Origin of the sequence: Flavobacterium wongokense, from assembly GCF_021608265.1 — a bacterium.
Lineage (GTDB): Bacteria > Bacteroidota > Bacteroidia > Flavobacteriales > Flavobacteriaceae > Flavobacterium > Flavobacterium wongokense.
Genome location: NZ_JAKIHP010000001.1, coordinates 461,371 through 576,713 on the forward strand (window position 1 = coordinate 461,371; position 115,343 = coordinate 576,713).

General features: G+C 39.3%; 89 protein-coding genes and 3 tRNA genes (2 of these 92 only partly in view). 61 read left to right on the forward strand and 31 right to left on the reverse strand.

Features of this window, described 5'->3' with window-relative positions; translation table 11 throughout:
* The 3 genes from L1S31_RS01870 to L1S31_RS01880 all read right to left on the reverse strand — a co-directional run.
* Window positions 1–19 carry the beginning of a hypothetical protein gene (locus L1S31_RS01870; protein WP_236461317.1) on the reverse strand. Its footprint begins 755 nt before the window's first position, so the window shows 19 of its 774 coding nt (coding positions 1–19); the start codon lies at window positions 17–19; its stop codon lies off the left edge, out of view.
* Complete coding sequence (locus tag L1S31_RS01875; protein ID WP_236461319.1) at window positions 6–566, reverse strand: RNA polymerase sigma factor; 561 nt, start codon at window positions 564–566, stop codon at window positions 6–8. Before L1S31_RS01875 ends, L1S31_RS01870 begins: the two co-directional genes overlap by 14 nt.
* 127 nt (window positions 567–693) lie before the next feature.
* On the reverse strand, window positions 694–1,674 hold the full coding sequence (locus L1S31_RS01880) for a polyprenyl synthetase family protein (protein ID WP_236461321.1): 981 nt from the start codon (window positions 1,672–1,674) through the stop codon (window positions 694–696).
* A gap of 105 nt (window positions 1,675–1,779) precedes the next feature.
* On the opposite strand from L1S31_RS01880, the gene L1S31_RS01885 reads away from it, so the two are divergent.
* Entirely contained in the window at window positions 1,780–2,652 is an 873-nt protein-coding gene (locus L1S31_RS01885; RefSeq protein ID WP_236461322.1) for a hypothetical protein, read from the forward strand.
* A gap of 58 nt (window positions 2,653–2,710) precedes the next feature.
* Here the strand turns inward: L1S31_RS01885 and rlmN are convergent, their stop codons facing one another.
* Entirely contained in the window at window positions 2,711–3,751 is a 1,041-nt protein-coding gene (gene rlmN / locus L1S31_RS01890; protein WP_236461325.1) for a dual-specificity RNA methyltransferase RlmN, read from the reverse strand.
* Between the two features lie 61 nt (window positions 3,752–3,812).
* Here rlmN and L1S31_RS01895 point away from each other — a divergent pair, with 61 nt between their 5' ends.
* The gene (locus tag L1S31_RS01895) at window positions 3,813–4,454 is read left to right on the forward strand and encodes an O-methyltransferase (protein ID WP_236461326.1); all 642 of its coding nucleotides are present in this window, start codon (window positions 3,813–3,815) and stop codon (window positions 4,452–4,454) included.
* Here L1S31_RS01895 and L1S31_RS01900 read toward each other — a convergent pair.
* Genes L1S31_RS01900 through L1S31_RS01910 form a run of 3 tightly spaced genes read right to left on the reverse strand, consistent with a single transcriptional unit; the run spans window position 4,451 to window position 6,127 of the window.
* Window positions 4,451–5,005, reverse strand: coding sequence for a phosphatase PAP2 family protein (locus L1S31_RS01900; protein WP_236461328.1), 555 nt, complete (start codon window positions 5,003–5,005; stop codon window positions 4,451–4,453). The two genes, L1S31_RS01895 and L1S31_RS01900, sit on opposite strands and share 4 nt — an antisense overlap.
* Window positions 5,005–5,328, reverse strand: a complete 324-nt coding sequence (locus L1S31_RS01905; protein WP_236461330.1) for a Sec-independent protein translocase subunit TatA/TatB — start codon at window positions 5,326–5,328, stop codon at window positions 5,005–5,007. Before L1S31_RS01905 ends, L1S31_RS01900 begins: the two co-directional genes overlap by 1 nt.
* Window positions 5,329–5,374: 46 nt before the next feature.
* Window positions 5,375–6,127 (reverse strand): hypothetical protein, encoded by a 753-nt coding sequence (locus L1S31_RS01910; RefSeq protein ID WP_236461333.1) that lies wholly within the window; start codon window positions 6,125–6,127, stop codon window positions 5,375–5,377.
* 92 nt (window positions 6,128–6,219) lie between these two features.
* Here L1S31_RS01910 and pepE point away from each other — a divergent pair, with 92 nt between their 5' ends.
* The gene (pepE, locus tag L1S31_RS01915; protein WP_236463487.1) at window positions 6,220–6,918 is read left to right on the forward strand and encodes a dipeptidase PepE; all 699 of its coding nucleotides are present in this window, start codon (window positions 6,220–6,222) and stop codon (window positions 6,916–6,918) included.
* Window positions 6,919–7,027: 109 nt separating this feature from the next.
* Here the strand turns inward: pepE and L1S31_RS01920 are convergent.
* Together L1S31_RS01920 and L1S31_RS01925 are read right to left on the reverse strand one after the other, a co-directional pair.
* Window positions 7,028–7,100 (reverse strand) — tRNA-Gly (locus L1S31_RS01920).
* A 187-nt stretch (window positions 7,101–7,287) separates the two neighbouring features.
* A complete protein-coding gene (locus L1S31_RS01925) occupies window positions 7,288–7,995 on the reverse strand; it encodes a murein L,D-transpeptidase catalytic domain family protein (protein WP_236461335.1) in 708 nt (235 codons plus the stop codon).
* A gap of 212 nt (window positions 7,996–8,207) precedes the next feature.
* Here L1S31_RS01925 and L1S31_RS01930 point away from each other — a divergent pair, with 212 nt between their 5' ends.
* From L1S31_RS01930 to apaG, 7 genes are all read left to right on the forward strand, one after another.
* The gene (locus L1S31_RS01930) at window positions 8,208–10,676 is read left to right on the forward strand and encodes a DUF5916 domain-containing protein (RefSeq protein WP_236461339.1); all 2,469 of its coding nucleotides are present in this window, start codon (window positions 8,208–8,210) and stop codon (window positions 10,674–10,676) included.
* A gap of 29 nt (window positions 10,677–10,705) precedes the next feature.
* Window positions 10,706–12,223 carry a 2,3-bisphosphoglycerate-independent phosphoglycerate mutase gene (gene gpmI, locus L1S31_RS01935; RefSeq protein ID WP_236461341.1) on the forward strand — a complete coding sequence of 506 codons (1,518 nt, stop codon included), beginning with the start codon at window positions 10,706–10,708 and terminating at the stop codon, window positions 12,221–12,223.
* Window positions 12,220–13,641, forward strand: a complete 1,422-nt coding sequence (locus L1S31_RS01940; protein WP_236461343.1) for a T9SS type A sorting domain-containing protein — start codon at window positions 12,220–12,222, stop codon at window positions 13,639–13,641. Before gpmI ends, L1S31_RS01940 begins: the two co-directional genes overlap by 4 nt.
* 41 nt (window positions 13,642–13,682) lie before the next feature.
* Window positions 13,683–14,501: a type I methionyl aminopeptidase gene (map, locus tag L1S31_RS01945; protein ID WP_236461344.1), complete on the forward strand. Its 819-nt coding sequence runs from the start codon at window positions 13,683–13,685 to the stop codon at window positions 14,499–14,501.
* The gene (locus L1S31_RS01950; protein WP_236461346.1) at window positions 14,501–15,271 is read left to right on the forward strand and encodes a class I SAM-dependent methyltransferase; all 771 of its coding nucleotides are present in this window, start codon (window positions 14,501–14,503) and stop codon (window positions 15,269–15,271) included. Before map ends, L1S31_RS01950 begins: the two co-directional genes overlap by 1 nt.
* A gap of 67 nt (window positions 15,272–15,338) precedes the next feature.
* The gene (locus tag L1S31_RS01955; RefSeq protein WP_236461348.1) at window positions 15,339–16,589 is read left to right on the forward strand and encodes a type IX secretion system plug protein; all 1,251 of its coding nucleotides are present in this window, start codon (window positions 15,339–15,341) and stop codon (window positions 16,587–16,589) included.
* A 70-nt stretch (window positions 16,590–16,659) separates the two neighbouring features.
* On the forward strand, window positions 16,660–17,046 hold the full coding sequence (apaG, locus tag L1S31_RS01960; protein WP_236461351.1) for a Co2+/Mg2+ efflux facilitator ApaG/CorD: 387 nt from the start codon (window positions 16,660–16,662) through the stop codon (window positions 17,044–17,046).
* On the opposite strand, the gene pdeM is transcribed toward apaG, so the two are convergent.
* From pdeM to L1S31_RS01980, 4 genes are read right to left on the reverse strand one after another with little or no spacing between them, the layout of a single operon-like run.
* Window positions 17,043–17,672 carry a ligase-associated DNA damage response endonuclease PdeM gene (gene pdeM / locus L1S31_RS01965; protein WP_236461353.1) on the reverse strand — a complete coding sequence of 210 codons (630 nt, stop codon included), beginning with the start codon at window positions 17,670–17,672 and terminating at the stop codon, window positions 17,043–17,045. The genes apaG and pdeM overlap by 4 nt on opposite strands.
* 1 nt (window position 17,673) lies before the next feature.
* Window positions 17,674–20,133, reverse strand: a complete 2,460-nt coding sequence (locus L1S31_RS01970) for a ligase-associated DNA damage response DEXH box helicase (RefSeq protein ID WP_236461355.1) — start codon at window positions 20,131–20,133, stop codon at window positions 17,674–17,676.
* Window positions 20,133–21,734 (reverse strand): ATP-dependent DNA ligase, encoded by a 1,602-nt coding sequence (locus tag L1S31_RS01975; protein ID WP_236461356.1) that lies wholly within the window; start codon window positions 21,732–21,734, stop codon window positions 20,133–20,135. The genes L1S31_RS01970 and L1S31_RS01975 overlap by 1 nt, the downstream gene beginning before the upstream one ends.
* The gene (locus L1S31_RS01980) at window positions 21,731–22,774 is read right to left on the reverse strand and encodes a ligase-associated DNA damage response exonuclease (protein ID WP_236461358.1); all 1,044 of its coding nucleotides are present in this window, start codon (window positions 22,772–22,774) and stop codon (window positions 21,731–21,733) included. The genes L1S31_RS01975 and L1S31_RS01980 overlap by 4 nt, the downstream gene beginning before the upstream one ends.
* A 191-nt stretch (window positions 22,775–22,965) precedes the next feature.
* Here L1S31_RS01980 and pruA point away from each other — a divergent pair, with 191 nt between their 5' ends.
* The 3 genes from pruA to L1S31_RS01995 all read left to right on the forward strand — a co-directional run bounded on the left by pruA (window position 22,966) and on the right by L1S31_RS01995 (window position 26,155).
* On the forward strand, window positions 22,966–24,594 hold the full coding sequence (pruA, locus tag L1S31_RS01985; RefSeq protein WP_236461360.1) for an L-glutamate gamma-semialdehyde dehydrogenase: 1,629 nt from the start codon (window positions 22,966–22,968) through the stop codon (window positions 24,592–24,594).
* 106 nt (window positions 24,595–24,700) lie between these two features.
* A complete protein-coding gene (locus L1S31_RS01990) occupies window positions 24,701–25,735 on the forward strand; it encodes a T9SS type A sorting domain-containing protein (protein WP_236461362.1) in 1,035 nt (344 codons plus the stop codon).
* Window positions 25,736–26,155 (forward strand): hypothetical protein, encoded by a 420-nt coding sequence (locus L1S31_RS01995; RefSeq protein WP_236461364.1) that lies wholly within the window; start codon window positions 25,736–25,738, stop codon window positions 26,153–26,155. It abuts the gene before it with no gap.
* Here L1S31_RS01995 and rsmG read toward each other — a convergent pair.
* Entirely contained in the window at window positions 26,152–26,781 is a 630-nt protein-coding gene (gene rsmG / locus L1S31_RS02000) for a 16S rRNA (guanine(527)-N(7))-methyltransferase RsmG (protein WP_236461366.1), read from the reverse strand. The two genes, L1S31_RS01995 and rsmG, sit on opposite strands and share 4 nt — an antisense overlap.
* 108 nt (window positions 26,782–26,889) lie before the next feature.
* Between rsmG and L1S31_RS02005 the strand changes: the two genes are divergently transcribed.
* The 13 genes from L1S31_RS02005 (at window position 26,890) to L1S31_RS02065 (ending at window position 35,714) form a co-directional block, all read left to right on the forward strand.
* The gene (locus L1S31_RS02005; protein WP_236461369.1) at window positions 26,890–27,984 is read left to right on the forward strand and encodes a fatty acid desaturase family protein; all 1,095 of its coding nucleotides are present in this window, start codon (window positions 26,890–26,892) and stop codon (window positions 27,982–27,984) included.
* A gap of 58 nt (window positions 27,985–28,042) precedes the next feature.
* Window positions 28,043–29,227 (forward strand): pyridoxal phosphate-dependent aminotransferase, encoded by a 1,185-nt coding sequence (locus L1S31_RS02010; protein ID WP_236461371.1) that lies wholly within the window; start codon window positions 28,043–28,045, stop codon window positions 29,225–29,227.
* A gap of 143 nt (window positions 29,228–29,370) precedes the next feature.
* A complete protein-coding gene (gene purT, locus L1S31_RS02015) occupies window positions 29,371–30,537 on the forward strand; it encodes a formate-dependent phosphoribosylglycinamide formyltransferase (protein WP_236461374.1) in 1,167 nt (388 codons plus the stop codon).
* Window positions 30,538–30,540: 3 nt separating this feature from the next.
* Window positions 30,541–30,900: a DUF6370 family protein gene (locus tag L1S31_RS02020; RefSeq protein WP_236461376.1), complete on the forward strand. Its 360-nt coding sequence runs from the start codon at window positions 30,541–30,543 to the stop codon at window positions 30,898–30,900.
* Between the two features lie 60 nt (window positions 30,901–30,960).
* Window positions 30,961–31,536 carry a Crp/Fnr family transcriptional regulator gene (locus tag L1S31_RS02025; RefSeq protein WP_236461378.1) on the forward strand — a complete coding sequence of 192 codons (576 nt, stop codon included), beginning with the start codon at window positions 30,961–30,963 and terminating at the stop codon, window positions 31,534–31,536.
* 307 nt (window positions 31,537–31,843) lie between these two features.
* Window positions 31,844–32,560 carry a pirin family protein gene (locus L1S31_RS02030; protein ID WP_236461380.1) on the forward strand — a complete coding sequence of 239 codons (717 nt, stop codon included), beginning with the start codon at window positions 31,844–31,846 and terminating at the stop codon, window positions 32,558–32,560.
* 2 nt (window positions 32,561–32,562) lie between these two features.
* Window positions 32,563–32,844: a GNAT family N-acetyltransferase gene (locus tag L1S31_RS02035; RefSeq protein WP_236461382.1), complete on the forward strand. Its 282-nt coding sequence runs from the start codon at window positions 32,563–32,565 to the stop codon at window positions 32,842–32,844.
* Window positions 32,845–32,855: 11 nt separating this feature from the next.
* Window positions 32,856–33,251, forward strand: a complete 396-nt coding sequence (locus tag L1S31_RS02040; protein WP_236461384.1) for an OsmC family protein — start codon at window positions 32,856–32,858, stop codon at window positions 33,249–33,251.
* A gap of 2 nt (window positions 33,252–33,253) precedes the next feature.
* Window positions 33,254–33,481 carry a (4Fe-4S)-binding protein gene (locus L1S31_RS02045; RefSeq protein WP_236461386.1) on the forward strand — a complete coding sequence of 76 codons (228 nt, stop codon included), beginning with the start codon at window positions 33,254–33,256 and terminating at the stop codon, window positions 33,479–33,481.
* A 1-nt stretch (window position 33,482) separates the two neighbouring features.
* The gene (locus L1S31_RS02050) at window positions 33,483–34,016 is read left to right on the forward strand and encodes an NADPH-dependent FMN reductase (protein WP_236461388.1); all 534 of its coding nucleotides are present in this window, start codon (window positions 33,483–33,485) and stop codon (window positions 34,014–34,016) included.
* Between the two features lie 93 nt (window positions 34,017–34,109).
* On the forward strand, window positions 34,110–34,505 hold the full coding sequence (locus L1S31_RS02055) for a hypothetical protein (protein WP_236461389.1): 396 nt from the start codon (window positions 34,110–34,112) through the stop codon (window positions 34,503–34,505).
* A gap of 50 nt (window positions 34,506–34,555) precedes the next feature.
* Window positions 34,556–35,425, forward strand: a complete 870-nt coding sequence (gene fabD, locus L1S31_RS02060) for an ACP S-malonyltransferase (protein ID WP_236461390.1) — start codon at window positions 34,556–34,558, stop codon at window positions 35,423–35,425.
* A 19-nt stretch (window positions 35,426–35,444) separates the two neighbouring features.
* The gene (locus L1S31_RS02065) at window positions 35,445–35,714 is read left to right on the forward strand and encodes a hypothetical protein (protein WP_236461391.1); all 270 of its coding nucleotides are present in this window, start codon (window positions 35,445–35,447) and stop codon (window positions 35,712–35,714) included.
* Window positions 35,715–35,749: 35 nt separating this feature from the next.
* Here the strand turns inward: L1S31_RS02065 and galE are convergent, their stop codons facing one another.
* Window positions 35,750–36,763, reverse strand: coding sequence for a UDP-glucose 4-epimerase GalE (gene galE / locus L1S31_RS02070; protein ID WP_236461392.1), 1,014 nt, complete (start codon window positions 36,761–36,763; stop codon window positions 35,750–35,752).
* 3 nt (window positions 36,764–36,766) lie between these two features.
* A complete protein-coding gene (locus L1S31_RS02075) occupies window positions 36,767–37,897 on the reverse strand; it encodes a DegT/DnrJ/EryC1/StrS family aminotransferase (RefSeq protein WP_236461393.1) in 1,131 nt (376 codons plus the stop codon).
* Window positions 37,898–37,991: 94 nt separating this feature from the next.
* Between L1S31_RS02075 and L1S31_RS02080 the strand changes: the two genes are divergently transcribed.
* The 3 genes from L1S31_RS02080 (at window position 37,992) to L1S31_RS02090 (ending at window position 41,792) form a co-directional block, all read left to right on the forward strand.
* Window positions 37,992–39,227 (forward strand): 3-deoxy-D-manno-octulosonic acid transferase, encoded by a 1,236-nt coding sequence (locus L1S31_RS02080; RefSeq protein ID WP_236461394.1) that lies wholly within the window; start codon window positions 37,992–37,994, stop codon window positions 39,225–39,227.
* Between the two features lie 37 nt (window positions 39,228–39,264).
* Complete coding sequence (locus L1S31_RS02085) at window positions 39,265–41,406, forward strand: S46 family peptidase (RefSeq protein WP_236461395.1); 2,142 nt, start codon at window positions 39,265–39,267, stop codon at window positions 41,404–41,406.
* A gap of 158 nt (window positions 41,407–41,564) precedes the next feature.
* Window positions 41,565–41,792, forward strand: a complete 228-nt coding sequence (locus L1S31_RS02090; protein WP_236461396.1) for a PG1828 family lipoprotein — start codon at window positions 41,565–41,567, stop codon at window positions 41,790–41,792.
* A gap of 62 nt (window positions 41,793–41,854) precedes the next feature.
* Here L1S31_RS02090 and L1S31_RS02095 read toward each other — a convergent pair whose 3' ends face one another.
* The 4 genes from L1S31_RS02095 to mutS form a co-directional block, all read right to left on the reverse strand.
* Window positions 41,855–42,220: a DUF1508 domain-containing protein gene (locus L1S31_RS02095; RefSeq protein ID WP_236461397.1), complete on the reverse strand. Its 366-nt coding sequence runs from the start codon at window positions 42,218–42,220 to the stop codon at window positions 41,855–41,857.
* 59 nt (window positions 42,221–42,279) lie between these two features.
* A tRNA-Leu gene (locus L1S31_RS02100) sits at window positions 42,280–42,365 on the reverse strand.
* 14 nt (window positions 42,366–42,379) lie between these two features.
* Window positions 42,380–42,452, reverse strand: a tRNA-Gly gene (locus L1S31_RS02105).
* 144 nt (window positions 42,453–42,596) lie between these two features.
* Window positions 42,597–45,203 carry a DNA mismatch repair protein MutS gene (gene mutS, locus L1S31_RS02110; protein ID WP_236461421.1) on the reverse strand — a complete coding sequence of 869 codons (2,607 nt, stop codon included), beginning with the start codon at window positions 45,201–45,203 and terminating at the stop codon, window positions 42,597–42,599.
* A 153-nt stretch (window positions 45,204–45,356) separates the two neighbouring features.
* Here mutS and L1S31_RS02115 point away from each other — a divergent pair, with 153 nt between their 5' ends.
* On the forward strand, window positions 45,357–45,830 hold the full coding sequence (locus L1S31_RS02115) for a DUF1573 domain-containing protein (protein WP_236461423.1): 474 nt from the start codon (window positions 45,357–45,359) through the stop codon (window positions 45,828–45,830).
* A gap of 79 nt (window positions 45,831–45,909) precedes the next feature.
* Complete coding sequence (locus tag L1S31_RS02120; RefSeq protein ID WP_236461427.1) at window positions 45,910–46,440, forward strand: RNA methyltransferase; 531 nt, start codon at window positions 45,910–45,912, stop codon at window positions 46,438–46,440.
* Here L1S31_RS02120 and folK read toward each other — a convergent pair.
* Window positions 46,437–47,573 carry a 2-amino-4-hydroxy-6-hydroxymethyldihydropteridine diphosphokinase gene (folK, locus tag L1S31_RS02125; RefSeq protein WP_236461429.1) on the reverse strand — a complete coding sequence of 379 codons (1,137 nt, stop codon included), beginning with the start codon at window positions 47,571–47,573 and terminating at the stop codon, window positions 46,437–46,439. The two genes, L1S31_RS02120 and folK, sit on opposite strands and share 4 nt — an antisense overlap.
* 168 nt (window positions 47,574–47,741) lie before the next feature.
* Between folK and L1S31_RS02130 the strand changes: the two genes are divergently transcribed.
* From L1S31_RS02130 to remB, 7 genes are all read left to right on the forward strand, one after another.
* Window positions 47,742–50,360 carry an AsmA-like C-terminal region-containing protein gene (locus tag L1S31_RS02130; protein WP_236461434.1) on the forward strand — a complete coding sequence of 873 codons (2,619 nt, stop codon included), beginning with the start codon at window positions 47,742–47,744 and terminating at the stop codon, window positions 50,358–50,360.
* 118 nt (window positions 50,361–50,478) lie between these two features.
* A complete protein-coding gene (locus L1S31_RS02135) occupies window positions 50,479–52,773 on the forward strand; it encodes an NADP-dependent malic enzyme (RefSeq protein ID WP_236461436.1) in 2,295 nt (764 codons plus the stop codon).
* An 84-nt stretch (window positions 52,774–52,857) separates the two neighbouring features.
* Window positions 52,858–53,439 (forward strand): Holliday junction branch migration protein RuvA, encoded by a 582-nt coding sequence (gene ruvA / locus L1S31_RS02140; protein WP_236461439.1) that lies wholly within the window; start codon window positions 52,858–52,860, stop codon window positions 53,437–53,439.
* A gap of 3 nt (window positions 53,440–53,442) precedes the next feature.
* Window positions 53,443–60,795 (forward strand): T9SS outer membrane translocon Sov/SprA, encoded by a 7,353-nt coding sequence (gene sov, locus L1S31_RS02145; RefSeq protein ID WP_236461442.1) that lies wholly within the window; start codon window positions 53,443–53,445, stop codon window positions 60,793–60,795.
* A 64-nt stretch (window positions 60,796–60,859) separates the two neighbouring features.
* Window positions 60,860–61,240, forward strand: a complete 381-nt coding sequence (gcvH, locus tag L1S31_RS02150; protein ID WP_236461445.1) for a glycine cleavage system protein GcvH — start codon at window positions 60,860–60,862, stop codon at window positions 61,238–61,240.
* Entirely contained in the window at window positions 61,212–61,619 is a 408-nt protein-coding gene (locus L1S31_RS02155; protein ID WP_236461448.1) for a VanZ family protein, read from the forward strand. The genes gcvH and L1S31_RS02155 overlap by 29 nt, the downstream gene beginning before the upstream one ends.
* A gap of 72 nt (window positions 61,620–61,691) precedes the next feature.
* Window positions 61,692–63,809: a gliding motility outer membrane protein RemB gene (gene remB, locus L1S31_RS02160; protein WP_441294550.1), complete on the forward strand. Its 2,118-nt coding sequence runs from the start codon at window positions 61,692–61,694 to the stop codon at window positions 63,807–63,809.
* Window positions 63,810–63,966: 157 nt separating this feature from the next.
* Here remB and L1S31_RS02165 read toward each other — a convergent pair whose 3' ends face one another.
* From L1S31_RS02165 to L1S31_RS02200, 8 genes are all read right to left on the reverse strand, one after another.
* Window positions 63,967–64,878 (reverse strand): GYDIA family GHMP kinase, encoded by a 912-nt coding sequence (locus L1S31_RS02165; protein ID WP_236461452.1) that lies wholly within the window; start codon window positions 64,876–64,878, stop codon window positions 63,967–63,969.
* On the reverse strand, window positions 64,875–66,194 hold the full coding sequence (locus L1S31_RS02170; RefSeq protein WP_236461455.1) for a hydroxymethylglutaryl-CoA reductase, degradative: 1,320 nt from the start codon (window positions 66,192–66,194) through the stop codon (window positions 64,875–64,877). The genes L1S31_RS02165 and L1S31_RS02170 overlap by 4 nt, the downstream gene beginning before the upstream one ends.
* Before the next feature lie 56 nt (window positions 66,195–66,250).
* Window positions 66,251–69,034: an AsmA family protein gene (locus L1S31_RS02175; RefSeq protein ID WP_236461457.1), complete on the reverse strand. Its 2,784-nt coding sequence runs from the start codon at window positions 69,032–69,034 to the stop codon at window positions 66,251–66,253.
* A 127-nt stretch (window positions 69,035–69,161) separates the two neighbouring features.
* Window positions 69,162–72,014, reverse strand: a complete 2,853-nt coding sequence (locus tag L1S31_RS02180) for an alpha-amylase family glycosyl hydrolase (RefSeq protein WP_236461460.1) — start codon at window positions 72,012–72,014, stop codon at window positions 69,162–69,164.
* Window positions 72,015–72,080: 66 nt separating this feature from the next.
* Window positions 72,081–72,851 (reverse strand): SusE domain-containing protein, encoded by a 771-nt coding sequence (locus tag L1S31_RS02185; RefSeq protein ID WP_236461462.1) that lies wholly within the window; start codon window positions 72,849–72,851, stop codon window positions 72,081–72,083.
* Between the two features lie 16 nt (window positions 72,852–72,867).
* Window positions 72,868–73,863, reverse strand: coding sequence for a SusE domain-containing protein (locus L1S31_RS02190; protein WP_236461465.1), 996 nt, complete (start codon window positions 73,861–73,863; stop codon window positions 72,868–72,870).
* A gap of 12 nt (window positions 73,864–73,875) precedes the next feature.
* Window positions 73,876–75,465 (reverse strand): RagB/SusD family nutrient uptake outer membrane protein, encoded by a 1,590-nt coding sequence (locus tag L1S31_RS02195; RefSeq protein ID WP_236461468.1) that lies wholly within the window; start codon window positions 75,463–75,465, stop codon window positions 73,876–73,878.
* A gap of 11 nt (window positions 75,466–75,476) precedes the next feature.
* Window positions 75,477–78,425, reverse strand: a complete 2,949-nt coding sequence (locus L1S31_RS02200) for a SusC/RagA family TonB-linked outer membrane protein (protein WP_236461471.1) — start codon at window positions 78,423–78,425, stop codon at window positions 75,477–75,479.
* A gap of 227 nt (window positions 78,426–78,652) precedes the next feature.
* Between L1S31_RS02200 and L1S31_RS02205 the strand changes: the two genes are divergently transcribed.
* The 12 genes from L1S31_RS02205 to L1S31_RS02260 all read left to right on the forward strand — a co-directional run bounded on the left by L1S31_RS02205 (window position 78,653) and on the right by L1S31_RS02260 (window position 101,381).
* Entirely contained in the window at window positions 78,653–79,672 is a 1,020-nt protein-coding gene (locus tag L1S31_RS02205) for a LacI family DNA-binding transcriptional regulator (protein ID WP_236461475.1), read from the forward strand.
* Window positions 79,673–80,075: 403 nt separating this feature from the next.
* Entirely contained in the window at window positions 80,076–81,605 is a 1,530-nt protein-coding gene (locus L1S31_RS02210; RefSeq protein WP_236461478.1) for an MFS transporter, read from the forward strand.
* On the forward strand, window positions 81,598–82,251 hold the full coding sequence (pgmB, locus tag L1S31_RS02215; RefSeq protein ID WP_236461481.1) for a beta-phosphoglucomutase: 654 nt from the start codon (window positions 81,598–81,600) through the stop codon (window positions 82,249–82,251). Before L1S31_RS02210 ends, pgmB begins: the two co-directional genes overlap by 8 nt.
* A 30-nt stretch (window positions 82,252–82,281) precedes the next feature.
* Window positions 82,282–84,585: a maltose phosphorylase MdxK gene (gene mdxK, locus L1S31_RS02220; protein ID WP_236463489.1), complete on the forward strand. Its 2,304-nt coding sequence runs from the start codon at window positions 82,282–82,284 to the stop codon at window positions 84,583–84,585.
* 232 nt (window positions 84,586–84,817) lie between these two features.
* A complete protein-coding gene (locus L1S31_RS02225) occupies window positions 84,818–86,650 on the forward strand; it encodes a glycoside hydrolase family 13 protein (RefSeq protein WP_236461484.1) in 1,833 nt (610 codons plus the stop codon).
* A gap of 4 nt (window positions 86,651–86,654) precedes the next feature.
* On the forward strand, window positions 86,655–89,030 hold the full coding sequence (locus L1S31_RS02230) for a glycoside hydrolase family 31 protein (RefSeq protein WP_236461487.1): 2,376 nt from the start codon (window positions 86,655–86,657) through the stop codon (window positions 89,028–89,030).
* A gap of 4 nt (window positions 89,031–89,034) precedes the next feature.
* A complete protein-coding gene (locus L1S31_RS02235; protein ID WP_370637817.1) occupies window positions 89,035–90,684 on the forward strand; it encodes an alpha-amylase family glycosyl hydrolase in 1,650 nt (549 codons plus the stop codon).
* 1 nt (window position 90,685) lies between these two features.
* Window positions 90,686–91,345: a glycerophosphodiester phosphodiesterase gene (locus tag L1S31_RS02240; RefSeq protein WP_236461490.1), complete on the forward strand. Its 660-nt coding sequence runs from the start codon at window positions 90,686–90,688 to the stop codon at window positions 91,343–91,345.
* Entirely contained in the window at window positions 91,342–92,565 is a 1,224-nt protein-coding gene (locus L1S31_RS02245) for a BaiN/RdsA family NAD(P)/FAD-dependent oxidoreductase (protein ID WP_236461492.1), read from the forward strand. Before L1S31_RS02240 ends, L1S31_RS02245 begins: the two co-directional genes overlap by 4 nt.
* Window positions 92,566–92,627: 62 nt before the next feature.
* The gene (locus L1S31_RS02250; RefSeq protein ID WP_236461496.1) at window positions 92,628–95,780 is read left to right on the forward strand and encodes a DUF7619 domain-containing protein; all 3,153 of its coding nucleotides are present in this window, start codon (window positions 92,628–92,630) and stop codon (window positions 95,778–95,780) included.
* Window positions 95,781–95,799: 19 nt separating this feature from the next.
* A complete protein-coding gene (locus tag L1S31_RS02255) occupies window positions 95,800–98,295 on the forward strand; it encodes a DUF7619 domain-containing protein (RefSeq protein WP_236461499.1) in 2,496 nt (831 codons plus the stop codon).
* A 146-nt stretch (window positions 98,296–98,441) separates the two neighbouring features.
* Window positions 98,442–101,381, forward strand: a complete 2,940-nt coding sequence (locus L1S31_RS02260; RefSeq protein WP_236461502.1) for a DUF7619 domain-containing protein — start codon at window positions 98,442–98,444, stop codon at window positions 101,379–101,381.
* A 31-nt stretch (window positions 101,382–101,412) separates the two neighbouring features.
* Here L1S31_RS02260 and L1S31_RS02265 read toward each other — a convergent pair whose 3' ends face one another.
* A complete protein-coding gene (locus L1S31_RS02265) occupies window positions 101,413–101,883 on the reverse strand; it encodes a TspO/MBR family protein (protein WP_236461505.1) in 471 nt (156 codons plus the stop codon).
* Window positions 101,884–101,988: 105 nt separating this feature from the next.
* Here L1S31_RS02265 and L1S31_RS02270 point away from each other — a divergent pair, with 105 nt between their 5' ends.
* The 7 genes from L1S31_RS02270 to L1S31_RS02300 all read left to right on the forward strand — a co-directional run bounded on the left by L1S31_RS02270 (window position 101,989) and on the right by L1S31_RS02300 (window position 109,798).
* Entirely contained in the window at window positions 101,989–103,065 is a 1,077-nt protein-coding gene (locus L1S31_RS02270) for a diphosphomevalonate decarboxylase (RefSeq protein ID WP_236461508.1), read from the forward strand.
* Window positions 103,062–104,000 carry a mevalonate kinase family protein gene (locus L1S31_RS02275; protein WP_236461512.1) on the forward strand — a complete coding sequence of 313 codons (939 nt, stop codon included), beginning with the start codon at window positions 103,062–103,064 and terminating at the stop codon, window positions 103,998–104,000. The genes L1S31_RS02270 and L1S31_RS02275 overlap by 4 nt, the downstream gene beginning before the upstream one ends.
* A gap of 90 nt (window positions 104,001–104,090) precedes the next feature.
* Window positions 104,091–105,515 (forward strand): sensor histidine kinase, encoded by a 1,425-nt coding sequence (locus L1S31_RS02280; RefSeq protein ID WP_236461515.1) that lies wholly within the window; start codon window positions 104,091–104,093, stop codon window positions 105,513–105,515.
* 42 nt (window positions 105,516–105,557) lie between these two features.
* Window positions 105,558–106,475 (forward strand): geranylgeranylglycerol-phosphate geranylgeranyltransferase, encoded by a 918-nt coding sequence (locus L1S31_RS02285; RefSeq protein WP_236461518.1) that lies wholly within the window; start codon window positions 105,558–105,560, stop codon window positions 106,473–106,475.
* 143 nt (window positions 106,476–106,618) lie between these two features.
* Window positions 106,619–107,530, forward strand: coding sequence for a pseudouridine synthase (locus tag L1S31_RS02290; protein WP_236461521.1), 912 nt, complete (start codon window positions 106,619–106,621; stop codon window positions 107,528–107,530).
* Between the two features lie 70 nt (window positions 107,531–107,600).
* Window positions 107,601–107,963 (forward strand): nuclear transport factor 2 family protein, encoded by a 363-nt coding sequence (locus L1S31_RS02295; RefSeq protein WP_236461524.1) that lies wholly within the window; start codon window positions 107,601–107,603, stop codon window positions 107,961–107,963.
* Between the two features lie 68 nt (window positions 107,964–108,031).
* A complete protein-coding gene (locus tag L1S31_RS02300) occupies window positions 108,032–109,798 on the forward strand; it encodes a DUF885 domain-containing protein (RefSeq protein WP_236461526.1) in 1,767 nt (588 codons plus the stop codon).
* Between the two features lie 30 nt (window positions 109,799–109,828).
* Here the strand turns inward: L1S31_RS02300 and L1S31_RS02305 are convergent, their stop codons facing one another.
* A complete protein-coding gene (locus tag L1S31_RS02305; RefSeq protein WP_236461529.1) occupies window positions 109,829–110,602 on the reverse strand; it encodes a hypothetical protein in 774 nt (257 codons plus the stop codon).
* 327 nt (window positions 110,603–110,929) lie between these two features.
* Here L1S31_RS02305 and L1S31_RS02310 point away from each other — a divergent pair, with 327 nt between their 5' ends.
* The 4 genes from L1S31_RS02310 to L1S31_RS02325 form a co-directional block, all read left to right on the forward strand.
* Window positions 110,930–112,372: a tyrosine-type recombinase/integrase gene (locus L1S31_RS02310; protein ID WP_236461532.1), complete on the forward strand. Its 1,443-nt coding sequence runs from the start codon at window positions 110,930–110,932 to the stop codon at window positions 112,370–112,372.
* A gap of 38 nt (window positions 112,373–112,410) precedes the next feature.
* Entirely contained in the window at window positions 112,411–114,282 is a 1,872-nt protein-coding gene (locus L1S31_RS02315) for a hypothetical protein (protein WP_236461534.1), read from the forward strand.
* A 90-nt stretch (window positions 114,283–114,372) separates the two neighbouring features.
* Complete coding sequence (locus L1S31_RS02320) at window positions 114,373–114,651, forward strand: helix-turn-helix domain-containing protein (protein WP_236461536.1); 279 nt, start codon at window positions 114,373–114,375, stop codon at window positions 114,649–114,651.
* A 206-nt stretch (window positions 114,652–114,857) separates the two neighbouring features.
* Window positions 114,858–115,343: the start of a hypothetical protein gene (locus tag L1S31_RS02325; protein ID WP_236461539.1), read on the forward strand. The gene runs 531 nt beyond the window's last position; only the first 486 of its 1,017 coding nucleotides appear in the window; the start codon lies at window positions 114,858–114,860; the stop codon falls past the right edge of the window.

Sequence of the window (115,343 nt, forward strand, 5' to 3'; positions counted from 1 at the left end):
CTAATTTATTCGGTGCCATTGTCGTAATTCTTTAGTTTATTAATGTTGTCCTGAAGCATTTTGCGTGCATGCGACAACTGCGATTTGGATGTTCCTTCACTGATTCCGAGCATTGCTGCTATTTCCTGATGCTTGAATCCTTCTACACAATACAGGTTGAAAACCATTTTGTAACCATCGGGTAAACTGTCAATCAAAAACTGAATGTCCTCAACTGAAAATTTGCTTTCGATATTGTTATGGGTTTCTTCGAAATAATTTTCGTCTTCAATGAACTTTACTTTTTTCTGAACCCTGATATAGGAAATGCATTCGTTTATCATGATTCTTCTGATCCAGCCTTCAAAATTTCCTTTGTGTTCAAAATTTTTCAGATTGGTAAACACTTTCATGAAAGCCGTTATCATAATGTCTTCTGCCTGATGCAGGTCTTTTATGTATTGACGGCAGACACTCAACATTTTTCCGGAATACTTTGAATAAATCTTTTGTTGCGCATGTCGGTTATTTTCGACAGCCAGTTCGATTAATTCTCTTTCTTCCTGATGTAAATTAATTACTTTCAAAATGTTTGGTTAGGTGTTCTATTAGCATAGACGAGGTTGGCTGGAAAATAGTTGTATGAGGGTTGAATCTTTTTTACAAAAAATTTAAAATATCAATAAAATCAATGCTTTACAGCTGAAAATATTTTTATTTTTTTCGCTCAATTACATAGTTCACCATGAGTGAAAGGGCATCTTTATATTCAGATTGGGGGAAATTTTCAAGAATTTGGAGTGCTTCCTGTTGGAATGCTGCCATTTTTTGTTCGGCATAGACCAATCCATTTTTGTCTTTTACAAATTGGATTACTTCCTTGACACGTTTTTTGTCCTTATTATGGTTCTTAATCGAATTGATGCACCAGCTTTTTTCTTTTGGTGAACAATTATTCAGCGCATGAATCAAAGGCAATGTCATTTTTTGTTCCTTGATATCAATTCCGGTAGGTTTTCCGATAGCGTCGTCTGTATAATCGAATAAGTCATCCTTGATTTGGAAAGCCATTCCGATGAGTTCGCCAAATAAGCGCATCTGCTCAACCAAAACTTCATCTTCAGAAACAGACTTCGCGCCAAGTGCACAGCACGAAGCAATTAAGGTTGCCGTTTTCTTACGAATGATTTCATAATAAATATCTTCAACAATATCCAGTCGGCGTGCCTTTTCTATCTGCAACAATTCGCCTTCGCTCATTTCGCGTACAGCTACTGAAATAATTCTTAGCAAATCAAAATCCCCGTGGTCAATGGAAAGCAATAATCCTTTGGACAATAAATAATCACCAACCAGAACGGCAATCTTATTTTTCCACAAGGCATTAATAGAAAAAAATCCGCGACGGCGGTTACTGTCATCAACAACATCATCATGGACTAAGGTTGCGGTGTGGATTAATTCGATGACACTGGCTCCGCGATAAGTCCTTTCATTGACCCCATTATTTTCAGAAATCATTTTGGCAACAAGAAACACAAACATTGGCCGCATTTGCTTGCCTTTCCTATTTACAATATAATAGGTAATCCGATTGAGCAGTGCCACTTTTGAAGTCATCGATTCATAGAACTTTTTCTCAAAAAGTTCCATTTCATTCTGAATTGGTTTTTTTATTTGTGAAGTGGTGTTCATCGCTTTCAAATATACAATATTGCTATCGTTTGAAAAATTTTTTTGACTCCGATTAAACCTTTTTAAAAAATGGGACTCAAACTTCAGAACCAAAAAATAAAAACTATGAATATTAAAAATCTAATCTTAGGATTTGCTCTTTCATTGACAATACTTAGTTGCAACAAAGAGGAAAACGGTGGCACAGTTACGGCTGAAGATGCTAAAGCGAGTGCCCAAATTGACGCAATGAACGATGATGTATCCAACATCGTTGAAGAACAGGAAGCCATGACCTATGACAATTCTACCTCGGGAAAAACTCCAGATTCAGCCAATTCAGAACTTACCGCATGCGCAACCATCACGAGGGTTCCTGCCTTTGGAACACCACTTACACCAGGCCAAACCGTAACCAAAACCATTGATTTTGGCACAGGCTGTACTTTAGACAACGGAAACGTATTGAGCGGGCAGATTGTAATCACATTCGTATTCCAACCTAATACAGAATCTCGCACTATCAATTATTCTTTTGTGAATTTCTTCCACAACGGCATTGAATTCGATGGAAATAAAACATTTACACGTCTCCTTGTTGCCACAAACCCTCAGGATACACCACACCCAAGTGTAACCATGAATATGGATTTGACTGCAACGTTTCCAAACGGAGCTGTTTACCACAGAGTTGGTCAAAGAGTAAGGGAAATTATAGAAGGATTTGGGACGCTGCCTTGGGCAGACAATGTTTACGAAATCACCGGCAGTTGGACCACTACCGGACCAAACGGCGGAACACAAACAAGTACTATTACCACTCCATTGCATGTAAAAATGAGCTGCATTGCGGTTCATAAACCCTTGACAGTTTCAGGGATAATTACGATTGTAAGGAATAATACCACCGCAACACTTGATTTTGGTAATGGCGAATGCGACAACTTAGCAGTGTTAACCGTAAACGGAAATACTTTTAATATTGTTATCGGAAATTAAAAAATTGCTTAATTATAAAAGGAAAAAGTCCCGATGCTGAATTAGTATCGGGACTTTTTTATGATTTATTGGCTAACTGCCCACAGGCTGCATCAATGTCTTTTCCTCTGCTTCGGCGTACTTTTGCAACAATGTCATTCTTTCCTAATGCCTTGATGTAATTATCAATTGCTTCGTCAGAAGCTTGTTGGAATTCGCCGTCATCGATAGGATTGTATTCGATCAAATTGACTTTACAGGGAACATATTTGCAGAATTTCACCAAAGCATCAATCGAAGCCTTATCGTCGTTGATTCCTTTCCAAACAACATATTCATAAGTGACCTTGCTTTTGGTTTTTCGGTACCAATATTCCAAGGCTTCCCGCAATTCGGGTAATTGGAAGTTTTTAGTAAAAGGCATAATGTGATTTCGTGTTTCTTCAATAGCGGAATGTAATGAAACAGCCAGCTTGAACTTAACTTCATCATCTGCCATTTTTTTAATCATCTTCGAAACGCCCGAAGTGGAAACCGTAATCCGTTTTGGTGACATTCCTAAACCTTCATCAGACGTAATCATGTCAATGGCTTTCATCACATTGTTGTAATTCATCAGAGGTTCACCCATTCCCATAAAAACGATATTGGAAAGTGGACGATTGTAATACAAACGACTCTCACGGTCGATTGCAACAACCTGATCGTAGATTTCTCCAGGTTCGAGATTACGCATTCTTTTCAGTCGGGCTGTGGCGCAGAAATTACAATCAAGGCTACAGCCAACCTGGCTTGAAACGCATGCAGTTGTTCGGGTTTCTGTTGGAATCAGGACGCTTTCCACGATTAAATTATCATGAAGCCGGACAGCATTTTTTACAGTTCCATCCTCACTGCGTTGCATCGTATCAACCTTGATATGGTTAATCACAAAATTATTTTCGAGCATGGTCCTGGTTTCCTTGGAAACATTCGTCATGTCCTCAAAACTATGCGAAGCCTTGCTCCAAAGCCATTCATAGACCTGATTGCCACGAAAAGCCTTGTCGCCATTCGCCACAAAAAAATCGCGCAATTGCTGCTTGGTCAAACTTCGGATGTCTTTTTTCTCGATTTCCATGGCGCAAATTTAGGCTATTTTGGTTAGTTGTTAATTTGTATTTTTGTAAAAAAATAAAGCAATGCATTTCCTTTCAGACGAATTAGATAATTATGTGACACTACATTCAGAAAACGAACCTGAGCTGTTGGTGCAATTGAATCGAGAAACCCATCAAAAGATCTTGGCTCCGCGAATGCTCAGCGGGCATTTTCAGGGAAGGGTTTTGAGCATGCTTTCCAAAATTATTAATCCGAGAAACATCCTTGAGATTGGGACTTATACCGGCTATGCTACACTTTGCCTGGCTGAAGGTTTGGCTGAAAACGGAAGCATTGACACCATTGACAATGAAGAGGAGTTGTTTGATTTCCAAAGAAAATATTTTGACAAAACCAGTTGGGCAAACCAAATTATGCAACATCTTGGTGATGGTTTGGATATTATCCCGAAGCTCAATAAAAAATACGACTTGGTTTTTATTGATGCCGATAAGGAAAACTACATTAATTATTTCCACCTGATTGTTCCGATGATGAACAAAGGAGGCATCATCCTTTCGGATAACGTTTTGTGGAGCGGAAAGGTTTTGGAAGAATTAAACCCAAAAGACCTGACCACCAAAATCCTTTTGGAATACAACCAATTATTGAAAAATGACCCTCGTGTGGAAACTGTACTACTTCCAATCCGTGATGGATTGACGGTTTCAAGAGTACTTTAATCTTTAAGGATATATTTTTGGTATAATTTGTAGCAGATAAATCCAAAAGCAGTCCCAAACGCATAACCTGTAAGGATGTCTGTTGGGTAATGCAATCCGAGGTAAATACGGCTGTAGGCAAAAATCAAAGGAAATAAGAATACCAAATAAGCGTGTTTGTAATATTTCCTTAAAATCAGGAATCCAAATAGCGTTGTTGCCATTGAGTTGGCCGCATGACCTGAAAAGAAACTAAACGACGGGCTTGTTTTTACAACCCTGATGAGCGTTTTCATTTCGGCATCATTACATGGCCTTAAACGCTCAAAACCATGTTTAAAAAGATTGCAGGTCTGGTCGCAAACCAATATTAAAAGTGCCGTAAAAAGAATGTAATATCCAAAGTTTTTCCAGCCTAATTTCTTTTGAAGGAAATAAAAGATAAGTAAAAAAACTGGTGCCCAATTGAGCTGTTTTGTAATAATCAACCAAAGGCCGTCAAAGGTTGGCGAGCCTAATCCATTTAGGAAAATTAGAAGTTCCTTATCAAGGTGGATGATTTTTTCCAACATTAGCGTTGTCTTTTGATTGGCCCGGTCAACTCATCAAGGTCTTCTTTGGCTTTGGTTACTTCCGGCAAAATGTTGGTATCTAGGTTTGATTTTACTTTTTCGACCTCATCGGTAAAAGTGGAAGTCAGTTCCTTCATGGATGTATCCAATCCTTGTGATTCAACCCCTTTTTGGATTTCACTTTTAATTTCGTTAGTCGCGTTTTTAAACTGTGCCATAGCTTTTCCCATTGTTCGGGCTACATCCGGAATTTTTTCAGACCCGAATAGCATCAATGCAATGAAAATAATGAATATTAATTCGCCACCACCAATTCCAAACATAGTTTTTACTTTTTCTAAATGAGTCGCAAAGTTACTTAAATTGCTATTATTTTTTTAATATTTCCAAATATTTAACGGCCAGATCCGAGAAGATAAAACGTGCCATTATTTTGTTTTTTGCATTAAGGGCTTCGATTAATTTGGGGTCTTCAACAGCATAATACCAAAAACCCCTCAGGTATTCTTTTGGGATTTTTAGGTTGTCCAGGAAATACTCTTCCTTAAAAAGGGATTCGATTTTTTCCAACAACAGTTCTTTCCTCTCTATTTTCAGTTCCTTTTGCAACATTGTTCTCCTACCATTAATCGAATTTAGCAAGCCGTCAAAACTCATTCCACCAATAGGAATAAGTAACGGACTGTACCAATGGAATTCTTCAGCAGCGCGTAATTTTCGTTCCGCAGGCGTATAGTGCTTTGCAGGTTTTTCTAAAATCCCCAGGGAAACTGCATTAATATTGGGATAGGTCTTGACTTCAACCTCATCAAGCGGGATTACCTTTCCTTCCAAATTGATTACATAGAGTTGTTTGGCAACATCATTTTGGTCAATCCTTGCTTTTTTGGTAACAACCTGCAAACCCGAAAACTGCAGTGTATCGCCCACTTTTACAAACATTGAAAAATTACCACTTCTGTCGGTTGTCGTATTGGAATCGGAACGAAGGTTCGTGATATAAACCTCGTTCAGCTCTTTTACCTGGGATGTGATTTTGCCTTTTAACAAAGTTAGTTCCTGCGCCTGCACCAAAGTTTGGCCAAAAAATAAAATCAGGAAAATCCCTTTAAATAACTTCATTATTCTAAATTTACGATGTAAAAATATCTTTTAGATGGTTACAAATTATATAATCTTTTGTTAAACTTAAAATTAGCCCTGTGAGTAAAAAAATGATTATCGCTTCCACCTCTACAATCCATGGAGGGACTTATCTTGAATATTTATTGTCAAGCTTAGAAATCCTTTTTAAGGATTGCGGTGAAATACTCTTTATTCCGTATGCGCGTCCTGGTGGAATTTCGCACGATGGATACACCGCTACGGTGCGTTCGGCTTTCGCCAAAATAAATAAAGGGGTAAAAGGCCTGCACGAATTTGATAACCCGGCAGAAGCTATTAAAAATGCACAGGGAATTTTTACTGGTGGCGGCAATACTTTTTTATTGGTTACCCAATTATATCAAAACAATGTGATGGAAGTTTTGGCAAAAACGGTTCAGGATGGAACTCCGTATCTGGGTTCCAGTGCCGGAAGCAACATTACCGGAATCTCGATGCAGACTACGAACGACATGCCCATCATTTATCCTCCAAGTTTTAAGACATTGGGATTGATTCCTTTTAACCTGAACCCTCATTATCTCGATGCCGATCTGCAGAGCAAACATATGGGTGAAACCCGGGAAACAAGGATTAAGGAATTCCATGCGTTTAATGAAACCCCTGTTTTAGGATTGCGCGAAGGAAACTGGCTTGAAGTTGATGGCAACAAAATAATTTTGAAAGGAGCATTAACAGCCCGTTTGTTCAGGCAGGGTCAAACTCCGGAAGAACTGCAAACGGGAAGTGATTTAGCTTTTCTGCGTTAGCGGTAGAGGCAGGCACCGTGTGCAGCCGATAACGCGACCCAAGCATAGCGAGGGGAACGCCCATAAAAAGAAAAAACCTCTAACGTTAATTAGAGGTTTTCTTTTTCTGAGCGGAAGACGAGGCTCGAACTCGCGACAACCAGCTTGGAAGGCTGGAGCTCTACCAACTGAGCTACTTCCGCATTTCACAACGTTTCCGTTTGTGAGGTGCAAATATAAAGCATAAGATTCTTTCGATGCAAATTTTTTTTAAAAAAAATGTTTGTTTTTCTTAATCAGGATGAATTACGAATCTAATTGATTTAAAATGAAAAAGTTGGAGATTACCATCTCCAACTTTTTATATCTGAACTACTTTAAAATTGCCTGTTAAACGTTTAATCTTGAAAAAATCTCCTTTGTTTTTGAAGGATGATAGATAAACAAACACGATTTGTCCTTAATCACATTGATGATTTTGGCATTCATTTCAACCGGAACTGCAGGACAACCCTGGCTTCTTCCCAATCTTTTATTTTGACGGATAAACGATTCTGAAACATAATCGGCACCATGCATAACCACAGCCCTGTTTCTGGCATTATCATTAAGTCCTTTTTCAAGTCCGTCTAATTTTAATGACATTCCGTGTTTGCCATTGTATATTTCGCCAGTTGCATAAAAACCAATGCTGCTTTTAAAGGATTCTGCCTGATTTGAAAATTCATTGGCAAATTCTTCTCCGGTATTTCTTCCGTGAGCAACCAAGGTATTAAACAATACCACGTTTCTTTCTAAATCAATTACCCAAAGGCGTTTCATGTTTGAGGACAAACTGAAATCTACCAAAGTCAAAATGTTTTTGGTAACAAGGCCTTTTTGTTTGAGTAAATGAAAGCCTTCCAAGGCTTTATCAAAACATTCAAAGTTAGGCATTGCAAAAGAGTTTGCATCTAACTGATTGTAGATAGATACATTTTTTGAAGCAGAATTGGATTCAACTGCTGTGGTAATTTTTATCGAATTTGTTTTGTTAGGCAGGCTCGTAAATGAGGTTAACAAAACAACAAAAAACAAAGGAAAAAACTTATAATTCATTGACTAAATAGGTTTTATGTGTGAGATTTGGTTTTACAAACATAGAGTAATTTTTAAAAAATAAAAATTTTTTTGCCTTTCTTAAGACAATTTTAATCGTTTAAGTGCATCATTTAATCGTTTAACTCCTTGTTTTTGAACTGTATTTTATTGGTAACGGAGTTGGAAATACCGATTAATTCTTTAATTTTGCTCGACTAACTAAACCTCAAATGCCTAAATATTATTACTATTCCTTTTTTGTAATATTGCTTTTTACAGGCAGGACATTTGGACAGAATCCTAAAAAGACGCTTGTTACCCAGGCAACTAAGGAAAAAATCACAATTGATGGCGAATTCAACGAAAGTGTATGGACTACAGCCAATGTAGCTTCCGATTTCCTTATGGTCAGCCCCGACAATGGAAAAGTGATTGCTCCTGAAAAGAAAACAGAAGTAAGGCTTGTTTATGATAACGAAGCGGTTTATGTGGCAGCCAAACTTTATGATGAAAATCCTGATAAAATAATGAAACAATTAACCCAAAGGGATGTTTTTGGTTCTGCCGACCACTTTGGAGTTACACTTAATGGTTATAATGACGGCCAGCAGGAGTTTCGTTTTTTTGTTAGTGCAGCCGATGTTCAGATTGATGTTTTTTACACACAATCTAACGGAGAGGATTATTCCTGGAATGCTATTTGGGACAGTAAGACAAAGATCACCGATTATGGTTGGTGTGTCGAAATGAAGATTCCTTATGCTGCTTTGCGCTTTTCAACAGAAAGCAAGCAAACCTGGGGATTGAATTTTTATCGTGAAATCAAAAGGGACAATGGAAAATACACCTGGAACCTATTGGACAATAAAATAGATTCTGAGAGTAACCAGGCCGGAATCCTCGAGGGAATTGAAAACATCAATACACCAACACGCTTGTTTCTGATTCCATACTCCTCTTTTTACCTGAATGCCAATGATGCCAAAAAAACGGTTGGAGAAATTAAGGGCGGAATGGATATTAAATATGGAATTAGCGATGCCTTTACATTGGACGCTATCCTTATTCCCGATTTTGGGCAGACCAAATTTGACAATGTACAGTTAAACCTCGGTGCTTTCGAACAGCAGTTTGATGAAAACCGCTCTTTTTTTACCGAAGGTACCGACTTATTTAACAAAGGAGATTTACTTTATACGCGCAGAATTGGACAAACGCCCGGTTTTTCCATTGCCAATAATGAAAGCGTGGTTGACTTCCCAAGCTCAATTAAATTGATCAATGCATTAAAGATATCCGGACGAACCAGAGGTGGTTTGGGTATCGGCGTATTGAATGCCGTATCCGAAAATACCAGCGTTAGTGTCAAAAATAATGACACCGGTGAAATAAGGCTTCAGAATATTTCTCCGCTGACAAATTATAATGTTTTTGTATTAGACCAACGATTCAATACCAACTCTTCTGTTTCCATAATAAATACCAACGTTACCCGCAACGGAAGTTTTAGGGATGCGAATGTTTCTGCTTTGGTTTGGGACTTAAGGACGAAAGCAAATTCATTGCAGGCTCAGGGTGAATATGAATACAGTACCATCAACTCAGCGACAGATAAAAGTGGTTACCGTTCGTATGCCGAATTTAATAAAACCAAAGGAAAGGTTCGTTTTGGCGCCGGTGCCTTCATCATAAGCCAGGATTTTGATAACAATGACCTTGGAATCAATTTTGAAACCGGTTATTACAACATCTATAACAATATCAGTTATCGAATACTCAACCCAACAAAGCTGGTAAATGCTTTTCGTGTTGGGCTGAATTCCTATGCGACCCATCAAACGGAAACGGGCCGACTGCAGAATATGGCTATCAGCCCTAGCTTTAATATCACTAGCAAAAAGAATCATGATTTGGGTGGCGGATTTAACATCACCCCTTTCGACACTTACGAATTTGACCCAAGGCTTGGGCTCAACCGCTCTAGTTTTAACCCAGACCGTTATAATGCCTGGTTTTATTTTTCTTCCAATTACAATTACAGGTTTGCGTTTGACATTGAGCCGGAATATACCAAATACAATGAAAAAGGAAGAGAGCTGTTGGATTTCACTTTCAGCCCAAGATACCGTTTCAGTGATAAATTCCTGGTAGTTTACAGCTTTAACCTTTTCAAATATACCAATGATAATGGTTATGCAACCGAAATTGACACCGATGCCGATCCGGCTACTGCAGATGATATTATTTTTGGATACCGCAATGTCATTTCCTATTCCAACACCTTGTCGGCCCGTTATTCACTTAACAGCGACATGAGTTTCAGCATACTGGCACGCCATTATTGGTCGTATTCCGAAAACAAAAAATACCTTTTATTATTGGATGACGGAAAATTGGTAGACTACAACAACCCAGTACCTAATCAGGATCAGGATTTCAGCACCTGGAATCTTGACCTCACGTATTCGTGGTGGTTTGCGCCCGGAAGCCAGATTTCTGTGCTCTATCGAAACAGCTCAAACCGATTTAACGATGTCATCCGGAAGGACTTCGAGCGCAATGTTAAGGATTTGTTGAATGACCAGGTCTTGAACCATGTGTTCTCGGTTAGCATCAAATATTACATCGACTACAATTCGCTTAAAAATTCAAAAGTTTCCAAAACTTTCACAAAACCTAAAGAAAGAATCCGTTTCTAAAGTTTTATCTTTGTGTAAAATTGTACGCAATGAACAAGAAAGTAATCCTAATGATATTGGACGGTTGGGGAAAATCTCCGGACCCAAAAGTTTCTGCTCCTGACAATGCCAATGTCCCATTCATAAACAGCCTTTACACTAAATATCCGAATGCCCAACTCAGAACTGACGGCCTAAATGTTGGCCTGCCCGAAGGACAAATGGGAAACTCTGAAGTAGGCCACATGAATCTTGGCGCCGGAAGGATTGTTTACCAGGATTTGGCCAAAATCAATCTTGCCGTTGAAAACAAAACATTCAATAAGGAAAAAGCCATTTCCGAAGCATTTCATTATGCAAAGGAATATGAAAAACCGGTTCATTTCCTCGGGCTTGTTTCCGATGGAGGCGTTCATTCACACATCAATCACTTAAAAGGATTGGTTGACGCTGCTTACGATGCCGGACTTGACAAAGTGTACATTCATGCTTTTACTGATGGCCGTGATGTTGACCCAAAATCCGGTGTTGGTTTTATAACCGATATTACAAACCATATCAAAGGAACATCAGTTAAACTTGCGACGATCATTGGACGTTATTATGCAATGGACCGCGACAAACGTTGGGAACGTGTGAAACAGGCTTACGATTTATTGGTAAACGGAACCGGAACACATTCTAAAGATGCCGTGAAAAGCATCGAAGAGAATTATTCGAAAAACATCACAGATGAATTCCTTCCGCCGATAGTGATGACCAATGATAAAGATGAACCAATAGCAACCATCAAGGAAGGCGATGTTGTAATTTTCTTCAACTTCAGAACCGATCGTGGACGCCAGCTGACGGAAGTCCTTTCACAGAAAGACCATCTTGATTTCAATATGCACAAGATGAACCTGTATTATGTCACGATGACCAATTATGACGATACCTTCAACAACATTTACCGTATTTTCGACAAGGACAACCTGACCGAAACTTTGGGTGAAGTTTTGGAAAAAAACCATAAAAAACAAATACGTATTGCGGAAACCGAAAAATATCCTCACGTTACTTTTTTCTTTTCGGGCGGACGCGAAGAACCTTTCGAGGGCGAAACCCGTATCTTGAGAAATTCGCCAAAAGTTGCCACTTACGATTTACAACCCGAAATGAGCGCTTATGAATTAAAGGATGCTTTGATTCCCGAACTTAAAAAAGGTGAAGTGGATTTTGTCTGCCTTAATTTTGCAAATGGAGATATGGTAGGACATACGGGTGTTTTTGAAGCCGCGATAAAAGCCTGTGAAGCTGTTGATGCCTGCGTTAAGGAAGTTATTGAAACAGCACTCGAAAATAATTACACAACCATTGTCATTGCCGACCACGGGAATTGTGAAACAATGATCAATCCGGATGGAAGTCCGAATACGGCACATACTACGAATCCTGTTCCAATCATTTTGGTGGATAAGGAACTCAAAACAATCCATGACGGAATTTTGGGCGACATTGCCCCTACCATTTTGGATTTGATGGGAATTGAAAAACCAGCCGTAATGACACAGCATTCGTTGTTATGAAGCATTTGTTAATGTCTTTCACTTTTATCCTAATTGGATATATCGCCAATGCACAAATTATAACCATTCCCGATGCAAATTTTAAAGCGAAGCTGTTGGCTGCAAATCCTTCCAATGCAATTGCCTATAATGGCATGACTGCTATAAAGATTGATACCAATGACAATAATGAGATAGAAGTTAGTGAAGCTTTACAGGTTAACCGTTTGAATGTTTCCATTGCAGACATATATGATTTAACCGGAATCGGGTTTTTTACTTCGCTCCGTTCCTTAAACTGTTCGCAAAACCATATTCCTAATTTGGATTTAAGCAATTTAACTAATCTTAAATCACTGTACTGCAATCTTAATTTATTGACTTCCTTAAATTTAAACGGCTTAAACCAACTCTTAAATCTCGAATGTGCCGAGAACACTCTTACCCAGATAGATTTTGCAAACCTTGCAAGCCTTGAGACATTAAATTGCAGGTTTAATTTCCTTACTTCCTTAAACCTGAATGGCCAAATAAATCTTCAGTCGTTAAATTGCGATTACAATCAACTGACTGCATTAGATGTCAGCAACTTAACACAACTAACTGATTTGAGTTGTCAGTCTAATCAGTTCATTGCTTTAGATTTAAATGATTTGGCGAGTTTGACTTCGTTAAATTGTTCTTACAACCAACTTGAAACATTGAACTTAAACAATTTGAATGGTTTAACCGCTTTGAACTGTTCCCACAACCAAATAACGACATTGGATATAACCAATTTGTCGCATCTTTCTACACTGAATTGTGAGTCCAATCAAATTGGCAATGCCTTTATTTTTAGCGACATGCCCGATTTAGAGGCTGCCTATTGCCATAATAATCAAATTCCTTCTTTTAGTTTTAGCGATGTATCCAACCTTCAGATTTTGGATTGCAGTGCAAATCAAATTTCCAATTTAGATGTTAGTCCGTTACCTCAATTATTAGTTTTGAACTGTCATAACAATCCCCAATTATTAAATCTGAATATTAAAAACGGCAGCAATGAACCATTTTTAGATTTTTCAAACAACCCAAATCTAGTTTATATTTGTGCTGATGAAGACCAACTAACCAACGTTCAGAATCTTATTGCTCAATATGGCTATACCAACTGTGAAGTCAATTCCTTATGCGATTTGGCGACCACCAATTTTGATTTAAGCAGCAATCTGAGGTTGTTTCCAAATCCTTCAAAAAATTATATAAATCTAGAAGTAGATGGCGGTTTAACAATCGAATCAATCTCGATTTATGATATTCCCGGACAAACCATAATTGCAATTCCCAATGCAGGAAGTGTTTCGGTTTTAAATGTTTCTGAATTAAACGCAGGAATCTATTTTATTAAATTTGAAACCAATAAAGGAACCGCTACTACAAAATTCATAAAAGGATAATCAGAATAAAATTGTATTTTTGCGCTCTCGAAATTTGATTTATGATTATTCCAAAAACAGCCGAAGAGATTGAATTGATGCGCGAAAGCGCTTTGATGGTTTCTAAAACCCTAGGGGAAATTGCCAAAGTGATTAAGCCCGGAGTAACAACCTTACAGTTAGATAAATTAGCCGAAGAATTCATTCGTGACAATGGTGGCGTTCCTGCTTTCCTGGGTTTGTATGATTTCCCAAATTCGCTTTGCATGAGTCCGAATGCGCAGGTTGTGCACGGAATCCCAAACAATGTTCCGCTACAGGAAGGTGATGTAATTTCGGTTGACTGTGGCGTTTTGAAAAACGGATTTTATGGCGACCATGCCTACTCTTTTGAAATTGGCGAAGTGGCTCCTGACGTCAAGAGACTACTTCAGGTTACTAAGGAATCGCTTTATGTTGGAATCAGGGAATTCAAAGCCGGAAACCGAGTGGAAGATGTGGGTAATGCTATCCAAAAATATTGTGAAAGCCACGGTTATGGCGTAGTTCGTGAGCTTGTAGGCCACGGATTGGGAACCAAAATGCACGAAGATCCCGAAATGCCTAATTATGGTAAACGCGGTCGCGGAAAATTGTTTGTTGAAGGAATGGTAGTCGCCATCGAACCCATGATTAACATGGGAACCAAAAACATCAAGCAGCTAAAAGACGGCTGGACAATCCTAACTGCCGACGGCAAGCCAAGCGCTCATTTCGAACATGATGTTGCTTTGGTAAATGGGAAACCGGAATTGCTTTCAACCTTTCAATATGTTTACCAGGCTTTAGGAATTGTGAGCAATGAAGAAGATGAGTTCCGTCAAAAACCATTAGTACTGTAATGAAGAAGATTTTCAAATTCATACTCAATACCATCCCGAGGCCAATACTTATCCGTTTAAGCATTGTGGTCCGCCCAATATTGGAATTGGCTCTAAAAGGAAACCGCTTTACCGATCCTATTGATGGGAAAAGTTTCAGGGCTTTTTTGCCTTATGGATATGGAAATCAAAGAAATAATGTGCTTTCACCTAGTACGCTTTCGCTGGAAAGGCATCGTTTATTGTGGTTGTACCTAAAAAACGAAACCGATTTCTTTACTTCAGAAGAGAAAAAAAAAGTACTTCATTTTGCCCCGGAACAGGAATTTTACAAACGTTTTAAAAAGCAGGCCAACATCGAATATACTACAACCGATTTGCTTTCGCCTTTAGCAGATGTTAAAGCCGATATCTGCAATCTGCCGTTTGAGGATAACACTTATGACTATATTTTGTGCAACCATGTTTTAGAGCATATTCCGGATGACACCAAAGCCATGCAGGAATTGTATCGTGTGTTAAAACCCGGCGGAATGGGAATTTTCCAGATTCCACAGGATTTGTCAAGAGCCAATACATTTTCGGATGATTCTATTGTTGACCAAAAAGAACGCGCTAAAATATTTGGACAGTACGACCATGTGCGTGTGTACGGAAGGGATTATTTCGACAAACTGAGAAGCATCGGTTTTAAAGTGGTTGAAGAAGATTATGCCAATAAAATTGCTCCCGAATTAGTCGAAAAATATTGCCTGGCAAAAGGCGAAATCATTCCGGTGTGTTTTAAGTAAACCCTAAGTTTTGGCATAATTTTCGTGGGGAAATTTTAGTATCTTTACGAATCTGATTTACATACTTATGTCCAAAAAGTTATTTTCCACTTATTTATTGTTGATTGCCACTATTTGTTTTTCACAAGTTGAAAAAGAAATCGCACCTCCATACAACATCAAAACGGTAAGTTTTGTTCAAAATGGCCAAAACAGCATTCCGGTTTTTAGATTGGGAGATAGCTTTCAGTTACAGTTTGATGATTTATTCGGCAACGAAGCCAATTATTATTACACCATAACCCATTGCGATTATGACTGGAAACCATCACAACTATCAAAGGCGGAATATCTTAACGGCTTTGATGATCAAAGAATACAGGATTATACCAATTCATTCAATACACTTCAGATTTATTCGCATTACCGCCTTTCGTTTCCAACAAGATTGACCCAGTTTAGGGTAAGCGGCAATTATGTAATCAAGATTTTAAATGACGACAAACAAGTAGTTTTTTCAAGGAAATTCATTCTTTATGAAGAATTGGTTTCCGTTCCAATGCAGGTAAAACGGGCCAGGAACGTTGGCGTTATTGAACAAAAACAGAATATCGAATTTGCCATAAAATCTGAAACCATCCTTTTCCAAAGTCCACTACAAAACGTAAAAGTAATGCTGATGCAAAACGGAAAATTCGACAATGCAATTACCAACATCAAGCCACAATATACCATTGGCAACGATTTGATTTATAAATACGATGCCGAAACCCAGTTTTGGGGAGGAAATGAATTCATGTTTTTTGAAAACAAGGACATCCGTGCAGCTAATAACAGCATTGCAACGGTAGATTCCAAAAGTGGGCTTTATAATGCCCATTTATACCAAGGGCAGGCAAGGGGAAATAATCCTTATACCTATTATCCCGACATTAATGGAAATTTTATTATCAAGAATATTGGCGCTGAAAACAACGAAATCGAAGCAGATTATGCCTGGGTTTTCTTCTCGTTTTCTGCACCGTCACTTTTTGGCGATAAATCAATTTATATAAATGGGATGTTCAACAATTACGCAATTAGCGATGAAAACAAAATGGACTACGATCCCAAAAAAGGACTTTATGAAAAAGCCCTTATGATAAAACAGGGTTTTACAAATTTCCAATATGTGCTTGCCGACAAAAACGGCAAAATTGATGAACAAAATGCATTGGATGGAAACTATTTCCAAACCGAAAACAACTATTTTGCGTTAGTATATTACAAAGAAAACAATCAGCGTTACGACAGGATTATCGGAAAGGGAATTGCAAGTTCTGTTGATATAACTAACTAAAAATTAACACTAAAATATACTGTAGAACAGTATTTTTTGTAATTTTGGACTCCAGTTAACAATATTCTACATGGTTACACAAATAACAAGAGGTATTAAAATTTCGGTTTTGACTAGTTTTGAAGGCACGTACTTCAAAAACTACAAAATCCATTTTGCCTTTAGTTATGAAATCACCATTGAAAACCACAGCAAGGATTCTGTTCAGTTAAATACCCGTCATTGGGAAATCCTGGATTCATTGAATGATGTTGAAATTGTTGATGGCGAAGGCGTAATTGGTAAAAAACCAGTACTCAAACCTGGCGAAAAACATACTTACAATTCGGGATGCTTACTTTCTTCTCCTTTCGGAGCCATGAGCGGTTACTTCAACATGATTAATTTCACGACTACAAAAACCTTCAAGGTAATTGTGCCAACATTCAAATTGAGTGCTCCATTTGCTTTGAATTAAAAAACCCTTATCACTTCATTATTTGCAATAGCATATACCTTGTCGTTTTCGTATGGGCGCATAAAATACTTTCCTGTAAATTCTCCAAAAGCCGGAAGGATCATTTGCTTTTCTTTATGAAAAAAACAGGCAAGCTTCAATGACTGCCTCCCAACATCCTTTAGTTTTATCCCCGGATGTACATGTCCGCAAAAATTGAAAAACCATTCATTTTCTACAGGATGATGCGTTAACAGGAAATCGTCAAGGATAAGTTCTTTATGGATTTCTATGTTCAAATCCGAATAATTTTGTTGTTCAATAATGTCGTGATTCCCTTCAACCAAGACGATTTCGGTTTGTATTTTATTCACCCAATAAGCAAACAAATTCCATTCGTTATTGATTTTACTATGGAATAAATCGCCCAGAAAAATAATTTTTTCCGGTTTCTGTAATGCCACAACTTCATCCAGCCTGTTAAAATTTTCGGCAATGGCATTCCCGGGAATTGCCAGTCCATGTTTCCTGAAATGTGCAATCTTTCCCAGATGGACATCTGAAATCAGCAGGATTTTTTGCTCTTTCCAAAAAACCGCACCGCTTGAATGCAGTATAAAATTGTTGTTTCTTATTTCGATTTTCATATCATTTCATGTAGGAAGCCGTCATTTTTGCAATGCGCTCTGCCAATGTTTCACTCGATAATTTTTCACGAAGCCTATCCGTTATAATCGGAAAACTGAATGGTGTTGGCTTTTCGCACTGCTTCCAAACCATTTCCTGTTGGCTGATTCGTTCCATGGCTTGTATCAAACGGCCTTCTTCCAACTGATGCTCAAAAGTTTCAATATATGCCTGTTGCAACAATAAATTATCAGGTTCATAATCCCTAAACACTTCAAACAGCAGCTGAGAGCCGCTTTGCAAATGTTTTGTTTTTATAGGTTTTCCAGGCATCCCTGTAAACACCAATCCCGAAATTACAGCAATATCCCTAAATTTCCTGCGTGCCATTTCGGTCGCATTCAAACTTTTTTGTAAATCATGGTGCAAATATTCTGTTGAAAATAAATTGTTATCAAAAACTGCCTCCAAATCTACTTGTTGATCGGAAAGCAGTTCAAAACCATAATCGTTATACGCCAGTGAAAACGTAATCGAAAACAATAAACTAATGCGGTAAGACAATAAACTCGCCATAGCTTCGTGGACAAAGCGTCCTTCAAACGGATAAAAAACAGCGTGATACCCTTCACGGGTTTTAAAGGTTTCTATCAGGAATTGACTGTCATTGGGAATGACGCTTTCCTTTTTCTGCCTGTCAAACATCGGTTTTAGTGCTTTTAGTTCCGGTGTCGAATCTTCCGTATTTGCCCTATACAATTCCTGTCTCAGCAATTCACTCATTTGTGCCGAAAAGGACATCCTTCCTCCCATCCAACTAATGGTTTTGGAAACTTTTTTGGGGTTGGCTTTACGGACCAAAACCTGCATATCCTTTATCCTGTAAAACTCGAGTTTCTTTCCTGCAAAAGTGAATGTATCGCCTGGTGTTAATTTGGAAGCAAACCATTCTTCAACTGTCCCAATATAACCACCTTTCAGGTATTTTACATTGAGTACAGCGTCGCCTACAATGGTTCCAATCTGCATCCTGTGATGCATGGCAATGCGTCGGCTGTTGATTTTGTAACTTCCATCCTCCTCAATTTCCACTTTTTTGAATTCGTCATACACCTGAAGGCTTTGACTTCCGTTGACAATAAAATTTAGAATCCATTGCCAATTCTCCTTGGTAAAATTTTGGTAACAAAAAGTGGATTTTATTTCCTCAAAGATTTCATCAGGAAAAAAACCATCCGAAACGGCCAGCGTATTCAAATATTGTATCAAAACATCATAACTGTGCAGATAAGGCATCCTGTCTTCAACAATAGTTTCGCGTACCGCTTTTCGAAGCGCTGAAGCCTCGATAAGTTCCATGGCATGCGTCGCCAGAAAATAAATATTGCTTTGCTTTCCGGGCTGATGACCGCTTCTTCCGGCCCTTTGCAGGAAACGAGCCACTCCTTTTGGCCCACCAATTTGGATGATGGTTTCTACGGGCGCAAAATCGACTCCCAAATCCAAACTGGAGGTACAAACAACTACTTTTAATTCTTCATTCCGAATGGCATTTTCAACCCACAATCGGGTTTCCTTGCTGATGCTTCCGTGGTGCATTGCCATTTCTCCGGCAAATTCCGGATACTTTTCGAGCAAGGCCTGGAACCATAATTCACAGGCCGAACGTACATTGGTAAAAACCAATGTGGTTTTGCTTTTACGGATGATTTTGGCAACCTCATCAATCAGGTGTAAACCCATATGGCCACGCCATGGATAGGTATCCATTTTTTCTGGGATTATCGAGAGAACATTAATTTTTTTATTAATGTGTGCTTTTATCAATATGGAATTTTTATAGGCTTCTGAATTGGTTCCCAACAAGACTTCCTGAGCTAATTCGAGATTTCCTATTGTTGCAGAAATCCCCCAAATCCTTATTCCTGACGCAATGGTTTTAAGGCGCGACAATCCCAGTTCCATCTGAACGCCTCTTTTTGTACCTAATAATTCGTGCCATTCGTCTATGACAATTGCATCACAGTCCCTAAACATTTTTGCATAGTCTTTTGTAGCCAATAACAACTGCAGACTTTCAGGTGTTGTTATCAATAAATCGGGCATTTTTGTTTTTTGCCTTGCTCTTTCCGTTGCTGAAGTATCACCAGAGCGGATTGCTACAGTAAGTTTGGTTTCCAAATCATCTGCTACTTTTTCGGCAGCTTGTTTGATTTCTACAGAAAGTGCCCGCAAAGGTGTAATCCAGATTGCTTTTAATCCGGGTTTGTGTTTTGTTTTGTAGTCAGGATTTTTTTTAATGTAATTTAATACGATGGGCATCCAGAGCGCATACGTTTTCCCGCTTCCGGTAGGCGCATTCAGCAAACCATTTTTTCCTTGAAGAAATGCAGTCCACGTTTGTGTCTGAAAGGCAAAAGGTTTCCATTTTTGCTTTTCAAACCAATTTTCAGCAATAGTAAATAGTGCTTCCCTGTTCATTACGGAATCATTTCTTTTAAATCATCAATGGTATTGGCTTCTTCAATTGTTTTGTCGTGACGCCAACGTAAAATCCTTGGAAATCTCGTAGCAACACCACTTTTATGCCTTTTGGAAAGTGCGATGCCTTCGAAACCTATTTCAAAAACCAATTTTGGAACAACGCTTCGCACTGGTCCAAATTTCTCAATCGTATTCATTTTGATGAAATTATCAACTTTACGAAATTCCTCATCCGTCAAACCAGAATAGGCTTTGGCAAATGTCACCAGCTCTTTTTCACCATTTTCATTATCGCCCCAAAGCGCAAAGGTGTAATCAGTAAACAGATTGCTTCTTCTTCCGCTGCCACGCATCGCATAAGTCAAAACCGCGTCGATAACCAAAGGCTCCAGTTTCCATTTCCACCAATCCCCTTTTTTCCGTCCGACTTGGTAAGGTGAGCTTTTTCTTTTCAGCATCAATCCTTCGCTTCGCATTTCGCGCGCCAGCAGTCGTTCTTCAGCTACTTCATCCCACGAATTCAGTTCTTTTCTTTCTGATAAATGCAACGGAAGATTTTTATCTTTTACCGAATCAATTAAATTTTCCAGGAGATTTCTTCTTTCTGCATACGAAAGATTTCGGATGTCTTTGCCTTCCCATTCCAATAAATCATAAGCTTTAAGGATTACCGGATTGGATTTTAGCAAAGTTGCAGAAATTGTTTTTCTTCCAATCCTTTTCTGCAAATCATTAAAAGTTCCTATTTCGTCATTGTTGAATGCCAATATTTCGGCATCGATGACAGTTCCGTTTGGAATGTTTCCGACTAGTGAATGAAACTCCGGATATTTATCGGTGACCAATTCCTCGCCACGAGACCATACATAAATCTCATTTTCACGGATTATTGTTTGCGAACGAATGCCGTCCCATTTGTGTTCAACAGACCATTCTTCAGGATTTCCTAGTCCGGAAACATCCCCTTCAATAGGATAAGCCAGGTAAAATGGATACGGTTTTGATAAATAATCGCTGCTCTGTTCATCCAAAATCAATTCCTGAAAAGTTACTGTATTGGGATTCCAATTTCCCATCAGTTTGTAAGCCAAAGTATCTTCATCAACATTTTCAGCTTTCGATAAGGCTTTGGTCATCAATTTTTGGCTTACGCCGATGCGGAAACTTCCTGTAATCAATTTGGTAAAAACGAAGCGCTCATAATAATTCAGTGCCAGCCAATTTTGCTGCAGGTAGGCTTTCTTATCTTCTTCAGATTTACTTTTTAAGACTATCATTTCCCGAAGGTATTCGCTCAGACTTTTATCAGAATGTTCGTTGGCAACAGGAATTATCAGCGCAATGGTTTCTGCCAGATCACCTACAATATGGTAACTTTCCTCAAAAAGCCATAAGGGAATATTGGCTAATTCATTTGCCCAAATCCTTAGTAAAGTTGTATTCACAGGTCGCGGTGGGCGACGATGCGAAAGGATGGCGATAGTCCACACTTTGTCTTCATCGGATGCATTTTTGAAGTAATGGGTCAACGCATCAACTTTGACATTCGTTTTGTTGGAACTGTCCAGTGTTTTTATAAGTTCGGCGAAGTTTTTCATGGCTCAGCTACAATTTCATCCGCATGTTTTTCCTCTTCCTTTGCATCCGATTCACCTTCATCACCTTCGTATTGGGTTTTTTCGGTTCGGGCATCATAGCCTATTTCTCTGAGGTATCTTGAAAAAATATCGCTGTAACCGTGAGTGCAGATTATTTTTTCAGCTCCGGTTGCCTTTATACTATCCAGCAAGGAATACCAGTCACAATGGTCGCTCAGCACAAAACCTTTGTCGATGGCCCGTCTTCTTCTTGCTCCGCGAAACGCCATCCAGCCACTTGCCGAACCGGTTACAAAAGGCGCAGCTTTCCGAATCCATGTAGTTCCGTGGGCGCTCGGCGGTGCGAGTACAATGTTTCCTAAAAGTTCTTCTTTTTTAGTTTCTCTCGTAATTAATGTCGTTGGTGGAAAATCTATCATTGGGCGCAATACGTTGGTCATGTTTTCGATGGCGCCGTGAGTGAAGATTTTGCCAATATCGGTATCAAGATATTTCAACAAACGCTGGGCTTTCCCCAAAGTATATCCAAATAAGACAGAAGTTTTGCCTTCTGCCCTGTTCTCTGCCCACCAATTATTGACTTCAGCCATGACTTCAGTTTGCGGGGTCCATTTGAAAGCTGGCAGTCCGAAAGTATTTTCGGTGATGAAGGTATGGCATTTGACCACTTCATACGGAACTGCGATTCCATCATCTTCGGTTTTGTAATCACCTGTAAAAACCCAGACTTCACCTAAATGTTCGACACGTATTTGTGCACTTCCGAAAATGTGCCCCGCAGGATGCAGTGAGAACTTGACATTGTTGATTACGAATGTTTCGTTCCAGTCTTTTCCGGTAACGTTAATGTCGCCCAAACGATGCTTGATTATCGGGACATTGGTATGGTGTGTAATGTAATTTTGATGTCCCCAACGCGAGTGATCGGAGTGCCCATGCGTTATGATGGCATTTTTCACAGGACGCCATGGGTCGAGATATACATCGGCCTGTTGGCAATAAATTCCCTTATCGTTAAAAGCCAGTAGCGGTGTCTTCATAAAATATAGGATGAGCAACATCAAATTTAAATCTAAAACCAAAGTTTAGCTTACATGATATTTTAAATAGTTTACTGAATTACTACTTTTTTATGATAGTCTTTAGAGATTTTCAAATGAACCTTTGTAATTTTGCATTTCAATTTTGAATTATTCAATCTAGGAAGTCTAACAATCTAATAATCTGAAATATGCCAAAAGGTTTTTTTCATGTCCCTAAAGCGGTCAATGAACCCGTAAAATCATACGCACCAAATTCGCCTGAAAAAGCAGCAGTTTTAGCAGCTTACAAAAAAATGTGGAACGAAACCATTGATGTTCCCAACTACATCGGAAGCGAAGAAATCCGTACCGGAAATACTAAAAATATGTCAGCGCCACACGATCACAAACATGTCGTGGGAACCTATCACCTGGCAGAAAAAAAGCATATCGAAAAAGCCATTGACGCTGCTTTGGAAGCCAGGAAAAAATGGGCGAATATGGCTTGGGAACAACGTGCCGCTATCTTTTTGAAAGCTGCCGAATTAATCGCCGGACCTTACAGAGCCCGAATCAATGCTGCAACTATGATTGCGCAGTCGAAAACTATTTACCAGGCTGAGATTGATGCTTCCTGCGAATTGATTGACTTTTTGCGTTATAATGTAGAATTCATGACGCAGATTTACAACGATCAGCCAAAATCGGTTTCTGATATTTGGAACCGTGTTGAATACCGTCCGTTGGAAGGTTTTGTTTATGCAATAACCCCTTTTAACTTTACTGCTATTGCTGCCAATCTTCCTGCAAGTGCGGCGTTGATGGGAAACACTGTAGTTTGGAAACCAAGTGACAGCCAGGTGTTTTCTGCAAAAATCATTATCGATGTTTTCAAGGAAGCCGGTGTTCCTGATGGCGTTATCAATGTTGTTTTTGGAGATCCTGTGATGATTACCGATACGATTTTGAAACATCCTGATTTTGCCGGAATCCATTATACAGGTTCTACATTTGTATTCAAGGAAATCTGGAAAAAAATCGGAGAAAATATCCATACTTATAAAACCTATCCAAGAATCGTTGGTGAAACTGGTGGAAAAGACTTCGTTTTAGCGCATCCAAGTGCGAATGTAAAACAAGTCGTTACCGGAATTACCCGTGGGGCTTTTGAATTCCAGGGGCAAAAATGTTCGGCGGCTTCAAGAGGTTATATTCCACAAAGTTTGTGGCCTGCGGTTAAAGAACAATTGATTACTGATGTAAAATCAATGAAAATGGGTTCTCCAGAATATTTTGAAAACTTCATCACAGCGGTAATCCATGAAGGTTCGTTTGACAAATTGGCGAAAGCTATTGATCAGGCTAAAGCCGATAAGGATGCGGAAATCATTGTTGGTGGAAACTACGATAAATCAAAGGGCTATTTCATTGAGCCAACAGTAATCGTTACTACCAATCCAAAATATGCCACGATGGAAACGGAACTTTTTGGACCAGTGATGACCATTTATGTTTATGAGGACAAAAAATGGGCTGAAACTTTGAAATTGGTTGACGAAACTTCAGAATATGCATTGACCGGAGCTATTTTCAGCCAGGATCGTTATGCAATACAGGAAGCAACTACAGCTTTGCAGAACAGTGCCGGAAACTTTTATATCAACGACAAACCTACAGGTGCGGTTGTTGGAATGCAGCCATTTGGTGGTGCAAGAGCTTCAGGAACCAATGATAAGGCAGGTTCTATGCAGAATTTACTGCGTTGGGTTTCACCAAGGACTATCAAGGAAACTTTTGTTACTCCGGAAGATTACCGTTATCCGTTTTTGGGCGAGTAAATCGCTCCATTCAACAATTTTATACAAAGTTCGGGCTTTCGCTTGGACTTTTTTTTTACATTTGGTATAGCTAAACTGACTTTCAATTTCTTCAAAAAATATAACTATGAAAATAAAATTACTCTTATTACTGCTTATTACAACTGCAATAAGTTTTGCACAAAACCAGATTAATTCGTTTTATGGAACAAGCGGTTTTATTTCAAGTGCAGTAACTTCAGCCAATCCCATAAACCATGGTGCCGGTGGTACTGCACAAAACTGGACATTTAGTGGCTTGACTCCTTACGGAAATACTACTTATACTTACGTCGCACCAACAGCAAATGAGTCTTCAACTTATCCGGGCACTACGAGTGTAATTGTTTCCTCTTCAACCCAAGGTTCCACCACGACCGAAGGAAGAATGTTTACAAAAGCAGCAGGAGCAACAATTTCCATTACAGGATTAAGTGCTTCGGGTTTGACCATTAATTTAAATGGAGGAACAAACGGAAGCGGAAATGCCACTCTTGGAGCTTTTCCTATGGTTTACCCTTTTACCAACACCGACAGCTCGCTTAGCGGAACCTATAATTACACCACATATTCAGGAACTTTTTCCGGCAATATGACCACTACTGTTGACGGTTACGGTGTTTTAAATTTGCCGCAATATGGCTATACCGGAAATGTAACGAGGTTAAAAACGGTTTTGACCATTTCATTGAATTATCTTTTTCTAACAGATATTGGAACAATAACCCAAACTTCTTATAGTTATTATGCTCCAAGCGATACGAGCAATAATTTTAAATTCAGGAGCGTAAATACAACTGCAGTTGTGGATTTGGCCGGAATCAACCAAAATGACACCACACTTGAAGTAGGATTTGCCGCAATTTTAGGAACAAGTACTAATGCGTTGCAATCGGTTTGGATTAAAAATCCGGTTGAAAACACTATCGAAATCAATACTCCAACTGCTATTGAAAATGCCAAAATCAACATTACCGATATGCTGGGCAAAACCATTTACCAGTCGCAAAACAATTCTATTGATGGCACATTCGAACTCCCGATTTCGTTAACCAAAGGAATCTACCTGATTACAATCGGAAATGATAACGGAAGCATTACGAAGAAAATCGTTAAGAGTTAAATGATGAAAAAACTCTTTGCTCTTTTACTGTTATCCGCTTTTGTAACATCCTGTTCAGAAGACGGCAACGCTAAATCTGAATCTGCTGACATCCTTGGACAATGGAAAGTAATCGAAATACTGGTTGATCCCGGTGATGGTAGTGGTACTTTTGAACCGTATACTGAAGACTGGAAAATGACTTTCTCGGACGATGGCCACATCTATAGTTATTATTCGCTTTGTGATCCTACAATCCATGCTTCAGGAGACACCTTTTTTGGCTTCCCTTATATTGCCAGTGCAAACCGCGTGGTTACCGAAGATTGTTTTAATGAAGGCAACTGGCAGTTAACCTATGAACTCGTTGGCGAAAACCTTATTTTGCATTATCCCTTCACTGAAGAGGTTTCGTATAAATTTGTACGTGTGGCCAACTAAACCTTAAATTTCAAAGGGAGGTGTACCACTTTTTTGGTTTCAAAGAATTCATCTTTGAAAAACTCAGCGATGTTGTATTCGGTTGCGTTGGGAAAATCCTTTAATTCTTCGGTTAAATCGCCACCTTTGAGATAAAGGATTCCGTTTTTGAGTTCGTGTTTGTTCTGCTTTTTGATCTTGTCTTTTATCCAGGAAACAAAATCAGGCATGTTGGTCACCGCACGGCTTACTATAAAATCATAATCGCCTTTGGCGTTTTCGGCACGCAATTGTTCGGCCTTCACATTCTTCAATCCCAAACCATCAACAACAGCCTGAACCACTTTTATTTTTTTGGCAATAACATCGATTAAATAAAAACGCGTTTCAGGAAATAATATCGCCAACGGAATTCCGGGAAAACCGCCACCAGTCCCAACATCCAGGATATAGGTTCCGGGCTCAAACGGTTGGATTTTGGCAATAGCCAAAGAATGCAGCACGTGTTTGGTGTATAATTCGTCTATGTCTTTACGGGAAATTACATTAATTTTAGCATTCCAATCCTGATACAAGGCTTCCAATTTTTGAAACTGTAGTATTTGATTTTCAGTAAGATTGGGGAATTGTTTGATAATTTCTTCCATAAATTGAATTTTCAACAAAAATAGTGCTTTTGGTTAATAATTATGATTTGTTTATAATCTTTAAAAAATTATAATAATTATCTTTGAGCCAAATTTGAAATTCTATAAATGAATACCGCCACACCTACATTTTCTACAAAAGATACCTTGAAATTTTTCAGGACTTTAAACTCAAGAGTCAACAATTATTTCAAGGAAAACAATATCAAAAAAACCGGAAACTGGAAACTGCACTTTAAAACGATTGTAATGTTTGCCATTTTCCTAACGCCATACTTTTTCCTTTTGGCAATGGATATGCCGTTTTGGGTGTATTTGTTATTAAACATTGTAATCGGTGTTGGAATGGCCGGCGTTGGAATGAACGTAATGCACGATGGAAACCACGGTTCGTATTCGAGCAAATCCTGGCTCAACAAATTTATGGGCGGAAGCATTTATATTTTGGCCGGAAACGTTTACAACTGGCAGGTTCAGCACAATGTTTTGCATCACACTTATACCAATATCCACGGGCATGACGAAGACTTGGAAGCCGGAAGGATTATGCGTTTTACCAAACAGGCAGAATGGAGAAGATTCCATAAATTCCAACATTACTATTCTATTTTCCTTTACGGATTACTTACGTTCAACTGGGCAATTACAACCGATTTCCTTCAGATGAAACGCTACCTGAAAAGAAATTTATCGTATGGTGAATTCAAAAAACCGGTTATTCGCTGGACTACATTGGTTATAACCAAAATCATTTATTTTTCCATTTGGATTGTAGCTCCATTAATCGTTGGAGTTGAATGGTGGAAAGTGGTTTTAGGATTTTTGGTAATGCATTACACTGCCGGAGTTATCCTAAGCGTGGTGTTCCAATTGGCACATGTTGTAGAAGACATTGCTTATCCGGAACCAAATGACGAAGGTGAAATTGAAAACACCTGGGCAATCCACCAACTGTTTACTACTGCGAATTTTGCTCCCAAAAACTGGCTGGTAAATTACTACACCGGAGGTTTGAATCATCAGGTAGAGCACCATTTATTTCCAAACATCAGTCATATCCATTATGACAAAATCTCAAAAATCGTTAAGGAAACTGCACACGAATTTGAACTGCCTTACATGGAATTCAAAACCATGAGAGAAGCTGTTGTTTCGCATTTCAGGCATTTAAAAGAGCTGGGGCAAAATCCTCAAGTAGCATAAAACATTTGTAAAGACGCCATTAGTGGCGTTTTTCATTTAATCATAAACCAACGACACAATGAATATTTTATCGGACAGAATCAATAATCTATCTACCTCACAAACCCTTGCCATGGCTGCCTTGGCAAGAGAATTAAAAGCACAGGGAAAAGACATCATCAGTTTGAGTCTTGGCGAACCCGATTTCAACACACCTGATTTTATCAAGGAAGCAGCAAAAAAAGCAATTGATGAAAATTACAGCACTTATACTCCGGTTGACGGTTATGTGGAATTGAAAGAAGCAATTTGTCGAAAGTTCAAACGCGACAATAATCTGGATTATAAACCGGCAAACATTGTGGTTTCCACTGGTGCTAAACAATCCTTATACAACATTGCACAGGTAATGCTGAATGATGGTGATGAAGTGATTTTACCAGCGCCGTATTGGGTTTCGTATTATGAAATCATCAAATTGTCTGGCGGAGTTCCGGTTGAAGTGCCAACTTCTGTGGATACCGATTTTAAAATCACAGCAGAACAATTGGAAAAAGCCATTACGCCAAAAACCAAAATGATGTGGTTCAGTTCGCCCTGCAACCCAAGTGGTTCGGTTTATAACCGTGAAGAGCTTACCGCCATTGGAAAAGTATTGGAAAAACACCCAAACATCTATATCGTATCAGACGAAATCTACGAACATATCAATTTCTCAGGAACATTTTGCAGCATTGCCTCAATTCCTGGATTATTCGAAAGAACGATTACAGTAAACGGAGTTGCTAAAGCTTTTGCAATGACCGGATGGAGAATCGGTTATATTGGTGCACCAGAATTTATCGCTAAAGCCTGTACCAAAATGCAGGGACAGGTAACTTCCGGAGCCAATTCTATTGCGCAAAGAGCCACCATCACAGCTGTTGAAGCCGATCCAAAAGTATTGAACGAAATGGTAGCTGCCTTCAAAAACCGTCGTGATTTGGTGGTGGGATTAACCAAGGATATTCCGGGTTTGAAACTCAATGTTCCCGAAGGTGCATTCTACGTTTTCCCTGATATTTCTTCGTTTTTTGGTAAAACATTACGCGGAAAACTAATCAACAATGCTGATGATTTTTCGATGTACCTTTTATCCGAAGCCAATGTTGCTACCGTTACCGGTGACGCTTTTGGTAATCCAAGCTGCATCAGGATTTCCTATGCAACCAGCGAAGAGCTTTTATCCGAAGCCTTCAAAAGAATCAAGGAAGCACTAGCTTAAAACATATCACGCCTCAAGGAAACTTGGGGCTTTTTTATTTCAATAATCTGGGCGTTACCGCGCTTGCAGCGCGGTCGGGCTTTTCGCAAGTACATGGTACTTTGCTACAATCCCTAACGCAAAATATCTTTAAAGAACACACTATGAAAAAGAAAATACTACTACTCGGTTCCGGAGAATTAGGAAAGGAATTTGTTATCGCAGCCCAAAGAATAGGGCAAACCGTCATAGCTGTCGACAGCTACGAAAACGCACCGGCAATGCAGGTTGCGCATAGTTTTGAAGTCATCAATATGCTCGATGGCGATGCTTTGGATAAAATCGTTGCCAAGCACCAACCCGATTTCATCGTTCCCGAAATTGAAGCCATACGAACCGAACGTTTTTACGATTATGAAAAGCAAGGCATTACCGTAGTCCCATCTGCGAAAGCGGCCAACTTTACGATGAACCGAAAAGCAATCCGCGATTTGGCTGCAAAGGAATTAGGCTTACGAACGGCAAATTACCGTTATGCAACTTCATCAGAAGAATTGCGAAAAGCAGTTTCCGAAGTCGGAATTCCCTGCGTCGTAAAACCTTTGATGAGCTCTTCAGGAAAAGGCCAATCCACCATAAAAACCGAAGCTGATATTGAAAAAGCCTGGAACTATGCCGAAGAAGGTTCGCGTGGTGATATTGTAGAAGTTATCGTTGAAGCATTCGTCAACTTCAATTCCGAAATCACTTTATTGACCGTTACCCAAAACAACAACCCAACCTTATTTTGCGCTCCAATAGGACACCGCCAGGAACGTGGCGATTACCAGGAAAGCTGGCAGCCGGCGTTGGTTTCGGACAAGGATTTGTTCGAGGCACAGGATATGGCCGAAAAAGTAACCGAAGCCCTTGGTGGTGCAGGTCTTTTTGGTGTTGAATTTTTCCTTACGGATGAAGGCGTTTATTTCTCGGAATTATCACCAAGGCCACACGACACCGGAATGGTGACCTTAGCCGGAACCCAAAACTTCAATGAATTCGAATTGCATCTGCGTGCGGTTTTGAGTTTGCCGATTTTTGAAATTACTTTAGAAAAAGTAGGTGCAAGTGCAGTGATTTTGGCCGGAGGAAATTCGGATAAACCAACTTTTTCAGGAATTTCGAAAGTGGCTTCGTTACCTAAAACCGATTTTCGTATATTTGGAAAACCGACTTCAAGGCCTTACCGAAGAATGGGAGTAGTTTTGACCAACGATTCATTGGGAACACCCATTGAAAATGTAGTCGAAAAGGTAAAAGAAACAGCAAAATTAGTAACCGTAAATCTATAGATTATGAAGAAATTATTTTTAGTGGCATTCCTTTCATTAGGATTAGCGTCAGTGAATGCACAGGAGAAAAAGCAGGAACAAAAAACACAAATCGTTGAAGCTTCGTGCGGTCAGTGCCAATTCGGAATGAAAGGCAAAGGCGGTTGTGACCTGGCTGTCCGTATTGATGGAAAAACCTATTTCGTTGACGGAACAGACATTCACAAACACGGTGATGCCCATGCTGCTGATGGATTTTGCTCAACAGTAAGAAAAGCAGAAGTGGTTGGCGAAGTAAAAAATGACCGTTTTGTAGCAACAAGCTTTAAGCTGCTTCCGGTAGAAGGACACAATCATAGTGATCATGATGGCCACCACCATTAAAAAGACAAGCGGACTTAGTTCCGCTTTTTTTATGTTTTAGTTTTATTGTACTTTTGGGATATGACTTCGATTATACAGAACATCTCAAAACACATTTCTTTAACTCCGGAAGAAGAAGCCCTTTTTTTATCCAAAACCGAAACAAGGCATTACAAAGCCAAAACCATTATTCAAAATGCAGGACAGGTTTGCAGGGAAGGCTATTTTGTCAACTCAGGTTTGCTTCGGAGTTTCAATATCAATGACAATATTGTCGAACACGTCATGAGTTTTGCCTGCGAAGGCTGGTGGATTAGCGATATGTACAGCCTGCTTTCGCAAAAACCCGGAAATCTTTTTATCGAGGTTATGGAAGATGCTGAAGTAGTGGTGTTATCAAAAGTAAATCAGGATCAACTGTACCTTGAAATCCCAAAACTCGAACGCTTTTTCAGAATTCTTATCGAAAATTCCCTGGTAGCCAATCAGGAACGCCTGATGGACAACCTCAGCCTGACTGCCGAAGAACGCTTTGAGAAGTTCTGCAAAAAATACCCAGGCCTGATCCAGAAAGTACCTCAAAAGCAAATCGCTTCCTTCATAGGAGTGACACCCGAATTTTTCAGCAAGATGAAATCGCGTATGCTTCGGAAATAACCCAAAGGTTAAGAAAAACCAAAACTCCAGTATTTCCAATCTCTCCCAGCCCTCGGACGAGCTTCGGACTCTCTCGAATGGTCTTCGGGCTCCCTCCAAAGAGCTTCGGACGCTCTCGAACAATTGTCAGACTTGCTCGTGAGGTCTTCTAATGCTCTTTAATTATCTTATGAGTCAGTAAAATGGCCTTCTAACACACTCGTCTGAGCTCCTGACACCATCAAACGACTTTCTTAACCTACATTAAGTGCTGTTGCGAGGTTCCAGACGTAAATTTGTATCATAAAAATTAGTAAATTTAAACATTATGAAAAATACAGTTGTTCACAAAGCAAATACACGCGGACACGCGGATCACGGTTGGTTGAACGCACACCACACTTTCAGTTTTGCAGGTTACTATGATCCAAACCGCGTTCAGTTTGGCGTACTTAGGGTTTTAAACGATGACATTGTTGCACCTGGAATGGGTTTCGGAACACATCCTCACGATAATATGGAAATCATTACCATTCCTTTGGAAGGTGATTTGGCACACAAAGACAGCATGGGAAATACTGAGGTTATCAAATTTGGCGATGTTCAGGTGATGAGTGCCGGAACCGGAATCCAACATTCTGAATTCAATCCAAACCATGACAAAAGAACCAATCTGCTGCAGATTTGGGTGTTCCCTAAATTCAGGAATGTAGAACCACGTTACCAACAAATCACATTGGATACCACTGACCGCCATAATAAACTGCAACAGGTTTTATCTCCAAATGCAGATGATGCCGGGGTTTGGATCCATCAGGATGCCTGGTTCCATATGGGAAATCTGGACAAAGGTGTTGCTATCGATTACAATCGTAAAAAAGAAGGCAACGGTTTGTATGTTTTTGTGATAAAAGGAAGCGTAAAAGTTGATGGCCAGGAATTGGAACAACGCGATGGTATGGGTATCACCGATTTTGACAAAGTAAGTTTTGAAGCTACGGCTGATGCAGAGGTTTTATTAATGGAAGTACCAATGAATCAATAATTATGAACGAAGTACAATTAACAATCAACGGGAAAAATGGATTTTTTCACATTGATGTCGATGGAAAACAGGAAGCAAAAATGACTTTTGTTTTTGCAGGCGATGATAAAATCATCATCGACCACACGGAAGTAAATCCCGGGAACGAAGGCAAGGGATTTGGCAAAAAAATGGTAACCAAAGCGGTGGAATACGCCCGTGAAAACGGCATCAAAATAATTCCGCTCTGCCCGTTTGCAAAAAGTGTTTTTGACAAGGTTCCCGATTTTAGAGACGTATTGTAATGGAACCTTATTTGGAACAAAATATAGAAGGAAAGATTGGTACACAAAAATATTTGTGTACCATTTCCTGGCGTAATGGCGAATTACTGATGGACGAACCCGAAAGTATTGGCGGCAGGGATTTAGGACCTGACCCATTTTCAACATTTTTGGCTTCACTGGCTGGCTGTACTTTATCCACACTGCGGATGTACATCGACCGAAAAGGCTGGGATATTCCAGAGATTCAAATTTCAATGAACCTGGCTCAACAGGCTGGCGAAGAATTGGAAACGACCATTTTTAAGACCCTCACATTTTCAGGAAATGTAAGCGAGGAACAAAAAGAACGATTATTGGTCATTGCCGACAAATGCCCGATTTCGAAACTATTAAAAGGAAATATAATCATTAACACCACTATTTAATTATGGATCCGAAAGACCTAACCAAAGAATACACCAATGGCGAAGTGACCATAGTGTGGCAATCTGGGAAGTGCATTCATTCTGCCAATTGCGCACGCAACAATCCCGATGTTTTCAAACCAAGGGAAACGCCCTGGATTACCCCAGAAGATTCGACAACCGATAAAATCATCGAAACCGTAAAAAAATGCCCTTCAGGAGCATTAACCTATTATCTGAATAAAAAATAAAATGAAGAAAAAACTACTTGCCTTTGGCGCTTCGAACAGCAGCGATTCCATTAATAAACAATTGGCAAAATATGCCTCAAAACAGTTTAAGGATGTTACTGTTGACCTTTTGGATTTGAATGATTACGAAATGCCTATTTATTCCAAAGACCGGGAAAAGAAAGATGGCTTTCCGCAACTGGCACACGACTTTTATAAAAAAATTGGCGATTCCGATTTCATCCTAATCTCCTTTGCAGAAAACAATGGGAATTACACCACGGCTTTCAAGAATATCCTGGATTGGACTTCGCGCATCAACAGCAAAACGTTCCAGGAAAAACCGATGCTATTGTTGGCTACATCTCCCGGCGCACGTGGTGGAAACACCGTTTTGGATATCGCTGTCAAGCGAATGCCTTTTCAGGGCGGAATTGTAAAGGGCAGTTTTTCACTGCCGAGTTTCAATTCAAATTTTGATGAAGAAAAAGGAGAAATTTCGAATGAGGAACTCAATAAAGAGCTACTGAAGATTATCGATTCCATCGAAATTTAGAAAGCTTTTTTTTGATGATTATGGAAGCCAGTGTTTTAATTATTGTTTAAATTTGTGTTGACCACAAACTATTAACCATTAAAACACACTATTATGAAAAATCTAAAAATTTTATTTTCAGTAATCGTTTTGGCTGTCTTTGTTATTTCGTGTAGCAGTGACAGTGATAATTCCCCGAAAGTTAAATACCAAATTGCCGAGATTGACAATGCAATTACCGAAATCAGGTATACAAAATCAAATGGTGATACTCAGATACTAAGTGATTGGACAGAGTTTGCCGGGACGAATGGCGATTCGAAAACTGTTAGCGCTTCTGATATACCTTTTAATGCTGAGCTTAAGATTACAGTAAACAATACAACTCCAAATACCAAAACCTATACTTTGGTAATTTATGTTGATGGCGAAGTAGCCGATTTCACTCCGATGAGTGTTCCGCCAATGGCCATTACAACAGGTGTGGTAGACTATATTGTTGAACCGTAATAAAATCCTATTTTTGCCATTCAAAACAAAACCAATATTTATACTTATAGATGAAAGCATATATTTTTCCAGGACAAGGAGCTCAATTTACCGGAATGGGTAAAGACTTATATGAAAACTCGGCTTTAGCCAAAGAACTTTTCGAAAAAGCCAATGATATTTTAGGTTTCCGCATTACAGACATTATGTTTGAAGGCACAGCCGAAGAATTAAAAGAGACCAAGGTTACCCAACCTGCGGTTTTTTTGCATTCTGTAATTTTAGCCAAAACCTTAAACATCAAACCGGATATGGTTGCGGGACATTCGTTGGGCGAATTTTCAGCCTTGGTTGCCAATGGTGCCTTATCTTTTGAAGACGGTTTGAAGCTGGTTTCAAAAAGAGCCTTAGCAATGCAGAAAGCCTGCGAAATTACGCCTTCGACCATGGCTGCTGTTTTAAATCTGGATGACAAAATCGTAGAAGATATTTGTGCGTCGATTGATGGTGTTGTTGTTGCGGCAAATTATAATTGTCCCGGACAATTGGTAATTTCCGGAGAATACAAGGCAGTGGAACTCGCTTGTGAAAAAATGAAGGAAGCCGGAGCAAAACGCGCTTTGATTTTGCCTGTTGGTGGTGCATTCCATTCCCCGATGATGGAACCAGCAAGAGAAGAATTGGCTGCAGCCATTGAAGCTACTACTTTCTCTACTCCAAGCTGCCCTGTTTATCAGAATGTCACTGCTTCTGCAGTTTCTGATGCCAGTGAAATCAAGAAAAACCTAATCATTCAACTGACTGCTCCGGTAAGATGGACGCAATCGGTACAACAAATGATAAAAGACGGCGCAACAAGCTTTACCGAAGTTGGGCCAGGGAAAGTACTGGTTGGATTGGTTGGTAAAATCAATAACGAAGTTGAGACAATTTCAGCATAAATAATTAAAATTTTTAACCATGAAGAAACTAATCTTATCCCTTGCCTTTGCTGCAATGATTGTATCCTGCCAGGAGAAAACCAAGGAAAAAATTGAAGACGCTACCGACGCTGTAGGAACTGAAGTAGAGCAAAAAATAGATACTGTTGGCCAAAAGATAGATACTCTGGGCAACAAGATAGATGCTGCAGCAGATTCAGTAACATCGAAAACAAAACGCGCTGTTGAAAAAGGTGCCCAAAAAGTTGAAGAAGGTGCCCAAAAAGTAAAAGACGCCGTGAAGAAATAACAAAAAAGCCTTGAAATCTCAAGGCTTTTTTTATTTTAACTTCTAATCTTCTGTTCCCATTTCCAGGCCGAAGTCAGTGCGTCTTCCAAAGAAAGTTCCGCCTTCCATCCTAAAACATCATTGGCTTTATCGGTACTGGCATACGCCGAGATTACATCTCCGCTCCTTCTGTCTACAATTTTATACGGCAGCTTTTGTCCTGAAATTTTTTCAAAAGCATGAATCACTTCCAATACAGAGCTTCCTTTTCCGGTTCCCAAGTTGAAAATCTCAACTTTATCCTGATTTTGTTTTTTCAATAAACGCTGCAATGCCACAACATGGGCTTTGGCAACATCAACAACATGAATATAATCGCGGATACAGGTTCCGTCCGGTGTTGGGTAATCATTTCCAAAAACAGATAATTCCTTTCTTAAACCCAGCGCGGTTTGCGTAATGAATGGCACTAAGTTTTGTGGAACTCCAAGTGGCAATTCACCAATCTCGGCCGTTGCATGAGCTCCAATTGGATTAAAATAACGCAGCAATACCGAATTAAGATTGGTAACATTGGCAACATCAAAAATGATTTCTTCGCCAATCTGCTTGGTGTTTCCATACGGAGACATTGCCGGCTGTACGGAAGCGTTTTCGGTGATTGGCATTTTTTCGGCCTGGCCATAAACGGTACACGACGAACTGAAAATAAAATTAGCCTGAGGCAGATTCGTCAGTTCCTGTAAAATATATACCAACGCATTGATATTGTTTTCGTAATACAACAAAGGGTTTTCAACGCTTTCACCAACGGCTTTTGAAGCTGCAAAATGAATTACGCCCGCAATATCCTTATGTTTATTAAAGAAATTTTGGACTGCCGGTTTATCCCTTAAATCAATGTTTTCGAATAGTGGTTTTTTACCTGTAATTTTTTCAATGCCATCAAGTACATCAACAGACGAATTAGAAAGATTGTCAATAGCGACTACCTCAAAACCTTCATTTTGTAATTCAACAACTGTGTGTGAACCTATAAATCCTAAACCACCTGTTACAACTATCTTCATCTGTTATTTTAAAAATTCTAAAACGCTGTCTGTAATAAATTTTATCTGATCGTCTTCAAGTTCGGTATGCATTGGCAGCGAGATTACTTCTTTCACCAATTGGTTGGTTACCGGAAAATCTTCTTCCTTGTATCTTGAATCGACATAAGCTTTTTGCGAATGCAGTGGAATTGGATAATAAATTGCACATGGAATTCCTTTATCCAAAAGATGCTGCATTAGTGCATCCCTATCGGCATCAATGATTCTCAAAGTATATTGGTGGAAAACATGGTCATCACCGTTTTCGTCAAATGACGGAGTGATGATGTTTTTATGATTGCCCAAAGCCGCATTGTATTTTGACGCTGCTCCTCTTCTTGCCGAATTATACTCATTAAGCAATGGTAATTTTGCATCCAAAACCGCAGCCTGTAAACTGTCCAAACGCGAATTCACACCCACAACATCATGATGGTAGCGTACATACATTCCGTGATTTACAATTCCGCGTATCGTATGAGCCAAAGCATCGTCATTGGTAAAAATTGCACCACCATCACCATAGCATCCTAAGTTTTTAGATGGGAAAAACGAGGTTGAGGAAACGTGTCCAATCACTCCTGCCTTCTTTTTGCTTCCGTCTGAAAAAGTACAGTTGGCACCAATTGCCTGAGCGTTATCTTCGATTACATATAAGTTATGCTCCTTTGCAATTTGCATGATGGCTTCCATATTGGCAGCTCTTCCGAATAAATGCACCGGAACAATCGCTTTGGTTTTTGGCGTAATCGCTTTTTTGATAGCGTCAAGCGAAATGTTCATATCATCCAAATTTACATCAACCAAAACCGGAGTCAACTGCAATAATGCAATAACCTCAACGGTGGCGGCAAAAGTAAAATCGGCTGTGATCACTTCATCACCCGGTTTCAAACCCAATCCCATCATGGCAATTTGTAGAGCATCGGTTCCGTTGGCACATGGAATTACATGTTTTACATCCAGATACTGTTCAAGGTTTTTTTGGAACTCATGAACTTTTGGTCCATTGATATAGGTTGTAGTATCTAAAACTTCCTGGATGGAAGCATCAACTTTGGTTTTTATTTTTTCGTATTGACTTTTTAAGTCAACCATTTGTATTTTCTTCATGATACTGAAATTTGAGATGCAAAAGTAAGAAATTCTAAAGTAGAATTTCAAGTTCCGCAAAAGAAACGTACTTTAGCGCAACAAATTTTTGAGGATGCTTTTTCTGTATAATATAGTATTGATTTTTGCTTCACAGGTTGTGAAACTGCTGGCGCTTTTTAGTCCGAAAATAAAGCTCTTTGTTGAAGGAAGGAAAAGTGTTTTTCAAACTTTAAGCAGTAAAATCAATACAGGAGACAAAACCATCTGGTTTCACGCCGCCTCTCTCGGCGAATTTGAACAGGGACTGCCTGTGATGGAAAAAATCAAAATCCAGTATCCCAACCATAAAATTGTAGTGACGTTTTTTTCCCCTTCGGGCTATGAAGTCCGTAAAAACAACACTATTGCTGATGCTACTGTTTACCTGCCTTTGGATACAAAATCAAATGCGAGGCAATTTCTGAAACTGGTGCATCCCGATTTGGTTTTCTTTATCAAATATGAATATTGGCCGAACTACCTGAACGAGTTGAAAAAGCTGAACATCAAAACCTATCTGATTTCAGGAATTTTCAGGGAAAACCAGGCGTTTTTCAAATGGTATGGAGGTTTTTACAGGAATGCCTTGAAAGCTTTTGATTACTTTTTTGTTCAGAATGAAAGTTCGAAAAAATTATTGCAGAGCCTTAATTTCAATAATGTAAAAATCTCGGGCGATACCCGATTTGACCGTGTTGTCGCAATTTTGGAACGGGACAATTCATTGGATTTTATTAAACAATTCAAGAACAACACCATTACAATTGTAATTGGAAGTTCGTGGCCAAAAGACGAGAGTTTGTTGGTGGATTACATCAATCAGCCCAATGAAAAAGTAAAATTCATCATTGCGCCACACAATATCAAACCGGATCAGATTCAGGAATTGAAAAATTCGATTTCCAAAAAAACGATTTTGTTTTCGGAAAAAGAGAATGTCGATTTATCCTCATTTGATGTTTTGATTGTGGACACGATTGGCATTTTGACCAAAATCTATAGCTATGCCGATGTTGCTTATGTTGGTGGCGGATTTGGAAATCCCGGTGTTCACAACATTTTGGAACCGGCAACCTTCGGCATTCCGATTGTTGTAGGCCCGAATTTCTCTCATTTTGCCGAAGCTGCGGCTTTGGTACATCAGGAAGGCTGTGTTTCGATTTCGAATCAAAATGAACTCAACGATGCGTTTTCCAATTTGATTTCGAACGAAGACATCCGTCACGAAAAAGGCCACATCTGTTCGACTTTCGTGCAGATGAATAAAGGCGCAACCGATGTTATTTTGCAACACATTGGTAACAATTAATATAAAACAAATACCTACTTCTATAAAATTTACAATCATGAGATTACTAAAACTCCTTTTACTTTTTGTCTTTGTACAAGTATCGGCACAGCAAGGTGGCATGTGGATTCCTTCATTATTGAAAGGGATGAACGAAAGCGAAATGAAAAACCTTGGTATGAAAATCACAGCCGAGCAGATTTATTCGATTAACAAGTCAAGCTTGAAAGATGCTGTTCCGCAATTCAACGGAGGTTGTACTTCGGAAGTTATTTCGGATAAAGGGCTGATTTTGACCAATCACCACTGCGGCTTTGATGCCATTCAAAACCATTCGTCTGTTGAACACGATTATATTACTGATGGTTTTTGGGCTTACAAAATGGAAGACGAATTACTCAACAAAGGGATGGTCGTTTCATTTGTGGTAAGGATTGACGATGTAACAACTAAAGTTCTTGAAGGAACAGCTTCACTAACAGAAGCCGACAAACAAAAGAAGATCCAGGAAAATATCGCTAACCTTACCCGGACATCTCCAAAGGAATCCTGGCAGGATAATATGATTAAGACTTTTTATAATGGAAATCAGTATCTGCTTTTTGTAACTGAGACTTTTAAAGACATTAGGTTGGTTGGTGCGCCGCCAAGTTCGATTGGAAAATTTGGTGATGTTACCGATAACTGGGTTTGGCCAAGGCATACCGGTGATTTTTCATTGTTTAGGATTTATGCCGATAAGGACAATCGCCCTGCAGAATATGCTGCCGACAATGTGCCTTACAAGCCAAAATATTATTTCCCGATTTCAATTAAAGGGTTAAAGGAAAACGACTTTACGATGGTTATGGGTTATCCGGGAACTACTCAGGAATACCTGCCTGCGGTTGCCGTTGAACAAATCCTGACTATTATCGACCCAACAAAAATTGAACTTCGCGATGTTACGCTTAAAGTCCAGGACGGATTCATGCGAAAAGACAATGCCATTAAAATACAGTATGCCGCAAAAAATGCAACTATTGCCAATGCCTGGAAAAAATGGAAGGGAGAAATCAAAGGTTTGAAAAAAGCCAATGCGGTTGGTGCCAAGCAGCAATTTGAAAAACAATTCCAGGAAAAAGTCAATGCAACAGGAAAACAGGCAGAATACGGAACCTTATTGGCTGATTTTGAAAAAAATTATGCTGAAATAAAAGATTATGCCTTAGCCAAAGCATTTTGGGATGAGACTGTTATCCGAAACGGCGAACTACTTTCTGCAGGTTACAAATTGTATCAACTGGAACAATTATACAATACCAAAGGTGAACAGGCTTTCAACGACAGAAGGAACACTTTGATAAATGGTTGGGATGAGTTTTATAAAGACTTTAATGCAGCGGTTGACCAAAAGGTTTTTGAGCAGTTGATAGACATTTACAGCAAAAAATATCCAAAACAATTTTTACCGGCTTCAATGGAAAATATCAATCCGGAAGTTTTGTCGAATGAAGTTTTCACCAAATCCCAATTGGTGAGCTTTGATAAAGTCAAAGCCATATTGTTGGGTGATGCCAAAACCGTTATTGAAAAACTTAATAATGATAAAGGATATCAGGTTACAAAAGCTATGGCGGATGCGCATCTAAAAAACGTAGCACCAAAATACGATGAAATCAATCTGAAGATCACTGCAACCCAAAGAACCTATATGAAAGCCATATTGGAACTATTTCCAAAAAACAGGATTTTCCCCGATGCGAATAGCACGCTTCGTGTGACTTATGGAAAAATAAAAGGATACAAACCTAATGACGCTGTTATTTATGAACCATTCACCTATCTAGATGGCGTTATCGAAAAATACATTCCTGGTGATTATGAATATGATGTTTCAAAGAAACTGATTGATTTATACAACAAAAAGGATTACGGAGTTTATGGTGTAAATGGTAGAATGCCATTGGATTTCATTGCAACCAACCATACAACAGGAGGAAATTCGGGAAGTCCGGCGCTTGATGCAAACGGTAATTTGATCGGGTTGAATTTTGACAGGGTTTGGGAAGGAACGATGAGTGATATTTACTATTCTCCTGAGATTTGTAGGAACATTATGGTTGATATTCGCTACGTTTTGTTTATTGTAGATAAGTTTGCCGGAGCTGAAAATTTGATTAAAGAGTTAAAAATCATCACTCCACAAAAGAAAAAATAAATTTCTTAAGCCTATCTTAAGTTTTGGCACGATTATTGTTAGCCAAAAGCCGAAGTAAAATATGGGTTTTTTAAAAAAATTTAAAAAATTATTTTAACCTATTAAAAAATTTATATCTTTGCCTCGAATTAATAATTAACCTTTTATAATTAAGTAAGATGAAAAAAGTATTTTTAAGTTTAGCTGTTATTGCTGCATTAACTGTAGTATCTTGTAAACAAGCTGATGCTAACGCTGAAGCTGCTGTTGATTCAACTGCTGTTGAGGCTGTTGACACTGCTGCTGCTGCTGTTGATACTGCTGCTGCTGCTGTTGATACTGCTGCTGCAAAAGTTGAAGACGCTAAAGAAGCTGTTGAAACTGCTAAAGAAGAAGTAAAAAAATAATTAGTAAACACTAATCGTTTTTTAAAGATTTAAAGCCACGCAATTGCGTGGCTTTCTTTATTTTAGGAATTTTCGAAATCAATTGGCCCGAAAATTTCATCACTACTGGAGAAATCCAAGACTTCAGATTTCGAAATATATTTTACTATTTCATCCATTCCCTTTTGCATCATGAGTTCAGTAGAGTATTTCCTGCTGGTTGCAAAGCTCTTTTCGTCCAATATGATTTTAAAGAAATATTTTCCTCGGGAAGTTCTAAATTTCATAAAAGTGAAATTTTCAGTAGAGTTTCTTAGTATTTCAATTTCGTCCTCACATTCAAATTTCAATTCATAACTATTGCTGGTAAAAATAGTTTTCCCCTTTCGGGAAACAAATTCAAATTTGTAAAAGTCATTTAAGCGTTTGCTGATAACAAAAGTTCCCATAGGAGATTTTAAGGCATTTAAAAACAAAAAAAGCTCCAAACATAGTTTGAAGCTTTTTGTACTCAGAGCGGGACTTGAACCCGCACGAACATTGCTGTTCACTGGATTTTAAGTCCAGCGTGTCTACCAATTTCACCATCCGAGCAGAATGATATCTTGAGCGAAAAACGGGGCTCGAACCCGCGACCTCGACCTTGGCAAGGTCGCGCTCTACCAACTGAGCTATTTTCGCATTTACATTATTTGTTAGAACAGCAATACTTATGCAGTATTGCGGATGCAAATGTAATACTTAAATTGAATAATACAAACGTTTTTTTTGAAAAAAACTTTGACCCAACATAATCAACTGATACACAAAATTCAGTAGCTGGATTTATTTTTTCTGAAGCATTCTTTTTAATTCATTTAGCTTCATCAAAGCCTCTATCGGTGTTAGGGTATTGATGTCTAATCCCATGATATCTTCCCTTATTTCCTCCAATAATGGGTCGTCAAGATTGAAGATATTGAGCTGCATCTCGTCCTTTGCCGACTTTATTCCGCTAAGCGATTCACTGGAGTGGTTCTTTTCCAGTTTCTTTAAAAGTTTCTGCGCTTTTTGAATAACCATCTGTGGCATTCCCGCCATTTTAGCTACATGGATACCAAAACTATGGGCGCTTCCTCCTGCAACCAACTTTCTGATAAAAAGAACCGTATCTTTTAACTCCTTTACCGAAACATTGTAATTCCTGATTCTTGGAAGCAATTCGGTCATCTCGTTCAGTTCATGATAATGCGTCGCAAAAAGGGTTTTTGCCCTTGCCGGGTTTTCATGTAGGAATTCAGCAATTGCCCAGGCAATCGAAATTCCATCATAAGTACTTGTACCGCGCCCAATCTCATCCAATAAAACCAAACTCCTATCTGAAATGTTATTCAAAATCGAAGCCGTTTCATTCATTTCAACCATGAAAGTAGATTCACCCATCGAAATGTTATCACTCGCTCCTACCCTTGTAAATATTTTATCTATAACTCCCATTCGGACTTTCTCAGCTGGAACAAAACTTCCCATTTGAGCCAGTAAAACAATCAAGGCTGTTTGTCTCAGTATTGCCGATTTTCCGGACATATTAGGGCCCGTAATCATAATCACCTGCTGCGTTTCCCTATCCAAAAAAACATCATTGGGCACATACGGCACTCCAACCGGCAGTTGCTTTTCAATTACCGGATGACGGCCATTGGTAATTTCCAATTCAAATGATTCATCCAGCATTGGGCAAACATAATTATTTTCGATAGCGAGCTGTGCAAACGAAATTAAACAGTCCAACTGCGCAATTAAGTTGGCATTTAGCTGTACTTGTTTTATATAGGTAGAAATCCAACTAACCAACTGCTCAAACAACTGGCTTTCTATATGATGGATTTTTTCTTCGGCACCAAGGATTTTGGTTTCGTATTCCTTTAATTCTTCTGTGATGTATCTTTCGGCGTTGACTAAAGTCTGCTTTCGGATCCATTCCGCAGGAACTTTGTCTTTATGTGTATTTCGTACTTCTATATAATATCCAAAAACATTATTAAAGGAAATTTTCAGTGAAGAAATTCCGGTTGCTTCTGATTCGCGTTTTTCAATTCCTTCCAGAAACTCCTTACCTGAAAAAGCAATGCTTCGCAATTCATCCAATTCGGCATGAACTCCGGTTGCAATGGCGTTTCCTTTTGCAATAGCAACAGGCGCATCCTGATTTAAAGTTGCCTGTATTTTTTCGCGAAGTAAATCACAGGCATGAAGGCTGTCGCCAATGGTGCGAACCGCTTCCTGCTTACTTTCAAGGGCAATGGTCTTTATCGGAATGATAGCGTCCAACGATTCTTTTAGATATATGACTTCACGTGGAGAAATTTTTCCGGTTGCAACCTTAGAGATTAAACGCTCCAAATCGGAAATCTGCTTGATTTGGTATTGCATTTTTTGAAACACTTCTTCATTATCCTTTAGAAAAGAAACCACTTCATGACGGTTCCTGATTTTGTGGATATCCTTCAAAGGCAAGGCCAGCCAACGTTTCAACAAACGTGAACCCATTGGCGAAAGCGTTTTATCAATGACATCCAAAAGTGTAACAGCGTTTTGGGAATGACTGTGGTACAATTCCAGGTTGCGGATGGTAAAACGGTCCATCCATACATATGCATCCTCAGCAATACGCTGAATGTTGGTGATGTGCTGTACTTTATTGTGTTGCGTTTCTGATAAATAATACAAAATTGCTCCTGAGGCAATGATTCCATCAGTCAATTCCTCAACACCAAAACCTTTAAGTGAATTCGTCTGGAAATGATTGTTCAGGGTTTCATTTGCATAATCTTCCTTATAAACCCAATCTTCGAGATAAAAAACATTGAATTTTTCGCCAAAGATTTCCTTGAATTGGTTTCGATTGTTTTTCTGGATTAAGATTTCACTCGGGCTGAAGTTTTGCAAAAGCTTGTCGATATACTCGTCATTCCCTTGTGATGTCAGGAACTCGCCCGTAGATACATCCAAGAAGGAAACCCCTAATTGTTTCTTTCCAAAATAAACCGATGCCAGGAAGTTATTCGACCTGGACTGCAACACTTCATCATTCATGGAAACTCCCGGAGTAACCAATTCGGTTACACCACGTTTGACAATGGTCTTGGTCATTTTTGGATCTTCGAGCTGATCACAAATGGCAACCCGAAGCCCGGCTTTTACAAGTTTCGGCAAATACGTATTTAAGGAATGATGCGGAAAACCAGCCAAAGCCGTTTCGGTTTCGCTTCCTGCTCCGCGTTTCGTTAAAACAATGCCTAAAATTTTGGAAGCACGAATGGCGTCCTCGCCAAAAGTTTCATAAAAATCACCTACCCTAAATAACAGGCATGCATCGGGATATTTTCTTTTTATCTCGTTGTATTGCTTCATTAAAGGAGTTTCTTTCGTAGAAGTTTCTTTGGCTGCCAATGGTTTCGGAATTAATTTTAGTGGAAGCGAATTTAAATATTTTCGGATGATTAAACACTTCTTAAAAAAATTAATTTAACCTTAAGACAAAAAAAACAGGAGCATTCTAAATTTTGAATAGATTTGTCTCAGAAACTTAAATACTATATAAAAATGAAAAGAATTATTTTATTAGCTGCAATTACTGTTTTTGGTGTTGCAACTAGCAATGCACAAGCTAAAAAAGCAACTACTAAAAAAGCAGAAACTCCAGCTGCAGCAGCAACTCCAAAAGTTGATGGTGCCGGAATGGTTTTCGAAAATGAAACAATTGATTACGGAACAATCCCTCACAATGCTGATGGAAAAAGAGAATTCGTTTTCACAAACAACGGTAACAAACCTTTAACTATCGAAAGTACTCAAGGATCATGTGGTTGTACAGTACCTTCTAAACCAGAAGGCGCAATCGCTCCAGGAGCAAAAGGTGTTATTGGCGTAAAATATGCTACTGACAGAGTTGGTGCATTTACAAAAACGGTTACTGTAAAATCAAATGCTGTAGGACAGGAAACTAAAGTTCTTACTATCAAAGGTACTGTTTTACCAGACGCTCCTGCTGACGGTGCAGCTCCAACTAAGAGTTAATATCACTTAATTATAATTCAAGAAAGTCCCGGTTTTTCGGGACTTTTTTTTTGAATATCTTTGCCAAAAACGAAAAGAAATGCGCAAGCTTGAAAATAAGGAACTGGAAAGAAAATCAATTGAGGACTTCAAGGAAGCTGAAAAAACCCCGATAATAATTGTGCTCGATGACATCCGAAGCCTGCACAATATTGGTTCTGTATTCAGGACTTCCGATGCTTTTTTGATTGAGAAAATATATTTGTGTGGCATCACTGCGATTCCGCCCAATAAGGAAATCCATAAAACCGCGCTTGGCGCAACAGAAACGGTAAGCTGGGAATATCAGAAAGATGTTTTATCCGTAATCGAAAACCTTAAAAAAGAAAATGTTTCCGTTTTTGCCATCGAGCAAGTGGAAAATGCGGTCTTCCTTCAGGATTTTAAAGTGGCAAAAGATAAAAAATACGCGTTGGTTTTTGGCAACGAAGTTTTTGGTGTTTCTCAAAAAGCCATTGAAATCTGCGACGGAACTATTGAAATCCCACAATTGGGCACCAAACATTCCCTGAATATTTCAGTAAGCGCCGGTATAGTGGTTTGGGATTTATTTAAAAAAATGAAACACTAATTAGCGATTTTTTGCTGGATTTCATTCAGCACAAAAACATAATCTTCCTGATTGTTCTGAAAATCCCTATTGGTAACGTCAATGATTAATACATTCAAATTCTTCTGCGATTTGATATAATCCAAATAACCATTATTGATTTTTTCAAGGTATTCTGCCGGAATTTCCTGTTCGTAACTCCTTCCTCTTTCGCGAATGTTCTTCAAAAGCCTTTCCGTACTCTGGTACAAATAAATATACAAATCGGGTTTGGGCATTTCCTTATAGATAATGTCAAACATTGTTTTATACAAACGGAATTCATCTTCCGCGAGAGTGACTTTAGCAAAAATCAACGATTTGAAAATGTGGTAATCGGCAACGATAAAATCCTTAAACAAGTCAAACTGCGCCAAATCATCGGAAATCTGCTGATATCGGTCAGCCAAAAATGACATTTCCAACGGAAAGGCATAACGGCTTTGGTCTTCATAGAATTTTGGCAAAAACGGATTATCCGCGAAACGTTCCAAAACCGTTTTGGCATTGAAATCTTCGGCCAATTTATTGGTCAATGTGGTTTTACCTGCTCCAATATTTCCTTCAATGGCAATATAATTGAAATGATCCAGTTTTAATTTTGAAAGCGGGATTTCCAGATTCTGAATCACTTTACAATTGCTTTTATCTTCGGAAATAACCAGCAACTCATGCAAATATTTTTGCAGAATCGGATGGCGCCAATCCAGATTCAAATCTTTCATTGGCAACAAAACAAAAAGCCTGTTCTGCATTTCAGGATGTGGCACCTGAAGCTTTTCTGAAGCGATGATTTCCTCATCAAAAGCAATGACATCAATGTCGATAATCCTAGGCTGATAACCTTCCGCTTCAGAACGAACCCTTCCCAAAGCCTCTTCAAGCAAAAGCACCTCTTCAAGGATTTGATGTGCCGATTTATGAGTATGGATTACAAGTGCACAATTATAGAATTTTTCGCTTTCAAAACCCCAGGATGGCGTTTCATAAAGCTTGGAAACCCTTATGATTGTTCCAATTTCATTGTGCAGGTTTTCAATGCAACGCTCAATGTTTTCGAGACGATTGCCCTGATTGCTACCTAACGATAAAATGACCTGATGCTGCTTTTTCATGGAAGCACAAATTAACTAAAACTATTTTAGAATAATTGCAAAAAACAGCCGACTGTTAATAACATTTTCTCAACAATAAAAATCTTAAAAGTTCCCTAAATAATAACCATCTTCTCGTTAAAAGGAACTAAATTTGTTAAAATAAAGCGTAACTAAATCTACCATACCATGTTAAAGAAAATCCTAAAAATCGTTGGAATTATTGTATTGCTGTTGGTCATTTCAGCATTTGCAATTCCCTATTTCTTTAAGGATCAGATAAAAGCCCGGATTTTGACTGCAATCAATGAAAAAGTGGACGCTAAAGTGGCTTTCGCTGATGCCGATTTGAGTTTGTTCCGAAGTTTTCCGAATGCAAGCGTTTCCATTGAAAAATTATCCATTATCAACAAAGCACCTTTTGAGGGTGATACTCTGGTTGCCTTTGAGGAACTCGACCTGAAAATGTCCATTAAGGAATTATTCAATAATGAAAACGAACCGATGAACATTGACGGCATTACCTCTAAAAATGGTTTGATCAATATCATTATCGATAAGAATGGCGTTGGTAATTATGACATTGCGCTAAAGGATGACGAAAAAGGTGATGGCGGAAAAAGCAAACCGCTTTCATTAAAGATAAAGGAATATTCTGTTGAGAATTTCAAATTCAAATTCACTGATGAAAAGTCGAAACTCCGAATGGTTTTAGACAGCATCAACCACGAAGGAACCGGAGATTTTGCCCAATCAAAATTAGATTTGAATACCAAAACGACCACAACGGTTTCCTTGGATATGGACAAATCCAATTATATGAAAAATGTAAAGCTTTCGCTGGATGCGGTTCTTGGAATTGATTTGGATAACAGCAAATATACTTTCAAGCAAAATAAAGCAAAAATCAACGAGCTGCCTTTGGAGTTTGACGGTTTTATCCAAATTGTCGAAGCCGGACAGCAATATGATTTGAAATTCAAAACGCCAACTTCCTCATTCAAGAATTTTCTCGGATTGATTCCGGCGCAATATTCCAGCAACCTGAAAGACGTAAAAACCAGTGGTGATTTTACCGTTGCTGGTTTTGCCAAAGGCTTGTATTCGGAAACTTCGGTACCAAAATTCAATATCGAAATTGCGTCGAATAATGCGTCTTTCCAATATCCGAATTTGCCAAAATCGGTACAAAATATTGTCATCGACACCAAAATCATCAACGAAACCGGTGTGATGAATGACACTTATATAAATCTCGATAAATTGTCATTCAAAATTGACCAGGACGAATTCAATGCAAAGGCAAACATCAAAAATGTGGCTGAGAATGCATTGGTAAATGCAGCTTTAAAAGGAACCATCAATCTTGGGAATCTTACCAAAGCCTATCCTGTGAAATTGGACAAACCTTTAAGCGGAATCCTGAAAGCCGACGTTACTACAGAATTTGACATGCAATCGGTTGAGAAAAGTGATTACGCGCGAATCCGGAATGCGGGAACCATAGATTTGACTGGTTTTAATTATACGGATGAGAATGGGAAAACCATGAAAATCAGCAAAGTCTTAGTCTCATTCGACCCAAGCCGTGTCAACCTGAAACAATTCAATGCTACAACCGGAAATACGGATTTGGCCGTGAATGGCGTGCTCGAAAACTTCTACGGATTCGTATTCAAAAACCAGGAATTGAAAGGAAACTTTAACCTGGTTTCAAATCAGCTGGCAGTGAGCGACTTCATGACTTCGGAAACGGATGCCAAAAAGGAAAATGCCAAACCTGCGGAAGCGATGAAGATTCCGGCATTCTTAAACTGCACTTTAACTGCTAGAGCGAATACTGTTTTATACGATAATTTAGTTCTGAAAAATGTGTCCGGAAAAATCATCATCAAGGATCAAAAGGCTACTTTGGAAAATGGTAAAACTGATATTTTTGGTGGTTCGATTGCTTTCAATGGCGATGTTTCGACCAAAGAAAAAGTATCGAAATTCAATATGGATTTAGGTTTGAATGGTGTCGACATCCAACAGACTTTCACCCAATTGGACATGATGAAAAAAATCGCTCCAATTGCAGGAATCATTAACGGGAAACTAAATTCCAAAATAAAGGTTTCCGGAAACCTGAAAGACAAGGAAATGGCTCCTGATTTGAACAGCATCAATGGGGATTTATTGGGACAATTGCTTTCGACAACAGTCAACTCAAGCAATTCGGCCTTACTAAACCGTTTGGATGACAAACTGGGTTTCATCGATTTGAAAAAATTGAATTTAAATGATTTGAAGGCGGCACTAACCTTCAAAGACGGGAAAGTCAACATCAAACCTTTTGACATCAAATACCAGGACATCAAAGCAACCATTGGCGGAGCGCACGGCTTTGACCAAAACATGAATTATAATGTGAAGCTTGATGTCCCAGCGAAATATTTAGGAACAGAAATCAATAATTTAATTGCGAAATTAACTCCGGCTGAAGCCAAAAAATTTGAAACCATACCTATAAATGCAATACTTACGGGTAATTTTAAAAACCCGAATGTATCAACAGATATCAAACAGGCGACGACAACTTTGGTGACAAATTTGGTCAAACAACAAAAAGAAAAATTAATTACCGGTGGAAAAGATGCCCTAAACGGCATCATCCGAAATGCGACAAAACCAAAATCGGATACAACCAAAACGAGTACTAGTACCAATGTGAAAAATTCGGCTAAGGATTTGCTCAACGGCTTGTTCAACAAAAAGAAAAAAGAGGAACCGAAAAAAGCAGAACCTGCTCCGGCCACAACAAAATAGAATAAAAACCCTTTCCAATCGAAAGGGTTTTTTATTTGTCATTTCTTCAAAAAGAAGTTGGTAAAAATTTCCTTATTACATTCAGTCTTCTACCTTTGTATTTATCAAAATAAAGACCATGCATAAAGATAGTAAACGAAGAGAAGCACTTTTATACCACGCGAAACCCGTTCCCGGGAAAATTGCTGTGGTGCCAACCAAAAAATATGCAACGCAAAGGGATTTGTCATTAGCCTATTCTCCTGGCGTTGCCGAACCTTGTTTGGAAATTGCCAAAGACGTTAACAACGTTTATAAATATACTTCCAAAGGAAACCTGGTTGCGGTAATCAGTAACGGAACTGCAGTTTTAGGATTGGGAGACATTGGTCCCGAAGCCTCAAAACCGGTTATGGAAGGAAAGGCTTTGCTGTTTAAGATCTTTGCTGATATTGATGTTTTTGATATTGAAGTTGACACCAAAGATGTAGACGCTTTCATTGAAACGGTTAAGAATATTGCGCCGACTTTTGGCGGAATCAACCTTGAGGATATCAAAGCTCCTGAATCTTTTGAAATTGAAAGACGTTTGGTTGAAGAACTGAACATCCCGGTGATGCACGACGACCAACATGGAACTGCGATTATTTCTGCAGCAGCTTTATTGAATGCTGTTGAATTGGCCGGAAAGAAAATGAATGAAGTAAAGATGGTCATTTCAGGAGCTGGCTCTGCGGCCATTGCCTGTGCCAATTTATATGTTTCCTTTGGCGTAAAAGCAGAAAACATTTTGATGTTCAACAGCAAAGGTGCGCTTAGAAAAGACGACCCGAAAATTTCAGTAGAGCAAAAAAAATATGCTACTGATAAAAAAGTTTCTCCGTCCTTACAGCAAGCTATGGAAGGCATCGACGTTTTTGTCGGGTTGTCAACCGGAGACATTGTTACTCCAGACATGTTATTGGGCATGGCCAAAAAACCTATCGTTTTTGCAATGGCAAATCCAAATCCTGAAATAAACTATGACCTGGCAATCAAAACCAGGAAAGACATCATCATGGCAACTGGTCGTTCAGACCATCCTAACCAGGTGAATAATGTACTTGGTTTTCCTTATATTTTCCGTGGCGCACTTGACGTGAGGGCTACCAAGATTAATGAAGACATGAAAAAAGCAGCGGTTGTTGCTTTGGCAGAATTAGCAAAAGAGTCCGTTCCGGAGCAGGTGAACATTGCCTATGGCGAAACCAAACTGAACTTTGGCAAGGATTATATCATTCCGAAACCTTTTGACCCAAGACTGATTGCAAAAGTACCGCCAGCTGTGGCAAAAGCCGCAATGGCGTCAGGCGTTGCTTTGCAGCCGATTACCGATTGGGAAAAATATGAAGAGGAACTTTTAGAGCGTTTAGGCTCTGATAATAAAATGGTCCGTTTGCTTACCAACCGTGCGAAAACTGATCCGAAACGCGTGGTTTTTGCCGAAGCAGATCACTTGGACGTTTTGAAAGCTGCGCAGATTGCACACGAAGAAGGAATTGCACTTCCTATTTTATTAGGAAATAAGGAAGTGATTTTGGAACTTAAAGAGGAATTGGGATTTGATGCCGATGTTCCGATTTTTGATCCAAAAACAAAGGAAGAAGACAAACGAAGATTGCGCTATGCCGACAGCTATTGGAAATCAAGGCAGCGAAGAGGCATATCATTATTGGATGCCCAAAAATGGATGCGTGAGCGAAATTATTTTGCAGCAATGATGGTGAATGACGGTGATGCCGACGCTATGGTTTCGGGTTACTCCAGAAGTTATCCTTCTACGGTGAAACCCTTGATGCAGTTAATCGGGAAAGCTCCGGGAATTACATTGATTGCCACTGCAAATATGATGATGACCAATCGTGGGCCAATGTTCCTTTCCGATACGGCGATTAACCCGAATCCAACTGCAGATGAATTGGCAAAAATTGCTTTGATGACTGCCAAAACCGCAAGGATGTTCGGAATGGAACCGGTGATTGCAATGGTTTCGTTTTCCAATTTTGGTTCGTCTGCACATGAAAGCGCCAATAAAGTCCGTGAAGCAGTAGCTTATCTGCATAAATATTACCCGGATTTAATTGTAGATGGAGAAATCCAAACCGATTTTGCGCTGAATGCTGAAATGCTAAAAGCCAAATTCCCTTTCTCTAAATTGGCTGGAAAAAAAGTCAATACCCTGATTTTCCCTAACTTGGAATCGGCCAATATTACCTATAAACTCCTGAAAGAACTTTACAAAGTGGATTCTGTAGGACCAATCATGTTGGGAATGGAAAAAGCGGTCCATATTTTCCAATTGGGAGCCAGTGTGGAAGAAATGGTAAATATGGTTGCAGTTGCGGTTGTTGATGCCCAAGAAAAAGAGAAAAGAAAAAAGATGTCTGCCAAATAGTTTTTGTATTATTGTACAGATATTGCGCACAGATTCTTGCAGTTCAAGAATTTTGCTATATTTGGATTTAGATTTTAGTAAAAAATGATCGCACACATTCAAGGAAAATTAGTCGAAAAGTCGCCTACCGAAGTTGTTATAGACTGCAATGGCGTGGGTTACCACATTAATATTTCCCTGCATACCTTTTCATTACTCCCAAATACCGATTTTATAAAACTATTTACACACCTTCAAATCAAGGAAGATGCGCATTCATTATTTGGTTTTGTAGAAAAATCAGAAAGAGAACTGTTTAAATTATTACTTTCTGTTTCCGGCATTGGTGCAAGCATTGCAAGAACCATGTTGTCATCATTGGACCCAAAACAAATAATCCATTCCATCGCTAACGGAGATGTTGGAACGATTCAGTCCTTAAAGGGAATTGGTCCAAAAACTGCCCAACGCGTAATATTGGATTTGAGGGATAAAGTGTTAAAAATCTATGATTTGAGCGAAATTTCAATGCCACAACACAATATTTCGCGGGAAGAAGCGTTATCTGCTTTGGAGGTATTGGGTTATGTGAGGAAAAATGCAGAAAAAGTGGTGGATAAAATCATCAAGGAAAATCCAGAAGCCGGAGTTGAAACAATAATCAAACAAGCATTAAAAAATTTATAATTCTTGGAAACAATATACTATACCAAACCATATTCAAACCTTAAAAAACTGCTCTTAGTATTTATTTTACTACTAAGCGCTTCCGTTTTTTCCCAAGTAAATCCGGCTGTTGTCGACAGTACAGGTTATTCTACAGGAAGGATAGAAATACAAAATCCAAACAGCATCGTCAATGCCTATACTTATGACGCTGCCACTAATAGATACATTTACACCAACACGGTTGACGGTTTCAACATCAATTATCCTATTATCTTAACGCCTGAACAGTATGAAGAATTGGTACTTCGTGAGTCGATGCGTGAATATTACAAGAAAAAATCCAGCGCAGTGGATCATGGTACCGAACAGGACAAAAAGGATTTATTGCCCCGGTATTATGTCAATTCCAGTTTCTTCGAAACCATTTTTGGTTCCAATACGATAGATGTAAAACCCACAGGATCCGTCGAGATGGATTTAGGTGTCCGATACACCAAGCAAGACAATCCTTCATTTTCACCAAGAAACCGGTCACAGACTTCTTTTGATTTTGACCAAAGGATCAGCATGAGTTTGAACGGAAAAGTGGGAACCCGATTGAGTGTAAACGCAAATTACGATACCGAGTCAACCTTTGCCTTTCAAAATCTTATCAAACTCGAATACGCTCCGACAGAAGACGACATCATCCAAAAAATTGAGGTCGGAAACGTGAGCATGCCGCTGTCCAATTCGCTTATCCGTGGTGCGCAGAGTTTGTTTGGGGTCAAGGCCCAATTGCAATTTGGTAAAACTACCATAACCGGAGTATTCTCAGAGCAAAAATCACAGACGAAATCGGTTACGGCACAAGGTGGCGGAACCATTCAGGATTTCGAATTGTTTGGTTTGGATTACGACAATGACCGACACTTTTTCCTATCACAATACTTCAGGAACAAGTACGACCAGGCATTGCAGAATTATCCTTTCATCAACAGCCGTGTACAAATCACAAGGATTGAAGTTTGGGTAACCAATAAACAAAACCGTGTAAGCACCACCAATAACAACTTAAGGAACATCATCGCGCTTCAGGATTTGGGAGAATCTGAACTTACTGGTCTAACACGTCAGCAGGTAGTAGCTGTAGATGATGATCAGTATACTGGTGCAAATACCTTTTTTGTGGCACCAATAGATACTCCAACAGATAACGGAAACAACCGTTATGATCCCGAATTAATTACAGCCGGTGGCGGTTTATTAAATCAAAACATCAGGGACATTGTAACTGCGAGTGCTGGTTTTAATAACGTTGTAGCCGTTGACGAAGGAACCGATTATTCGAAATTGGAAAACGCGAGAAAGTTGGCTTCCAATGAATATACATTCCATCCGCAATTAGGATACATCTCTCTGCAACAGCGTTTGTCGAATGACGAGGTTTTGGCTGTTGCATACCAATATACAATTGGTGACCAGGTTTACCAGGTTGGGGAATTTGGTACCGATGGTGTTGATTCTACTGTAATTACCAATCCAGGAGCTACAGACCAAACCATATCAACACAGAGTTTGGTTGTGAAAATGCTGAAAAGCAGTTTAACAAACGTTCAAAAACCAATTTGGAATCTGATGATGAAAAACATTTATCAGATTCAGGGTGGCTATCAGTTACAACAGGAAGATTTCAGATTTAACATCTTATACACTGACCCTTCACCGTTAAATTACATAACGCCCGCAAACGGAGCACTTCCCCCTCCATTGCCTGCAGGTGTTGCAGAAACACCATTGTTAAAGGTATTTGATGTTGATAAACTGAATTACAATAATGACCCTCAGGCTGGTGGAGATGGTTTCTTCGATTTCATTCCGGGATTGACAGTTGATCAACAAAATGGGCGTATCATTTTTACATCTGTTGAGCCTTTTGGTAAACTCCTATTCGAAAAACTACGTTCAAGCCCTTCTGAAAATTATTATGGAAATCCAACTACCGTTGACTATAATGATAATCAGAAAAAGTACGTTTTCAGGAATATGTATACCGGAACCCAGGCTTCGGCTTTACAGGATGCTGAAAAAAATAAGTTCCAGTTAAAGGGGCGTTACAAATCTTCTGGTGGAGACGGAATTCCGATTGGTGCATATAACGTTCCAAGAGGTTCAGTCGTAGTTACCGCTGGCGGAAGGGTACTTCAGGAAGGAATTGATTATAGCGTAAACTATCAGGCTGGAAGAGTTCAGATTTTGGACCCATCATTACAGGCCTCAAATACGCCTATTCAGGTTTCTGTTGAGAACAACTCTACTTTTGGTCAGCAAACCAGAAGGTTTATGGGATTCAATATAGAGCACAAATTCTCGGATAAATTATTGCTTGGTGCTACTTTCATCAAAATGACTGAAAGACCGCTTACCAGCAAATCAAATTACGGGCAGGAATCGGTGAACAATACCATTTTTGGCTTCAATGCCAATTATTCGACAGAAGTCCCATTCCTTACGCGAATGGTGAATAAGCTGCCAAATATGGATACTGATGTTCCATCGAACTTCTCATTGCGCGGTGAAATAGCATTCTTAAAACCTGATGCTTCCAAAACGGATCAGTTTGAAGGGGAAGCAACAGTATATGTAGATGATTTTGAAGGTTCGCAAACTACCATTGACATGCGTTCTCCGCTTTCGTGGAGTTTGTCCTCGACACCTAAAAAACCTTTGGTATCGGATTATCCAGACTTTGGATCAGCTGCTACCACTTTAGATTATGGTTATAAAAGAGCTAAATTAAACTGGTACAGCATCGACCCTACAATTTACACTTCTACGCCTGGAGGCATTGGCCAGGATGGGGTTTCTATTAACAGCACCCGAAAAATCTTCAGCCGCGAGCTATTCCCAAACACACAAATACAGGTTGGGCAGTCTCAGATAATCAATACTTTTGACTTAACATACTATCCTCAGGAAAGAGGACCTTACAACTATAATCCTGCAGCCCTTCCAAGTGGATTTTCTGCTACGGATGCTCCGAATAACTTTGGTGGAATCATGCGTGCCATCAACTCTACCAACTTTGAGCAAAGTAATGTGGAGTACATTCAGTTTTGGGTGATGGATCCTTATTATGATGATGGAAATCAACCTGCTGAAGCAGATCATAACAATGACGGAAGCGTTTATTTCAACCTTGGTGAAATATCCGAAGACGTACTGAAGGATTCGCGAAAACAATACGAAAATGGTCTGCCTGCTAATCCGGCTACATCAAACACAACCAATCCAACGATTTGGGGACGTGTACCTTCTTCGCAATCACTTATCTATGCCTTTGACGTAGATGGTGCTAACAGAGCTGCGCAGGACGTTGGTTTTGATGGATTTAGTAGTGCCAGTGAAAAAACACTTGCCAATATCGGTGCGGGGTATCAGGCCTTGGATGATCCTGCGGGCGATGATTATCAGTATTTTTTAAATGCTGCCGGTTCTGCCTCTACGGTTTTTGACCTTTATAAAAATTACAACGGTACAGAAGGAAACTCACCTGTGAGTATTAATGATGCCAACAGAGGTTCTACGACCATTCCGGATGTTGAGGATATCAACAGGGATAATACGATGAATGAAGCAAATGCCTATTACGAATATAAAATTGTAATGGCACACCATTCTGACCCAAGAATGCAGGTGGGGCAAAACTTCATTACCGATATGGTTGAAACAGACATTCAGCCATCAGAAGTTCCAAACCAGCATGCAACAAAAGCAAGATGGTACCAGTTCAAAATTCCTGTAGCACAACCTACAAATGTAGTTGGTTCCATTTCAGATTTCCGTTCCATCCGTTTTATGAGAATGTTCATGACCGGATTCGACAAACCGATTACGCTTCGTTTTGGTACGCTTGATTTGGTTCGTGGAGAATGGAGACGTTATGAAAATTCATTCCAGCAGGGCGATTCCGATCCAACAGACGACAACACTAATTTTGATGTATTGGCTGTTAACATTGAGGAAAATGCACAACGTGAACCTATTCATTATGTATCACCTCCGGGAGTAATTCGTGAAGAAACAGCAGTAAACACAGGACAGGTTATAGCTCAAAATGAGCAATCACTTTCGTTAAGGGCTTCAGGACAAGGATTGGAAATAGGAGATTCAAGAGCCGTATTCAAAAATGTGGATGTTGATATGCGTCAGTATGGTAAATTAAAAATGTTTTTACATGCGGAGTCATTAACTGATGGGGCTCCATTACAAAACGACCAAATGAGTGCATTCATCCGTTTCGGGAATGACTTTACCAATAATTTCTATCAAATTGAGAAAAAGCTGAAAGTAACCGCACCTGGTGAAACTACAGCAGTAGCTATTTGGCCCGAAGAAAATGAAATCAATGTGGCAATGTCAAACCTGACTGCGATGAAGGTTAGAGCATTGAATATTGACGCAGCATTGCTGGATATTGACGGTGTTTACTATCCTGATGATGATCCTGCCCTTGCTCCTGATGGTGACGGTGAACCTACCCTTCGTTTGGGAATTAAAGGAACGCCAAACTTTGGATTGGTTAGGACGTTGATGGTGGGTATTAAGAATAGTACTGTTGCTCCGAATGCTGAACGCGTTCGTGGAGAAGTTTGGTTCAATGAATTGCGTCTTGCCGATATGGATAATAAAGGTGGTATGGCCGCTGTATTGAACATGGACACCAATCTTGCGGATTTTGCCACAATTTCGGCAACCGGAAGAATGAGCACAATTGGTTTCGGAGCTTTGGAACAAGGACCTCAGGAAAGAAGCCGTGAGGATGTAAAACAATATAACATTGTAACGAATCTAAGTTTAGGCAAATTATTGCCAAAAAAATGGGGAATCAATTTACCTTTCAATTATGCCGTTGGTGAAGAAATCATCACGCCGGAATACGACCCTTTCAACCAGGATATCAAATTGGAAGAAATGTTGGCCAATACAACTGACCCATTAGAAAGGTCCAATATTGAAAACCGTGCACTTGATTTCACCAAGAGAAAAAGCATCAACTTTATCGGAGTTAAAAAGGAAAGGTCTCAGGAACAAAAACCGCATGTTTACGATCCTGAAAATTTAACGCTTTCCTATTCGTACAACCAGGTTGAAAAGCACAATTACGAAATTGAAAATTATATGGACAAGCAGGTAAACGCTACTGTAGATTATACCTTTGCTTTCCAGAACAAACCAGTTGAGCCGTTTAAGAAAACCAAATTCCTAAAGAAAAGTTCTTATTGGAAACTACTAAGCGACTTTAACTTTAATTACCTGCCGGCGAGCATTTCGTTCAGCAGTAATATTATCAGGCAATACAACAAACAACAGTTCCGACAGGTTGATGTTGTTGGAATCGATTTGGATCCGTTGTACAGAAGAAATTATTTGTTCAACTATCAATACGGATTTAATTACAACCTGACAAAATCATTAAAAATCAACTTTACTGCTGCTTCACACAATATCGTCCGTAATTATATGGATGCCGAAAACAGGCCGGATAACAGCAATACCATTTGGACCGATTTCTGGAACATTGGTACGCCAGATCAGCATAATCAACAGATTGTCATAAATTATGAGCTGCCGATTAACAAGCTTCCATTCCTGGCATTTGTAAAATCGACCTATTCGTATACCGGAGATTACAATTGGCAAAAAGCACCATTAGGCTTTTCGCGTATTCCATCATCGGCAGACCCAACGGTTTTTTATGATTTAGGAAACACCATTCAGAATGCGGCTTCACATCGTTTGAATACGGTATTGACGATGGAGACTTTCTATAAATACATTGGATTGGGTAAAAAACCTGCAACTGCTGCGGCACCAAAACCTGCTGCTCCAAAACCAGGTGATAAAGTAACTCCTGTAAAAGCGCAGCCAGCCAAAACCACCAATGTATTCCTTGATGGTTTAAAAGGTGTTCTGACCAGTGTGAAAAACATCCAGATTAATTATACCCGCAACGAAGGAACGATGCTTCCGGGATATTTGCCAAGCTTAGGATTCTTTGGTACTGCTAAACCAACTTTGGGCTTTGTCTTTGGTTCGCAGGATGATGTACGTTATGAGGCTGCGAAAAATGGCTGGTTGACCACATCGCCTGATTTTAATCAAAACTATACGCATGTAATTACCAAAACATTGGATGTTACGGCCAACATGGATTTATTCCCTGATTTCAAAATTGATTTGAATGCCAACAGGACTTATGCCGACAACTTCTCGGAGCAATTTACAACAACCGAAACTCCCGATGCAAATGGGGATTACTACCATTCAGAATCACCGTATAATTTTGGGAACTTCTCGATTTCTACCATTATGCTGAAAACATCGTTTAAGGCAAGTGACGAAAATGGTTCCTCTGCTTTCAACGATTTTAGGGAAAACAGGATTATCATTGCCAACAGGCTTGCCGAACAATATTACGGAACAACAACTTTCCCAAGATATGGTATCGAAGTACCGCTTCCGGCTCCGGGCAGCCCTGACTATAATTTCATAGCAGCCAACCAAGGATACCCTGTAGGATTTGGTAAAAACAACCAGGCCGTATTGATTCCTTCTTTCCTGGCAGCTTACACCGGATTGTATACAACAGGCTATGGAGATGCCGCCAAAGGAATATCTTTTGACGCATTCCGAAATATCCCTATTCCAAACTGGACAATCAAGTACAACGGATTGATGCGCTACGGTTTCTTTAAGGAACGTTTCAAACGTTTCTCTATCCAGCATTCCTATAGAGCGTCGTATACAATTAACTCGTTCCGTTCGAATCTTGATTACAATCCAAATTCTGCAACGCAGGATAATGGAGGAATTGGTAACTTCTATAACAAAACCATCATTGGAAACATCAACTTAGTAGAGCAATTCAACCCGCTGATCCGTGTTGACTTTGAGATGAAAAATGCATTCAAGATCTTAGCCGAAATCAAAAAAGACCGAAGCTTATCGATGAGTTTTGACAACAACTTATTGACCGAAGTGCAAGGAAAGGAATTCATCGTAGGTCTGGGTTACCGTTTCAAAGATGTAATTTTCTCATCGCAATTGGCGGACAATCCAACGGGGATTATCAAGAGTGATATCAATTTGAAAATTGACTTCTCCTACAGGAACAACAAAACCATTGTGCGTTATTTAGATTACGATAACAACCAATTGGGTGGTGGGCAGAATATCTGGTCGGCAAAATTAACAGCAGATTATTCATTCAGTAAAAACCTGACTGCGATTTTCTTCTATGACCATTCATTCTCAAAACCAGTTATTTCCACTTCGTTCCCGTTAACGAATATCAGGGCCGGATTTACGATGCGATATAATTTTGGAAACTAAGCCAAATTTTCAATAAAAATTTACATATCAAATCTTATCTTTACAGTCTAAAAATAAATACCAAATGAATATACCTAGCAATTTAAAGTATACTAAAGACCACGAATGGGTTTTGATTGATGGCGATGTTGCCACTGTTGGCATCACCGATTTTGCACAAAAGGAATTGGGCGATATCGTGTATGTTGAAGTAGAAACTTTAGACCAGACTCTTGACAAGGATGAAGTTTTCGGAACTGTGGAAGCAGTAAAAACCGTATCTGATTTGTTCCTGCCTTTGAGCGGTGAAATCATCGAATTCAATGATTCGTTGGAAGTGAGCCCGGAAGCTGTGAATTCAGATCCTTATGGAAAAGGGTGGATGATTAAGCTAAAATTCTCAGATGCTTCTGAAGTAGACGACTTACTTTCAGCTGATGCCTACAAACAACTTATTGGTGCTTAAAAAAGGATTGTTCAGCCTGGCTGTTGGCTGGACTGTAGTAATCGCTTTTTTATGCCTGGTAAAATTTAACGATTTACCGTCATTAGGCTTCACGGTTTCAAGCTTAGACAAATACGTCCACATCACTTTGCATTTTGTGTTTACGATGCTTTGGGGATTTTACTCGCGCCAGAAATGGAATCAGATTGAGCTCAAAAGAATCTTCATCGTTGTTTTATTCTCGATTGGATATGGCATACTGATTGAAATTCTGCAGGAACTCGTCACCACTACAAGGCATGCCGACATTTTGGATGTTTTGGCAAACTTTACCGGAGCAATGATAGCGTTCCTCACATTTGTGCTGATTAAAAAGCTAAAAAAAGCAAACCATTCATAATAAAGTCCCGATTAGTCGGGATTTTTTTTATTTTTATCCCACAATATCACGAATTGCCATATTTTAATGAAAATGAAAAACTTACTCCCGATTATATTCCTCTTTTTAGCTGTGTTTTCGAACGCACAGGTTTCCCAAAAAACAACCGAACGTTTTCCCGTTTTCCCTTCCTGTGAAGGTTTGGAATTCCAGGCTTTGGAAACCTGTTTTAACAACCATGTGCAGGATTTTGTATACAACAATTTCAAGGTGCCTGACAATTTGAAGCAAAAAGATTTTAAAGGAAACATCATCGTGCTTTTTGAAGTGAGCGATAACGGAAGTTTTAAGGTAATTTATGTCGATGCCGTTGATGAGTCTTTGGTTGCAGAAAGCAAAAGGGTGTTTGAAAAAATGCCAAAGATAAAACCCGCAACCTATAACGGGATTCCAACCTATACCAAATACACCATCAAAATCGGAATTCCGCTGAAAAGCGTTGCCGAAATGCAGGCCGAAAAAGAAGCCAAGGCTTTGGCCGAAAAAAAATCGGATATCTATAAACCGAATGAAAAACACCTGACCGAACTGGACAGCATGAAGTTCAAAAAGTTTGAAAATCCACAATACGAAAGCCACATCAACATTCCGTTTTCGCATAGCTATTATTCGCAGTTTGATGCGCAGCTGAACCAGATTGGCGCCAATAACCATACAGCATCCAAACCCTATCCTTATGCCGAAGTCAACAAATATTACAACCTGAAGGAAGCCAACCAGGCGATTGCCAAAAACAAAACCGAATGGTGGGGAAGGAAATTGTGGAACGAGAATTTTGTCGAAATCCAGGGCGAGGATTATTGGTTTACCCTCAACCCTATTTTTGATGTGCAGTTTGGAAAAAGCGACCCGAGTGTTTCGAGTTATACTTACATCAATACCCGAGGATTGCAGTTTAACGGTGGTTTGGGCAAAGGCCTGAATTTTACAACGACTATTTACGAAAGCCAGGGAAGGTTTGCGGATTATTTCAACAGTTATGCCGAATCGATTAAGCCTGATGGAGGAAACCCTGCGATTATTCCGGGAATCGGAATTGCAAAGGAGTTCAAATCGGATGCTTATGATTTTCCAATGGCTGAAGCCAATTTGTCGTATACGCCAAGCAAGTTCATCAACCTGAATCTGGGTTATGGCAAAAACTTTATTGGGGATGGTTACCGTTCGCTGTTGTTGGGAGATGGTGCCAGCCCGTATCCTTATTTCAAACTGAACACTACTTTTTGGAAAATAAAATACACCAACATTTACACCTGGCTTAAAGATGTTCGCCCTGAAGTTACTGAAGACCGAACTTACGCAACCAAATTTGCAGCCAGCCATTACCTGAGTTTGAACCTTTCAAACCGTTGGAATATTGGAATGTTTGAGTCGGTGGTGTGGACCAATAAGAACAACCGTGGTTTTGACATGAGTTTTGTAAACCCAATCATTTTCTATCGTACAGTAGAGTTTTCTTCTTCGGCGCGAAGCGGGAATGCCTTATTGGGATTGACCTCGAAATACAAAATCAGCAACCAGGTAAATGTTTACGGACAGTTTTTGCTTGACGAATTTTCGTTAAATGACATGAAAGCGGGCAACAAAAGCTGGAAAAACAAATACGGTTACCAGTTGGGCGCCAAATATTACAACGCCTTCAACATCAAAAACCTCTTGCTTCAGGTGGAATACAACCATGTGCGTCCTTATGTGTATGCGCACAGCGAAGCGATTACCAACTACGGGCACAACAACCAGAGCTTAGGCCACCAATGGGGCGGAAATTTCAAGGAATTCATTGCGATTGCGCGTTATCATAAAGGACGTTATTTTGCCGATGCCAAAGTTACTTTTGGGGAACGCGGACTGGACTATAACACTGCCGACAACAACTTCAACTACGGAAGCAATATTTATTTGAGCTATAACGAAAATCGTCCTTACGACACCGGAGTTAATATTGGGCAGGGAAATAAAACCAGCATCTTCATTGCCGATCTGCAGGCTGGTTATCTGATTAATCCTTCAACCAATATGAAACTGTTTGGAAGTTTTATTTATCGAAACTTCAGTCCAACCACCGAAACTGAAACTGCCATTAAGGAAAGTACCACTTGGTTTTCTGTTGGGTTGAGATGTGATATCTTTAACTGGTATTTTGATTATTAGAAAGTAAGTGAATTGCTTTTGATAGCCCCGACAGAAGCAGGCTACCCTGCCTGCCGGCAGGCGGGCATGTAGCGCGAATGGCGGGAGCATTAGTGAAAAGAAATACAAACGTCCGCTCCTAAAAATAGATTCCCGCCTTCGCGGGAATGACAAAAGATTACAATATCATCTCCCCATAAGGCACCACAACCTCAAAGCCTTTGCTTTTAAAATAAGCTGTTGGGTTTTCCTTTGAAATACTCATAACAAAATCGCCGCCCCAGGCACCAAGGCTTTTGATGACGCCGTTAAAATCGGGGAATAGTGCTTCCCTAACTGTGGATACTTCGAGGACGTTGCTCATTTCGATTTCGTGGTTTTGTAGTGCTATGGCAAATTCCTTTGCGGTTTTGGCTGCAATTACTTTTTCGGTAATGGCGTTTATTTTGGCGATGCTTTTATCGATATTTCCTTCCCTGCCATAATACGCCGCAATTGCTGCTTTACTGTTTTGCTTTTTGTTTAGGTAGACAAAGAAAATCTTGTCGGTATAATCGGGATTGAAGTGGATGCATTCCACAATCGGTTTTTCATTCACCAATTGATAGAGGATTGCCGAATTATTCTGCGCACAGGCGATGTCGTAACCGCTGCCACCAAAACTGGTTTTCAATAATTCGAAAGCATCAATTTTGAGCCATTGCGCAATGTTGTTGATGAGTGTAGACGATGTCCCCAAACCCCAGAATTTAGGAAATGTCAGTTCGGTTTTGATGCTGTAGCCTTTTGATTTTGTAATAAAATCGGGATTCATCCGATACGCTTCGTGCAGGATTTCGATTAAGGTGTTCCTGATGTTTTTGGCATTGTCAAAACGTTCCTTTCGGATAATGGATGCAAACGGAATGTTGTCTTCAAACCAAATGCTGCCATCGCTGTCGAAGCTTTTCCAATGGATGATTTCCCCTTCAGCTTCTTCGATGGTTAGGTTTTGCCCAAATTTTGTAGGCAGTGCAAAGGCTTTGGCGCCGTCAAGCACCAAATATTCCCCAGTGATTAGGAGCTTGCCGTTGCTGTAAAAAGTGCTCACGGTTTTCTTAAATTTTCAATGAATGAAACGACCGCCGAGTGTGAAATCGTATTATTTTCAAAATGGGTTTTGATCATTTTGCGCTCTTCGGCATTGGTTTGGTATTGGTTAAGGATGTTGTTGATGTGCATTTTCATGTGTCCTTCCTGGATTCCGGTTGTGGTCAACGAGCGCAAGGCGGCAAAATTCTGCGCCAAACCGGTTACTGCAACAATCTGCATCAATTCCTGTGCAGAAGGTTTCCCCAAAATTTCCAAAGCGGTTTTTACCAAAGGATGCAACGAAGTCAATCCGCCAACAGTCCCCAAAGCCAATGGGATTTCCATCCAAAAGCTAAAGATTCCGTTTTCGATTTTGGCATGCGACAAACTCGAATATTTCCCCGAACGCGAAGCATAGGCATGCACTCCGGCTTCAACCGCACGGAAATCGTTTCCTGTTGCCAGAATTACTGCGTCAACTCCATTCATGATTCCTTTGTTGTGTGTCACCGCGCGGAAAGGCTCAACTTCGGCGATGTTTACAGCCTGGACGATTTTCTCGGCAAACAATTGCGGGTTTTCTATTTTCTTTTCGGCCAGTTCTTCTACCCTGCACGAAACTTCGGCACGGACTACACAATTCGGAACATAATTCGAAAGGATGCTCATCACAATCGTAATCTCCTTTTCAGCTTCATTAAAATCGGCGTGGTTTTGGGCTTCCTGCTTTAGTGTTTTTGCCAATTGCTCGAGGCACGAATTGATAAAGTTGGCACCCATGCTGTCCTTGGTTTCAAAAGTCGCATGCAGTTGAAAGTAGTGTTCCAATTCGCCTGTTTTATTCCGAAGTTCCAACGAAGTGATTCCGCCGCCACGCTTTTGCATGTTGGCAGTAATGCTTTCTGTGGAAGCAATTAAAGTTTGTTTTACTGCATCAAAAAAACGCTGCAGTTTCACCGAATCGCCATTAAACAGGAAATGTACCTGCCCTATTTTTTCGGTGTTTAGAACCGTTGCCTTAAACCCGCCACGGGTTGCCCAGAATTTTGCCGATTTTGCAGCCGCAGCCACCACCGAACTTTCCTCAATTACCATGGGTACCGAGTAGTATTTGCCGTTGATTAGGAAGTTGGGCGCAATTCCCATCGGAAGATAGAAATTGGTTATCGTGTTTTCTATAAACTCATCGTGAAGCTGCTGGAGTTTGACATCACTGTTCCAATATTGCTTAATGGTCGCAACGGCTTCAGCTGGCTTGGCGAAGTATTCGTTTGCAATCCAGTTGATTTTTTCTTCTTTGGTTAGTTTTGAAAATCCTGCAACGGAGTTATTCATGGTTAATAGTCTGTGTTTAGGAATAGCAAAGATAAGCTTTACTTACTTTTCTGAAACTATTTTATTATCGGATCCGAAGGTCCATCCGGAGTCGGTTCCTGGCCTTCCTCATACTCCACTTCCTTCAAATCGGCGGTTTCCCTTCCGAGGCTTACCTTAGGATTGTCCTTGGTTCCGGTGATTTTCAATGGAATTCCGATGATGCCCAATGGTGGCAATCCGAGTCGCATCTTGATATTCAAATCGCCGTCAAAGCTGGTCTGACCTTCAATCCGCGGACGGAAACCGGCAACCTTAAACTTAAAGCGTTCGATATTGATGATGTTATTTTTGATATGGGTCGTGATATCCACTTTGGTCACATCCGGATCGTTGAGCGCGCCTTTTCCTGTTTTTTGACTTACAGCGCCAAACATTTTAAACCCTTTCATTTTTACCTTTTTCACCGAAAGCGTTCCGCCACCAACAAGTGATGGATAAATAGGCTGCATATTGCCATTTAATTTTCCGGCCACCTTATAATTTAGCGAAATGATTCCTTCGGCATTTTCGGCGGCTGAAGCCATTTCACGGAACAGTTTTACTTCTTTGTAAGCGCGTTTGACATCAAAATCCTTTGCGTTGATCTTGAAATCGAAATTAGCCAGCTTCGGAGTTTCGCTTGCATAAACCACATCTGTTTTCACATTGCAGCCAATGATGTCCACGCTGCTGTTTTTAAGCATCAGTTTTCCTTCGCTGATCAGCATGCTTCCGTCTAATTTTTCCAAAATCAGGTCTTCAAAATTGATTTTACCTGCCGTGGCGTCAAATTGTATGTCGAGATTTGGCGGAACGACCACCACTCCGGATTCAACCGGAGGTTTTGTTTCGGATGTTGTTGATTCTTGTGTTTTCTCTGCATCTGCATTCGACATAAATTCATCAACATTGATGTAATCCGACTTAAGGTTGAAATTTCCTTTTAAAACCGCTTTATTGGTCAACACATAGTCAATGACATTCTGCAGGTAACCCGACATTTTAAAATCGGATTGGCCGTAAGTTGCCGAGAAGAAATGGAAATTCATTTTATCCTGGTTGAAAATGAATGTCCCTTGATTGATTACAAAAGGTTTTGGCAGATATTCTGAAGTTGCCCTGATGTTGCGCAATCGCAAAGTCCCGCTGTTTTCGAGATTTTTGTAATTGCCATTCATCGCATCCTGTTGGGAACCCTTAAACGCAACATCGGCATAGACGTAACCATCCAAATCGAGTCCTTTTCGGGAGAAAACTTTGTAGATTCGTGCCAAATTCAATTCGCCTTTGGCTTTGATATCATAATTGATGTTCTCGAAATTACTCAGGTTTGCCTTGACATAGATTGGTTTTTCCTCAAAATCGAAGGAAGCCTTATGGATATTTACCGCCAAATCCTTTAGCGTTCCTTTGCTGTCTGTAATTGTTGCGAGGACGTTAATATCCTTTATCGGATTTGGATAATAAATGCTTTTTACATAACCCGTGATTAGCGAAAGCTTACCATTAGTTACCGGAATCCTGCTGTTCTTTTTGTCATAAACGCCATTCGATTTGATGTCCATTTCGAGTACACCACGCAAATCCATATTCTGCAATCCCAATGCTTCATCCATTTTTTTCAGGTTGATTTTGGATGCAATCCTGGCGTTGATTATGGGTTTGGACAAACCTCGGGTTTTGACAATTGCCTTGAAATAATCCTTATCGACATTAAAGAAAATCGAATCAAGGTTTACCTGTAACTTTTCCACGTCAAGCGAAGGCAGTTTGGTATCAAAATTCAGGAAAATATTCGAAGCCGGAAATGGCGCGTCATTATAATTGATAAAACCGTCACGGATTTTCATATTGAAAGCCAAATCGGGTTTGAGGTTTTTGGAAGCGACGTATTTTCCTTTGAGTGTCAACAGCAAATCGGTACTTCCCTTCACTTTAGCCTTGTCGAGCCACGTTACATAATGAGGCGGCATTGCGGTGAAAAAATCATTCAGTTTGCTTCCCTCGGATTTGATTTTGAAATCCATATCATAACCATTGCTCAGGAAGTCGAACCTTCCTTTGAATTCAACCGGAAGCTTGTTGATTTTCAGATTGTTCTGTTCAAAAACAAATGCCAACGAGTTGGTGTTGATTTTAGTAATCAGATCGGCATTGACTTTTTTGTTTTTCAGGTATTGTTCGCCATCATAGGAAAAATCGAAATCCTCAATATCGGCTTCGGTATATAAATCGAAAATCGCCTTATCCAAATCGCCATTACCCACATAATTAAAGCCATTGGCATCGATGAGGATTTTGGTGGATTTGTCATCATAAATGATATGCGTGTTTTCGATGGCAATTTTTTCGAGTTTTAAGGACGAATCGGAAGATTTCGTATCGGTAGCCTTTTCATCGGAATTGTACACATTGTAATTGGCTTCGCCTTTGGCATTGACCTTTACATTGACCAAAGCATCCGAAACATAAATCTTATCAATGTTGACTTTTTTGTCAAACAATAAGGACTTCACATTAATCCCGAATGCTACTTCATTGGCAGAAAGCAGGGTTTCCTTTTGGAATGGTGCTGAGCCTTTTAGCGAAAAATCGGTAAGCGTTAAAGTCAGTGACGGGAAATGATTGAAGAACGAAAGATTGGCTTCCTTGAAATCGAGTTCGCCGTTTAGTTTCTGGTTGGCGAATGATTTTACTTCTTCGGCAATCCTGCCGGGAAAAAGTATTGGAATCAAAAACAACAACAACAAAATAGAACCAATGGTAATACCAGTGATTTTTAGGATTTTGACAACTATTGATTTTGATGGTTTTTTCATAGGGCAAAAATAACAAGCTTATTCATACTAAAAAAAAATATGGTAACTATTTTACCAAAAACAAAAAAGCCACGTATTGAAAACGTGGCTTTTAAGCAAACTTAAATTATTATAACTAACTCTAACCTTATTGTTTGATCAATTTCAATGTTTTTGAAGCATTGTTGCTTCCAATAGCTTTAACTAAATAAACGCCATTTCTTAAGTCATTGATATCGAATTGTGTTTCTTCTGAAATGATATTGTCGTATGATTTTATCATTTGACCTGTAATCGAATAGATTTCAACCTTAGCCACTTCACCTTTAATGCTGAAGCTTCCCTTAGTTGGATTTGGATATAAACTTACCGTATTGATAAGGTTAAAATCGGTATCCGCCAATAAAGCCGGTTGGTTTCCATACACACGGAACTGGCCTGCTCCTAAACTAATCGCAGCTGTAGTACTGGCAACATTCACTGTGGTGTTGTCCATCAGGTTGTACCAGGTTCCTGTATAAGGAAAATCAGGAGTGATATTGAGTGTTGATGTTCCGAAATTTGCCAAAATAACCACATTTTTCAATTGGGTTGACGGGAATGAATTATTGTAAACATAAACCCTTTGCAGCAAATTATTCCCGTTAGGGCTCACAGCATAACTACCGTTGAAAACCGGATTATCCCTTTTTAGCTGGATGAATTTGGCCCAATTGTTATAAACGGCAGCACGTTGTGAAACGCCCAACCAGTTGTTGGCCCATTGCGGTTGTGGTTTGGTTGCCAATTTACAATCGCCGGCTGTGGCATCTACTTCGGTATTGACTGTATTGTCTGTACAGGTATAGATGGAAACATTCATTCCCAAATCGCCAAAGCCCCAAATCATTTTTGGCCCTGGAACCAATAAGGAAATAGCACCTACAGAAGACATACGGGTTAAGCAATTGTTCAAACTTCCTACAGGAGGATTTGTTCCTGCTCCAACTCCGTAAGTGATTCCCGAATACATGATTCGTTCCTTATCGTGGCTTTCAGGATAACCCATCAATCTTTTTGAGGTAAAACCGTGCGCGTCGCTACCAATTCTGGTAATATCTGCACCGGTTGTATAACCCATCATTAATTGGGAATACGCATAGGTCATTTCGCCCCACATCATTACTCCTTTGCTAGGTGTTTCACCTGTTCTGTAATTGGCCCATTGCTGCTCCTCGCTGTCGATACCCAAGTGCTCAAAAATCACGTACTGATAAGGATCAAGCGTCCATTCATAATCAGCATATTCCTTTAATATTGCAACACGGTCTGCCTGATAGGCATTGGTACAGGTATCGTCGCCTGCTGTACAGGCTTGGGTGAACCCTTTGGTCAAATCCCAACGGAATCCGTCGATCTTGAACTCATTGGTCCATTCCCTGATTACTCTTTTTACAAAGTATTTGGTGTAGGCAGAGGAATGATTGAAATCATTTCCAACTCCGTAACTGTGCCTTGCTGTCGTATTGAAATAAGGATTGTCTGTAGCTGGTGCTCCATAACCTGTATTCGTAGGGTCATTTTGCCACATTCTTACCATAGGGCATCTTCCGAAAGCATGGTTTAAGGCAACGTCAAGAATAACCGCAATGCCATTTTGATGGCATAAGTCTACGAATTCCTGCATTTTTTCTTTAGAGCCATAAAATTTATCCAAAGCCATATGGAAAGCGGTATTGTATCCCCAGCTTTCATTGCCTTCATATTCCATTACCGGCATTAATTGAATTGCCGTTATCTTTAGATTTTTAAAGTAATCTATCCTGTTTATTAAGGATTGGAAAGTCCTGCTGGCGTCAAAATCCCTTATCAAAACTTCATAAACCACTAAATTGTCCTTATTAGGCTTAACGAAATTGGTTGTTGCGCTGCTCCATGGATAAGGAGTCTGGCCTGTTTTTAAAACGGTAACCTCATATTGCTGTCCTGCCGGATATACCGGCATATTAGGATAATTTGCTGCTGGAATGCCCGAGTCATCATAAGGAGAAAGCACCAATGTAGAAAAAGGATCCGCTGTTTTGATAACTGCCTGTGAATTGGTTGTTGGAGTCTGATCTACTACCCAATATTGGTACGTGTTGTTTACGCCTGGAGTAAGGCCGGTAAGTTCCAACCAAAATTTACCAGTTGAAGGGTCTTTTTTCATGGCATAACTACTATCCGGTGACCAGTTATTAAAACTTCCGGCAACATATACAAAATCTTTTCCCGGTGCTGTTAAAACAAGTGTAGCCCTTGAAGTATCAGAGGAATTATAATTAATCCCGTCTTCAAGCCCTGAGCCTAATGCTTCGTTTACAGTAGTCGGAACTACAATAACACTGAATTTTTTGGTAAATGTTGTTGCGCCCTGAGTTATTCTTAACTCATAGCTTTTGTTGTTTGTTATTCCGTTATCCGAATAAGAATAAGATGTTCCCGATGCTGTATTGATACTTACACCGTTTGCAAATAAATTATAATCTGCAGAACCGTTGGTATTGTTTGCCGAGATGGACAGATTCTGTCCTGAATTGATAATGGTTGTAGTATTTTCGGTTGGTGTTACCAATGCCGATTGAAACGCTCCTACATTCAGGAAGGTATCGGCAGTTTGAGGAGATCCTGTAGAACCTCTTAATACAACGCAAATCTGTGTTATCGAACTTGTTGTTGGAATTCCAAAATAAGTATACAGATCAGGCCCAAGCGTTAAGGTGTAGTTTGTACCCGATACAAAAGTCAGGGCTGGCTGAGTTGTATTATTACCCCAGGTTCCTTTCACGGCTGTCCATTGCACACCATTCACTGTTAGTCCAATGTGGGCATAGATGATACCAGAATAACTTGCTAAAGGCGTTCCCGCCTTATTGAAATTTAACGTCACGACTCCTTCAGCAATTGCAGGTGAAGGCGTGGTTGTTATCTGGGAAAAACTTACCGAGGAAACCAGTAAGAAAAATAAAATAATTTTTTTCATAGAATTTTGCTTTGTGAAAAAAGGCTATTCTAAGAATAGCCTTTTTATCATTTTAATAAAACTTAATTATTGTAAAGTAATGGTGTACGAGGCTGGAGGCATGCCACCGACCGTTGATGTACTGAAATTAGCAACCACTGTGTAAGTTCCTGTAACAGCCACCGGAATATCGGCACCGTTAGATTCCAAACTTAAATCGTTACCATTATCACCAAAGTTTACTGACCATCCATCATCTAACCTGAATTTAAACGCATTTCCACCGGTCAATTCCATTGTAATGGAATATAAATGAGTGGTTAAATCGTAATCCATGTTGGTATCAGAACCCCATCCTGTAGGAGTAGCGCTTCCGATGATACCCCAGTTTGGCCAGGCAGGGTATGGTGTCATGTTCAATGTGATTGTGTTGGATACCTGAGGAAGGGCGGCTAAACTACCCACAGTAGCCTTCACGCGCACGTCAACAGAACCTGGAACAAAAGGAGCAATACCTGCGTTTAACGCAGCTGCATTTAAATCTCCTATCGTAAATGCTTTGAATTTCTCATTAGTAGTAGCAACTACTGTAGGCGAAGCAAAGTTATTCCCTGCCTCATCAAACTCAATGTTGTAACTAACTACAGTCTGTGTACCATTATAGAACGCGTGATCCCAAACAATAGTAGTAGCAGGATCATTTGGAGAATTATGGTCTAACGCAATATCAACCGTTGAAGGTGTCTTTAATACGGGAGCCGTACCTTCAGTCACAGCTGTTCTGTCTTCTACATCATCTGTACAGGAGAAAGCAACAACGCTAACAAAAGCAATTAAAAGTTTAATACTGTTTTTCATCTTTATATTTTTAAAATTATAATTGTGTAATAGTATACGTCAATCCCGTAAAATCTGCAGTAACCAAATAAGTACCTGGTGCTGCAATCGGGATATTTCCACCTCCGTTATCCAAAGTTAGGTCGCCGCCATCATCACCATAATTAGTTCCCCAGTCATGGTTTAATCTGAATTTAAAGCTACCTGCACTCATGTTCATGATGATAGAATACTTCATAGTTACCGGATTCCAGTCCATAAGTGTATCTGATCCCCACCCTGTTGTTGTTGCATCACCAATGATACCCCATGCATCCGGAATAGCGGTGATGGTATACGTATGGTTAACAAAATCAGCAACAATAGTATAGTTACCTGCAGTCACAGGAATATTACCACCATTAGCTTCTAATGAAAGGTTGTTTCCATCATCACCATAGTTAGTAGTCCAGCTGTTGTCCAATCTGAATTTGAATTCACCTGTTGTCAAAGCCAACGAAATTGAATACGTTTCAGTAATAGGGTTGAATGTCATCGCAGTACTATTGTCCCATCCTAGTGGTGTTGCACTACCGATGATTCCCCAGTTTGGCTGGTAAGGCGTAACTTTTAGTGTAAACGAGTTTGAAACTCCTGAAGGAGCACTGATACGAACGTCCATTAGTCCTTCAGTTCTAGGCTCTAACCCTAAGGCTTTAGCGGTTGAATCTAAAGTTCCGGCAGTAACATCCAAAAAGTGTTCAGTAGTAGTACCTATTGCTAACGGTGCAGCAAAATCGGTTCCTGCAACAGCAGCTTCAACTGTATACGTTACATCAGTGCCTGTAGGGTTATCACTGTCAGTCCAAACAAAAGTAGTTGCAAGGTTACTTAATTTAGTCCCATCAACAACAATATTAAAACCTGAATTTGGCGTGAGTAGTTTCAAACCTGACTCAGGCACAACAGCTCCGGTATCCTGAACATCTTCCGTACAAGCCGAAAAAGAGAATAGTCCAACAAAAGCTATTAATAATTTAATTGAGTTTTTCATAATGATCTTGTATTAATATCCAGCATTCTGGGTTAAGTTCTTATTTGCCTTAAGTGAGTTGGCAGGAATTGGGAATACTTTATATTTTTCGTCAATTGACGTACCATTCAAGCTGTTTCCTTTCCAAGCCCAGTTATAACCGGTAGTATACTTTCCGAAACGGATCAAATCCTGTCTTCTGTGTGCTTCCCAGTGTAATTCTCTCGCTCTTTCATCTAAAATGAATGCTAAGTTTGCAGCACCTACAGGAGCACTATTGGCTCTTGTTCTCAAGTCATTGATATAACCTAAAGAAGTTGCATCTGCATTTGGAGTTGAAGAAGCATTTGTAGCACCATCATTTCGCATCTGAGCTTCTGCATACATTAAATATACGTCAGCCAATCTGAACAATGGGAAATCAGTATCCACAAAAGTAGAGTTGATTCCGGCTACACCTGCTGATGTTTTGTTTGAGAATTTTGACAGGATAAAACCTTGGCTTTGCGTTGAAATATTCGCAATATCGATTGTTCTTGACCCTGCGTAAATAGTATTTCTGGTGTCTGTCGAAAATTCTGCTCCGTCAAACTTCTGAACCATTTGTTTTCTCAACCTTAAGGCTCCACCCCAACCTCCAACACCAAGTGCTGAACCGTTGTTTTCAAGAGAACCTACTTCACCATTGATGATAACAGTAGTTGCACCATAGTTTTGGGTAACCACTCCATCAGACTGAAGCGTGAAAATCATTTCTGATGAGTTGTGGTTGTCTGCAGTGAAATTGTACAGATAGTTTGGATTTAAGGTATATCCACCTGCAATAATGTTATTACATTGTGTCATACAGTCAGCATATCTTGCTGTTCCTGTATATACTTCTGCATTCAGGTAGATTTTAGCCAAAATCATTTGAGCTACAGCTTTATCCAATCTACCATACTCATTAGTTCTTGCTGGCTTCAAATCAGGCATAACTGCATTTAATTCACTTTCGATAAAAGTAAATAATTGCGTTCTGTCGTATTGTGGCCCTGAAGAGTTGATTGGCGAAGTTTCATCATAGAACGGTGCTTTACCAAACAAATCCATCATATTGTAATAAGCCATTGCTCTTAACACCCTAACTTCCTGTCTGTAAGTTGCAATGTCTGCCAAATCAGTTGGATTGGTAATGCCTCGGCCTGCCAGTTTTTGTGGCGTTGACTGTCTTAAAAAGTCATTTGCCAAAGCTACTTCAGCCATAGTCCTACTGAACATCCCCAACAAGATTGGGTTTGCTGCTCCCCAGGTATTTCTTTGTAATTCGGCAACACCTTCGTCACCTTCATAACTCCAAACTACCTCATCTGTAGTCAAATCCTGTAGGTACCAAAGGCATCTACCGTATTGACTTGTTCCTGCGTCGATTCCCTGAAGGAATGAAGAACCCGCATCACGCGTACCGGTCAATGATAAATTACCATAAACACCCGCTAATGCTTGTTTGTATCCCTGTGGAGTCGAAAATAAAACTTCTGGATCGAGTAATGACTCATCCGGAGAAGCTACATCCATATCGCTTGTACAGGAAAAAAGTCCTGTCATTAAAGCGAGAGATAAAATTAATGTTACTTTTTTCATATTTCTTTTTTTTAAAATTTCACGTTAGCTCCAACTTGTAATTGGCGCTGTTTTGGATAAATTGTTAAATCAAGTCCATTTTTATCAACTTCAGGATCTAAGCCTGTGTATTCCGTAATGGTAAATACATTCTGGCATCCTACAAATAATCTAAGGGACGCTTTTCCTTCTAACCATTTCGGGAAGGTATACCCTACTGTAATGTTGTCCATTTTCAAATAAGATCCGTTTTCGATCCAAATATCTGACAAAGGCAGTTTACTATCCGACTGGGTTACGAAATCTGTACTCAAAACATTCGTTGGAAGATTTTGAAGTGCATTACCTGCATTCAATCTCTGGTATTGTGCTCTACCTGCATTTACACCATTGAAGATTCGGTTTCCTAAACTTGCTCTCATATTGAAAGAGAAATCAAGGTTTTTGTAAGTCATGTTAGACGCGAATCCGAAAGTCACCTTAGGTGCATTGTTTTTGTAGATGTATTTGTCATCAGCGTTGATGATACCGTCACCATTTAAATCGGCATAAGCTCCTTCAATTGGTTTTCCTGCAGCATCATACAATTGCTTGTAAACAAAATAAGAATTAGGTGCGTATCCAACCCTGTGGATCTGAACCTGTGTACCTGTACCGGTTACACTGTCCCCAGTCCTGATATCAGAAGTGTTGTAAAGCTCTGTGATTTTTCTGTCGAAATGTGACGTATTGAAATTCACGTTCCAGTTAAAGCTATTCGTTTTAACCGCTTCCACATTAAGGCCAAACTCAATTCCTTTAGTAACCATGCTTCCGATATTTTGGTAAACAAAGTTAGAGAAGTTACCTCCATCAGAAACCGGAGTAAGAGCCAAAAGGTCTTTTGAATCCTTATAGTAAACATCCAAAGTTCCACTTACCCTGTTTTTGGCAATTCCAAAATCAATTCCAGCGTTGTAAGTTGTAGTTTCCTCCCATTTGATGATTTCATTAAATGCTCGGGAAACTGCAATTGGCACAGGAACGGTTCCAAAAGTAATTTGTGAAGTACTGGTTCCGGTATCATATTGTTGTAGGTAAACCAATGAGTTATCCTCTCCGATATCCTGTTGCCCGGTAATACCCCATCCTAATCTCAGTTTCAAATCAGAAATTCTTCCGTTTTCTTTCAATAAATCCTTGTTCAGCTTCCAGGCAAAACCAACCGCAGGGAAGTTCCCGTAACGGTTTTCCTTAGCGAACCTTGAAGAACCATCTCTTCTGTAAGATAAGGTCAATAAATATTTGTCATCGTAGTTAAAGTTGGTTCTACCAAAGAAACCAACGGTTACTACAGGTACTTTATATTGTGCCACCGTCGGGATGTACCCTGGAGCTAAAATATTATTTGACGCATAATTTCCTCTTTCTGATTTTTGGTAAGAGTAACCTGCTGTGAAATCAAATACTGTTTTACCAAAAGTTTTAGCGTATACTAAATAGGAGTCAAACAATTTAGTCCTTCTAATAGAAGTTGAATATTCATCATTTCCATAAGGAATATTGTTGTTTTGTCCTGCCGATGCAGCATCTGCACCTACAAGTTTGATCCTTCGACCTTGTCCTTCATCAAAACCACCATTTACTACCAAACGAAGTTCTGGGAAGAAATGGAATTTATAATCCATCTCGATGTTTCCAAAAATCCTGTCGTACAATCCTTTATCTGAAGTTTGTAACAATTCCGCAACCGGGTTTCTTGGTGTTTGTGGAATCAAAGAACCATCAGGGTTGTAGTATTCATGGAATCCTCCGTATGGAGATGCCGGGTCATAAACCGGTTGTGTTGGGTCATAGTTAATCGCATTTCCTTCAACACCATTTGCAAAACGGTTTCTCTCATTAGAGTAGTTTGCATTGATCTTGAATTTCAAATGATCTTTAAATATAGATGGATTTAACGACACGCCCACTGTATTCCTGTTAAATGAATTGGTTAATCTCAAACCTTCCATATAGGTGTTCCCTATAGTAAGTCTCGATGGAATCGCACCAAAAAGGTTTCCTCTTATCGATAGGTTGTTATCTACGTAATCTGTTCTTCTGTAGATTTCATTCTGCCAATCTGTATTTGCAGTACCTAAACCATTAAATGTAGGGCTCGTAGGAATTAACTCCGGATGTTGAGCAACAATGTCCCTGAACTGATCTGCACTGAATACGTCAACCGTATTGATTACCTTACCTGAACCATACATAAAATTATAATCTACGGCTAAAGTCTTACCTCCTTTTTTGGTAGTAATAAGGATTACACCATTCGAAGCACGGGAACCGTAAATTGCAGTTGCCGAAGCATCTTTCAATACAGAGATAGATTCTACTGTACTTGGGTTAAGTGAAGCTAAAAATGAAGTCGCTCCCGTTCCGGTAGTATTGTCCAAAGGCAGACCATCGATAACAATCAATGGATCATTCGAAGCGAACAACGACGAACCTCCCCTAATCCTGATGGTAGACCCTGATCCAGGAGATCCCTGAGTGTCAACAGTAACACCGGCAATCCTACCATTCAATAAGTTTTCTGTGGTAACATTCGAACCTTTGTTAAAATCCTTGGCTGCCAATACCGATACAGAACCGGTGGCATCCTTTTTCTTAACAGAACCATAACCAACCTGAACTACAACTTCCTGTAGCTGGTTAGCACTTTCCACTAAGCTGATATTAACAGATTTCTGGCCCGAAAAACCCACCGTCTGAGAGTCATATCCGATAAAAGAAAAGACGATTTTGTCTCCACTTTTAAGTCCTCCCAATTGGAATTTTCCGTCAAAATCTGTTGTGGTGCCGTTTGATGCACCTTGAACAGTTACGTTTACGCCTGGTAATGGCTGACCTGATTTGCTATCAGACACAACCCCACTTAAAGTGCTCTGAGCGAGAACACTAAAAGGCAGCAATAGGAATAAAAATAACAACTTTTTGTAAATTGTTTTCATACATTTTGTTTAGGTTAAAAAATAATTTTGTGCTTATACTTTTGACTTCGAATGTTAAATTTATGTAAAAATTGGAACATACCTAATAAACAACAGTTAAATGTCTACCGAAAACGTTTTCGTGTTGAAAAGTTTTTGTTTTTTATAATTTATTAACGCTAAAATTGACGGAATAAAAATTATCAACTACCTTTATTCAGAAATTACTATTTATCAAATTCACAATGATGAGAAAAAAAGTCACTTTAAAACAAATTGCCAAAGAGCTTGACGTATCAATATCTACCGTTTCTAAATCATTGAAAAACAGCCTGGAAATAAGTGAAGACACCCGACAAAAAGTACAGGCATTTGCCAAACTTTACAACTACAAACCCAACAATATTGCGCTGAGTTTAAAAAACAAGAAAACCAAGACAATTTGTATTATTATTCCTGAAATTATCCATCATTTTTTTGCAACGGTAATCAGTGGCGTTGAAAATGTTGCCAATGAAAATGGCTATAACGTATTGGTCTGCCTTTCTGACGAATCCTTTGACAAAGAGGTAATTAACATGGAAATGCTCGCCAACGGAAGCATAGACGGTTTTATCATGTCGCTTTCAAAGGAAACCCAGCAAAAAAAGGATTTCCACCACATCGTCGAAGTCATCAACCAGGGAATGCCTGTGGTAATGTTTGATCGCGTTACCAATGATATTTTGTGCGACAAAGTCATCATTGACGACAATCTGGCCGCCTTTGACGCGACACAATTCCTTATCGATAAAGGATTCAAAAAAATAGCCCTGATCACCACTGTAGACTATGTCAGCGTTGGAAAACTCCGAACCGAAGGCTATATAAAAGCATTAAAAAACAACGATTTAAAAGTAGATGAAAATCTAATCCTTCGAATTGAAGACACCGAAAACTTTGAATCTTCGATTGAGAATTTGATACTCAACAACGAACTCGACGCTATTTTTGCAGTCAACGAATTGTTTGCCGTTACGGCTATAAAATTGGCGCGCAAACACGACATCAAAGTTCCGGAAGCGCTTTCCATCGTAGGCTTTACCGACGGAATCATTTCAAAATATTCTACACCAAGCATTTCCACCGTTAGTCAGAACGGGATTAAAATGGGAGGCAAAGCAGCCAAGATGCTTATCGAAAGGCTGGAATCGGAAGAGGAAGTCGAAGAACAATACAAAACCGAAGTCATCGAAACCGAATTGGTAGAACGCGAATCCACCAAATAACCTCTATTTACTTACTATCAAAAAGCTGTTTGAGACCTGTTTCAACAGGATTTTATGCAGTATTGGTTCAGAGTGTGTCCGATGTGTGTGCGATGTGTGTCCGATGTGTGTCCGATGTTTTGGCTTTTTTATCGGACACACATCGGACTCATCCCGCAATGATTACGCTCACAAGGTGAATAAAGCATTGATATTGCCGGATTTGGATTGGTTAATACGGTTAGTTATCAACAAAAAAACGTTTTCGTAACCCGCTTTCGTTAATTTTTTTAATCAAAAAGACCTCAACTTAAATTCTTTATTATCTTTACGACAATTATCAAAGCTTATACTTTTACTTCGAACTAAAAAAAGTTTTGATAAGCACACCGCTTATCGTATTATAAATCAGTAAATTACGATAATGGAAAAGCGTAAATTAAGTTTCTGGCAAATCTGGAATATGAGTTTCGGATTTCTGGGGATACAAATGGGTTTTGCTCTGCAGAATTCAAATGTTAGTAGGATATTCCAAACTCTAGGCGCAAAAATTGATGACATCCCAATCCTTTGGGTGGCTGCTCCTTTAACCGGATTAATTATTCAACCCATCATTGGCTATTTCTCAGACCGGACCTGGACCAGGCTCGGCCGAAGAAAACCTTATTTCCTTGTCGGAGCCATTTTAGCATCCGCAGCCTTGTTCATCATGCCCAATTCACCCGTTTTGTGGTTTGCAGCCGGAATGTTATGGATAATGGACGCTTCCATTAATGTTTCTATGGAACCTTTCAGGGCTTTTGTGGGAGACAATCTTCCCGAAAAGCAACGCACCTTAGGTTTTGCAACGCAAAGTTTCTTTATCGGGATTGGCGCTTACGTAGCTTCCAAACTGCCTTTGATTTTAACCCATTTAAATGTTGACAATACGGCACCGCTTGGGATTATCCCCGATTCGGTGAAGTATTCGTTCTACATTGGTGGTGTTGCTTTCATCGTAACCGTTCTTTGGACTGTAATTACCTCCAAGGAATATTCACCAGAGGAAATGGAAGCGTTTGAGAAACACAAGGAAACCGAATTCAAAAAAGAGGTGCATTCTCCGGAATGGTTTTCAAAAAACGGGACTTCCCATTTAAGAAAAGGGCTTTTATTTTTAGCCATCGGGATTTCCTTTTCGTTCCTGATTTATGAGTTGGATTTAAAGAAAGATTTATATGTTCTTTCCTTAGGAATGATCAGCCTTGGAGGATTGGCAATGACCATTTCGGGATTAATGCAGCGTGCGAATAATACCGAAAATGGTTTTGTAACCATCATGAATGATTTTCAGTTTATGCCAAAAATCATGAAACAGTTGGCATGGGTGCAATTCTTCTCGTGGTTTGCGCTTTTTTCTATGTGGATTTACACCACGCTTGCCGTTACGCAACACATTTACGGAACTACTGATACGACTTCAGAAGCGTATAATACCGGAGCAAACCAGGTTGGCGAAATGTTTGCCAACTACAACCTGATTGCTGCGATTGCCGCATTCCTGCTGCCATTATTGGCAAAATACACCAGCAGGAAATTTACGCATTTCATTGCTTTAACCTGTGGTGGCTTTGGTTTGATTTCCATTTATTTCATTTCAGAACCAACCGTTTTCACCATGGAATGGCTGCCAATGATTGGTGTTGGAATTGCCTGGGCGAGTATCCTTTCCATTCCGTATGCAATGCTTTCCGGAGCATTACCTTCCAGCAAAATGGGTTACTATATGGGAGTTTTCAACTTCTTTATTGTAATCCCGCAATTGGTTGCTGCTTCCATTTTAGGATTTTTAGTTTCTAAATTCTTTAACAGCGAACCTATTTATGCCCTATTGATTGGTGGCACGTCAATGATTCTAGCAGGAATCATTTCGCTTACCATAAATGACAAATCGAAAATTATAATTAATGACTAAAAAAGCATTCATCTTCGACCTCGATGGCGTTATTGTAGACACCGCTAAATACCATTTTTTGGCGTGGCAGAAAATAGCGGCCGATTTGGGAATCGAATTTACACCAGAACACAACGAAGAATTAAAAGGCGTTAGCCGCGTCCGTTCTTTGGAAATTATTTTGAAGCTCGGGAATATTGAAGCCTCAGAAGAAAGCAAAAACAAATGGCTGCACCAAAAAAACGAAGATTACCTCTCTTATATCAAACACATGGACGAAAGCGAACTGCTTCCGGGCGTTATGAATATTTTAGAGTTTATTAAAGAGAAAAAACAACTGATTGCCTTGGGCTCGGCAAGTAAAAATGCCCGCCTTATTTTAGAGAAGGTAAAGATTTTGCATATGTTCGATGCCATTGTTGATGGAAATGACGTAACCAATGCAAAACCAAATCCTGAGGTTTTCGTCAGAGGCGCAAAATTATTAAACGTGAGCAACGAAAACAGCATGGTTTTCGAAGATGCCGTAGCCGGAATCCAGGCTGCCAACATTGCCAACATGACCAGCATCGGAATTGGCGATGAGAAAATATTACATGAAGCAAAATACAACTTTAAAGATTTTACGTTTATGGACACTTCGTTTATCGAAGCCTTCATAAAATAAAATTGAATGATCAAAGGAAAAAACAACAACATGAATCAAGATTATATCAAACCAGACAACTGGTCAATCATAGAAGAAGGATTTGACTTAGACCAGGTTAAATCCTCCGAAAGCCTTTTCAGCATTGGAAATGGTGCCATGGGACAACGTGCCAATTTTGAAGAAAAATACTCTGGAGCAACATTCCAGGGAAGCTACATAGCCGGAATTTATTACCCTGACAAAACCAAAGTGGGCTGGTGGAAAAACGGTTATCCTGAATATTTCGCCAAAGTATTGAATGCGCCAAACTGGATCGGAATCGACATTGAAATCAACGGTGAAAATCTCGATTTGGCTGCCTGTAAGGAAGTGAAAAACTTCCGCCGCGAGCTGAATATGAAAGAAGGAATCTATGACCGTTCGTTCGAGGCAACTTTGCAGAACGGCACACAAATAGCAGTAAACGTTCGTCGTTTCCTTTCTTTGGATTTGGACGAAGTGGGTGTAATCAATTATGAAATCACACCGCTTAACAATGATGCCAAAATCCTTTTCAAACCGTATGTTGATGCCGGAGTGCACAACGAAGACGCCAACTGGGAAGAGAAATTTTGGGAACCATTAAACGTTACCAATTCAGGAAATGAAGCTTTTGTTACGGCAAGAACGTTCAAAACGCATTTCACGGCTACTACCTTTATGCAGAATACGATTTTGCTGAATGGCAAAAACCAAAACGCCTTGCCGTCAAATGTTGAATCATCAAAAGAAAAAGTCCAGTTTACCTATGAAGCCGCTGCGGCTAAAGGACAAACTGCTTCGATACAAAAACTGGGTGGTTATACGGTTTCGATGAACCACAAAAATACGCAGTTAGCAGCTGAAAATGTCATCAAAGAAGCATTACAGGAAGGCTATGAAAACCTATTGATTCAACAAATCAGTGAATGGGCGAAAATCTGGGAAATGAGCGATATCACCATTGAAGGCGATGTAAAGGCGCAACAGGGAATCCGTTTCAATATTTTCCATTTGAACCAAACGTATCTAGGAAAGGATTCGCGTTTGAATATTGGCCCAAAAGGATTTACCGGAGAAAAATACGGCGGTTCGACTTATTGGGATACCGAAGCCTATTGCATTCCGTTTTATATGGCGACCAAAGACCAGCATGTTGCAAGGAATTTGTTGGCTTACCGCTACAATCATTTGGAAAAAGCCATAGAAAATGCCAAGAAATTAGGTTTTAAAAATGGCGCAGCTTTATATCCGATGGTTACGATGAATGGTGAGGAATGCCATAACGAATGGGAAATTACCTTTGAGGAAATCCATAGGAATGGCGCTATCGCTTTTGCGATTTTCAACTATTACCGATTCACCGGTGACTACTCCTATATTCCCGAAAAAGGTTTGGAAGTCCTAATTGGAATTGCGCGTTTCTGGCATCAGCGAGCTACTTTTTCTACCCATAAAAACCAATATGTGATTTTGGGTGTTACAGGCCCGAATGAATACGAAAACAACGTCAACAATAATTTCTATACAAATTATTTGGCCAAATGGTGTATCGATTATGCCATTGAACAAATTGAACGCGTGGAAAAAGAATACAGTTCGGATTTTGCCCGAATCATGAGCAAAGTTAAATTGGATGCAACTGAAATCGGACATTGGAAAAAAGTCGCCGACCATATGTATTTTCCATTTTCGGAAGAACACGATGTGTATCTACAGCAAGACGGCTTCCTAGATAAAGAACTCGTGAAAGTCCACGATTTGGATAAATCACAACGTCCAATCAATCAAAAATGGTCGTGGGACAGAATCCTTCGTTCGCCTTACATCAAACAGGCCGATACTTTACAGGGATTCTATTTCTTTGAAGACCATTTCAGCAAGGAACAACTGGAAAAGCACTTCGATTTTTATGAGCCGTTTACTGTTCACGAAAGTTCACTTTCTCCTTGCGTGCACTCGATTCAGGCGGCGACTCTAGGAAGAATGGAACAAGCGTATACCTTCTATCTACGAACTTCGCGTTTGGATTTGGATGACTACAACAAGGAAGTTGAGGAAGGCCTTCACATCACTTCGATGGCGGGAACCTGGATGAGCATCGTGGAAGGTTTTGGCGGAATGCGTGTCAAAAATGACGAACTGCATTTTGAACCAAGAATCCCAAAAGACTGGGATGGTTATTCCTTTAAAATCAATTTCAGGAACCAAATATTGAAAGTTTCCGTGCATCAGAACGAAACCAAATTTGTACTTGAGGGTGAAACTCCAATTACCGTTTATGTAAATGGAACAGCGGTTTCTGTCGAGCCAAATAGCCTGGTGACTGTTTAACAAATTACAATCCAACCCTTTCGGACTTATCTGAAAGGGTTTTTTATTTTAATATTACACGTCAGTTCGAGTGTTTTTTATGGAATGCAATGGAATAAAAAATGTATCGAGAACCGTCGTTTGCAGAAAGCTTCTCGATACATTTTTGGCTTCGCCAAAAACACTCGAAGTGACGATATACAATATAAACGACTATAAAGCCTTAATCCTATTTATGGTAAAAACAAATACAATGAAAAAACTACTCTTCTCCCTACTGATTTCTATCTCTGCCTTTGCGCAGATTGACCGTGTTGAACCTCCGTTTTGGTATTCGGGAATGACACTGTCAAAAGTGCAGATTCTATTTTATGGCAAGAACATCGCGCAATATGACGTTGCCGTTTCCAACAACATTGTCATCGACAACATCAAAAAAACAGAAAATCCCAATTACGTTTTTGTAACGATTGATACTAAAAATGCTCCGGTTTCTGAGCTGACCTTTAGTTTCAAAAGCAAAGGCAAAGTGGCGCTTACGCAAAAGTATGAGCTCAAACAAAGAAGGCAAAATTCCAAATTCCGAAAAGGTTATGACAGTTCGGATATGATTTATTTGATTATGTCGGACCGATTTGCCAATGGAAATCCAAAGAATGACAGTGATAATTCATTAAATGAAAAAGCCGATCGAAGCAATCCCAACGGAAGGCACGGTGGCGATATCGAAGGCATCATTAAAAACCTGGATTATATCAAAGAGCTTGGCGCAACAGCCGTTTGGCCAACACCGCTTTGCGAAGACAACGATCCAAAAGGTTCGTACCACACTTATGGGCAGTCGGATGTTTATAAGATTGATCCGCGATTTGGGACCAATGAAGATTACCTGCGTTTGAGCGCCGAACTCCACAGCCGTGGGATGAAAAATATTTTGGATTATGTGACCAATCATTGGGGTTACCAGCATTGGATGTACAAGGATTTGCCGACTTACGACTGGGTGCACCAATTCCCGGGTTATTCGCAATCGAATTACCGGATGACTACGCAGTTTGACCCGAATGCTTCAGACATTGATGCCAAAAACTGCATGGACGGCTGGTTTGTGCCTTCGATGCCCGATTTGAACCAGTCGAATCCTTTGGTTTTGAATTACCTGATCCAAAATGCAATCTGGTGGATTGAATACGCCGATTTGGATGGTTTCCGTGTGGATACCTATTCGTATAACGACAAGGAAGGAATCTCAAAATGGACCAAAGCAATCCTTGACGAATATCCAAATTTCAATATTGTAGGCGAAGTCTGGATGCACAACCAGGCACAAATGGCTTATTGGCAGAAAGACAGTAAGATTGGCGCCATTGAAAGTTACAATTCCTATTTGCCGTCGGTGATGGATTTTACGTTGCACGATGCTTTTGGTTCGGTTTTCAATGAAGATAAAGGCGAATGGGACAAAGGAATGATCAAAGTCTATGACAATTTTGTCAACGATTTCCTGTATCCAAACATTAATAACATCTTGGTTTTTGCCGAAAACCACGACACCAATCGTTTTAACTCAGCCTATAAAAAAGACTTCAGGAAATACCAAATGGCTATGACGCTTTTGGCAACAATACGTGGAATCCCGCAGTTGTATTACGGTTCTGAAATTGGAATGGATGGTGATAAAGGCAAAGGCGATGGCGATATCCGCCATGATTTCCCCGGAGGTTGGAATGGCGACAGCAACAATGCATTTACGAAGGCCGGAAGAAATGAGGAACAAAACAAATTCTATGATTTTACTTCCAAACTTTTCAATTGGAGAAAATCAAAGGACGTGATTCATTTTGGCAAAATGAAGCACTATATTCCGGTAAATAATGTGTATGTTTATTTCCGTTATAACGAAAAGGAAAGTGTGATGGTCGTTATCAATAACAGTAACGAAACCCAGACTTTCAAAACCAATCGTTTTGCCGAAAGCATTCAAAATCATTTGGGCGGAAAGGACATTTTCTCAGGAAAAATGATTGATTTGAAAAACGATGTTTCCATCGAAGGAAAATCGGTATTGGTATTAGAATTAAAATAAAAATATGAAAAAGCTACTTTTAGTATTATTTATAACATCCATTTCGTTTGCCCAAAATGCAAACCGGAAATTCCTATCGGTCAAAAATAATAAAACCCATTATACGGTTGAAACCAGCGACGGAACTTATCAATTTAGGTTTTACTCCCAAAAAACGGTTGAAACCACGTTTATCCCAAAAGGAGAAAGTTACAATTCAAATTCTCATGCAGTGGTACAAAAACCAATCTCTAATAACGGTTGGTTTATTAATATCAAGGAAAATATAGAGTTTGGCCATGATGGAATTACAGTAAGGATAGTAAGATCGCCCTTCCAGATTTCGTATTATAACAAGGGTAAATTCCTCTTTTCTGAAAAAGCCGGCTATACCAAAGTAAACGATTCCACCGAAACCTTGTCTTTCAATTTAGACAATTCCGAAGCACTTTATGGCGGTGGCGCGAGAGCGTTGGGAATGAACCGTCGCGGTAATCGCCTGCAGTTGTACAACCGCGCACATTATGGTTATGGTGATTCCGCACAATTGATGAATTTCTGTATTCCATTGGTGCTATCATCCAAATTATATGCGGTTCATTTTGACAATTCTGCCATTGGCTATCTGGATTTAGACAGCAAAAAAGACAATACACTGACCTACGAAACCATTTCGGGAAGAAAAACCTATCAGGTCATTGCGGGAGATAATTGGACCGATTTAGTTGGAAATTATACCAACTTGACCGGGAAACAGCCTTTATTGCCGCGTTGGTCTTTGGGCAATTTCTCAAGCCGTTTCGGATATCATTCACAGGAAGAGGTCGAAAATACCATCCGTAAATTTGAAGACAATAATATTCCCGTTGATGCCATTATCCTCGATTTGTATTGGTTTGGAAAATCAGTTAAGGGAACGATGGGGAATTTGGAATGGGATAAGGATAATTTCCCAAATCCGGATAAAATGATTTCTGATTTGAATGCTAAAGGTGTAAAAACGATACTCATTACCGAGCCATTCATACTCACAACCTCATCTAAATGGCAGGAAACCGTAGATAAAAAAGTATTGGTAACCGACAAAACCGGGAAACCGGCAACCTGGGATTTCTATTTCGGGAACACCAGTGTTGTCGATATTTTCAAACCCGAAGGAAAGGATTGGTTTTGGAATGTCTACAAAAGATTAATCAATCAGGGCGTTGGCGGCATGTGGGGCGATTTGGGCGAACCTGAAGTGTTCCCGTCAAAGGCAATCACTGTTGGTGGCAAAGCCGATGAAGTCCATAATATTTATGGCCACAATTGGGCCAAATTAATCGCCGATGGCTATAAAAAGGATTTTCCAAATCAACGGCCATTTATTTTGATGCGTGCCGGATATTCGGGCTCACAGCGTTTTGGAATGGTGCCCTGGAGCGGTGACGTAAGCAGAGGTTGGGGCGGATTACAAAGCCAAATGGAAATCGCGCTGCAAATGGGAATGCAGGGATTGGGGTATATGCACTCGGATTTAGGCGGATTTGCCGGAGATTATTTTGACAACGAATTGTATCTACGCTGGCTGCAATACGGAGTCTTCAATCCGATATTCCGTCCGCATGCGCAGGAAGAAGTCGCTTCTGAAGTGGCGCGAAAAGATGTCAAAACCATGGCTAAAGCCAAAAAATCTGTGGAACTTCGTTATCAATTAATGCCTTATAATTACACCTTGTCTTTTGATAACAACCAAAAAGGAACTCCGTTAATGCGTCCGTTGTTTTTTGAAGAACCCGACAATAAGGAATTAACAGCTGATGCAGGAACTTATTTTTGGGGGAATGATTTTTTGGTTCATCCGGTCACTATTCCAATTGGCGAGGAACCAACTTATTTTGAAATTTATTTCCCGAAAAGCAATAACTGGTTTGATTTTTACACAGGCAAAAAACATATCGGTGGAAAAAAGGAAATGGTTGAAATTAAAGAGGATTACATTCCGACCTTCGTTCGTGGCGGAAGTTTCATCCCTATGATTGAAACAATTCAAAACACGACAAAATATTCGTTAGCCAATTTCAACCTGCATTATTATTTTGATGAAAGCGTGGCGAATTCCTCCGGAAAATTATACAATGACGATGGTGCTACGCCGAATGCCTTTGAAAAAGGACAATACGAAATGCTGAATTTTACAAGCACCAATAACAGTAAAGCTCTGACTATAAAACTGAGTTCGACTGTTGGAAAAAATTATGCTTCCGCAGATAAAAATGTTTCGGTATTGATTCATAACATCAAAGCCAAGCGTATTTTTGTAAATGGCCAGGAACAGGTTTACAAAAGATTTGCCGAGCCATTACAGGTGAATGTCACCATGACCAAAGGAACGCCTTCTGAAGTTAAAATTGAATATTAAAATCATGAACAAGATCAACCTACTGTTACTTTCTTTTTTGCTTTGCGGAATGACTTTCGCTCAGAAAAAAAAGCCTGTAACTCCAAAAACACCTTTTGTCTGGGAAGGCGCCAACGTTTATTTTATCGTTACCGACAGATTTAACAACGGTGACAAAACCAACGACCACACTTTCAACCGCAATAAACCAACTGGGAAATTACGTGGTTTTGAAGGCGGTGACATCCGTGGGATTATTCAAAAATTGGATGAAGGTTATTTTACCAATCTTGGAATCAATGTCATCTGGATGACTCCGATTGTAGAGCAAATCCACGATGGGGTTGATGAAGGAACTGGTTTTACCTATGCTTTCCATGGGTATTGGACTCGCGACTGGAGTTCGTTGGACCCGAGTTTCGGAACCAAAAAAGATTTGGCGGAGTTGGTTCAGAAAGCACATGCCAAAGGAATCCGGATTATGCTCGATGCAGTAATCAACCACACAGGACCGGTAACTTCCGAAGATTCGGTTTATCCAAGCGATTGGGTTCGGACTTCTCCAAAATGCACGTATAACTCTTATGATACTTACATCAATTGCACGCTTGTAGAAAACCTTCCGGATGTTAAAACCGAAAGTAATGAGAACACAAACCTGCCTTCATTTTTATCCAATAAATGGAAAAACGAAGGTCGTTATGAAAAGGAAGCTGCCTCACTTGATGCTTTTTTTGTTAAAACCGGTTTTCCAAGAGCGCCAAAATATTATATCATGAAATGGCTGGCAGATTATATTACGGAATTCGGAATTGACGGTTACAGGGTTGATACCGCCAAGCACACTACTGAAGATGTTTGGGCCGATTTCAGGAAGGTTTGTGATATGGCTTTCGCCGAATACAAGAAAAACAATCCAAAAAAAGTTTTGGACGACAATCCGTTTTTTACCGTTGGTGAAGTCTATGGCTACAATATTGGCAACAAAAAATTCTATGATTTTGGCGATAAGAAAGTCAACTATTTCGAAAATGGTTTCACTGGTTTAATCAATTTTGATTTTAGGAATGAAGCCAAAATGAACTATGAAGCGTTGTTTTCCAAATATTCCGACATCCTGCATAATGATTTAAAGGGAAATACGGTAATGAATTACATTTCTTCGCACGATGACGGCTACCCTTATGATAAAGACCGTGAAAGGCCTTTTGAAAGCGGTACAAAATTATTATTGGCACCTGGAATTTCCCAGGTTTATTACGGTGATGAGACTGCGCGTCCTTTGAATATTGAAGGCGCTCAAGGCGATGCAACATTGCGTTCCAACATGAACTGGAATGACCTTGACAACAACCGGAACAAAAAGGAAATCTTGGCGCACTGGCAGAAATTAGGCCAGTTCCGAAAAAAGCACCCGGCAGTTGGTGCCGGAATACACAACCAGATTTCAGGTGGCCCTTATGTTTTCAGCAGGATTTATTCCAAAGGAAAATATACAGACAAAGTGGTTATTGGGCTTGACCTGAATAAAGGCCAAAAAAATGTATGGATTGGAAGTGTTTTCGCAAACGGAACCAAAGTGAGGGATGCTTATTCGGGAAAAACTGCTGTCGTAACAAAATCCTCGGTTACGCTCAATACAGATTTCGGTATTGTTTTATTGGAAAAAATCTAAAATGCACAAAATAGGTCATCGCGGGGCGAAAGGCTATGTCGCCGAAAATACTTTGGCTTCGTTCCAAAAAGCGATTGACTTAAATGTTGACGGAATCGAGCTTGATGTTTATTTATGCCAATCTGGTGAAGTGGTTGTTATCCATGACGAAACCATTGACCGGACAACTTCAGATACTGGTTTTGTAAAGGATTTTTCAGCAGCAGAATTGGAAGTTTTAGGAATTCCAACCCTGAAAGCTGTTTTCGAATTGATTGACCGAAAGTGCTTTATCAACGTTGAACTCAAATCTTTTGAAACTGCTGATAAAGTTGTAGGAATCATTGAACAGTTTATTTCAGGAAAGAATTGGGATTATGCCGATTTTGTCGTCTCAAGCTTTGACTGGAATGCACTGCAGCAGGTACATTTCCTGAATGATAAAATTAGGATTGGAATTTTGACCAACACCGATTTAGACCTGGCTATGGCTTTCGCCAAATTCATAAAAGCGTATTCCATTCATCCGTACTATCATTTGCTTACTGCTGAAAATGTTGTGCAGATGCAATCCAAGAATTTTAAAGTCTATCCGTGGACCATCAATGAGCCGGAAGATATTATCTTTGTTAAATCGCTGCAGGTTGACGGCATCATTACAGATTTTCCAGATAGGATATGAACTCAAATTTCGACATAATCATTGTTGGTGGCGGTGCAGCTGGTTTTTTTACCGCTATCAATATCGTTGAAAACAATCCCAAACTAAAAGTGGCTATTCTCGAAAGAGGTAAAACCGTTTTGGAAAAAGTGCGCATTTCAGGTGGCGGAAGATGTAATGTGACCCACGCCTGTTTTATCCCGAATGACCTGGTTAAGTTTTATCCTCGTGGCGAAAAAGAGCTGCGCGGTCCTTTTCATCAGTTTTGTTCGGGTGATACCATTGATTGGTTTGAAAAACACGGAGTGGAGCTCAAAATTGAAGATGATGGCCGGATGTTCCCAACTTCAGACAGCTCCCAAACCATTATCGATTGCTTTACATCGGCAACCCAAAAACTTGGAATTCCCGTTTTGACCGGTCAAAGCGTTCAGGCGATTTTTGATGCAGGCGATTACTGGAAAGTGGAAACCAATCACGAAACTTTTGTTTGCCGAAAATTAATCCTGACTACAGGCAGCAATCCAAAAATCTGGGAAATGCTGATGCAATTGGGGCATAGCATCGTTTCGCCCGTTCCTTCGCTTTTCACTTTCAACATCAAAGATTCCAGGATTAAGGATTTGATGGGTGTTTCGGCTTTCGCCAAAGTTACTGTAAAAGGAAGCAGACTGGAAGCGAGTGGCCCATTGTTAATCACACATTGGGGAATGTCCGGTCCCGGAATTTTAAGGCTTTCCGCTTGGGGCGCACGAGAATTATTTGACAAAAACTATCAATTCATCATTCAGGTAAATTGGCTCAACGAAGTCACTTTTGAAGAGGCAATGGATACTTTGAAAGACCTGAAACAAGAGCACGCCAAAAAAGTCGTAAGCAAAAAATCGCCGTTTGAGTTTCCAAACCGTTTGTGGGAAAGTTTGGTTTTGGCGTCATCAATTGACAGCGAAATGAAATGGGCTGACTTATCCAAAAAACAATTGACTGATTTGGCAAACCAACTTACCAATGGAGAATTCCGGGTAAATGGTAAAAGCACTTTTAAGGAAGAATTTGTAACTGCGGGCGGAATTGATTTAAAGGAAATCAACTTCAAAACCATGGAAAGCAAGTTGCACAAAAATCTTTTTTTTGCTGGTGAAATTGTAAACATTGATGCCATTACGGGTGGTTTTAACTTTCAAAACGCCTGGACATCAGGCTATATTCTGGCACAATCCCTGACAGAAGATTTCTTATAATTTAACATTGTAGTTTACTCAAAATCAGTAAATTTGGTTTCCTAACAAAAAACTAAACTGACATGAAGAAAACTTTACTATTAATCTTCTTCCTTTTTTTAGCTACAGCAAACTCAATTTATTCTCAAGAATGTGGAGATGTTTTCACAGATCCGGCAGGAGCTTCAGCTAATTACACAAACAATATGGATTACACAGTAACCATTTTCCCTTCCAATCCGGGAGAACTGGTTACGGTTACCTTTACAGCATTTAATACCGAAGCCAATTGGGATGCCTTATATGTTTTTGATGGAAATTCAATAGCGGCACCGCAGATTGCCAGTACCAATCCTGCAGCAAATGTTCCGGGTGGACTTGCCGGAGGATATTGGGGTACGGTAATTCCGGGTCCATTCACTTCCACAGCTATTGATGGTAGTTTGACTTTCAGGTTCAGAAGTGATAATACCGGTGTCCGTGCAGGCTGGGTTGCCAATATTACCTGCGAAGTGCCTTCAAGCTGTCCAACTCCCGGAGGAGTAAATGCAACAGCAATCACAAGCACAACAACCAATATCAACTGGACCCAGACAGGTTCGCCTACAAGCTGGGAATTCGAAATACTGCCAGCAGGGAATCCACAAACGGGTAATCCATCGGGGCCAGCGTATAGCGGACCTTTACCTCTTTCGATTACTGGTTTATTACCAAACACCTGCTATGTTGTCTATGTCAGGGCATTATGCTCGGGAACTGAAACGAGTAACTGGTCGCATGACTATACCTTTTGCACCCAGGCCGCTCCTCCGGTATGCGGCGGACAATTTGTTGACAATGGCGGGCCTAGCGCAAATTATACCGACGGCTCAGATGTAACCACCACTATCTGCCCTCCAACTACCGGAGATCTTGTTACAGTTACCTTCACTTCATTTGATACCGAAACCAATTTTGATGCCCTGTATGTTTTTAATGGGAATTCAATAGCTGCACCACAAATTGCGAGTACAAACCTGGCTGCAAATGTTCCAGGCGGATTAGCCGGAGGTTATTGGGGAACAACCATTCCCGGGCCATTTACTTCAACAAGTGCTGATGGCTGCCTGACCTTTAGGTTTAGAAGCGATCCTTCTATAAATAGGACCGGTTGGATTTCTAATGTAAGCTGTGGACCAGCGCCAACGTGTAGGACTCCATCCAATCTTACAGCAAGTGCAATAACTCCTTATTCCGCTACATTTAACTGGACCCAGCCTGCAAATCCTGATACCAGTGTAGCTACTCATTGGGAAGCATTAGTATTACCAGCAGGTTCGCCGGCACCTACGGGCCCCGGAATTCCTGTTCCCGATGCATCAGGTATGACCTGGATTGCTACTGGGCTGATGCCAAGTACCTGTTTTACTTTTTACGTAAGGGCAATATGTTCTACGACAGACCATAGTGCGTGGACTTCCGTTAATTTCTGTACTTCAATTGCACCTCCTGCGTGTGGTGGAACATTCGTTGACAATGGTGGACCAACTGCAAATTATACTAGTGCTTCCGATAACACTTATGTCATTTGTCCAACAAATCCGGGTGAAATTGTTACAGTCGTATTCAATACATTTGATACCGAAGCCAATTGGGATGCTTTATATGTTTTTGACGGAAATTCGATTTCAGCTCCACAAATTGCAAGTACAAATCCGGCAGCAAATGTTCCTGGAGGATTGGCCGGAGGTTTTTGGGGAACAACCATTCCCGGGCCTTTTACTTCAACAAGTCCGGATGGCTGCCTGACTTTCAGGTTCAGAAGTGACAATACGGGTAACAGGGCAGGTTGGTTTGCAAGTGTTAACTGCGTACCCGATGCTGATAAAGTTGTTTTGGTAGCCTTTATAGATGCCAACAGCAATGGCATTAAGGATACAGGGGAATTGTTATTTCCAAATGGGAATTTCATTTATCAGCAGAACAACAACGGGACCAATATAAATGGGTATTCTCCAACAGGCCAGTTTGCCTTATATGATGCTAATGCATCCAACACCTATAACTTTAGCTATCAGATTCATCCGGGTTACGCTCCTTATTATAATTCGGGAACAACAACCTACAGCAACATTAGCATAGCCGCCGGAAGTGGATCCCAATTTTTATATTTCCCAATTACAAATACACAGCATTACAGCGATGTCACTATTTCAATTTCGCCAGTTTATCCTGCAAGGCCAGGGTACAATTATATTAATAGAATTACTTATAGGAATTATGGAACTTCGACAGCAAGCGGAACGATAACATTTACAAAACCAGATGCCATAACAACATACACTGTAAGCCAGACTGGGACAAATCCCAATGCAACAGGCTTTTTCTATGCTTTTACAAATCTCCAGCCAAATGAAGGCAGAACCTTCATTGTTACGATGACTGTGCCTTTGGTTCCGGTCGTAACCCTAAATCAATTACTCACATCTACTGTTTCTGTTACTGCTCCTGCGGATGATATCAATCCGAATAATAATTCTGATTCCAATTCTCAGATTGTAGTCAATTCGGCTGACCCTAATGATAAAATGGAATCCCGTGGAAAAACGATTCCGTTCAATACTTTCGCTCCGGATGATTATTTCCTTTACACCATCAGGTTCCAAAACAACGGAACCGCCAATGCAATTGATGTTAGGGTTGAAGATGTGCTCAATGCAAAAATTGACGAAACGAGTGTTTTAATGGTAAGCGCGAGCCACAATTATACTATGAAGCGAATCGGAAATCAATTGATTTGGGATTTCAAAAACATCTACCTGACCACTGCAACGGCAAATGAAACGGCCAGTAGAGGTTATGCCCAGTTCAAGGTTAAATTGAAACCTGGATTCCAGGCAGGAGATATCATTCCGAATAACGCTTCGATTTATTTCGATTCTAATCCGGCAATTGTAACGGCAAACTTCAACAGTAAATTTACCGTTCCATTAAGTGTTACTGATTTTGATGCCAACAGTTTGGTTTTATATCCAAATCCGGCGACTAATTTAGTTCAGGTTGATTTGATAAACACTAACGAGCAGTTGAAAAAAGTAGTCTTCTATGACCTTCTTGGAAAAGCAGTAAAATCGGTAGATAATATTGGTACGGAAAGACTTTCAGTTGATGTTTCCGATTTATCGAAAGGAGTTTACCTTGTAGAAATAAGTTCAGAGACAAATATTAAAATAACCAAGAAATTAATAGTACAATAGTTTAGATAAAATAACAGCCATGAAGAAATTTTTATTTTTAAGCCTCATCCTTTTTTTAGGAGTTTCAAATGTCCATTCACAAGCTTGTGGGGATGTTTTTACCGATCCAGGAGGACCAAACGCAAATTTTGCCAACAATACGGATTATACGGTAACCATCTGCCCTTCGAATCCGGGTGATGTGGTGACTGTAACCTTTACGTCATTCGGAATGGAAATGAATTATGATGGTTTGTATGTTTTTAATGGAAATTCGATAACTGCACCACAGATTGCGAGTACAAATGTAGCAGGAAACGTTCCTGGTGGTTTGGCAGGCTGGTATAGTGGTTCAACTATTCCAGGCCCTTTTACTTCAACAAGTCCTGATGGCTGTCTGACTTTCAGGTTTAGGAGTGATAATTCGGTGACTGGACCAGGGTGGATTGCGAATGTAACCTGTGCTCCCCGACCATCATGCACCATTCCAACAAATCTTACGGTAAACAGCATCACACATAATTCTGCTAACTTTAACTGGGTACAAGCTGCCAATCCTGATTCCAGTGTTGCCAATACCTGGGAATGCATCGTGCTTCCTGCCGGTAGTCCTGCGCCAACTGCAGGATCAACCGGATATGTCGTTGCTACAGCAAATCCTTTTGTCATCACTGGGCTTAGCGCTCTAACCTGTTATACTTGTTATGTAAGGGCAGTTTGTTCGCTGAGTGATAACAGCGATTGGTCTACAGGAGTTAATTTCTGCACTCTTATGGCACCGGCAGAATGTGGCACCCAATTCACAGACAATGGCGGCCCTTCGGCCAATTATAGTTTTTCAAATGGAGGTACCGATAGTATTACCACAATATGCCCTACAAATCCTGGAGATACCGTTACGGTCTTATTCAATTCATTTAGTACCGAAGCCACTTGGGATGCTTTATATGTTTTTGATGGAAACTCAATAGCCGCGGCACAAATTCCGAGTTCCAATCCGGCAGGGAATGTTCCTGGTGGTTTGGCTGGCGGTTTTTGGGGCAATGTAACTCCTGGCCCATTTACCTCGTCAAGCCCTGATGGCTGCCTGACTTTCCGATTTAGGATGGATGGCTCTGTCACTTATCCTGGCTGGGTTGCCGATGTCATCTGTACGCCAAATCCGGGCAAAGTGATTTTAGTCGCTTTTGTGGATGCAAACAACAATGGCGTTAAGGAAACAAGTGAGTTGTTATTTCCAAATGGAAACTTTATTTACCAGCAAAACAATAACGGAACAAATATAAATGGCTATTCGCCATCAGGCCAATATGTTTTGTATGATAACAATACTTCAAATACGTATGATTTCAGTTATCAGCTCCAATCTCAATTTGCCCCTTATTATGATTCGGGCACCACAACCTTTAACGATATCTCTGTTGGAACCACAACCCAAATTTTGTATTTCCCGGTTCTCTTAACGCAAACCTATAATGATGTGTCAATTTCATTGGCACCTTATGTCGCTCCAAGACCAGGATATACGTATCTGAACCAAATCAGGTATAAAAATCGCGGAATTGCAACAACCAACGGAAGCATTACCTTTACCAAACCTCCACAGATAAATACATTTACCGTATATCCACAAACAGGCATCGTAATGAATCCGACCGGATTTACTTATAACTTTACCAATCTTCTGCCAAATGAAACCAGGATATTGAATGTTACGATGGACGTTCCTTTGGTTCCAATCGTAAATGCAAATGACCTGCTTACTGACAGTGTTACCATTTCGGCACCAGCCAATGATATCGATTTGACCAACAATTCAAGCTCCAATTCGCAGATTGTAGTCAACTCACTTGACCCGAATGACAAAATGGAATCACGTGGAAAAACCATTCCGTTTGACAGTTTCGCTCCTGATGATTATTTCTTTTACACCATCCGATTCCAAAATAACGGAACTGCAAATGCAATTGATGTAAGAATTGAGGATCTGCTCAATGCACAAATAGATGAAACTACAGTACAAATGGTCGCCTCAAGCCATGAGTACACGATGAAAAGAATCAATAATCAATTGGTTTGGGATTTCAAAAACATATTCCTGAACATGGCAAGTGTTAATGAAGCCGGAAGTAGAGGTTATGTTCAGTTCAAGGTGAAATTGAAACCCGGATTCCAGGCCGGAGATATCATTCCGAATAATGCATTCATTTATTTTGATTCCAACCCGGCAATTGTTACGGCTACTTTCAACAGTAAATTTATAGTACCGTTAAGTGTTGCTGATTTTGATTCCGATAGTTTGGTTTTATATCCAAACCCTGCGACCAATTTGGTTCAGGTTGATATGGTAAACACGAACGAACAATTGAAAAGAGTCGTATTCTATGACCTTCTTGGAAAAGCTGTAAAAACAGTTTCAACAATTGCAACTCAAAGCCTGGGCATCGATGTTTCCGATTTGTCAAAAGGCGTTTATTTGGTAGAAATTGTTTCAGAGAGCAATCTGAAACTCACTAAAAAACTAATCATCCAATAATAGAAAAGCCCAGTATCAATCTGGGTTTTTTTATAACTATTTGTTATACTGCAAAATAATCATTCTAAATAATCTAAAACCTTGTCATTTTTTATTCAAAGCATCCAAAAAAAATCTATATTTGAATGTCTATAAACCAACAAAACATGAAAAAAACTTTACTCTTAGCATTTGTCTTTTCTGTAGGATTATTTAGCTTAGGCTATTCACAAGGATGCGGAACCACTTTTACCGATCCAGGAGGAGATGCAAATTATGCCAACAACACCGACTACACCATAACCATTTGCCCAGATAGTCCGGGAGATATGGTAACGGTGACCTTTACAACATTTTCTACAGAAGCGACTTATGATGCTTTATATGTTTATGATGGAAATACTACAACCGCTCCACAAATTCTAAGCACAAATCCAGCAGCAAATGTACCTGGTTCTGTGGCTGGAGGATTTTGGGGCAATGCAATTCCAGGTCCTTTTACAGCAACAAGCGCTACTGGCTGTTTAACTTTCCGATTCAGAAGCGATGGCAGCGTTAATGCAACTGGCTGGATTGCAAATGTTACCTGTGCGCCTCCACCTAGTTGCCCTGCACCACTTGATGTGATAGCAAGTGCCCCAACCTTAAACAGCATAACCTTAAACTGGTATGATACCGTTTCGACTTCATGGGAAGTTCTTGCGTTGCCATTTGGCACAACACCATCTCCAACTGCTACTGGTCAAACAGTAACTACAAATCCTTTTACGGTAACGGGCCTTACACAAGGAACCGGTTATAGTTTTTATGTAAGGGCAAATTGTGCTGCCGGAGACAAAAGTTTTTGGTCGTTAAGGGCAAACGCATATACTTTAATTGCAAATGATGATTGTTCAACTGCCTTGACCGTTCCTGTTGGTGGCCGAAACTGCACCCAACCTGTTGTTGGTAGTTTAACTGGTGCAACAGCATCTACTGATCCTATAACTTGTACAACAGGAATTGCTGATGATGATGTGTGGTTCAAATTTGTGGCTACCAATCCAACCTTAAACGTAACACTCAGCAATGTTGCAGGGACGACTCCAAATTTAAATATGGTAATTTATTCAGGAGCGTGCAATTCACTTAATCAAATCCATTGTGGCACCGGAAACAGCCTTTATGCAACCTTGTCTAATTTGACCGTTGGAAACACTTATTATGTGAGGGTCTATTCTATACTGGAAACCCCACAGACAGTCACTTTCAATGTGTGCATTACCATTCCTTCTACTTGTGCTGATAGTGAATCTATTTGTGGCGTAAATAATTACAGCAATACAACAGGAGTTCCTAGTTTAGGGCCTATTGGCTGCTTAAGCACCACTCCAAATCCAACTTACTTCACTCTTAAGATAGCTGGTACAGGTCCTGTAAACTTATTGTTAACCCAGTCAACCTTTAACACTACAACTCCAAATCTTGATGTAGATTACGCGGCCTGGGGACCATTTGCGACGCGTGATGAAGGGTGTGCTGCCATTAGTGGTGGCCAGGCTCCGGGAATTGGAGTCCCAGTTTCCATAACAACAGGTTGCAGCTATTCTGCAGCTCCAACTGAAATTTTAAATATTGCGAATGCTCAGGCAGGACAATATTATATCATCTTAATTACAAACTTCAGCAATCAGGCAGGATACATCAATGTATCGCAATCGAATGTAAATGAAGCCGGAGCCGGAAGTATTGATTGCTCAGGCATCAGGTTAAATGCTTTTGTGGATACAAATGCAAACGGAACGCAGGATAGCGGAGAGGTCAATTTTCCTTTAGGCCAGTTTCACTATGAATTGAATAATAATGGAAACCCACATGCCATTACAGCTCCTACAGGTTCTTATATACTTTACGACCAGATTCCGGGCAATTTCTATAATCTTTCCTATACGATCAACAGCGATTTTGGTGCACAATACACCACTCCAACTGGTTTCAACAATGTAAGTGTTGCAACGGGAATGATGACAACCTATAATTTTCCGGTTACGATTGTACAAAGCTATGCCGATTTAGGAGTTACCATAGTTCCTCAAAGCTCGCCTCGTGCAGGATCAACCTACACCGTCAAAATAATTTATACGAATAACGGCAATCAGACACTTCCAACCGGAGTCCTGACTTTTAATAATAATGTTGGAACATCGATTACCAATATTTCACAGGCTGGTACAACACCAATAACAAATGGCTTTACTTATATTTTCAACAATCTATTGCCTTACGAAACCCGAACCATCATTGTGACCATTTCGGTTCCTCCAATTCCAACTGTTTCGTTAGGCCAGTTGCTTACTGATACCGTTTCAATAGTTCCTCCTTCTGGTGATATTGTTGCCAATAATAATTCAAGCAGCGTTACACAGGCTGTTGTGGGTTCGTATGATCCAAATGATAAGGTTGAAGGACATGGTGAAAAAATCTTGATTACATCATTTACATCCAACGATTACCTTGAATACACCATTCGATTTGAAAATAGTGGTACAGCCGGTGCTTTGGACATATTGGTTAATGATGTTTTAGACAGCCAATTGGACGAAACCACTTTAGTGATGCTGGCTGCCAGCCATAGTTACACGCTTGATCGCCTGGGTAATAATTTAACCTGGAAATTCAATAACATCCAACTTCCTGTTTCTATTCCTGACACGGATACCGGAAAAGGATTCATCAAATTCAAAATCAAACCAAAACCTGGCTATGCTGCTGGTGATATAATTCCAAATACTGCTGATATCTTTTTTGATTCGAATCCGGCAATTGTTACCAATACCTTTAATACCGAATTTGTAACATCTTTAGGAATTGGTTTGTTTACCGAAAATTCGATTATCCTGTATCCAAATCCAACGCACAATTTGGTTCAGGTTGCGTTAAACAATAGCACTGAAATTATAGAAAGCATAATGATCTATGATATTTTGGGCAAAACAGTAAGCCTGACTTCCAATGTCGCTTCAAATCAGTCAACAATTGATGTAAGCAATCTTTCAAAAGGAGTTTACCTGGTAGAGGTCTCTACGCAAACCCATTTGAAACAAATCAAGAAACTGATTATCCAATAATAAAAAAGTCCCGAATGATCGGGACTTTTTTTTATCTGTTCAACCACCAAATACTGGCATTGAGGATAGTCGCAAAACTCACCCATGCCAGATACGGAATCAATAAAAAGCCGGCTAATTTGTCAATTCGTTTGAACTGGTTATAGGTTTCGAATATCATCAATAAAAGCAGTACAATTTCAATTAAGGCTAAAAGCGGATTGTGCAAACCAAAGAAAAGGTAAGACCAAATCACATTCAATGCAAACTGGATTGCAAAAAAACCAAGCGCCTTTTTTACCGTTTTCTCATCGGAATCACTCGTCCAGACTAAACCTGCGGCGATTCCCATCATAATGTAAAGCAAGGTCCAAACCGGTGCAAAAATCCAGTTTGGCGGATTAAAAACGGGCTTTACCAATGTTGGATACCAGGTAGTGATGCTATCCCGCGTAACCATTCCCGACAGATAACCCAAAGTTGTACAAACAACAACCAGCAGTATTATTTTTAAGATTTTCATACAAGTGTTTTATAAAGTCAAATATACTAAACGATTGTCGGTTTGTTTTTATAAAATATCAGTTGTTTTTTATAAAAAAAGTATCTTTGTTTAAAATTTCAAAACATGTCCGAAAAGGATTTTATTGCAAATCATCCAGCCACAATAGAAAATGGAAATTTTCAATGGAGCGCACCAAGTAATATTGCTTTGGTAAAATATTGGGGCAAAAAAGCAAACCAGATACCGGCGAATCCTTCCATCAGTTTTACATTGAATAATTGTAAAACCATCACCAAACTGGCTTTCGCCAAAAAAACGGAAACTGGAAACTTTTCTTTTGATTTACTTTTTGAAGGCAAACCCAAAGAAGATTTTAAGCCAAAAATCCAGAAGTTTTTGGAACGCATTGAAGTGTATTGCCCGTATCTGAAACAGTACCATCTTACGATTGATACCGAAAACACCTTTCCACACAGTTCGGGAATAGCCTCTTCCGCATCGGGAATGGCGGCCTTGTCGATGAACATTATGAGTTTGGAAAAAGCCTTGAACCCGGAAATGAGCGAAGAATATTTCTATCAAAAAGCATCTTTCCTGGCACGATTGGGCTCGGGAAGTGCCTGTAGAAGTGTCAAAGGAAGTGTTGTCGTTTGGGGAAACCATGCAGAAATTGAAGGCAGTTCTGATTTGTTTGGTGTAGCTTTGCCAACCAAAATCCACGATAATTTCAGCAATTACCAGGACACGATTTTGCTTGTTGATAAGGGAGAAAAACAGGTTTCAAGTACTGTTGGGCATGATTTGATGCACAATCATCCATTTGCCGAACAACGTTTTGCGCAGGCACATGAAAATCTTTCGGCAATAAAAACTGTTTTAGAAACAGGAAACCTCGAAGACTTTATCAAAATTGTAGAAAGCGAAGCATTGACCCTACACACGATGATGATGACTTCAATGCCGTATTTCATTTTGATGAAACCCAACACGCTGGAAATCATCAATCGTATTTGGAAGTTCAGGAATGAAACGAATATTCCTATATGTTTCACGCTCGATGCCGGTGCAAATGTCCATGTTTTATATCCCGAAAACGTTAGAGCAACTGTTTTGCAATTTATTAAGGACGAATTACTTGGCTATTGTCAAAATGGTCAGTATATTTGTGACGTAATTGGAACAGGATCAATTCAACTATGAAAGGACCATTATTTTACTCAAAAATCCTTCTTTTCGGAGAATACGGAATCATCAAAGATTCTAAAGGTTTATCAATTCCCTATAATTTTTACAACGGTGCTCTTAAGGTGGATGAAAATCCGTCACAGGAAGCTGTAAAATCGAACGCAAGCTTAAAGCGTTTTGTAACTTATCTGGAGCAACTCCAAAAAGACCAACCCGAATTAGTGACTTTCAATTTAGCAGTTTTAAAAGCTGATGTTGAAAGGGGAATGTATTTTGATTCCAGCATTCCACAGGGATATGGTGTGGGTAGCAGCGGTGCTTTGGTAGCGGCTATTTATGACAAGTATGCCAACAACAAAATCACGGTTTTAGAGAATCTTACCCGCGAAAAATTATTGCAGCTGAAAATGATTTTTTCTCAAATGGAATCGTTCTTCCATGGAAAAAGCTCAGGGCTTGACCCGTTGAACAGCTATTTGAGCATTCCAATCCTAATCAATTCCAAAGACAATATTGAGGCAACCGGAATTCCGTCACAAAGTGCTACCGGAAAAGGCGCTGTATTTTTGTTGGATTCAGGAATTGTAGGTGAAACGGCTCCAATGGTAAATATCTTCATGGAAAACCTAAAAGATCAGGGTTTCCGTAAAATGCTGAAAAACCAATTCGTAAAATATACCGATGCCTGCGTAGAGAACTTTCTTGGTGGCGACATAAAATCACTTTTAAAGAATACCAAACAATTGTCAAAAGTGGTTTTAAATAACTTCAAGCCGATGATTCCGGAAGAGTTTCGTGGCGTTTGGCAACGCGGTATCGACACTAACGACTATTACCTGAAACTTTGTGGTTCTGGCGGTGGTGGTTATATTTTGGGCTTTACTGAAGATTTGGAAAAGGCAAAACAATCCCTTAAGGATTATAAACTGGAAGTCGTTTATCAATTCTAATTGCCGTTAGTCTAGAAAATCGCAATTTGTTAGTCCTTTTTAAAAATAAAAAGCTAAATTAGTCATACCGATTTTCTAACCAGAAATTGTATGGCTAAAAAACTAACCCTTAAGAAGATAAAACTCCCAAAAGTTTTGATTCTTTTGAGCGTTATTTTTATATCATGTACCGCACTGATTGTCATCAATTATTTTACCATCAAGATTTTATCGGCAAACCGTGCTTATGTCAATGGCGAATCCCATTATTCCAAAGGCCAGAAAGATGCAGCCCGTCATCTTATTACCTATATCTGCAATGAAGATCCGTTGCAGTGGGCATCATTTAAAAAACAATTAAGCGTAAATCAGTCTGATGGTCACGCACGTGTGCATTTAACCAATCACAGCAGCATTGACACTATTAAAAAGGATTTGCGTGGCGGTCACAACCATGAAGATGATTTGGATGACATGATTTGGCTTTTCCAGAATTTCAACCAGATTTCCTTCTTTAAAAAAGCCATCGGCGAATGGGAGAAAGGCGATGCTTTGATTGATCAGTTCAATGCACTTGGAAATAAAATCCATACCCAAGTCCAAAATGGCCATCTTGATGAAATCTCCCGGAAAAGATTCCTTTCGCAAATCAACAGCATCAGCGACAAACTTACCGTAAATTCAAGGAATTTTTCGGGCGCACTTGGAGAAGGTACGCGTGAAATAAAAAATTATCTCATTTACACCAATATTTTTTTCATCCTGATTATCATTTGCACTGTCAGCCTTTATTATGCCATGATGGTTAAAAGGCTGATGCGTTCCCAGCACGAAATAGAATCCAAAAATGCCGATTTGCTGACTGCCAACAAAGAACTGGACCGCTTTGTTTACAGCGCTTCGCACGATTTGCGTTCCCCTATCAGTTCGTTAAAAGGATTGGTAACGATTTTAAAAACCGAAGAAGATCCTGAGGAAGTCAAAAGCTATCTGGCCATGATGGAAAGCGTGTTGAACAAACAAGACCAGTTCATCAAAGACATTATCGATTACTCTAGGAATAAAAGAACAAAGGACGTCCTGAAACAGGTAAGTCTGGCCGAAATTGTCAAAGACGCAATTGAACAGCTTCAATACGCCGAAAACGTAAAGAAGATTACCATCGAAAAGGAATTGGCAGTAGACAAAGTCTTTAGCGACAATTTACGCCTCAAAATCATAGTCAACAATCTGTTGTCAAATGCCATCAAATATGCCGATTTCTCCAAAGAGAAACCATTCATCGCCATCAAAACCTATCCTGCAGAAAATAATTTTATCATACAAATTGAGGACAACGGAATCGGCATCAACAAACAATACCTGAACCGCATTTTTGAAATGTTCTTTGTGACCAATAAAAATAAAGGAACCGGATTGGGGCTTTACATTGTTAAGGAAGCCATCGAAAACCTAAACGGCAACATTACCGTGGAATCCAAAATTAATGTCGGGACAAAATTTATCGTGACCATTCCTCTGCAAAACAAACCGTAATTGTGTACATTTGGTTTTGAAAAGTATCAAATCAAAAACAAAATGCTAAGCCGCAAAAAAAAACATTTATTGCTGAAAATCGTCAGTATGTTTTCTGTAGTTCGCGGCTACAACATTCCCATCATTGCCTTAGCCCAGTATTTATCAGCAATATTCATTTTAGCGCCCAACAAAAGAGCACTCGATGTTTTGCTCGATTTTAACCTGTTCATCATCGTTATTGTTTCGAGTTTAACAATTGCTTCGGGTTATATCATCAATAATTTTTACGACAGCAAGAAAGACTTAATCAATCGTCCAAATAAATCCAAACTCGACCGTTTGGTAAGCCAAAAAACAAAACTCCAGGTCTACTTTACCGTGAATTTCATCGTTTTCCTATTAGCATTTTTTGTATCAGTCCGCGCTGTACTGTTTTTCTCAACCTACATTTTCCTCATTTGGTTTTACTCGCACAAGCTCAAGAAAATGCTCATCATTGGCAACCTCACGGCGTCATTCCTGGCGGTACTCCCATTCTTTGCAATTTTATTGTACTACAAAAACCTTTATCCACAGATATTTGCACACGCAACTTTCCTTTTTCTTTTACTGCTAATCCGCGAAATGATTAAGGATTTGGAAAACATCAAAGGCGATATTGCCAACGATTACCAAACCATTCCGGTAATTTATGGCGAAGGGTTTTCAAAAAAAGCCATCACTTTGCTGACGCTTTTAACCACAATTCCAATCTATTACCTGATTGAAATTTTCGAAGTGCGGTACATGGACATCTACTTCTATGTCAGCATGATTGTCCTGATTTTCTTTTTGATGAAACTCTGGAAATCCGACTCCAAACCCGATTACCTCATACTCCACAACATCCTGAAATTCCTAGTGGTTTCCGGCGTTTTCTGCATTATCCTGATCAATCCAGAAGTATTAATCCACGGGAAAAGACTGCTGCATCTTTAATTTTTTAGGAGCGGAACTTTTGCATTTTTCACAACCCTGCTCCCGCTTTCCGCGCTACATGGTAGCCCGCTCCAATCGGGGCTAGAAAGAAACCATAGCTTTGTACCTCTTAAAACCTTATCTTTGCGACAAATTACAGAATCATGAATAAGAAGGACGGCAATAATAAAAAAAGTGGCTCAAGGCCTACCAGTTCGCGACCAAGTTCGAACAAGCCAAAACCCGCTATGCCAAAACGCGCACAAGGTCCAAAAAAGGTGAAGCCAACTACTGAAGGTGACGCACCGAAAAAAGCCGCAAGACCGGCTAAACCAACATTTCAAAACTCTCCAAAGCCTTTGAAGTCAGACGATATCCGTTTGAACAAGTACATTTCCAATTCGGGTGTATGCTCGCGTCGTGACGCAGATATTTACATTCAATCAGGTAACGTAAAAGTAAATGGCGAAGTGATAACCGAAATGGGATATAAGGTAAAACCGGGAGATGTCGTTAATTTTGACGGTGCCACACTAACTCCGGAACGCAAGGAATATATTCTACTGAACAAACCTAAAAACTTCACGACTTCCAACGAAGATGATGCCGACCACAGGAATGTATTGGAATTGGTTCGTGCAGCAACCAATGTCAAAATCCAGCCTATTGGAAGAATGGACAAAAACACGACCGGTTTATTGGTATTTACCAATGACACCGATATGGTTCGAAAGTTCAGCCTACCCAACCAAAAATCATTTAAGATTTACCAAGTTTCATTGGATAAAAACCTGAAATACGAAGATTTGGAAAAAATCTCCAGTGGCGTTACGCTTGACGGCCACAAATTATATGTAGACGAAGTGACTTACATCGACAACGAGCCAAAAACAGAGATCGGATTGAAATTAAGGACTTCCAATGTAAAGGTTGTCCGTGCCATTTTTGAAAGTTTCCAATACAACGTATTGAAAATTGACCGTGTTTCGTTTGCAGGTTTGACCAAAAAGAATTTGCCTCGTGGCAATTGGCGTTTCCTCACAGAGCAGGAAATCATCAATTTGAAAAACGTTTAAAAAACAATATATTTACTCAAACAAAAATCCTCTTGTTTTAAGAACTTGAGGATTTTTCATTTAAACAACTATGTCAGCAGAAAAAAATTTATCGATTGCAATGCTTTGGTTTGAAGCATTTAACGCCCACAATCTTGAAAAATTATTGTCCTTATACGATGACGAAGCCGAACACTTCAGCCCAAAATTAAAAATCCGCCATCCGGAAACCAATGGTTTGGTCACCGGAAAAGACGCCTTGCGCTCGTGGTGGAAAGACGCCTTCGAAAGACTGCCAAGCCTTCATTATAAGGTAACTTCGCTAACCTCAAACCATGACAGGGTTTTTATGGAATACGTTAGAACCGTCGAAAATGAAGACAATATGCTTGTTGCTGAAGTATTGGAAATCAAGGAAGGAAAGATCATCGCTTCGCGCGTATACCACGGATAATTTTTTATGATTTTAGTAACAAATTCTTAAAACAGAAACTAATAGCTTTACAACCTAAACCATTACACATGAAAAACTTAAAGACATTACCCTTAATGATATTACTGTCATTACTGGTAATAAACTGTAAATCAGAAAAGAAAGTGCAGGATTTCAAAGCCATAACCGATGCCTATTTTGATGATAAAAATGCACTGGATCCTTTGAGTGCCACTCAAAATGGCCAAAGCGAATACAACGATAAACTGGTTTTTGAAATGACCGATTCGTATCGCAAAAAACAGGCTGCTTTTTATGATAAATATGAAAATGAATTGGCCGCAATTGACACCGCTGATTTATCTGCAGAAGAAAAAAACAGTTACGAAATCATCAAATGGGAAGTTTCTGTTGGAAAGGATTTGTTGAAATACGACACGAACCTGATGCCGGTGCAGCAATTTTGGGGAACCAATTTAACCCTAGGGCAATTTGCCAGCGGAACAAGCGCACAGCCTTTCAAAACCGAAAAGGATTATAGAAATTTCCTGAAAAGAATGGATTTATTCGCCGTTTGGATGGATTCTGCGATGGTATACATGAAAAAAGGAATCGACAAAGGTGTGGTTTTGCCAAAAGCGTTGACTACTAAAGTGATTCCGCAATTTGAAAGCATGGTCACTCCAAATGTTGAAGACAATTTGTTCTATTCTTCGCTCAAATTGTTTCCAAAGGAAATAACTCCTGAACAGCAAGATGCGTTGAAGAAAGACTACACCGCTGTAATCAAGGAAAAATTAGAGCCACAGTTCAAAAAAATGACTGCCTTCCTTAAGGACGAATACCTTCCTGCTTCAAGAGCGACAAGTGGAATCGGAAGTTTGCCAAATGGAAATGAGATTTACAAAGTCTATGTAAAACAATGGACGACTACCGATAAAACTCCGGCTGAAATCCATGAAATCGGGTTGAAGGAAGTTGCGAGAATCAAGGCAGAAATGGAAAAAGTGAAAGAACAGGTTGGTTTCAAAGGAACCATCAACGAATTCTTCGAACACGTTAGAACCAAACCTGAATTGATGGCTTTCAAAAAGCCTGAAGACGTTATTGCCAACTTTGAGAGAATCCATAAAACTATTATGCCTAATGTAGACAAACTGTTCTCATTACAGCCAAAATGCCCGTTCCAAATCAAAAGGACTGAAGCCTTCAGGGAAGCGTCTGCAAGTGCGGAATACAACCAAGGTTCGGCTGACGGTTCAAGACCGGGAACTTTCTACGTTCCGATTCCGGATGTAAAAAAATACAATTGTTATGGCGATGAGGATTTATTCCTGCACGAAGCCATTCCGGGTCACCACTTCCAAATTTCATTGCAACAGGAAAACAAGGAATTGCCTGATTTCAGGAAATACAACTGGTTTGGCGCTTATGGCGAAGGTTGGGCATTGTACACTGAGAGTTTAGGGAAAGAGTTGGGATTGTACAAAGATCCGTATCAATATTTCGGAATGTTGGGTAACGAAATGCACAGAGCTGTCCGTTTGGTTGTCGACACCGGAATCCATACTAAAGGCTGGACTCGTGAGCAGGCAATCAAATATTCATTAGATAACGAAGCGGAAAGCGAAGAAGGCATCACCACCGAAATTGAGCGTTATATGGCCATTCCCGGACAGGCATTGTCTTATAAAATGGGACAAATGAAAATCATGGAATTGCGTAAAAAAGCGCAGGACAAGATGAAAGACAAATTCAACATCAAAGTTTTCCACCAAAAAGTATTGGAATCAGGAGTGCTTCCATTGGCACTTTTGGAAAAGAAAATAAACAACTGGATAGAAACCGGAAAATAATAAAAAGCCTCTCAAAATTGAGAGGCTTTTTTAATTTGCTATCCTGCTTTCCATACTCTTAAAATCAATTGGATTCCCGTCTACATCAAAGAATTCATAATTGTAGCTCAGCTTTCCGTTGACTTCCTCAATCTTGATTTTCATTTGATAAAATCCCTGGCTCCATTCCACGATAATGTGGTATTCGTAATCTCCTGTTCCAAAACTTCCCGGAAGATTGCTGGTATAGATTTGCTTTTTGGATTTTAGGTTCAGTGTATTTACCTCAATGTTCTCGTAAGTCCCAAGCTCATCGTTATTCACTTTCTTGCCCATATAATCAGCCTGTGTTGCTGAAGCTTTCGTTTTCTTTTTCTTGTCCTTATTTCCATTATCGTTGTAATCATCCTTTACCGAAAAAATTACATCCTTCAGGGAGTTTTTGCCAATGTTCAACAAATAGAAACGAATTTGGTGATGGTACATCAGTTTGTGGACTTTCTTTCCGCCTTCATTCGAGGAATTGCCTTCGCTCAAATCATTATCGACGATTTCAATGATGGGTAAATTTTGACCTGAGGACTGGCTGAAGGAATCCGATTTTAAGCTTTTGATTTTTAGTTCTGCCTCTTCTACAATTTTATCTTTCTGGACAATTTCGGCATTAAGCACTTCAATTTGTTTAATGGCTTCGTCCAATTCCTTCTGCTTATTATTGGAAACAGAACTAGTCGTATTTTTATAAAGCAGGTAAACAGAAAATGCCAGCAAAACAAGTCCAAAAAACGCTAAAACTGCAGTCATCATAAGCTTCTTCCCTTTCATTAGAATTTTAAATTTTAATCAAATAATTTTTGATGTGGTAAAAATAAATGAATTTTTAAAATTTAAGGCATTCAATATTAATAAACTGTAAACATTATTATTAACCAAACAGGCAATAAAAAAGCCCAAACTTCCGTTTGGGCTTCTGTGCGGGTAATAGGACTCGAACCTACACGCCAACACCTTCAATTTGACATTTTTGACAACCCCTTAAAAACCCCTCATTTGTTATCTATAAACTCAATAAATTCAATACTTAAAAAGAATTAAAATCAATTCTGAGTAGTTGAATGAAAATTAATAAAATGGAATAAAATTGAAAATCGGTTGGGCAACGGTTGGGCAACTTTTGAAAACGTATTATTTTATTTAATACATTTGTTAAGTTCAAAAGTTCAAATAATGGCAACAATTCAATTTAGATTAAGAAGCAAGGCAAATAAAAACGTTTCAATAAAAGTTAGAGTTTCCTTAAACCGTACAAATGTTTTCGAGTTAAATACTGGTTTTTCAATCAATCCTAAAGACTGGAGTGATACTACAAGTTTTCCAAAACAGACTTCAACCGAAAACAAACAACTTTCTAATAACCTCAAAAAGTTAGAGTCCTTTGTTTTAGAAAACCTCAACAAAGATTTGTCTAACGGCACTTTGATTGACACCTATTGGCTCGAAACTAAAATAAATGAATGCTTTAGTAGAGTTGTTAAAACTGATAATGGTTTATTGATAAATCATATTCAGTACATTATTGATAATGCAAACACTCGAAAAGTAAAAACAAATGGTGGTTTTAAAATTGGATTGAGTGCAAGTACAATCAAAAACTACTCTCTTTTTAAAAACATTATTGCCGAATACCAAACAGTTATAAAAAAGCAAATTCAGTTTGCTGAGATCACAAAGCCATTCGTTGACAAGTTTACAAACTGGCTCGTTAATACTAAAAAGTATTCTACTAACTATTCCGGGAAGCAGTTAGAGATTTTAAAAACAGTTTGCATTGATGCAGAAAAAATTGAAATTCCGGTTACACCCTATTCAAAAACAATTCAGCATTTTAGAGAAAGTGAAAATGACCGATACATTCAAACATTATCATTTGAGGAATTGGAACAAATTAAAAATGCCGATTTTACCAATTTAGATCAACTCAAAGAGTTCAAGAAGCAAAATCCCGAGTTAACAAAGAACATTTCTATAACTCCACAAACTTTAAGCAATACAAGAAATTGGATTTTATTGGGTTGCGAAATCGGTCAGCGTGGCGGAGATTTGCTGAATATTACAAATGAAAACATTAGGTATAAAAACAACTCTATTTATTTAGATATAATTCAGCAGAAAACAAATAAAAATGTTACGGTCGGAATTGTTGCACCTCACGTTATAGAGATAATAGAAAACCAACTACCAACGAAAATCCAACACCAAAAATTGAATGATTATATCAAGGTAGTTTGTAAACTGGCCGGAATTGATACAATTGTGAAGGGAACAAAGCTCAACATTGAAACTAACCGAAAAGAAGTTGGTTTTTATCCAAAATATGACTTAATGACTTCACATTGTTTTAGACGTTCATTTGCAACAAACTATTATAAAAAGATACCAACACCTATTCTGATAAATATTACCGGACACTCAAAGGAAAGCTTGTTTTTGACCTATATCAATAAAAGAGAGGATAAGGATGCAAACGCTGATTTATTTATGAAGTTTTACGAAACGATCAACAAAGACAAAGAACCTCAACTTAGAGTCATTTAAAAAATATTTCATTTTATTTCCTAAGAAAAAAATCCGAAATGGAAATCCTCTTTAGTAACTATTCCAAAGATTATAAAACCATATTTGAAACGATTGAAAGCTTCAACACGTTGAAACTAAAGTTGCAATATTATAATGATAATTATAGGCCTTTGATCGTTACTAATAATGAAATTCCAAATCACAAAGTTCACATTCAACAAATTGAAAATTCGACAATCTTTTGTCTTTGCAATGATTGTAGAAATAAATATTCTATTTCAGATTTTGAAGTTTATAGAGATTTTGTAAACAGCCAAACTGATAAAATAGCAAAGTATTTCAGCAACACAACAAATGACTATAAAACGAAATTAGAATACTATTATTTTCTGAATGGTGGTTATGCTTCAAAGTCATTTTTGATTTTGAAATACATTCCAAAGACCATTGATGAGGTAAAAGATTTTTATGGCTATAAAGAAACCATTATTGATATAACACCACAAACCCAAACAGAATTTAAAACATTGATTGAATTTTTAAAAGCAAAAATCATCAATGACGAAAACAATAAAAATCACTCAAAAGTAAAGGGTTATAAGGGAACTGACATTTTCAACCCAAGTATATTTACTTATGAATATAGAGTTGCAGAGATTAGTAATTTTTTGGAGTTGATAGTTGATGAGGCAGACCGAAAAGATTTGATTAAAAAATATTTGGACAAAATTAATTTAGATAAGATTGATACTGATAAAATCAATCAAAAAATCCAATGGTCAAATGAGGTTTACAACCTCAACATTTTAACGATAGCAAATGAAATAATTCAGAAAAAAGAGGTTGAGGCCATAGTAGATAAACAAAACCTCAAAGAAGTGGAGATTTATCTTTTGGCTTTAGAAACGATCAAGTTTAAAAAGTACCTGAACAGCTTACTTGTTGCAAATTCTCAACAAATAATAAATGCCGGGATTAACTCAGTTCAAAACATTTTAAATTCAAAAAAGCAAGAAATGTATGTTTCGCCATTATCATTTTCTATATATACCCAACCCTCGAAAGAATATATTTTAGAGTTCACTCAAAAAGAGTCATTGATTACTAAATTGATACTGGAGTATGAGCTTGAAATGTATAGATTTTATAAAGAGATTGCTCATTATAAATTCAATGGCAAAAATTATAAAAACCCACTTTCACAAGAGTACTATGATAATTTAGAAATAGAGGCTCAAATATTTGAGGGTTGTAACATCAAAGTAATTTATGATAATTGCTTTGAAATTGTTGAGTTTTTAGAGTCCAAAAGCAGTCCTTTAAATTATCACCCTCAATTAATACATAATCCTCAAACCACTATTGATTTTTTCAAGTTGGTTAATCAAAGTTTGGTTAGTGAGCTTGACATTTTTAATTTCATTGAAAGAGTAACTAACAACGATCCTTTCAAACTTGAGATACTGGCTAAAGACATACAAACTTTTGAAACTGATTTTATTTGTAGTGAAATAGTTGAGAGTTGGTTTGCTGACAGAGTTTATAATCCAAAATCCGTTTCTGAGTTATTCAAAAGGTTTAAAGAAATAGTTTCCGAACAGATTAACAAATTGCCCCAAAAGACAAATAATTCAAACCCGGCCTACTCTATTTTTATAGACTCGACAACTACCGACAATTTCAACTTATATTTAAAACTTCACATTGTTGAGCCTTATGTTGATTTATCTTATTTGTTTCAAAGATTAACAAAAGAAAACTTAATCATAAAAATAAAGCACTTAGATTTCGTGAACTGGCTATTTGACAACAGTCATATAAACGAAAGCACAAAAGATTTAATTATAAAAAATAACGGCTTTAGAAGTTTGGCAAAATCATTTTCTACTCAAAGAGAAAACAATTTTAACAACATATTCAATCTATAAATGCTACTTCCGATAAAATCGGAAAAAACAGCCATTAATCGGAATAGAAACGGAATGAGCTTTGCACCATAACAACAAAACACTTGAGTTATGGCAACTGTGCAATTTATCCAAACAACACCTGAAGAACTAAAAAAGGAAATTACCGCCGGAGTTAAAAGCCAATTGGAGGAATTCCTAAAACACTACACTCCAAAACAGCCAAATGAGTATTTGACTCGTCAGGAAGTTGCCCAAATGTTTAATGTTGATCTATCAACAGTTCACAACTGGTGTAAATCCAAAAAACTCAACCCACTTGGATTAGGTTCAAGAGTCTATTTTCTACGCTCGGAAATTGAAGAAAGCTTAAAGCCATTGAATATCTAAAAACGACATTAAAAATATAATCCCACTCGACATTCTAATATTGGGTTTATCAATGACTTGAGCAAATAACGGCTAATGTTTGGAATTGATTTTTAATGTCGTTTTAAGACGTTTTAAGCCATAAAAAAAGGGCGATTGTTCAAGTCGCCCAATAGTTCAAAAGTCCGTTTTCACAAACAATGTAAAAACATTTCAAAGATAGCATAATGATAGACTATGTAAAAATTTATCTTGAAAAGATTGACCTAAAAAGGTTGATTTTCTCAACCGGATTAGATTTTAATGGTGGATTATCTAAGACTACCGGAGAAATTAACGAAACGGTTTTAGTCGCTCATTATCATTTTTGCAAAATCACAATCTACAATGCAAAATCACAAAATCCTCACGTTTTATTTACTGGCAGTATTCACAAACTTTGGAATGACCTCAACGGAATAAAAGCACCCAACTACAATCCAAACAAACCTTATAAGGGATTTAATGGAAATCAGTTTACAATAAATGACATTGTTGAGGTTAGAACCTACTTAGAAACTCTTTTTGACTGTAAAGCATCACAAATGATTTTTCAAAATATTGAGTTTGGTGTAAATGCAATTATTGACTTCAATCCTTATCATTATCTCAAAGGTTTGCTATATCATAAAAATATACTCTTTGAATTCAGTCATTACGGGAATAATGCACAA

Coding starts and splice junctions, on each gene's coding strand:
- L1S31_RS02130 (WP_236461434.1), top strand. CDS start 47,742: ATGTTAAAGAAAATCCTAAAAATCGTTGGAATTATTGTATTGCTGTTG.
- L1S31_RS01970 (WP_236461355.1), bottom strand. CDS start 20,133: ATGAACAGGGAAGCACTATTTACTATTGCTGAAAATTGGTTTGAAAAG.
- L1S31_RS02210 (WP_236461478.1), top strand. CDS start 80,076: ATGGAAAAGCGTAAATTAAGTTTCTGGCAAATCTGGAATATGAGTTTC.
- L1S31_RS02230 (WP_236461487.1), top strand. CDS start 86,655: ATGAAAAAGCTACTTTTAGTATTATTTATAACATCCATTTCGTTTGCC.
- L1S31_RS02080 (WP_236461394.1), top strand. CDS start 37,992: ATGCTTTTTCTGTATAATATAGTATTGATTTTTGCTTCACAGGTTGTG.
- L1S31_RS02085 (WP_236461395.1), top strand. CDS start 39,265: ATGAGATTACTAAAACTCCTTTTACTTTTTGTCTTTGTACAAGTATCG.
- rsmG (WP_236461366.1), bottom strand. CDS start 26,781: ATGGAAGAAATTATCAAACAATTCCCCAATCTTACTGAAAATCAAATA.
- L1S31_RS02240 (WP_236461490.1), top strand. CDS start 90,686: ATGCACAAAATAGGTCATCGCGGGGCGAAAGGCTATGTCGCCGAAAAT.
- L1S31_RS02010 (WP_236461371.1), top strand. CDS start 28,043: ATGAATATTTTATCGGACAGAATCAATAATCTATCTACCTCACAAACC.
- L1S31_RS02275 (WP_236461512.1), top strand. CDS start 103,062: ATGAAAGGACCATTATTTTACTCAAAAATCCTTCTTTTCGGAGAATAC.
- L1S31_RS02090 (WP_236461396.1), top strand. CDS start 41,565: ATGAAAAAAGTATTTTTAAGTTTAGCTGTTATTGCTGCATTAACTGTA.
- L1S31_RS01950 (WP_236461346.1), top strand. CDS start 14,501: ATGAAGAAGATTTTCAAATTCATACTCAATACCATCCCGAGGCCAATA.
- L1S31_RS02175 (WP_236461457.1), bottom strand. CDS start 69,034: ATGAAAAAACCATCAAAATCAATAGTTGTCAAAATCCTAAAAATCACT.
- L1S31_RS02025 (WP_236461378.1), top strand. CDS start 30,961: ATGACTTCGATTATACAGAACATCTCAAAACACATTTCTTTAACTCCG.
- L1S31_RS02055 (WP_236461389.1), top strand. CDS start 34,110: ATGAAAAATCTAAAAATTTTATTTTCAGTAATCGTTTTGGCTGTCTTT.
- L1S31_RS01995 (WP_236461364.1), top strand. CDS start 25,736: ATGATGAAAAAACTCTTTGCTCTTTTACTGTTATCCGCTTTTGTAACA.
- pgmB (WP_236461481.1), top strand. CDS start 81,598: ATGACTAAAAAAGCATTCATCTTCGACCTCGATGGCGTTATTGTAGAC.
- L1S31_RS02285 (WP_236461518.1), top strand. CDS start 105,558: ATGCTAAGCCGCAAAAAAAAACATTTATTGCTGAAAATCGTCAGTATG.
- L1S31_RS02270 (WP_236461508.1), top strand. CDS start 101,989: ATGTCCGAAAAGGATTTTATTGCAAATCATCCAGCCACAATAGAAAAT.
- L1S31_RS02205 (WP_236461475.1), top strand. CDS start 78,653: ATGAGAAAAAAAGTCACTTTAAAACAAATTGCCAAAGAGCTTGACGTA.
- mdxK (WP_236463489.1), top strand. CDS start 82,282: ATGAATCAAGATTATATCAAACCAGACAACTGGTCAATCATAGAAGAA.
- L1S31_RS01905 (WP_236461330.1), bottom strand. CDS start 5,328: ATGTTTGGAATTGGTGGTGGCGAATTAATATTCATTATTTTCATTGCA.
- L1S31_RS01900 (WP_236461328.1), bottom strand. CDS start 5,005: ATGTTGGAAAAAATCATCCACCTTGATAAGGAACTTCTAATTTTCCTA.
- L1S31_RS02035 (WP_236461382.1), top strand. CDS start 32,563: ATGAACGAAGTACAATTAACAATCAACGGGAAAAATGGATTTTTTCAC.
- L1S31_RS02305 (WP_236461529.1), bottom strand. CDS start 110,602: ATGAAAGGGAAGAAGCTTATGATGACTGCAGTTTTAGCGTTTTTTGGA.
- L1S31_RS02190 (WP_236461465.1), bottom strand. CDS start 73,863: ATGAAAAACTCAATTAAATTATTAATAGCTTTTGTTGGACTATTCTCT.
- L1S31_RS02315 (WP_236461534.1), top strand. CDS start 112,411: ATGGAAATCCTCTTTAGTAACTATTCCAAAGATTATAAAACCATATTT.
- L1S31_RS02245 (WP_236461492.1), top strand. CDS start 91,342: ATGAACTCAAATTTCGACATAATCATTGTTGGTGGCGGTGCAGCTGGT.
- purT (WP_236461374.1), top strand. CDS start 29,371: ATGAAAAAGAAAATACTACTACTCGGTTCCGGAGAATTAGGAAAGGAA.
- L1S31_RS02020 (WP_236461376.1), top strand. CDS start 30,541: ATGAAGAAATTATTTTTAGTGGCATTCCTTTCATTAGGATTAGCGTCA.
- L1S31_RS02170 (WP_236461455.1), bottom strand. CDS start 66,194: ATGAATAACTCCGTTGCAGGATTTTCAAAACTAACCAAAGAAGAAAAA.
- galE (WP_236461392.1), bottom strand. CDS start 36,763: ATGAAGATAGTTGTAACAGGTGGTTTAGGATTTATAGGTTCACACACA.
- L1S31_RS01955 (WP_236461348.1), top strand. CDS start 15,339: ATGTCCAAAAAGTTATTTTCCACTTATTTATTGTTGATTGCCACTATT.
- L1S31_RS02300 (WP_236461526.1), top strand. CDS start 108,032: ATGAAAAACTTAAAGACATTACCCTTAATGATATTACTGTCATTACTG.
- gcvH (WP_236461445.1), top strand. CDS start 60,860: ATGAATATACCTAGCAATTTAAAGTATACTAAAGACCACGAATGGGTT.
- pepE (WP_236463487.1), top strand. CDS start 6,220: ATGATTATCGCTTCCACCTCTACAATCCATGGAGGGACTTATCTTGAA.
- L1S31_RS02280 (WP_236461515.1), top strand. CDS start 104,091: ATGGCTAAAAAACTAACCCTTAAGAAGATAAAACTCCCAAAAGTTTTG.
- L1S31_RS02200 (WP_236461471.1), bottom strand. CDS start 78,425: ATGAAAACAATTTACAAAAAGTTGTTATTTTTATTCCTATTGCTGCCT.
- folK (WP_236461429.1), bottom strand. CDS start 47,573: ATGAAAAAGCAGCATCAGGTCATTTTATCGTTAGGTAGCAATCAGGGC.
- L1S31_RS01990 (WP_236461362.1), top strand. CDS start 24,701: ATGAAAATAAAATTACTCTTATTACTGCTTATTACAACTGCAATAAGT.
- pruA (WP_236461360.1), top strand. CDS start 22,966: ATGCCAAAAGGTTTTTTTCATGTCCCTAAAGCGGTCAATGAACCCGTA.
- L1S31_RS02135 (WP_236461436.1), top strand. CDS start 50,479: ATGCATAAAGATAGTAAACGAAGAGAAGCACTTTTATACCACGCGAAA.
- L1S31_RS02095 (WP_236461397.1), bottom strand. CDS start 42,220: ATGGGAACTTTTGTTATCAGCAAACGCTTAAATGACTTTTACAAATTT.
- L1S31_RS02185 (WP_236461462.1), bottom strand. CDS start 72,851: ATGAAAAACAGTATTAAACTTTTAATTGCTTTTGTTAGCGTTGTTGCT.
- L1S31_RS01910 (WP_236461333.1), bottom strand. CDS start 6,127: ATGAAGTTATTTAAAGGGATTTTCCTGATTTTATTTTTTGGCCAAACT.
- L1S31_RS01980 (WP_236461358.1), bottom strand. CDS start 22,774: ATGAAGACACCGCTACTGGCTTTTAACGATAAGGGAATTTATTGCCAA.
- L1S31_RS02050 (WP_236461388.1), top strand. CDS start 33,483: ATGAAGAAAAAACTACTTGCCTTTGGCGCTTCGAACAGCAGCGATTCC.
- L1S31_RS02250 (WP_236461496.1), top strand. CDS start 92,628: ATGAAGAAAACTTTACTATTAATCTTCTTCCTTTTTTTAGCTACAGCA.
- L1S31_RS02155 (WP_236461448.1), top strand. CDS start 61,212: ATGCCTACAAACAACTTATTGGTGCTTAAAAAAGGATTGTTCAGCCTG.
- L1S31_RS01885 (WP_236461322.1), top strand. CDS start 1,780: ATGAATATTAAAAATCTAATCTTAGGATTTGCTCTTTCATTGACAATA.
- L1S31_RS01940 (WP_236461343.1), top strand. CDS start 12,220: ATGAAGCATTTGTTAATGTCTTTCACTTTTATCCTAATTGGATATATC.
- apaG (WP_236461351.1), top strand. CDS start 16,660: ATGGTTACACAAATAACAAGAGGTATTAAAATTTCGGTTTTGACTAGT.
- L1S31_RS01975 (WP_236461356.1), bottom strand. CDS start 21,734: ATGAAAAACTTCGCCGAACTTATAAAAACACTGGACAGTTCCAACAAA.
- fabD (WP_236461390.1), top strand. CDS start 34,556: ATGAAAGCATATATTTTTCCAGGACAAGGAGCTCAATTTACCGGAATG.
- L1S31_RS02260 (WP_236461502.1), top strand. CDS start 98,442: ATGAAAAAAACTTTACTCTTAGCATTTGTCTTTTCTGTAGGATTATTT.
- L1S31_RS01925 (WP_236461335.1), bottom strand. CDS start 7,995: ATGAATTATAAGTTTTTTCCTTTGTTTTTTGTTGTTTTGTTAACCTCA.
- L1S31_RS02030 (WP_236461380.1), top strand. CDS start 31,844: ATGAAAAATACAGTTGTTCACAAAGCAAATACACGCGGACACGCGGAT.
- L1S31_RS02005 (WP_236461369.1), top strand. CDS start 26,890: ATGAATACCGCCACACCTACATTTTCTACAAAAGATACCTTGAAATTT.
- L1S31_RS02225 (WP_236461484.1), top strand. CDS start 84,818: ATGAAAAAACTACTCTTCTCCCTACTGATTTCTATCTCTGCCTTTGCG.
- map (WP_236461344.1), top strand. CDS start 13,683: ATGATTATTCCAAAAACAGCCGAAGAGATTGAATTGATGCGCGAAAGC.
- L1S31_RS02045 (WP_236461386.1), top strand. CDS start 33,254: ATGGATCCGAAAGACCTAACCAAAGAATACACCAATGGCGAAGTGACC.
- remB (WP_441294550.1), top strand. CDS start 61,692: ATGAAAAACTTACTCCCGATTATATTCCTCTTTTTAGCTGTGTTTTCG.
- L1S31_RS02295 (WP_236461524.1), top strand. CDS start 107,601: ATGTCAGCAGAAAAAAATTTATCGATTGCAATGCTTTGGTTTGAAGCA.
- L1S31_RS02065 (WP_236461391.1), top strand. CDS start 35,445: ATGAAGAAACTAATCTTATCCCTTGCCTTTGCTGCAATGATTGTATCC.
- ruvA (WP_236461439.1), top strand. CDS start 52,858: ATGATCGCACACATTCAAGGAAAATTAGTCGAAAAGTCGCCTACCGAA.
- gpmI (WP_236461341.1), top strand. CDS start 10,706: ATGAACAAGAAAGTAATCCTAATGATATTGGACGGTTGGGGAAAATCT.
- L1S31_RS02075 (WP_236461393.1), bottom strand. CDS start 37,897: ATGAAGAAAATACAAATGGTTGACTTAAAAAGTCAATACGAAAAAATA.
- L1S31_RS02180 (WP_236461460.1), bottom strand. CDS start 72,014: ATGAAAAAAATTATTTTATTTTTCTTACTGGTTTCCTCGGTAAGTTTT.
- L1S31_RS01895 (WP_236461326.1), top strand. CDS start 3,813: ATGCATTTCCTTTCAGACGAATTAGATAATTATGTGACACTACATTCA.
- L1S31_RS01930 (WP_236461339.1), top strand. CDS start 8,208: ATGCCTAAATATTATTACTATTCCTTTTTTGTAATATTGCTTTTTACA.
- L1S31_RS02120 (WP_236461427.1), top strand. CDS start 45,910: ATGCGCAAGCTTGAAAATAAGGAACTGGAAAGAAAATCAATTGAGGAC.
- pdeM (WP_236461353.1), bottom strand. CDS start 17,672: ATGAAAATCGAAATAAGAAACAACAATTTTATACTGCATTCAAGCGGT.
- L1S31_RS01880 (WP_236461321.1), bottom strand. CDS start 1,674: ATGAACACCACTTCACAAATAAAAAAACCAATTCAGAATGAAATGGAA.
- rlmN (WP_236461325.1), bottom strand. CDS start 3,751: ATGGAAATCGAGAAAAAAGACATCCGAAGTTTGACCAAGCAGCAATTG.
- L1S31_RS02290 (WP_236461521.1), top strand. CDS start 106,619: ATGAATAAGAAGGACGGCAATAATAAAAAAAGTGGCTCAAGGCCTACC.
- L1S31_RS02320 (WP_236461536.1), top strand. CDS start 114,373: ATGGCAACTGTGCAATTTATCCAAACAACACCTGAAGAACTAAAAAAG.
- L1S31_RS02195 (WP_236461468.1), bottom strand. CDS start 75,465: ATGAAAAAAGTAACATTAATTTTATCTCTCGCTTTAATGACAGGACTT.
- L1S31_RS02255 (WP_236461499.1), top strand. CDS start 95,800: ATGAAGAAATTTTTATTTTTAAGCCTCATCCTTTTTTTAGGAGTTTCA.
- L1S31_RS02115 (WP_236461423.1), top strand. CDS start 45,357: ATGAAAAGAATTATTTTATTAGCTGCAATTACTGTTTTTGGTGTTGCA.
- L1S31_RS02265 (WP_236461505.1), bottom strand. CDS start 101,883: ATGAAAATCTTAAAAATAATACTGCTGGTTGTTGTTTGTACAACTTTG.
- L1S31_RS02235 (WP_370637817.1), top strand. CDS start 89,035: ATGAACAAGATCAACCTACTGTTACTTTCTTTTTTGCTTTGCGGAATG.